Origin of the sequence: Dyadobacter sp. CY345 (assembly GCF_021502725.1) — a bacterium.
Classification (GTDB): Bacteria; Bacteroidota; Bacteroidia; order Cytophagales; family Spirosomataceae; genus Dyadobacter.
The window spans coordinates 633,206-748,548 of the sequence record NZ_JAKFFS010000004.1 but is presented as its reverse complement, the minus strand read 5'-3'; the positions used below and the strand labels follow the sequence as shown (position 1 = coordinate 748,548).

Here is a 115,343-nt window from a genome sequence, read left to right as displayed (position 1 = left end):
CTGCACCGTGGCGGTGAAGGGTCATTGGTGGAATTGAGCCCTGAAGAAGAGCATACTGCAATTGCGGCTGCCAAAGCACTAGGCGTTAAAATTGCAGGAGTTGATTTATTACAATCGGAAAGAGGGCCGTTGGTTATGGAGGTAAATTCCTCGCCTGGTTTAAAAGGAATTGAAGAAATCAGCGGGATCGATGTTGCCTCTTTGATTGTTGCTTACATTGAAGAGAAAATAGTTACAGATGAAGGTGATACGGTTGGGGTTTAATTTGTTTTAACTCGTAACCAATACGGTAACATTGTTTATCTTTGTTCTTGCTTACGAGAATAATTGCGGTTAAAACTTTAAAGACATTTGGAGAAAATTATCCGCAAGCAAAACAAGCTTTGTTGTCCTGGTATGAAGAAGTTGAATCGGCTGATTGGAATTCACCAAATGAATTGAAGGTTCATTACCGGAACGCATCTGTTCTGACCAATAAGCGGGTAATTTTCAATATTCATGGTAATTCGTATAGACTTATTGTCGATATAGAGCTCAGATTAAAAATTGTATTCATAGTTTGGTTTGGAACACACAAGGAATACGACCAGATAGATGCTAAAACGATAGGATATGATAGCTCCAATAAAAAATGATGAACAATATGAGCAATCACTGAAAAGAATTTATTCTTTAATGCAAATGTATATGGCTCCAGATTCTGCGGAGTCTGATGAGTTGGAGATATTATCTATACTTGCAAAAGATTATGAAACCGTCCATTTTCCTGTTTCCAAGCCAAATCCATTAGACGCAATCAAATTCAGATTGGATCAAATGGATATGACAGAGAATGATCTTTCAGAAATACTGGGCTATCGTTCACGTAAATCAGAAATACTTTCAGGCAAAAGGAAACTTAGCCTGGCGATGATTAGAAAATTAAACGAAAAATTACAAATTCCGGCAGAGGTCCTTATTCAGCCATATTAGTATACATACTGGTTATTCTCATTTCCGGAATTTAAATAAAAAGCGCTAATAGCCAAAAAGCTAACAGCTTACAGAAAATCATGCATATCAAAATAGGAACACGTGGTAGTAGACTGGCGCTTTGGCAGGCATATCATGTTGAAACCCTTCTTCAAAAAGGAGGCGTGACTACGGAAATCGTTATTATAGAAACAAAAGGTGATAAAATTCTTGACCGTTCTTTATCCAAAATCGGAAGCAAAGGGGTTTTCACTCAGGAATTGGAAGATCAGCTTAGAATCGGTGATATTGATATCGCAGTACATAGTGCAAAGGATCTTCAATCTTCTCTGGATGATGATTTTGAACTAATTGCCTTCACTGAGCGGGAACATGCCAACGATGTGTTGGTAAGTTATAATACTAGTCTTTCGTTGCAAAGCGGAGAATCTTTCGTTGTGGGTACTTCCTCAACGCGCCGCATTGCGATTTTAAAACACTATTATCCGCATATCAAAATTGTTGACATGCGAGGCAATTTACAGACACGTTTCAGAAAATTGCAGGAAGGACAATGTGACGCTTTACTATTAGCTTATGCCGGCGTTCACCGCATGGAATATGATGGAGCGATTGCTGAACATTTGTTATTAGATGAATTCACGCCCGCTGTGGGCCAGGGAAGTGTTGCGATTGAAAGTGCTGTTTCATTATCAGATGAGAAAAAAACAGTTCTGAAACAATTACTTAACCACGAACCGACGGAAATTTGCCTGAGAACTGAGCGGGCTTTCCTTAAAAGACTTCAAGGTGGATGCAGTATACCGGTTTTTGCTTTGGCCATCCTAAAACATGATGAAATTAACATTTCAGGTGGGATTGTCAGCTTGGACGGACAAGAAATTATTCGCCGTTCTGAAAGCGGCTCGCCTGCGTTTCCGGAAGAACTTGGCACCGCTCTGGCCGATGAATTGATCGAAGCCGGTGCGGATCGTATCTTACAGGAAATTCGCAGCCAAAATCCAGTGGTTTAAAATAATTTCCTAATGATAAAAAAGCTGCTTCAAAGAGGCAGCTTTTTTTGTTTCCGTTCAATGGATTTTTATCAAATAGTTACCTACCGGAACAGCGGTTTATGGCGTATTAAAATCGTAACGATTAACTTTCATTTCGTTTAAAGTGATCAATATTGAATTTAAATATTATTTGCCATAACATGGAAAATTTGCTGAATATCGGTGCCGAGGCATTAAGAAAAGCTGCTCTGAATGAAGAAGCCAAGGATTTTTTATTAAACAATGATGTCCTTTTCAAGATTCTAAAAAAAGCTGCAAACCGCTATATTGGTGGTGAAACACTGGAAGAAACGGTCTGGAAAGTAATTACCGAAAATATCAACGGGTTCAAATGTTCCATAGAATTTATGGGCGAAAATGTAAAGACTGAACCTGAAGCTTCCGAAGCAACCACAGAATTCGTGAATATCTGTCAGTCAATTATTTCCCAAAATTTAAACTCAACTATATCCCTTGATCTTTCTCATATTGGACTAGGCATTTCCAGAGATTTAGGATTACAGAATTTGCTAACCGTATGTGAGGCTGCGTCGGGTGGAAATATTGAGGTCATCATCAGTGCAGAAGGAACGGAACAGACAGATCACATTCTTGAAACTTACATGCAGGCTTCAAAAAAGTATAATAACCTGGCTGTTACGTTGCAAGCCTATCTATACAGAACGCAAGACGATTTCGAGGACATAATAAAAGAAAAAGGAAGAATTCGGATCGTGAAAGGTGCTTTTGAAACAGCCGCAGGCCTTTCAATTCCGAGAGGAGAAATGTTGGACGAAATTTACCTGGGATACATAGACAAACTAATGTCTGCAAACCATAAATGCTCCGTCGCCACGCATGACGATAAAATTCAGCAGGAAGTTAAAAAACTTATTGGTCTGCATAATCCTGAGAAAAATAGTTACGAATTCGAAAGCCTTTATGGAATTCAGACTTCGCAATTAACAGCATTAAAAAATGAAGGTTATCCAACTAAAATGTATTTTGTTTATGGCCGGGAATGGTATCTGTACTTATGCAACCGCATCGCGGAATATCCCCTGAATTTATTTCAGGCCGTTGCAGATATAGTTGCAAAAAACTGACTTTAAACAAAACCAGATCCGGTTTAATATAAAAAAGGCTGTCTCAGATAACTCCGAGACAGCCTCTATTTTTTCATGAAAGCCGATTCTTAATTTTTAATCGGAGGAATAGAATCTGTGGGTTTCTTTGTGCTGTCAGCCGGCGTTTGCGGGATCACCGCTGCCGGCACTTTTTGCGTTGTATCAGCCGGCATTGTCCTTTGCGGCATCTTTGTACTATCAGCTGGTGTCTGCGGAATTGTTGCACCCGGCATAACCTGCGAACTATCCATTTTTTGCTGCATACTGTCAGCCTTTTGAGGAATATTCATTCCTGGCTGCATACGTGAAGCACTATCTGGCCTGGTTTGAGGTGCGTTAGATCCAGGCTGTCCCTGTGGCCTGTTACCCATTCCTGCCGGACGTCCTCCTGCCCCCGGAGTTATTGCTGGTGTTACGGCTGGTGCAGCTTGCTGCATTTGTCCGCCACCGTCATTACCGCCGCCATCACTTTTCTGGTCATCATTATTAACCGATTTTCTTCTGCGTGCTTTTGTTTCAACAAAAGTCATTTTTCCAAGGCGATATGAGAAGTTAATACGGAAGCCGCGGTTATAGCGATAAATTGTACTTACCTGGTTAAAGGTTGACGAAGAAAGGTCTGTTCTCATTTTAAGCGCATCGCTCAGGAAATTTTCCATTGCTAAACCTACACTACCTCTTTTATTTTTGAAATCTTTTTTGATACCAAGATCATACATTCTAAAACCGCCGGCAGAACCTTGCAACTGAACTTCTTTACCTCTGGCAAATCCACCACCCTGGATTCCCCAGCCACCTTTCAGCGTAACGCCTGTTCTGAAACGACCGCTTACCACATATCCGCTATTGCTAGACTGCAAGGCTGCATCAGGACTATTATTTTTCAGATTAACATAATAGACATCCATTCCTCCGCCTACCTGCCAGATTTTGAAAAGTGTAAGGTTTCCGAAGATATTGGCACCGTAATTCTGCTTGTCTCCAATATTTCCATACGTCGTCGTAATCACCCCAGCTTCGTTTGTTGTACGAATATTTTCTATCGAATTGTTCGTAAAACGAGCGAAAGTTGAAACATTGACATACAAGCTGTTTTTGAAGAAACTTGTTCCTAATTCAATATTATCTGTTAATTCCGGATCCAGGTTTGGATTACCCACAGTAATATTTTGCGGGTTTGCAGCATTGACGTTTGGGTTTAAAAATTGAATCCCTGGACGTTGCAGACGGCGGTTATAACCTAGCTTAACCGTTTGTCCTTTTCCAAAAGTTTTGGAAAGATTTAAACTTGGAACCAGGTTCCCGTAGGCTGGCAAGTTCAGGTCAACTTCACCTTGTTGCGCATTAATGGCCGTATACTCATAACGGGCTCCCCCTTTAAATGTAAACTTGCTTTTTGTAGTCAAGGTATAAGAAACATATCCGGCCGCTACATTTTGATCATAATCAAGGCTGCTTGACGGACTTGGCGTATTTACTTCGTCGTAATAATCAAAACGGCTTATTACCTGACGGAAAATTCCTTTTCCTCCAACCTCTAACAATTGGTTGTTTTTAATCGGCGTCTGATAATCAAGCTGAATTGTACTTTCCTGGTTAGAGCTTTTATTATTATTCCCCGATTGTCCCAGGAATTCTGCCACGCCACTTTTGTAAGTATAAAGATCGGCGTCAAAATCATTTGTCCTGTTATTGCGGCTATACTGCCCAAGTATACTTAATTCTTGCTGTGGCTTGCTAAGTGTTTTAATATAATCAACGTTGACATCCCATGTTCCTGACAAGTCTTTCACATCAACGTCACGGTATGAAGAAGTGGTGACGCCGTTGCGGGTGTTATTCGTATTGATTGTCTGCGGCGTAATACTATTTCTCAAACCGTAACGGATACCGGCAGAAATGGTACTGTTTGGATCAATTTCATAATCCGTACCAAAGTTATAAGATCCGAAAGCACCATTATTCTTCGAAGTCGTTGTCTGCTCGATTGAGAAATTATCTCCTGTTTGTAAATTTTCTGTTCTTCCTGGCTGGTTATAGTTGAAACGGCCAAAACCACCAAGACTGAAACCAAGTTTACCTGTACGGTAATTTCCTCTCAAACCTAAATTAGAACCACGGTTACCAACACCTGTATCAAGATTTAAAGTACCACCCTGAATCGTGCTCTTTTTGGTAATAATGTTAATAATACCACCAGAACCTTCTGCATCATATTTTGCAGAGGGAGATGTGATCACCTCGACAGATTTAATCATATCTGCCGGAATTTGTTTTAACGCATCCGCAACGCTGGTAGCTACCATTGTTGAAGGTTTGTTATTGATAAGAACCCGGACATTCGAATTACCTCGTAAAGAAACATTTCCGTCCAAATCCACGGTAAGCATCGGCACTTTACGCATTACATCACTCGCATCGCCACCTTTACTTGTTATATCTTTTTCAGCATTGAAAACCAGGCGATCCACCTTTTCTTCGATCAGCTGTGCCATTCCGACAACCTGTACCTCATTTAACTGCACAACATCAGGTGAAAGAATTATTGATCCAAGATCAAGTTCAGTCTTTTTGTCAATCTTGATTCCTTTGATTGTTTTTGTTTTATAACCAATAAAAGAAATAAGGATTTTGAAATTTCCGGAAGCAACTTTTGTCATATCAAAAGCTCCTTTTTCATCCGTTGTAGTGCCGTCTACCGGATTATTCGTTTTTTCGTCGACAAGAGCCAGCGCAGCAAATTCAACAGGCTTCTTACTAAGAGAATCTACCAAAATACCTTTTATCCTACCATTTCCTTTCGGCGCATCGTCAATTGTTCCCGGAATAACCGCCTTCTGGCGATCACCGCCGCGCTGGAAGTCACCACCGCCTGGACGGCCGCCGCCGCCACCTCCGCCACCAAATTGCGCAAATGCTGTGCTTGTCAGTCCGAGGATTAGTCCTAATAATGTAAATCGTTTTATCATGTTCATGATGAATTGGGCAATATATCGTGTATAAATCAAGTTCAAAATAAGTATCAAATCATCAGTTAAAAAAAGGCAATAGATAAAGAGCAGGGTTCTACCGATCAATCGGCATTTCTAACCGACGAGATCGAAGTGAAAATTATGAAATGGCAAATTTCGTTTTGCTAATCACATGTTTTTCAGAAGGATTACAGGAACTGTTACCTTACTGATCTTTTCAGGCTTTTATGAAAATTCGCTCATAGACGCTCTTTGCCGATCTGTCGATTTTTAACTTGGTTTGATCGAATCAGCTAGGCACTTACAAAATTTCCCTGTATGATTGTATCGTGATTAAAAGGTTTAAGAGCTTCGACAAAAAAATATTTGCATGAATAACCCCACCGTACGAAAATATCCTCCGCTGTTCTTGCATCTCTTAGGATGGAGTTTTCTCGCATTATTTTTAATGTGGCAGCCTCTTAGCTGGCAAATCCAATTCCCTGCCTCATTCTGGGTTAAGCAGGCCGTATTATTTACGATGCTGATTGCTGTTTTTTACCTAAACTTTTATTTCTGGTTTCCTCAGTATCTGGCGAAAAACAGATATTGGCAGTTTATTTTATTTAACGTTTTATCAGTAATTGTTCTCGCTGTTTTGATGGAGCAAGTAAAAATTGCTATTAATCACGGTGAGCAAATGGATAGGGCTTTCAAAATGGCGAGGGAAGCAAACGGAGATAAGAAACATCAGGACCGTCTGGATTATTTTGCCTTGCTCACTGCGCTTATCATTATTGGTATCAGTACCAGCGTTGCGGCTGTACAAAATGCGGAACGTGATAAACAGTACAGAAGAAATCTTGAACAAGAAAAAATCAATTCGGAGTTATCGTTTTTAAAAGCACAGATCAATCCCCATTTCTTTTTCAATACCCTCAATAATATATATGCACTAACAATTATTGATGTAGAAATGGCAAGGGAGGCGCTGCACAAACTTTCGAGGATGATGCGTTATGTGCTTTATGAGACGCAACACGGTACTGTTTTGCTGAGCCAGGAAATTGCTTTTGCCCAGGACTATATCCAATTGATGCAGCTGAGACTAACAGATAAGGTATCTGTAACGCTTGATCCGCCTGTTCCGTTACACGATGTTTCCATCGCTCCCATGCTTTTTTTACCTTTTATAGAAAATGCATTCAAACACGGTGTGAGCGCGGTTCAGCCTAGTAATATTGATATCAAGATCTGGCAGAAAGGGGAAAAAGTTTTTATAGATGTGAAAAACACGTTGTTCACTGAAAAACGAACTGTGCTTGATGAAAGCAACGGCATTGGCCTGACCAACACACAACGAAGGCTTGATTTGCTATATCCCGGAAAATACCAGCTTGATGTGAATGAAAACGCCGAAGAAAAAGAATTTGAAGTACATTTGGAATTACAAACTGCATGAACGTATTACAATGCATAGCCGTTGACGATGAGCCCCTTGCGCTCGGACTGGTCTGTGCTTTTATTGATAAAACTCCTTTCCTAAATCTTGCCGGTAGGTATTCCAGTGCCGTTGAAGCGCTGGAAGCCATCCATCAGCAGCAGGTTGATCTTATTTTTCTAGACATCCAAATGCCGGATTTGACTGGCATTGAACTCGCGAGAATTATTGAAAAATCAGGAAATCAAGGGCCGAGAATAATTTTCACAACGGCTTTTAATCAGTTTGCGCTGGACGGATTCCGGGTTGATGCGCTGGATTATTTATTAAAACCTTTTAATTACGAAGAGTTCTTAAAGGCTGCTTCCAAAGGAAAAGCGTATGTAGAACTGGTTCAGCGTGCCGCAAATGTCGCAGCGCCATCGGAGATGAAGGAAGATTATTTGTTCCTGAAAGTAGAATATCAGCTTGTGAGGATAGCTTACGACGACATCCTTTATATTGAAGGACTAAAGGATTATGTTAAAGTAATTCTAAAATCGGATACCAAGCCGGTACTTTCTTTAACAAGTCTTAAAGCGCTGGAAGAGAAATTACCTTCAACCAAATTTATGCGTGTTCATCGTTCGTTTATTGTCAATCTGGATAAAATCGGAGCTGTAACAAAAAATACGATTCAGATTGGAACGGTGACCATTCCGGTGAGTGATCAGTATAAGGAGAATTTTAGCCAGTTTTTGAGTAAGTGGATGTGAGTTTATTAAAGATTGGATTTTTCTACAAGCTAATTGTCCCTTCGGGACATCCTGTTTATAGAAAACGCAACTGCAAAATTGAACGTAACTCCATCGGAGTTTCCTGGAAATTTAACTAAAAATTATCCTGCAAATTCCAGGAGGCTCCGAAGGAGCGAGGATATCTTTGGAACAAATACTTTCTATAAATAGGAGGCTCCAAAGGAGCCAGGAAAACTTTGGGATAAATTACTTCCTATATCATGGCCACTCCCTCAGAAAAAAAAATAATGGTTAGATTAATACAAAAACAGCCAGGTATTAAGGACACTTGTCTCAATACCTGACCGCTCTTCCAATCGCTAAAACTCTAAGCGCTAATAGCTAACAGCTTTAACTCATCCCTTCAACTCTTCTTTCAAATAAAACCCGGTATAACTTCCTTTCACTTTCGAAACCTTCTCAGGCGTACCTTCTCCAATTATTTTTCCACCCAAAGCACCACCTTCCGGGCCCAGGTCGATTACATAATCAGAAACTTTTACCACGTCAAGATTATGTTCGATAATCAAAACAGTATTTCCTTTTTCAACCAATTTGTCAAGCACTACAAGAAGATGTTTGATATCCTGAAAATGTAAACCTGTTGTTGGTTCATCCAGAATGTAAAGCGTCTTTCCTGTATCACGTTTTGATAACTCCTCAGATAATTTCACACGTTGCGCTTCTCCGCCGGAAAGCGTTGTTGCATGTTGACCAAGTGTGATATAACCCAAACCAACATCAAAAAGTGTTTGCACTTTTCTTAAAATACGCGGCTGATTTTCGAAAAATTCCAGTGCGGTTTCCACCGTCATATCCAGAATATCAGCAACCGATTTTCCTTTAAAACGAACTTCTAATGTCTCACGATTGAATCGTTTTCCTTTGCAGGTTTCGCAGTTAACATGCACATCCGGAAGAAAATCCATTTCAATTCTCTTCATTCCCGCACCTTCACAATCTTCACATCTTCCGCCTTTGACATTAAATGAAAAACGGCCAGGCTTGTATCCCCGGATTTTCGCTTCCGGCAATTCTGCAAAAAGCGTACGGATATCAGTAAATAAATTCGTGTAAGTAGCCGGATTAGAACGTGGTGTCCTGCCAATCGGCGACTGATCTACTTCAATTACCTTATCAATATGTTCCAGCCCTTCAATACTTTTATGAGGAAGCGGTTCTCTTCTAGATTTATAAAAATGATGATTTAGTAAAGGAAAAAGTGTCTCGTGGATCAGGGAAGACTTTCCGCTGCCACTCACGCCTGTTACGGAAATCATAGTCCCCAAAGGAAAAGCCAAGGTCACATTTTTAAGATTATGGCCCGTGCATCCTCTCAATGAAAGATAATTCCCGTTTCCTTTCCTCCTGACTTTTGGAATTTCTATTTTCTGGCGACCACTTAAAAAATCTGCCGTCGAAGATCCATTTTTTAAAAATTCTTCGGGAGTGCCTGCTCCAACCACATTTCCTCCATGACGGCCAGCGCCGGGACCAATATCGACGATATAGTCAGAAGCAAGCATCATATCCTTGTCATGCTCCACAACCAAAACGGTGTTTCCAAGATCGCGAAGGCTTTTTAAGGAATTAATCAGTCTTACATTATCGCGTTGGTGGAGACCGATACTTGGCTCATCCATAATATACAAAACGCCCGTAAGCTGTGTCCCAATTTGTGTCGCCAGACGGATACGCTGCGCCTCACCACCAGACAGTGTACGAAGTGCACGGTTTAAAGTCAGATAATCCAGACCAACATCAAGCAGAAATCCCACGCGTTTCCGGATTTCTTTCAACACTTCGTGACCGATCACCCGCTGCCTTTCTTCCAAGCGATCTTCGAGATCAACCAACCAGTTCGACAATTCCCGCACGTCGCGGTTTGAAAGATCTGCTATATCTTTCCCATCAATTTTAAAATGTAAGGATTCTTTGCGCAAACGTTTTCCATGACATTCCGGACAAACATTTGTCGTCATAAAATCTTTCAGCCAATCCTGGATTTTGTCATTTCCAGTCTCCTGCTGACGTTTTAGAAAATTGACGATACCATCAAACTTGGTATCCCATTCTGTTCCGGGATATTTTTTGGAAGGAACTGCAACCGGCTCTTCACTTCCATACAATACCATTTTGATTGCCTCCTCAGGAAATTTTTCGAGCGGTGTGTTCAGATTTACTTTAAAAGGTTTTAACAAAACCTCCATTTGTTTGAAAATCCATGCGTCCCGGTATTCACCCATTGGAGCAATTCCACCTTTGCTAATAGATAAGGAGCGATCCGGAATAATTGAATCTTCAGTAATTTCTTCCACCATTCCCAAACCCTGACAAGTTGGACACCAGCCATAAGGAGAATTGAACGAAAAATTATTTGGCGAAGGATCATCATAACTGATACCTGATTCCGGATCCATCAGATTTTGGGAGAAATAATAGGTTTCTCCTTTTTCATCTAAAACCATCAAAGCACCTTTTCCCTGTTTAATCGCCGTCGCAACGGATTGGCTCAAACGATAACGGGATTGCGGATCTTCGGATTCTGCCTTGGGAACTACGCGGTCGACAACAATTTCAATATCGTGGACCTTATAACGATCCAGTTGCATTTTAGGTAAAATGTCCTGAACCTCGCCATCCACGCGCACCTTGGTATAACCCAGCCGCGCGATCTGAACAAAAAGCTCACGATAATGTCCCTTTCTACCTTTTACAGCAGGCGCCAGAAGAATTGTTTTTTGACCTAAAAACTGCGTCATTAGCTGGTTAACAATCTGATCCTGCGATTGCTTGACCATTCTTCTTCCTGTCACATACGAATAAGCCTCTCCTGCCCTTGCGTATAATAACCTTAGGAAGTCATAAATTTCAGTTACCGTACCAACCGTTGAACGCGGATTTCGAGAGGTCGTTTTTTGTTCAATACTGATAACAGGAGATAATCCACTGATTTTATCAACATCCGGACGCTCCATTTCTCCAATAAAACCACGCGCGTAAGCAGAGAAACTTTCCATGTAACGGCGTTGTCCCTCCGCATAAATGGTATCAAACGCCAAAGAAGACTTCCCGCTCCCGCTTATGCCGGTCACGACAACAAGTTTATTGCGTGGAATACTAACATCAATATTTTTCAAATTATGCTCACGAGCTCCCTGTACTTCGATCAGATCCTGCTCAGCGAGTTCAATTTCATTCAAATGTTCCAAAATGATCCTATTGATTTATAATCGTTGAAGGCACTATATAGAATAACCACAAATGTACGGGTTGAGTTGCAAAAATCTTGTGTGATTTACCTTAACAGGTGCATTCAATGTTGGCGCCCCAAACAAATTCCCTTTTACCAAACAAGAACACATAAAGACCAGGCTATAACCATATAACCGATTTTGCAACCATTAGTATATTTATATTTTTTCTTTACAAAAGCATGAAATATTAAAATAATTCTGAACTAATGTTTAGCTTTGATACTAAATTGATATTAAGTAATATTTTTTTAACATCTCAACCCTTTCATTTCTATGACGCAAAATTTACGATTTGTAATGTTTGCTGCTGCCCTATTGCTTACGGCAATATTTTGTGGTACCGCAAATGCCCAGGACAAAACAATCACCGGAGGCGTGACTTCCTCCGCAGATGGCAACGCAATTCCCGGTGTCAGTGTGACCTTAAAAGGGTCTACAACCGGGACCGTCACAGACAGCGACGGTAAGTATTCTATCAATGTAAAAGCCGAAAGTGTTACGCTTGTTTTTTCTTCAATCGGATTTATCAAACAGGAAATTATCGTCCCTAATGCTCAATCAGTAGTTAATCTTCTTCTTGTTGATGATGTTAAAGCATTGACTGAGGTCGTTGTTACAGGTTACGCTTCCCAGCGCAAACAGGACATAACCGGGGCGGTCACAGTAATAAGCCCAAAGGAACTTACTGCACTTCCTGCGGCCAGTGTAACACAGATGCTTCAAGGTCGAGCCGCAGGTGTCACCGTTGGAAATGACAACTCTCCGGGAGGCGGAACTATGGTACGTATAAGGGGGTTCGGATCAATTAACAACAATAGTCCTTTGTATGTTATCGACGGAGTTCCGACCCAGGGAACGCTTAACCAGCTCAACCCGAACGATATTGAATCCATGCAAGTACTTAAAGATGCGTCTGCCGCTTCTATTTACGGTGCTCGTGCTGCCAATGGTGTGGTGATCATTACAACCAAGAAAGGTAAACCCGGAGCTCCAAGCATCACATTTGACTTTTATACCGGAACACAGCGCCCTGGTAAAATGCTTGATTTGCTGAACACCAGGGAATTGGGAGAATATCTGTATCAATCCGATCTTGGTGCAGGTAAAAATCCTTCGGTTACTTCCCCTTCGGTTCAATACAAGTTTGATGAAAACGGCAACCAGACTATCGCCGACTACATTTACCCTAACGTATTTGGAGAGCTTCCTGCCAACTACACCTATACCAATGACATTGCAGATCCGAACCTGGGAAAAACAGCTTTCAACATTACCAAGGCCAATAAGGAAGGTACGGACTGGCAAGATGCTATTTTTGATCCGGCTCCAATCTCTAATTATCAACTCGGAGCAAGCGGAGGTTCAAATACTGCGAAATATGCTATTTCCGCGAATTATTTTAAACAGAATGGTATTTTGAAGTACACCAATTACAAAAGATATTCCATCAGGGCCAATACCGAATTCAAAAAAGGAAAAGTAACTGTGGGAGAAAACCTTACTTTTTCTTACGATGAACGCCAGGGTATTACAAATAATGATGAGAGTAACCCGATTATGTTCGCCATCCGTGTTCATCCTATTATTCCGGTCTTTGACATTACCAATGGCCCACAGGCACTGGGAGGAAACAATACATCTCCATTCAACGGATTCGCCGGCAGCCGGGGAAGTAACCTCGGAAATGCGCCTAATCCCTTGGCGCGTTTATACCGCGAAAAAGACAACATCACAAAAGGAACCCACGTATTCGGAAATGCTTATGCGCAGATTGATATCTTACCGGGGTTGACCGGGCGCAGCAGTTTCGGTCTTGAATACAATCAGTCGAACCGTTCTGAGTATTTTCACAGAGATATTGAGGCAGCTGAAGCAAGAAATGCTAACAGCTTGAATGTAATCAATAACCTGGACCGCTCATTTACCTGGTTCAACACATTGAATTATGCCAAAATATTTGGGTCCCATAATCTGAATGTTTTAATAGGAACAGAGGCGGTTAAAACTTACGCTGCAGGTTTTCAGGCTAGTAGAAGTGGTTTTGCATTTGATGATGTCGACTACCGTTATCTGGATGCAGGTGCGGCAGCCGGATTAGCCAACGCGGGTGCCGGCGCAACAAGAAGCGCGCTCTTCTCTCAGTTCGGTAAAATCAACTATGGCTATAAAGATCTCTTTCTGGCAGATTTCACACTACGCCGTGATGGGTCTTCACGTTTCTCTGAGGCATTTCGTTATGGTATCTTCCCTGCATTTTCCGTCGGGATGCGTATGACAGAGCTGGATTTTATGAAACCAACCCGAAAAGTACTGGACGATCTGAAATTACGTTTTGGATGGGGCAAAACGGGCAACCAGCTAATACCGAATGTTTACAATGCATATACACTCTATGCCGCTGATCCACAGAACAATGGCTATGACATCAATGGTACAGGCTCATCCATTGTCGGAGGATTTGACCTTGTACAATTCGGTAATGCCAATGGTAAATGGGAAACAAATACTTCCACAAATATCGGTATAGATGCCGTTTTGTTTAAGAGTAAGCTTGAAGTTGTGCTGGATTTATACAGCCGTAAAACAACAGATATGTTGACTCAGATCGCTATTCCTCGGACTGCCGGTACTGGAACGATCCCTTATACAAATATTGGAGAGGTCACAAACAAAGGTTTCGACATCGGTCTTAATTTCAGGGATAGAAAGAATGACTTCTATTATGCCTTAGGAGTTAACTTTGGACATTATAAAAACAATGTTGTTAAGTTAAATAATGATCCCAATTCAACTATTTTTGGATTTGCAACCCGCCTTCCTGCGATGTCAGCTACCAGGGCGGGCTATCCAATTGCGAGCTATTACGGCTATTTTGTTGATGGCGTTATTAAAGACCAGACCGAAGCGGATGCTGCTCCTAAATTCGGTTCGTATACACGAGAAGGCGTTTTCAAATTCAGAGATGTCAATGGCGACGGTATCATTACTGCTGCTGACAGAACCATCATAGGCAGTCCACACCCGGATTTCAACTATGGTGTTAATCTGAATGTTGGCTACAAGGCGTTTGACCTAACCGTATTTGGACAAGGAGTATATGGCAATGAAATCTTTAACTATACAAGATATTGGACGGATTTCAACGTTTTCCAGGGTAACAGATCAAAGGACATGCTCTATAATTCCTGGAAAAAGTCTGGCGACGATGCCAAATTACCAAGGTTAAACTCAGGAGATGCTACAAGCCAGCAAGTTTCATCTTACTTTTTGGAAGACGGATCTTATTTCCGCATCAAAAACATCCAGTTGACCTATACACTTCCCTCATTTTTTCTGAAAAAGATAAAAATCGCATCTGCACAGATTTATTTGCAAGGGCAAAATCTATTCACGTTTACCAAGTATACCGGACTCGATCCTGATATCAACCTCAGAAGATCGGGTAATGATAACGAGGACAAGCATTTAGGTGTGGACGAAGGTGCCTATCCTGTGGCTAAATCCTATCTCGTAGGTGTGCGTTTCGGTTTCTAATATTTTGACATTAACAAAAATTTCATATACTAAAATGAAAAAAATAGCTTTAATAATTTTCATGACCGCGATCAGCTTCGCTTGCTCCGACAGCTTTTTTGATCTAAAACCGCAAGGCCGCGCTTCGGTTGAACAGTTAAGTAATAAAAATGGTGTCAATGCATTGTTGATCGGAGCCTATTCGCTTGTGGATGGCGTTGGATCAGGTAATACTGGCCGCCAGTCGACAGTTTCAAATTATGTTTTTGGTGGAATTGCAAGCGATGATGCAGTAAAAGGTACCGACGCAGGCGACCAGCCAGAGCAGTCGTTTATCGAGCAATACAATTGGCTGTCTGACAACACTTACTTTTTAGGAAAATGGTGGCATCAATATGACGGTGTTGCAAGGTGTAATGAAGTCATCCAGATCGCGAACAGTGAATTGGTGAAGGACATGACTGACGCAGAAATATTACAAGTAACTGCTGAGGCGCGTTTTCTCAGAGGATTCTTTCATTTTGAAGCGAAGAAAATGTGGAATAAAGTTCCTTACATTGACGACAAGGCCTATGTATCGTCAGATCCAAATTCGACTAAAATACCTAATACAGAGGATATTTGGGCTAAAATTGAGGAGGACTTTGATTTCGCAGCCAAAAATTTGCCTGCAACGCAGTCTCAAAAAGGAAGAGCTACACAATGGGCTGCAAAATCTTTCCTTGCAAAAACTTATTTGTTTCAGAAAAAATGGGCACCGGCAAAGGCACTACTTGACGATGTAGTTACAAATTCAGGAAAGAAACTTGTGCCTAACTATCATGACAATTACAGAACTGCTGGAAATAATAATAGTGAATCTATTTTCGAAGTGCAGTTTTCAGTAAATGACGGCACGAACGGTAACAATGGTAATGCAGGCGATAACCTTAACTGGCCATATTCAGCAGGTGCCCCCGGACGTGGTTGCTGCGGATTTTACCAGGCATCACATAACCTCGTGAACGCATTCAAAACCGAGAATGGATTGCCCTTAATTGGCGATGCAGCGGACGGCACACTTGATACCTATAATAAAGTAGACCTACCGAACGATCAGGGAATAGCGGCATCTGCGGCATTTACATTGGACAAAACCATCCCTGTTGATCCTCGTCTTGACTGGACAGTAGGCCGTCGTGGTGTGAATTTCCTGGATTGGGGACCTATGCCAGGTGCTTCCTGGATTCGGGATCAAACTTATGCAGGACCATTCACCGGTAAAAAGTGGATGTACTACCTTGGCGAAGAAAACAGTACAACACATTCGACCAGCAAACGAAATGTTAACAACAATTTCAGGATGATCAAACTTTCTCACGTATTGCTCTGGTTGGCAGAATGTGAAATTGAGCTTGGAAATCTGGCCGTTGCAGAAGGTTATGTAAACCAGATCCGTAACCGGGCAAAAACAGGATCCGTACAAGATGCGTCCGTTACATACAAAGTGGAACCTTATCCGGTAGGAACTTTTGCAAGTAAAGGTGCAGACTTTGCCCGAAATGCAACACGTATGGAACAGCGCCTTGAGTTTGCAATGGAAGGCCACCGTTTCTTTGATCTGGTGCGCTGGGGCATTGCTGTAAAAGTTTTAAATAAATATGCAGCAGAAGAGGCAGTAGCCGGTAAAGAGCCGTCAGGAAGAACATTTAGCAAAAGAGGATATATGGCAGGAAAAACATTTACTGACAAAAACCTTTATTTTCCGCTACCTCAGGATGAAATTCTGAACAGCCAATTGGACGGAAAGCCAACATTAACGCAGAATCCCGGATACTAACCGAAGAATTTATAACTACCTAAACTGAATCCAAGAGCCGGCCTTCGGGCCGGTTTTTGTCTTTGTTACCAATAAAATTATATTTGTAAAATATTACAAATGAATCAGACATGGTATTAAAAAACGAAAGCGACTACGAAAAAGCTTCTGAAAGAATCGAAGAAATTTACGGAGCAAAACCGGGAACACCGGAAAAGAAAGAGCTTGAAGAATTGCTTAAAGCTGTGAAAGCTTATGAAGATGATTTTGTAAAAATGTTGAGAGAAAATGATCTTTAACTTGACTGGAATTGAAAATAAGGTGCCTTATTACAAGTTTTCTAAAAGTTTATCTAGCTCGTTGGCTTTAAGATCGGATTTATTTTGTTTATCATAAATTGTCAGCAAAACCACTTCTTGTTTTTCGGTGATGACATAAGTTATAATTCTGGCTCCACCACTTTTACCTTTCCCCTTGCTTTTAATAGCAAGTCTTATCTTGTAGCAATTTCTGCCAAGTGGTGTGCCAAGTGTAGGATTGCTTTCCAAATAATCAATCAATGCTTCAAAATCAGCGCTAAACGATCGATACTTTTTCGATATTGGCTTGACGTCTTTTAGAAAAGCCGTCGAAAGTTTTACTTCAAAGTTCATTCAGAAATTCTCTCGCAGATTGAAGTGTAACTTTACCTTCTTTATAAAGCTTTACCTCTTCAAGGCCTTCTTTAATCTTAGCAACCAACTGTTTTTTCGTTATATTTTCATCCTCATTTACCAAGATTGTAGCAAGCTCCCTACGCTGTTTTTCTGGAAGTTGCTTTGCCAGATCTTTAAGCTGATTAAAAGTTAACTGAATGTCGGTATTCAGACTGAGTGTGGTTTTCATGGTATTATATTTCAAATTCTTAACAACCATATCTTAATACAGCGAAGTTACGAAACTATTAGGTAATTTGACAATATTAAGCTAATCGAGCAAATACAGAGAAAAAATTATAATAATTTTATAGAAAGCCCCTCCACCTTTTCGCAGCGCGTTATAAATCGCTCGGTCAATGTAGTCCTTACTTCCACCACCATTTTGCACTCCATTTCAAACGTCTGCGCTCTGACAGGCAATTCCATTTCTTTTACAATCCGCATAACGTCGTTCATTTGAACATAGGAAAATTGAACATCATATAAATTGAACAAATGTTTTGCCACGATCTGCGCGTTTTCCAAGGCAGCTTCCGTTGCAGATCGGTATGCGTTGATCAATCCCGGAATCCCAAGAAGTGTCCCTCCAAAATAACGGACAACTACAACAAGAATATTGGTAATCTCTTTCGAATAAAGTGTATTTAAAATTGGCCGACCCGAAGATCCCGAAGGCTCTCCGTCATCACTTAGCCGATAGGTCATTCGATCAAGACCGAGCCGGTATGCATATACATGGTGATTTGCTTTCGGATGCAATTCCCGTAGTTCAAGCAAATGAGTTTTGGCTTCGTTCTCGGAAGAAACTGGAAAAATAAACGAGATAAATTTGCTCCCTTTATCTTTGAAAAACCCTTCTGCCGGTTCCGCTATGGTGCAATAAGTATCGTCAAATAACACGGCTGGATCTTTTTTTGTACCTGAATAAAAGAATCGAATAAAGCAGGGCAGCAACAGCAAATCCTGCCATCCATAAGAATACCAATGGCAGATTCTCTGCTTTGTTTGCAAACAAAGCTGCGGAAAGAAATGCGCCCAGCCCGATACCCGCTTCGAGGCAGATATACATGGTAGCGATTGCTCGCCCCCTATTATGATCGCTGCTTAAATCAACCGTCCAGGCCGATAGTACCGGCGACAAAATTCCCATAGATACGCCAAAAAAAGCAGCGCCGGTTAAAAACATGAAAACAGTTTCTGCGTAACCGGTAATAATCATGGATAAAATTAAAACGACGATACCAGCTATGGTAACCGGCAACCTACCCTTTCGGTCGGAAAGTTTTCCGGCCACAAAACGAATTAAAATGGAAAACAGAGTAAAAACCATGAAATACATTCCTTTGTTACCAAGTCCCAGAATCTCACTAAAATCCGGCGTAAGTGTCGCAACCGCTCCAAAACCGAAATAGGCTAGAAAAGTTACGAATGCCGGACTGAAAACATCGGGCTCAAAAATATCCCGCCAGGTAAGCTTGAAAGCCTTTACAGATAATTTCTCCTTTTCAACCAACGTTTCTTTCATGTTGAAAAGAATAACAATTGAAAGAAGCGCGAAAAAAGATGAGGTATAAAAAAGTGCATTCATCGAAAAAGCCTGGCTGATCATACTTCCGATTGCCGGTCCGAAAGCTGAACCAACGCCCATGCACATGCCATGAATCCCCATCGCTTCTCCTCTGCGATTTGCCGGAATAATGTCTGCAATGTAAGCAGCCGTTCCCGTCGGTTTGAAACCTGTTGAAAATCCGTGAACCAGTCTTAAAAGCAAAAAAGGCATGACTGTCGTAAAAATCGGATATAGAAATCCGCATATAAAACATACCAGAGATCCAAAGGCCATAACCGGAACGCGGCCGACCCGGTCAGTCAACCTTCCACTAAATGGTCGGGATATACCCGCCGTTAATGTGAACAAACCAATGATAAAACCTTTGTATTCCGCGCCTCCCATGTCCGAGAGATAACCCGGAAGCTCAGGAATAAGCATATTGAAACTAGAAGAGAATAAAAAGGAACTCGTACCTAACAACCAAAACTGCAGTGTAAATATTCCTGGAGAAGCCGTATTTTGCATCCCACAAAATTACAACTATCTTGGACAAAAGTTAAGAATACTTGAAAGTGGTTAGCGTCCGGTCAAAATAAACAGCTGATTGTTCAGTAGTAATATATTAGAAATTCTGCTGTATTGGTCACTCCTGATTTAATAAGACGCTCAACTTTTTAATTTCAATGCGTTATGGTAAGAATATTTTACAAAGAAGGCCGGTTGATAAAACGCGAAAATGACATTCGCGAATTAGGTAAAGTTGATAGTCTTGTCTGGGTTGATCTTCAATCACCTTCGGCCGAGGAAGAAGAATGGGTTGAGAATAAATGCGAGATTAGTTTTCAGACACCTCAGGAAATCGTTGAAATTGAAAGCAGTTCACGTTTTTTCGAACAGAATGAAACGATTAATGCCAACTCAAACTTCTTGAGTATCGACCGTGATGGCTACAAAACGTATCCTGTTTCCTTTATCCTCCACAAAAATATTCTGTTTACATACCGTCGCGGAGATTCTAAAACATTCGCAGACACTGTCAAGAAAATGAAGGTTAGCCCGGATACTTTCCAGACCGGCGTTGATTTTATGCTTATGCTTTTGGAAACCAGAATCGAAGCTGATGCAGATTCCTTAGAAGCAATTTCCAGGGATATTTCAGTAATAAGTAAGGATCTGGCGCACGAGCAAAAAGCAAGGCAGGAGGTTTTGATACGGATAAGTGCGTTGCAGGAAACAACGATGATGCTTCGTGAGACCAGTATTGATAAGCAGCGCGTACTGTCAGGAATTCTGCGCAGTCAGTATTTTCCGGAAGACAGAAAAGAACATTTACGGATTATACTGAAAGATATTAATTCACTTTTGGAATATACCACCTTCAATTTTGAGCGGTTGGAATATTTACAGAATACATTTATGGGTTTGATCAATCTTGAACAAAGCCAGGTAATCAAGATTTTCACGGTTGTGACGATCATTTTTATGCCGCCAACGCTTATTGCCGGAATTTTCGGGATGAATTACACGCACATACCGTCAACCGAAGAGCCATGGGGATTTTATGTTTCTTTGCTACTGATGGTGCTTTCCTCGCTGGTGGTGCTGTGGTTTTTCAGACGAAAACGATGGATTTAAAATAAACATTCTTTTCCCTATTAAGTCGAATTTCTGCATGGATAACGCTCCGATTATAGAATACACATTTGCCAAAACAGACCAGCATATCGACCAGATCCTGGCTCTGCAACAACTTAACCTGAAAACCAACATTGCGGAATCAACCAAACAGGATCAGGGATTTTTGACGGTTTGCCACACGGCAGAACAATTAAAACTGATGCGGGATACAACGCCTCAGGTTATTGCTACGGTAAACGGAGACGTCGTTGCTTTTGCATTGGCCATGCTGCCGTCACTCGGAAAACTTATTCCCGACCTTCAACCTATGTTTGAAATTATTGACAACATTACATGGAATAGCCGGGTTGTCAGCGAATATAATTATTACGTGATGGGACAAATCTGTGTGAGCGAGCAGTTTCGCGGTCAGGGGATTTTTGACAAATTATATCAGACACACAAAAACCTATATCAGGAGCACTTTGAACTTCTTATAACAGAAATTTCAACTTCAAATAGTCGATCTCAACGGGCCCATGAAAGGGTCGGCTTTGAGACGATTCACAGACATCAGGATCACGTTGATATCTGGAATGTAGTTGCATGGAAATTTTAAGCGAACAAACATCTCTTATTAATTATAAAATTATTAAGTAAAAAATTTACTTGAATTAAATCAGTATTAATTAGCACTTTCCTGCTAATCTTTCAACTTTATATTACGTATAGACATTAATTTTTTAATTTTGTGAGAATCAACGCTTTCATCTGCCTGATACTTGAAAATTTACAATCCAAATTAAAAATAACAATATAGTTTCAGCTCAGGTAAATTTCAGATTTTAATTACTCTTCCAACCCTTTCTCTTAAAGCAGTGTCTTGTTGATATTGGCATAGAACTTGCAACAGATTCATAGGAAATCTGGTAAGGAATATAGTAAGTGCTGTAATTCTTAACAGTTGAGGAATCAAAGGTTTATGTACAAAGGACTATGAGTGCATTTAGTTTGGCTTCTAAATTTCGTGGAGCTTTATTAATTACGATGCAATGATTCTTATTGAAATGGCGTTTCAATCCCGACGTGAGAATCTCTGCCATAGGCTGTTTTAGTAAAAAACCGTACTGAGAAATTGAAAAGACAGTTTCAACCGTATAGGTTATTAAAAATCCGTTTAACTAAATAACCGATTGAATGAAAAGCATCTCAGTAATCATTCCAAATTATAATGGAAAACACTTATTTGAAAAATATTTCAACCATAATTTTCAGGTGCTTACTTCCATTGATACAGAGGTAGAGATTATCGTAATCGATGATGCCTCGACGGATGGATCTGTGGAATATTTGCAACAACATTATGGGGATAGCATCACACTTCTAAAAAAAGAAACAAATTCGGGATTCTCTGAAACTTGTAATTTGGGTATTAAACAGGCAAATATGGATTTAATATTTTTGCTTAATACCGATGTTACATTGGAACCGGGATACCTTGAAAAGCTATATAAATTTTTCGAGAAGGAAGATACGTTTGGGGTGATGGGCCGCATTATCGGAATGGATGATGACCTGATAAGAGAGGCTGCGAGAGAGCCTCGTATTATGGGCAGAAAGATCAAATCTTCGGATCTTTTCCATCTTCAAAACATGGATGCTTTCACACCAACATTTTATTTGTCGGGAGCCAATGCATTGATGGATACGAAGAAATTGAAAACAATCAATGGTTTCAATGAAATGTTCAATCCGTATTATGGTGAGGATCAGGAACTTTCAATCCGTGCGTGGAGAATGGGTTGGAAATGTTACTACGAACACAATGCTGTTTGCCGCCACGAAGTTATGGCCAGTACCAAAAACCACAACCATAAACGTGCGATAAAAAGAATACATTTCCGCAATCGCTATTATGTACATTATCTTCACCTTCAGGGCTCAGATCTTGCGCTGTGGCATTTGCAGATTTTGCTTTGCGACGTAATGATGGGCGCATTTACCTGCCAGTTTTATAAGATTGAAGCTTATCGTGATTTTCTTAGCAACAGAAAAGGTTTACGAATTAAGAAAAGCGCATTCAATCGTCAAATGAAGAGAAATCATTCCAACATCGGTATTCTGGATGTTATTGATAACATTAAAATGATGATCAAATACCAGCATGTAATCAAACTTTAAAAGTTTACGTCAGTAAAGTTCTATACACATCGAGATATTGAATAGCTGCTGTTTCCCACGAAAATGATCTGCCTCTTGTTTTGATTTCTTCAAAAGGCAGATTTTTTTTGTAGTCAGCAAGACTATTTTCCAGGATATTCCGCATATGTTCAGGATCAAAATTATCAAAATAGTAAGCACAATCTCCCCCGATTTCCGGCAGGGATGTGCATCTGGATAACAAAACCGGTTTTCCATAATACATCGCTTCAATAACCGGCAATCCAAAACCTTCCGCAGTTGAAGGAAATAAAAATGCAAGACAGTTACTTAACAGCCACTTTTTGTCATTTTCCGTTATTGCACCTGTAAAAACAACGCGTTCCGCCACTCCTGCCCTTTCAGCTTCTTCAATAATTAATTGTTTATAGGCCTTACTTTGTTCAATGCCTGCAATAATCAGCAAAAGATCATTGCCTTTTAAAAGTGGAGGCAAAACATGAAAATTCTTCTTTTCGGCAATCGTCCCGATGGTAAACAAAAACGGCTTGTCGTAAACAACCTCAGGATTTTCAATCGGAATGCTGTCATCGACATTACAGCCATTGTAAATTACAGACGTCGCTTTGCCTTCCAGCGACAAATATTTTTCAAGATCATTTAGCACATAATGTGATATTGCAACAACGTGGTTTGCCTTATTAATTTTCCTTTGAAGTTGCTTTAAGAGCTTGTCAGTTCTTTCTTTATTCTGATTTGAATCATAAAGGAAGTTCAAATCGTGAACGGTAAGGACAACCGGGATATTTTTTCGGTATGGAAAGTAGTTGGAATTTTGATAAGTGCAATGCCATAACTTCACGTTTCCCGTATTGGGAAACAAATATTTATGCATCGAATTGTGCGTTGAAAACTTGTTGCCCGCGCCGAAAACATCTTTTTCAGTCTTCGGCAAATAAAATCCAATTTCATCTTCCGGATCAACCTGGTTTTTCAACGCCTTACCCAATTGCAGACAAAAATGGTATAAACCAGTATTTGGATACCGCATCCGCTCACAATCAACAATAATTTTTTTTGACATTAACCTTAGATGAATAGAATGGATTTCTGAACCAAATAGCCTCAAAATACCCGACGGCTATCTGACTGATATTCTTTCTTAATTTTTAAAAGTAGTTCATTTAGAATGAAAATATCGAAAAATGCCCGGTCACATCGTTTTTATTTTATCAAAATTGACAAATCGAAATAAAAATATCGCTTCCGAAATCTCAAAAAAATAACCAGCGCATTTGATCGAAATCTCCTTGAAATTCCGCGTCAAACGATGTAGATTTGTTTTTAGCAGCAATTACCCTCAGGAATTCCCACAGTGCTGCAACCTTAATCTGATCTTTTAAAACAACATAAATAAATATGTCACAAGAAATTATAAAGCAGGAACCCCTGTTGATTGAAGATCCTTTGCGTTTTGTTTTATTTCCAATCAAACACATGGATATATGGGAAATGTATAAGCGTCATGAGGCTTCTTTCTGGACGGCCGAAGAAATAGACCTTTCTCAGGACCAAAAAGACTGGGACAACCTGAATGATGGTGAGCGCCATTTTATTTCTCATATCCTTGCTTTTTTTGCAGCTTCGGATGGTATTGTCAATGAAAATCTGGCTGTAAATTTTTTGAGTGAGGTTCAGTATGCCGAAGCAAAATGTTTCTACGGTTTTCAAATTGCCATGGAAAATATTCATTCAGAAACGTACTCTCTTCTGATTGACACTTATATCAAGGATCCGGCAGAAAAAGATCATTTGTTAAGAGCGATCGATACCGTTCCATGTGTACAGAAAAAAGCAGAATGGGCGTTAAAATGGATTAACAGTCCGGTTTTTGCGGAAAGAATTATTGCTTTTGCGGCGGTTGAAGGAATTTTCTTCTCTGGTTCATTTTGCTCTATTTTCTGGTTAAAAAAACGTGGGTTAATGCCCGGATTGTCATTTTCTAATGAATTGATTTCCCGCGATGAAGGGCTGCATTGCGAGTTTGCATGTCTACTTTATACGCAGCATATCGTCAATCAATTGCCGCAGGAGCGTGTCATTGAGATCATGATGGATGCCGTGAAAATAGAGCAGGAATTTGTGACAGACGCGCTTCCGGTATCGTTAATTGGTATGAATGCCGATCTGATGAATCAATATATCGAGTATATCGCAGACTTCTGGCTTGAACGTCTGGGTTGTCCAAAGCAGTTTGGATCAACCAATCCATTCGATTTTATGGAGTTAATATCACTTCCCGGAAAAACTAATTTCTTTGAAAAACGTGTTGGTGATTATCAAAAAGCCGGCGTAATGAGCGGATTACAGGATAAAGATTCAGGACATAAAATATCTTTCGATTCCGATTTCTGATATTTTTTAAACTTAAAAAGCCTTATTATTTGAGACAACATTGTCCAAAATAATAAGGCTTTTTGTTTTAAAAACCTTGAAAGTTTTTCAGGATCAAATTCGTACAAGATCTGCACTTTTTTCCCACTTTTTGATAACAGAGGCGACATCTTTAGGAGAAATTTGATTCATACATTCACACTTGGAAACATCCTCCTGGCACTTATTACAACAGCTGCTTCCGACAAGATAGGAAGCCTTCGGCCCGATTGGTCCCCAGCGCATCGGGAATAACGGGCGCATGGGCGGATACAATCCCAAAGCATTATTTCCTATCGAAGCCGCGATATGCAAAGGTCCGGTACTCGCCGCGATCAATCCATTTGCGTGATAGATGAAGGATATAAATTCTTTCAAAGTCATCATACCTGTCACATCAACGACATGTTCGGGAAGCTGCCTTAACCAATCCTTCATGGAAGCACCTTCGGCCTTAGTACCGGAAATAAATATTCTGTATTTTTCCTTCGGTAAAAGATGGATCAGGTCCGCAAAATTTTGTAACCCCCATTCTCTTGCACTTTTATTTGATTTTGGGTGCAAGATGATATTGAGCCTGTCTTGTTTCAAAAAGGCAAATAACCTTTCCGGAAGCGGCGCAATATTCTTTAACTGAAATTGACGAAAAAGATCTTCCAGCGAAAAATCCTTATCAATTTCCAACGCCTTCAACAACTTTAAATTTAGTTGCGCTTCGTGTAATGCTGACTTTTTTCTGCTCAGCTGAACAAGCCTGTTGCAAGTCATCCAGTGAAACCAGCGGCTTGTAGTACCAATCCGCATAGGAATTTTGGCATCTTTTGCCAACTTGGCTATTTTCAGGTTAGGTAAAACGTGGATGATAGCGTCATAATTTTCTGCCTTCAAAAACTTCACCTGATCCTTGTAATCAAGTTTTTCAATCAGGTCTGCGTTGACAAATTTGTCAACCGAGATACAGGTATCAATAACATCTTCTGTATATGAACGGCCTAAAAAGTGTAGCTCGGAAACTTCTGTATTTTCTTTCAAAATATTACAGATAGGGATTGTTAAAATAACATCTCCGATGGCATCTGTCCTACTTACAAGAATTTTAAGCTTCCTTACTAACATTTTAGATTATCATTCATGAATTGCCTCACGACAACATTTTTACCGTTTTTTAACGCTGATTTTTCTTTGTACTATATTAACTAATTCAGGGCAATTTTCTAAAAAAAACACAATATGTTTTTATTTTAAACGGAAAATTTCAATAATATTTTAAAATTAAAACCTTTATAAACCAAGATCTTCAATCGTTTTCCAAACCAGTTCACTTTCATATCCTTTTCCCAGAGCGAAACGCGCCAGTTTTTGCTTTAATTTGAACTTGTCAGTTTCAGTTCTGTCCAGAAGAATTTTCTTTTTGACCAGTAATTCTTTTACACTGTTTTTGTAAGATTCTTCCGGAATTTCTTTCATTCCTTCTTTGATGCTGTATTCCGAAAGCCCACGCCGATGGAGCTCCTGCTTGATCTTCATTTTCCCCCAGCTCTTCATCCTGAACTTTCCACCTATATATGTTTTTGCAAAACGTTCTTCGCTCAGGTAGTTTGTGCTGATCAGCTCGGCAATTATCTCGTCTGCCTCTTCTCCCCAGACTTCCCATTTTTGAAGACGTTTCCGCACCTCGTCCTGCGTCCTTTCCTGATACGCACAATATGAAGCCGCTTTTTGAAGAATTAGACGATCCATCAGACAATATTAACTATTATTTATATTTCGTACTGTGCTACAAGATTAAAGATAAAATATCAACTCTGAATAACTATTTTTGGTAAATCAACAATTTACGCCTTCATTCCAAACGCTTACCCCTATGCTTTTTGAAAGACGCTCCTTTTTGAAATTCCTGCCGGCTATGTCGGGACTATCATTTTTTAATCTGCCTGAAAATAACCCGAAAGCTGGCAAAATAGCGTTACGCTTCATCGTCGCTTCCGATGGTCATTTTGGTCAGCCGAACACGGACTATAAAAAGTTTCACAGCGACTTGATAGGTTGGATCAATCAGGAAAAAGTACAAAAAGGTGTCGATTTCACCGTGATTAATGGAGACCTAATTCATGACGATCCGACGCTGATGTATGATTTAAAATCAACTTTTGAAAACCTGCGTGTTCCGTTTTATGTGACGCGTGGAAACCACGATAAAGTAGGTCTCGACGTTTGGCAAAGTACCTGGGGCTACCCAACGAATCATAGTTTTGGAAAGGGCGAATATGCTTTTATCTTGGGAGATACTTCCAACGAGAAAGGCGAATATCTTTGTCCCGATATTAACTGGCTGCGCACTGAAATTGCCAAATATTCCACCGCAAAAGGAATTTACATATTTTTGCACATCACGCCTGAGAAATGGACAGACAATGGGGTTAACTGCAAAGAGGTCACTGATTTATTTGCCAATACGCCCAATGTAAAAGCAATTTTTCACGGTCATGACCATGATCAGGACAGCCAAAAAACGTTAGGAAAGAAGCCATATTTTTTTGACGGTCACTTCGGAGGAAACTGGGGAACTACCTACAAGGGATATCGCGTGGTTGAGATTTATGATGATGAAACTTGGCAAACCTATCAATATAATCCAACTGCTTCACCAGTTCTGAATTCATTCAACGGTAAAAAATAAACCCGGATCAGCCTTTTGATCAAGGTTTCAGTTATAAAAAATGAGCCAGGTTTTGAAATCCTGGCTCATTTTTATGCGCAGTAAGTTTAAAAAACAGTCTTAATTAATTCGTATCAAATGGTTTTTCTTACCTTTTGAAACAAGAATAAATCGATCCTGAAGCAACTGAAAATCAGTAAGCGGCTGCTCGGCCGAAGAAACTTTTACCTTATTAATGCTTACGGCATTCTGTTGTAATGCACGACGCGCTTCACTTTTAGAAGGATAAACCTCGGCGTTGGTAACGGTTGAAATTAAATCCAGTACATTCGGGCATGAATCCCAGTCACCACGACTTATCTCGGTTTGTGGAACGCCGTTGAAAACTGTATCAAATTCATCGATCGCAATACTTTGAAGCGTCTCCAAGGTCGCTTTCCCAAACAAAACATCCGACGCTTTTAACACCAGCTCATAGTCACGCTCGGAGTGGATACGAATTGTCAGCTCCGCCGCCAGTGCCTTTTGCATAACTCTTAGATGCGGTTCAGCAGCATGAGCACTTTCCAAAGCTTCGATTTCTTCCTTCGATTTAAGAGAAAAAACGCGCAAATATCTTGGAGAATCTTCGTCACTTTGATTTAACCAGAATTGGTAAAATTCAAAAGGAGAAGTTCTGGAAGCATCAAGCCAGATATTTCCACCCTCACTTTTTCCAAATTTAGACCCATCCGATTTTGTTACCAGCGGTGTGGTCAAGGCATAAGCTTTGAAATAACCTTCTTCATCTCCTTCTTTGCGGCGAATGATTTCCGTACCCGTGGTAATATTCCCCCACTGGTCAGAACCGCCCATTTGAAGACGAACATTATTATGCTTGTATAAATGATAAAAGTCGTAGCCCTGTAAAAGCTGGTATGAAAACTCAGTGAAAGAAATACCTGTTTCAAGGCGTTTTTTAACGGAATCTTTCGACATCATGTAGTTCACAGACAAATACTTGCCTGCTTCACGTAGGAATTGGAGAAACCCAATATCTTTAAACCAGTCATAATTGTTGACCATTTCGGCCGAGTTCTCCCCGCAATCAAAATCAAGGAAACGTTCTAATTGCTTACGAATTCCTTCCTGATTGATACGCAGCGTTTCTTCATCCAAAAACGAACGTTCCGACGCTTTGAAAGACGGATCTCCGATCATTCCCGTCGCTCCTCCAATCAATGCAATTGGCTTATGTCCTGCCTTTTGTAAATGAACAAGCAACATGACAGTCGCCAGATTACCGATATGCAGGGAAGCAGCAGTTGGGTCAAAACCGATATAACCGGCGGTCATTTCTTTATTTAGTTGCACATCCGTACCCGGCATCATGTCGTGCAACATGCCCCGCCAGCGCAATTCTTCAATGAAATCGGTTCTCATTTTTTTACTATTTGGCAATTTTAATAATCAAGGTGCAAAGATAGTTTGATTTTGGTAAACCTTGCAGATTTACAAAAGGTATCTTATTTGAAGACTTAAATTTAGAAATCGGTTCATGCGTTATTCTGATTTAATGTTTTTAATTTAGAATTATAATCAGAAATTATTTAACAAATCACGTTCACACATGCTGACAAAAACAAGACTACTACTTCTTCTAACCATATTTTTTTGTATTCAATCAATTCCCAATTTGGCGCAGCAGCAAACTACTTACTGCAACCCGATGGATATTGATTACAAATACAATTTTGAACAGCTGAATGACAAAATTTCTTACCGCTCCGGTGCAGATCCAGTCATCATAAACCATAAGTCTGAATACTTTCTTTTTGTGACAATTTCGGGAGGTTACTGGCATTCGAAAGATATGTTAAACTGGAAGTATATCACGGCAAACCGTTGGCCGTTTGAAGATATGTGCGCTCCCGCCGCCGCTTCGGTCAACGACACTTTGTTTCTGTTTCAGTCAACTTTTGATTCGCGCCCGATCTTGTATTCAGTTGCTCCTGAAAAGGGAATCTGGGAATTTTACAACCGCTGGACTCCCCGCTTACCGAAAGACATTGGCCCATGGGATCCGGCGTTTTTTCATGATCCTGATACAAACCGGTGGTTTATGTATTGGGGCTCTTCAAATGTTTACCCGATTTTTGGAGCAGAACTGGACCACTCAAAAAAGCTGGCTTTTAAAGATCAATATAAGGCGATGTTTTGGCTGAACCAATACGAACACGGCTGGGAACGTTTCGGTCCGAATCACTCTGATCCTTTCAAACCTTTCACAGAAGGCGCCTGGATGACGAAACATAAGGGAAAATATTATTTACAGTACGGAGCGCCGGGAACGGAGTATAATGTTTACGCAAACGGAACCTACGTAGCGGATGATCCGCTCGGGCCGTTTACTTATGCGCCCTATAATCCGGTTTCTTACAAACCTGGTGGATTCGCCACTGGCGCAGGTCATGGCAATACTTTTCAGGATAATTATGGGAATTACTGGAACACAGGAACTTCCTGGATTGGATTAAACTGGGCGATGGAAAGAAGAATTGTACAACATCCGGCCGGTTTTGACAAAGATGGACAAATGTTTGCAAATACCCGTTTCGGCGACTTTCCTCATAAAATGACAACAAAAAAATGGGATGGAAAAGGCGATGAATTATTCACTGGCTGGATGTTACTTTCCTATAAAAAACCGGTTACCGCTTCTTCCATGCTTGATACAATGTCCGCGGCAAAAATTACAGATGAAAATCCTCGAACTTTCTGGGCTGCGAAACAGAACAAGGCCGGAGAAACCTTAACGATAGATTTACAAAAAGAACAGGAAGTGAAAGCGATTCAGATCAATTATACGGATTACAAATCCAATATTTTCGATAACGATTCTGAAAAAGTCTACACACAGTTTAAGATCTTCACGTCAACGGATGGCAAAAAATGGAATCTTGCCACTGATCTGACTACTCAGCCAAAACGTGACCGTCCATGTGCATATATTGAATTATCCAAGCCGGTAAAAGCCCGTTATATCCTGTATGAACATATCCACGTTGCTTCGCCGATTTTGGCAATCAGCGAATTTAGAGTTTTTGGAAACGGTTTTGGCGAACTACCTTCTACACCAAAAAAACTGACAGCAATTAGACAGAAAGATCAGCGAAATGTGGATTTGACTTGGGAAAAAGTTGCGGGAGCGGTTGGGTACAATATTCTTTGGGGAATTACCCCTGATAAACTCTATCAAACTTACCAGTTCTGGAATGACGAGCCGAACAACTTCGAACTGCGCGCGCTGAATGTAGGTGTACCATATTATTTTGCAATCGAAGCTTTTGATGAAAATGGTGTTTCGGCACCTAGTGAGATTGTTAATATTAAGTGATTTTTTCTTATTTTATTCAAAGTTCGCATATATGAGTTATCCCTGCGGAGGTGCGAAACCTAAATTGTATATTTGATTTATATTAAAGCAGACCATGTTTTAGATAAGTCAAATTCATCACACTATCGATATGAGTAACATAAAACTATTCGAAGAAAAGAAAGTTCGAAGTCATTGGAGTGTAGAGAAAGAGGTTTGGTATTTTTCTGTAATTGATGTAATTCAAATACTAACGGATAGTAGCATTCCGAAAAGATACTGGAGTGATCTTAAAAAGAAGCTATCAATGGAAGGAAGTGAAGCGTACGAAAAAATCGTACGGTTGAAAATGTTGGCAGATGACGGTAAGAAAAGAGAAACCGATACTGCCGATACAGAAACGCTTTTACGCATTATTCAATCAATCCCTTCTCCAAAAGCTGAGCCGTTCAAACAGTGGCTCGCCAAAGTTGGGTACGAGAGAATGCAGGAAATTGCGAATCCGGAACAAAGCCTGGACCGCGCAAGGGAGAACTGGCAAAAGCTGGGACGAAGCGAAAAATGGATTCAGCAAAGAATGACGGGACAAGAAACCCGGAATAAATTAACGGATTACTGGAAAGATAGCGGCGTTGAGAAAAAAGATGAATTCGCTTTATTAACCAATATAATTCATGAAGAGTGGACCGGGTTAACCGTTAAAAAGCATAAGGATCTGAAAGGTTTGAAAACTCAAAACCTTAGGGATCACATGAGTGAAGCTGAACTGATCTTCACAGCACTTGCCGAACTATCAACAAGACAAATTGCTGAAAGCGAAGAAGCGAAAGGCTTGAATGAAAATGCGAAAGCAAGCAAAAAAGGTGGCTCAGTAGCAAAAAATGCAAGATTGGAACTGGAAGGTCAAACCGGGAAAAATGTGGTAACAGGTGAGAATTTTTTGCCGCCAACGAAAGCGAATCTTGAAATTGACTCAGAAAATAAGTAACCTAAAAATCAGATTCAGGCTTTTCCTCTTCTAAAAACATTATTCCTTCATAAACAGCAGAAACCGGCATTTTGAAATCCAGTAGGTCAAAAGATATATTAGATTCTGGCTTGTCAAAGGTCTGGTAGGTCCAGATACCTTCCTGCTCAGTTCTCGTGTAAAGCTCTATATAACATTCATATTGAGCAACGAGCATGTAGTATTGCAGCGAAGGAATTTCCTGGTATTTCCTTAATTTGAATCCATGATCATAACTCGCCGAAGATTTTGACAAAACTTCTACCAAAATACTCGGATGGCGAACGATATAGGTTCCATTAATATCTTCCGGGGCGCAGGTTACAATGACATCAGGATAGGGATAATAAAAGTTTTTAATCGCCTCAATTTTTATGTTTTCAGCAAAAACATCACATCCCCGATGCAGAAAAATCTTTTCTAAAAAACCGCGGACTCTACCGACGATTCTGTTGTGATTCATCGTAGTCCCCGCCATAGCGAAGATTTCGCCATCGTAATATTCGTGACGAGTCTCACTCTTTTCTTCCATTTCGAAATATTCTGCAACCGAATATTTCTTTTCAGATACTTGTACTTGTCCCATATCACGCATCAAATTTATAATGACAAATTACAGCAAAATCAGAACATTAGCAAAACGATTGACAACGAGACCCTTACTTTCTCCAAAGTAAAGAACTATCTCCATAACTAAGAAACCGGTAACCCTTGTCCATGGCTTCCTTATAGATACTCCTCCATTCTTCTCCAACCAAAGCGGCGACTAATAAAATGAGCGTGGAACCCGGCTGGTGATAATTCGTTATTAATCCTTTACAAAGCCTGAATATATAACCCGGAAAAATGAATATTTCTGTTTCTCCGACTACCTCATCCAGCTTTTCCTTATCCATATAATCGGCAATCGCCATCAGTGCTTCCTTTGCAGAAGGTAGTTCCTCTGCCTTAAACGGATACGGATAAAGTTTTGCGATATTAAATTCAGTCGTTTCCCTGCGGAATAATTTTACACCAAACCAATATAAACTTTCAAGGGAACGAAGTGAAGTCGTTCCAACCGGAACAATGTTTTCGGTATTTTTTAGGAGTTCGTCAATTAACTGGCGGGAATAAACAACCTGCTCAGCATGCATTTTGTGTTCAGTAACCGAATTTGCCTTAATCGGCTGAAAGGTTCCGGCGCCCACGTGCAATGTCAGAAATGACCTGCGAACACCCTTTTCTGCCAACTGTTTAAATACTTTTTCTGTAAAATGAAGACCAGCTGTCGGCGCTGCAACAGCTCCATTTTGGCGTGCATAAACAGTTTGATAGGTTTTTTTATCACCTTCCTCGGTATCTCTTTTTAAATAAGGAGGCAAAGGAATTTCTCCCAACGCCTGCACTATATCAAGAAATTGAATTTCCTGATCCCACCATAATTTAATGTGGTTTTTGTCATAATCAGCATACCCAACCTGTAATTTAACTGACTTTCCATGAACAACTAAATTTGTTGAAAGCGTATCAGTAGACTTAAACCGCTTCTTATTCCCGATCATACATTCCCAGACGCACGAATCCGTCACGAGCATTGCGTCATTGATGATCCGGGTTGGCAGTTCAGGATGAAGCAAAAGAATTTCAACCGTCGCGCCCGTTTCCTTTTGAAAATACGCGCGGGCCGGAATAACCTTGGTATCATTGAAAACCAACAGGGTATCTGCCGGCAAATTTTCAGTTAATCTTTCAAAGGTTTGGTGCTCAATAACACCCTGATTATAGATCAGAAGCTTAGAACTGTCACGCGGATCGAGCGGATATCTTGCAATCCTGTTGTCAGGCAGATCATAGTCGAACGACTCTATACGAAGAGATTCCGCCTTTTCCAGCCAATTGTTTTCCATGCTTTTTCTAGTAAGTATCTTCTTCTTTCGGAACTGGCGTTTTTAGTAAGCGCAGTGGGAGAAGAAAAATTAAGATCATCAGCGCCAGACCTACATAGGATACCCAAGCAAAATCGAAGACGGTAAGATTATACTGGCTGCTGTTGATTGTAGCCAATGCCAAAAGACTTAGCGCAATTATAGTATTAATAGAAGAGACTACGGTATATAACCAGTTGATCAAATGTTCATTCAGCTCTTCGCGATGCTGAGCCCAGATATTTTTTTTCGGAATAGGGAAATGCGACGCATCAATTTTAGGAATTTGTCTTGCAAATGCTGACAGAACAACATTATTTAGCACAAAAAATGCCATCACGATGTAAAATAAATGCTCTTTGTTAACATAAATTTCGGCAAGACCAGAAGCTGCAAAATCAAATGCAATTTGCTCAGGGAAAACCGAATAGGTCCAGACCAGTGCACCGAATACCATCAGCATTGAAAACCAACGCCATATTTTTATACTAAAAGTTCCAATTTTCATGAAATGTCAATCCTCCTTATCTTTTCTAAATTCGCCATATTTTGGGTGCAAAATTAGGTCGGAGACTTTCTAAAACCTAATCGTAACAAGAGTATAATAAAAAGATTGAACCTAAAAGCTGCGGAGCGGGCGTAATATTTTATTGCATTAATTGAGCGTGGGCATAAATCGCAGACGACATTGAATTAAAAATTTATCTTTCAATAAATAATAAATGAAAATTTACACCAAAACAGGCGATAAAGGCACAACTTCATTGATCGGAGGAACCCGGTTAAGTAAAGCGCATATTCGCATTGAGGCTTATGGAACCGTTGACGAACTGAACAGTTATATAGGGTTGCTCCGGGACCAGCCCGTAAATGAAAAACGACGCGAGTTGCTGAAAGAAATTCAGGACAGATTATTTACCATCGGCTCTCATCTAGCTTCGGAACCGGAACAAACAAAAAAGATTCTTCCCGATTTATCCGAAGAGGACACCAAACTGCTGGAAACTTCTATGGATGAAATTGACGCGGTTGTGCCTCCGCTCAAAGCTTTTGTCTTGCCGGGCGGCCATCAGTCTGTATCGTTTGGCCATATCGCCCGAACCGTATGTCGCCGTGCCGAACGAGGTGTTATCCACTTACAAACCCAGGAAGAAGTCGAAGACAGTGTCGTTAAATACCTCAACCGGTTGTCTGATTATTTGTTTATGCTTTGTCGTGCAATGACTTACGAACTTGGGATTGAGGAAGTCACTTGGAAACCGAGGGTCTCGTCAAAAAAATAATTGTTATACTAAATATATTCGTTTTGCGGATAAATTCATTAAATTGCGAGACTATATAAGAAATAAGAGAGTACTTAATATTCAGCATAAATTCCAGGCCTTATGACTGCCGACACATTGCAAATAGAGATCCAGCAAACGGAAAATTCACGTTTGAAAGAGGTTGATTTTAACAACCTTGTTTTTGGTCGGAACATTGCCGATCATATGTTCATCACCGAATATCGTGACGGTCAGTGGAACAATCCGCGCATCGTCCCTTATGGAGATCTTTCGCTCAGTCCTGCTACTGCTGCCTTACACTACGGTCAGGCAATTTTTGAAGGTATGAAAGCCTACAAAAGTGAAGAAGGTGAAACGCTTCTTTTCCGGGCTATTGATAACTGGAAACGCCTTAACAAGTCGGCGGAGCGCCTTTGCATGCCAACGATTCCGGAAGAAATTTTTATGAGCGGCCTGACGGAATTGTTACGTCTGGATTCAGGATGGGTGCCTTCTCAGGACGGATGTTCACTGTATATCCGCCCTTACATGTTTGCTACTGACGCATATATCGGCGTGAAGCCTTCTGATACATATACCTTTATCATTTTTACTTCTCCGGTAGGAACGTACTACGCAAAGCCGCCAAGAGTAAAAGTTGAAACGCATTTTATCCGTGCTGCCGAAGGTGGTGTTGGTGGAACAAAATGTGCAGGGAACTACGCTGGCTCCCTTTATCCTGCAAAACTTGCTCAGCAAGAGGGTTATGATCAATTGATCTGGACTGATGCCCGTGAGCATGCTTACATTGAAGAATCAGGGACGATGAACGTGATGTTTGTCATCGACGGAAAACTTGTTACGCCATTTGTTTCCGATACAACGCTGGATGGTATCACGCGCAAAAGTATCGTTACGATCGCTCAGCATTGGAACATTCCGGTTGAAGAACGCAGAATTTCTGTGAAAGAAATTATTGAAGCACTAAAAGAAGGACGTCTGGAATCTGCTTTCGGAGCGGGAACTGCCGTTGTAGTTTCTCCATTTGCAACTATCGCTTTCGAGGGTGTTGATTATGCTTTACCAGAATTGAAAGAAGATTCGTTTGTGAATAAAGTAAAAAATTATCTTACTGAAATCCGTACCGGCAAGACAGAAGATGTCTTTGGCTGGACTTTGAAAGTTTAGTTTTTATAGATAGTATTTGTTAAAATGGACGGCAGCAATGTCGTCTATTTTTTTGTGCCCCTTCGGATTATTTTTCTCTCTCTCTTTTAATGATTATTTCTGCGCAAAACCCTGCCTAACCTCTCCACTTCGTAAAATCTTAAAATTTTACAATTTCCCTCAAAATCCTGGCGACTGTCATTTCAAATTTTAATCGTTTTTTAATCTCGTAAGCTATTCTTACTCTGGAAGATCCGTCCCAAGTTTTCTTGCAAAACGTGGTACGAAAAACCACGACTATTCCACATTAAAATCATACAAATATTATATTAAACTTCAAAAAATGATATAATAGTATTATATCAAATATTATGATAGTTACTTTTACTTTAAACGAAATAAATAATAGAATAGTACAATTAAATTCATTAGAATAATACAATAACAATACATATTGTGGTTATAGTGTTAAATATTATTAACAATAAGTTTTTATTATTCAAGCAATGGATAAAATAGTATTATAGTATCGATCAGAAAAGTCTATTAATTTGTATTAAAAATCATAAACCAATTAAAGCGTCATAAGCATGTTTCAAAGATTACTTATGATCGTCTCTTTGTTTTTGGGAAGTTGCCTCATGGCAATCGCTCAGAATCAAAATATAAATGGGACGGTCTCAGATGAAAAAGGAGAAGGACTACCTGGTGTAGGCGTGGTTATCAAAGGGACAACGATTGGTACCACAACAGATGTAGAAGGAAAATTCACTTTGGGTATCCCTGCTGATGCAAAAACCTTAGTTTTAAGTTCAGTAGGAATGAAGTCTCTCGAAGTGGAGATCGGTGGAAAATCAACTTTCACAATTACAATGCTTTCAGACGAACGTGCGCTGGATGAGGTAGTGGTTGTAGGTTATGGAACAACAAGGAAAAGTGATATTACCGGAGCTGTTGCCTCGGTGAAAGCAGAGGCGATTACCAAAGTGGCCACTGTCAATCCGCTTCAAGCCATTCAGGGCCGCGTTCCGGGTGTGAACATTGTTAGTCAGTCAGGAGAGCCGGGCGCAGCGGTTCGTGTGCGTATTCGTGGTGTCGGTACGATCAACAATAGCGATCCTCTGTACGTTGTGGACGGTTTTCAAACCAGCGATATCAGCTTTTTAGCTCCTGGTGACATCTCTTCCATGGAAATTTTAAAGGATGCTTCTGCAACTGCAATCTACGGTTCCCGTGGTGCAAACGGAGTAATTTTGATTACAACAAAAAGAGGAAAAAGCGGAGAGCCTAAGATTTCTTTTGATACTTACGCAGGTGTTCAGAAAGCATGGAATAAAGTTGACGTGCTGGATGCAAGCCAATATGCAACGTTACGTCTGGAATCATACACAAACGATGGTACAGTACTTCCAACCAACGAGCCGTTGTACCAGACATTAAACGCATTCAAAAACGGAACAGACAAAGGAACCAACTGGCAGGACGAAGTTATGCAGACTGGCAAGGTTCAAAATTACAGCCTTAATATCATGGGCGGTAATGACAAACACCGTTATAGCGTAACAGGGACTTATTTTGGACAGGAAGGTATTGTAAAAAACTCTCCTCTGAAAAAATTCTTTCTTCGTTTCAACAATGACTTTTATGTAACAAAATGGCTTGACGCCGGTATTTCTGCGGCTTATGCCAATACGGATAAAACGCAGTATACAGGTGGTCAGTATGGTGGTGTTTTGACAAGTGCTTTGTCGATATCTCCTTTGGCGAAAGCATGGGATCCGGCAACAAATTTTTATGGAACACGTCCTGTACCGGAAGGTGGATCTTACAACCCGCTTCGTATTGTTGATGAATACAAAAACAACAAAGCCTACGAAACGCTGGTGAACTCAAACTTCTTTTTAGATGCTAAAATTATTCCTGGTCTGACATTCCGCACACAATTCGGGGTTAACTGGAAAACTACGCATGCAAAAAGATATTTACCACAATATTATCTTGCAAACGACGATCAGCGTCAACACAGCACATTGCGTGAGGGAAGAGGTGAGCAATTGGGTTGGGTTTGGACAAATTACCTGACTTACGCAAAAACTATCGGCAAGCATAGCTTTACGGCTATGGCTGGTTTCGAAGCACAGCGCACAACATACAGCGATATGTTCCTGACTGTTCTGGACGTACCTAATGACAAATCTCAGTGGTATCTGACAGCAACAAAAGGTACTGATTATTTAGTTGAAGCAACACAGTCTGACGAATCGCTGCAATCTTACTTCGGGCGTCTTAATTACAACTTCAACGAAAAATTTCTGTTGACAGCAACGTTGCGCAGAGATGGATCTTCACGTTTCCTTCCTGACAATCGCTGGGGAACTTTCCCTTCTTTCGCAGCCGGCTATAACCTTGCAGAAGAATCGTTTATCAAAAGCATTCCTGCGATCAGCCAGTTGAAACTTCGTGCGGGATGGGGACAGGTTGGTAACCAGAACAGCGCTGCCAATTATGGTTATGCAACAACCGTTTCGGGTAACAACATGTACGTTTTTGGCGATCAGGCCGTTCAGGGATTTGCGCCAACCACAGCAAGTAATCCTGATTTGAAATGGGAAACAACAACCAGCTCAAACTTTGGTGTGGACGCCGGTTTCTTCAATAACCGTCTTTCATTAACGGCTGATTACTTTATAAAGGATACGAAAAATATGATTGTTCGTGTTCCAATCCCTGTATTTGCAGGTGTGGGACCTCCGTATGTGAACGCGGGAAGCATGAGCAACAAGGGTATTGAACTTGCTCTGAATTATAGAAGCCAGATCAAAGATTTCACGTATGACATTGGTTTCAACGTTTCTAAAATCACGAACCAGGTTGTTGACCTTGGTGGTGGAGAACCAATCGCTGGTGGCGATATCAACGGACTTGGCCAAACAACCCGTACGGAAGTTGGACGTGAAATTGCGGTTTATTACGGATTAAAAACAGATGGAATTTTCAGAACTCAGGCCGATCTTGATGCTTATACAAGAGAAGGCATTGCGATTCAGCCAAATGCAAAACCGGGTGATGTTAAGTTTGTTGATTTGAACAACGATGGCGTAATTGATAACGACGACCGTACCTATCTTGGAAGCGCGACACCAAATCTTTCTTATGGTTTTAATGCAAGTCTTGGTTACAAAAGTTTCGATTTCAGTTTCTTCTTTCAAGGTGTAACAGGCGTTGAACTTGTGAACGGTTTGGGGCACTGGCAGAATAATGCGAACGGAATGTTTAATTCTGTGGCAAGCCGTATGGACCGTTGGACTCCCGATAATATCAATACAGACCAGCCTCGTATGACACAGCTGAACCCAAACAACAACGACCAGTTCAGCGATCGTTTTGTGAGCAGCGGAGACTACATGCGCCTTCGTAACCTGACACTGGGTTATACGTTACCAAAAGGTGTTTTGCAAAAATTACACATCAGCAATGTCAGAGTATATGTTGCGGCTGATAACCTGTTGACTTTCACTAAATACAAAGGAATGGATCCTGAAATCGGTGAATTCAACAACAATCCATTGAACTTCGGTGTAGACCTTGGAGCATATCCACAGCCTCGCGTAGGAAGAATCGGACTAAGCGTAAACTTTTAAAAAAACCAGTTAACGCGATCTGGTCCGGGCAACCGCCAGACGTTGTAAACTAATTCCATAAAATATTTCGAAAATGAAAAAATATAGATTTCCGGCACTTTTGATATCAGCATTTATGCTGTTGCAGGGTTGCAGTGACTTTCTGGATAAAGAACCGCTGGGGCTCGAAACAGATACCAATTATTTCTCTGATTCAACCAATACGCTTCTGGCCATTAATGCAGTTTACGACGTGTCTTCTTATGACGAAGGCAGCGATGGACTTGGCAATTACCTTCCGCATAACTACGAGTGGATGTGGGGAGATGTCTTATCTGATGACGCTGAAAAGGGAAGTACGCCAAGTGACTTTTTAGATATTCAATATCTTAAAGAATGGAGAGCATTGCCAACAAATACGCCGGTTGTAGGCGTTTGGGGTAATCTCTGGATTGGTATCTATCGTGCAAACTGGGTGTTGAAAAACATCGAAACTGCGCCGATCAGCAATACTCTTAAAACACGTGTCGCTGGTGAAGCACATTTTTTGCGTGCTTATTACTACTTCTATCTGGCGCGTCTTTTCGGTGGTATGCCTTTATTTTCTGAGCCTGTAAAAACGACGGAATATTCGACTACGCAGCGTGCTTCATTGCCTGAAACGTATGCATTCATTGAAAAAGATCTGGAACAGGCAATCGCTTCGCTTCCTGAAAAAGCACAATACAGTGCTTCTGATCTTGGCCGTGCGACAAAAGGTGCTGCCCGCGGATACCTTGCCCGTGTGATTATGTATCAGCTTGGCATGGACAATACGAACAACCATACCTGGAAGCAGGTTCTTGATTTGACCAACGCAATTACGCAGTCGGGACAATATGGTTTGACAGCTAATTATGCGTCAATTTTTGATGAAGTAAGCGAAAACAATACAGAATCAATTTTTGAAATTCAGGCGAAAGAATCAGGACAGACCTGGGGCCCGATCAAAACAGGTGTGACAAACAACGTGATTCAAAATAACCGTGCAACATGGGGATGGGGTTTTAACAATCCTACGACAAGTCTCGTTAATGAATTTGAAGCAAATGATCCGCGTAGAGCGATGACGGTTTACGGAAACGGAGATATTCTTTTTGGTGTGAGACAAACAGTAGCGTTCCCGGCTGAAAACATGACCGGTTACCTTAACCGTAAAGCTGCTATTGTTCAGCCTGCACAATCATCCGCATCTGGCCAGAATATTCGCAGAATGCGTTATGCTGAAATATTGCTGATGAAAGCAGAAGCAGCTGCCCAAACCGGCGACGAAGCAACAGCCCGTGCCGCAGTAAACGAAGTCCGTGCAAGAGCTCGTAAATCTACTTTGCCATTAGGATCGGTAGTTGGAGGTTCGACTTACGACCCGACGAATATACCGGCAACCGCGCTTCCTGATCTTACAAGTTCTGTTACTGGTTCAGCATTGATGACAGCCATTTTACATGAACGTCGTGTTGAGCTGGGTATGGAATCCCTGCGTCTGTGGGATCAGATCCGTACCGGAACTTATATGAGCTCACTATCAGCTGATGTGAGAGCACGTGCACAGGCACGCTCGATCGCAGGTTCGGTTAATCCAATTCCGGTTTTGCCAATTCCTTTGAACGAAGTGCAGACATGGGGTTTACAACAAAATCCTGGATATTGATCTAAACAAGTTGCTTAAATAGCGCATCCTGTTTAGAAATCCCTCCTCAATAAATATTACTCCGTAAGAGTTGCCAGTTTCTATTTGAGAAATCAGGCGACTATTGCGGAGTCATTAAACTTTAATACTTATAAAATAATTGTTATACATTCAACGGTAAGATCAAAAACAACGTAATCTCTGAATTATATCAAATAAGTAAGTATCATGTCCTTATTCAAATCACCGGTCCCCTATTTTTTGTCATTCGCAATTATCTTATCCGCTATCACTTTATCGACTGCGCAGATAGATAAAAAAGCTACGCAAGCAACAAAAAACCTTTATTCAGGATTAAAGAGAAGCGCTTTGCAGGGCGTTATTTTTGGTCAGCAGGATGCGCTTGCTTATGGTTTGAAAGCAGACAAGAGCCGGTGGATCGGTGATGAAGATCGGTCAGATATAAAAACGATTTCCGGAGAACATCCCGGTTTGGTTGGATATGATCTGGGGCATATTGAGCTGGACAGTACAAATAATCTTGATGGTGTGCCATTTGCAAGAATCAAGGCTGATATCCGAAAAAACTATGAACGCGGCGGAGTTAATACCATCAGCTGGCATCCCAACAACCCCGTCGATTTTTCAAAGACAAGCTGGGATAAGGAAGATTTTACGATCAGGAAGATTTTATCCAGTGAAAAAAACAAGAAGAATTTTGAAAAAACGCTGGATAAATTAGCTGACTTTTTTCTCTCGCTAAAAGGACCGAAAGGGGAACTGATCCCGGTAATTTTTCGGCCCTATCACGAACATACCGGAAGCTGGTTCTGGTGGGGCGCTGATCATTGCACGCCTGAAGAGTACAAACAATTCTGGACGTTGACGATTGAATATCTGCAAAAAACGAGAAAAGTAAACAATCTGCTGATCGCCTACTCTACTGATAATTTTAGAAATAAGGAACATTATCTGGAACGTTATCCGGGCGACGATCTGGTCGACATTTTAGGCTTTGATACCTACCACAGAAATCCCCCGAAAAGTGATTCTGCTTTTATTTCCAATGCGACGAGAATGGTGGCAACCATACGGGATCTTGGAAAAGCGAGCGAAAAACCTTTTGCTATTACAGAAACAGGTCTTGAACAACTGACAGAAGCCAACTGGTGGACAAAAATTGTGCAGCCCATTGTCAGAAATTCGGGACTGAGTTATATGCTCGTCTGGCGAAACGGACGTCCGGACCACTATTACGCGCCGTTTGAAGGAAACGATACCGTTGAAGATTTTAAGAAATTACAGCAGTCAGGAAATATATTATTAGAGAAAAAGGTCGCCAGTGAAAATTTGTATGGCAAACCTGCCGGAAAATAATCAACGTTTTTATTAATTTTTTCAAAAAATGAAAATACAACTCGTTGACTTCCTGGTTATAATAGCCTATCTCCTGCTTGTCACGGTTATTGGATTAGTACTAAAAAAGCAAGCCGGGCGCAGTAAAAACGATTATCTCCTTGGAGGAAAATCCATGCCTTACTGGATGCTGGGCGTGTCCAATGCTTCAGGAATGTTCGATATTTCCGGAACTGCCTGGATGGTTGCAATTATGTTTATTTACGGCGTGAAAAGCATTTGGCTCCCTTGGCTTTGGCCTGTGTTTAACCAGATTTTCATGATGGTTTATTTATCCATCTGGCTACGCAGATCGAATGTTTCCACAGGTGCCGAATGGATGCTAACCCGTTTCGGAAACAAGGCTGATGCGCAGCTCTCGCATAAAATTATTATCGCTTTCGCCTTATTAAGTTGTTTGGGTTTTATGGCTTATGGATTTATCGGCCTTGGTAAATTCATAGAAATATTTATTCCTTGGTCAGTCATTCAGCCTTTTTCCCCATTCACAATTGCTACTGAATACGTTGCGCATACTTATGGCATCATTTTCACTTTATTCACCGTTTTTTACTCGCTTCTTGGCGGGATGAAAAGTATTGTCTGGGCAGATCTGATTCATTACATAATCATGGTTTTTGTCTCGTTTGCCATTGCGATTATTGCCATGCAGGCACTTGCAGACTATGGAAGCTTACCGGTTCCCTCTGGTTGGGCAGATTTGTTTTTCGGTAAAAATCTGGACCTCGACTGGACAGGCTATATAGACGAAGTAAATGAAAAAATAAGCTCAGATGGCTTCAATCCTTTTGGTTACTTTTTCGCGTTGATGACCGCAAAAGGAATTTTATCAAGTCTGGCCGGACCTGCTCCGAATTACGATATGCAGAAAATTCTATCTACAAAATCTCCTCGCGAGGCAGCGTTGATGAGTATGATCGTGAACGTGGTTTTATTGCCAACTCGTTATTTGCTCATTATTGGAATTGCTGTTTTAGGTTTAATTTTCTACAAAGACATCAACATTTCATCCCCAAATGGACAGGATTTTGAGCGGATTCTGCCCGCTGTTTTGAATGCATATATTCCTTCGGGACTACTCGGACTGGTTCTCGTTGGGCTGATGGGTGCATTTATGGGAACCTTTGCTGGAACGTTCAACGCCGCGCAGGCTTATATGGTGAATGATATTTACCTAAAATCATTCAACCCAAACGCCAGCAATACGCAGATTAAAAGAATGAATTATCTGACGGGACTCGTCGTGGTCACGATCAGTATCACCCTTGGTTTCTTTGCAAAAGACGTCAATAGTATCCTACAATGGATCGTCTCAGCATTATATGGCGGTTACATAGCAGCCAACGTTTTAAAATGGCACTGGTGGCGATTCAATAGCAACGGATTTTTCTGGGGAATGTTTGCCGGAATTCTTTCAGCGATGATCCTGCCCTATATCTTCCCGGGCACCGTCCCGCTTTATTATTTCCCAATCATTCTGCTCCTTTCTGCGCTTGGATGTATTGTCGGTTCATTGATGACGCCTGCGACTGACCCGGAAGTTTTGAAGAAATTTTATAAAAATGTAAAACCCTGGGGTTTTTGGGGGCCTGTTCACGAAGCGGTGGTCAAAGAAGACCCAAATTTTCTTGCAAACGGAAATTTCAAAATGGATATGTTCAATGTCCTGGTAGGTACGATCGGTCAGACTTCTATTACTGCCCTGCCCGTATTTGCAGTATTGATGATGCCTCTTGAAACGGGTATCACAGCCGTGGTTCTTGGTGCCTGCGTTATTATCCTCTGGAAAACGTGGTACCAAAAGCTTCCAACAAGTTAATCTATAAGGAAACAACTCATTGTAAATCAACAAATATTGAAAACATGTCGGATTTCACAAAACGCCTAACACAATTGCAGCAAGAGCATAGGGAATTGCTCGAACGTAAAAATTATGCAGTATGGCCGGGAAACGGAATTTATGATCGTTACACGCATCCGGTTCTGACAGCTGCACACGTCCCGGTTTTTTGGGAATACGATTTAAATCCCGAAACGAATCCGTTTTTAATGAAACGTTTTGAGATTAATGCGACCTTCAACGCAGGAGCAATCAAACATGATGGAAAATATCTGGTTGTAGCCCGGGTCGAAGGTGCTGATCGCAAATCTTTTTTTGCTGTTGCAGAAAGTGCGAATGGTATCGACAATTTCAAGTTCTGGAATCATCCGATCGTGATGCCGGAAACTGATGTCCCTGATGGAAATGTCTATGATATGCGTTTGACAAAACATGAAGACGGATTTATCTATGGAATTTTCTGCACGGAGCGGAAAGATCCAAACGCCAAACCAGGCGATGAGTGTTCGGCTATCGCCCAATGCGGAATTACCCGCACTTCTGATTTAAAAACATGGGTACGTCTGCCTGACCTGGTCACCCCGTCGCCTCAACAGCGTAATGTTGTTCTCCATCCTGAGTTTGTCAATGGGAAATATGCATTTTACACGCGTCCGCAAGATGGTTTTATTGAAGCTGGTACAGGCGGCGGTATCGGTTTCGGATTTTCTGAAACAATTGATAAGGCAGTCATTGAGAAAGAATTTATCGTTGATCAAAAGCAGTACCATACGGTCTACGAAGTAAAAAACGGACAAGGCCCTGCTCCGATAAAAACCAATAAAGGCTGGCTCCATCTGGCTCACGGCGTAAGAAATACAGCTGCTGGCCTGCGTTATGTTTTATATATGTTCATGACCGATTTGTATGATCCTGCCAAAGTTATTTATAAACCCGCAGGTTATTTTATCGCGCCTCAGGGTGAAGAAAGAATTGGAGATGTATCCAATGTAACGTTTTCAAACGGATGGATTTTGGACGACGACGGAACTGTATTTATTTATTATGCGTCTTCCGATACACGTCTTCATGTCGCGACGTCGTCCATTGAAAAATTGCTTGACTATGTCATCAACACACCTGCTGACAGTTTCCGCTCAGCTGCCTCAGTGGAAGTTTTAACGGGTTTAATTAACAAAAATCTGTCTCATGCAGGTCATTCTGCTTCCATCTGATGTTAGAAAAATTACCTCAATTCCGGACTGAAATTGAAAATGAATTATACTCAATTTTAGACGTTTGGACCAATAATGCAGTCGATATCTCCCAGGGCGGCTTTGTAGGAAAAGTTGATAATGATGGAAAAGTCTATCCGGAAGCGGAAAAAGGCTGTGTATTAAATACAAGAATCTTGTGGACTTTCGCTGCTGCGTTTAACAAATTCGGCAATCCTGATCATCTTAAATTAGCGGAACGCGCTTATGAATATATCCGGGACCATTTTCGTGATCAGCAAAATGGCGGCGTTTTTTGGTCGGTTGACGCAACAGGAAAACCACTGAATACCAGAAAGCAGATTTACGGATTAGCATTTACAATTTATGGACTGAGTGAATTTTACCAGAATAATAAAAATCAGGAGGTCCTGGATTTTGCGATTACGCTTTTTGATTTGATTGAAAAACATAGTTTTGATCAAAAAAATGGCGGCTACTTTGAAGCTTTCACAGAAAACTGGCAGCCTCTGGAGGATTTACGTCTGAGCGAAAAGGATCGTAACGATCCAAAAACGATGAACACACATTTGCACATTATAGAAGCCTACGTTAATTTATATCGCGTTTGGCCTGAAAAACGTGTCGCCGACAAAATTGAACACCTGCTCGAAATTTTCGAAAACCATATTATCGATCCTGACAGTTTCCACTTGAAATTATTTTTTGACGAAAAGTGGAAAAGTCAGTCCAAAGCTATTTCTTATGGCCACGATATAGAAGCAGCGTGGCTTTTATGTGAAGCTGCGGAAGCTTTAGATGATCAATTTCTTGTGTCAAAGTGGGAAGAAATAGCAATTAAAATATCGGATGCTGCGGCGAAAGGATTTATGCCCGATGGCAGCCTTATTCACGAATACAATCTTGAAACACATCACCCGGATACACACCGGGAATGGTGGGTTTCAGCGGAAGGCATGGTTGGATATTTGAATACCTATCAGATTACAGATGACGAAAGTTATCTAAAAAGGGTTTTCGGCCTCTGGTCATTTATTAAAAAACATTTACTTGATAAGGATAAAGGGGAATGGTTTTGGGGAGTTTTAGATGATTATTCCAAAATGGAAGAAGATAAGATCGGCTTTTGGAAATGTCCTTATCACAATGCGAGGGCTTGTATGGAAATTCTCAGACGGATACAGAAATAAAATCATAAAAGAGGCAGCGAAAGCTGCTTTTTTTATGCCCGAAGCGGTTTGCAATCGAGGGCGTTTATGGTTTAGCGTTTGCAACGCGAGTTTTGATTAAACGGATAATAAGTTTGTGACAAACGTTACAGCAGCCAACTTAGGGCGCGGATCAGTATCAGCAGTTTACTGATAAAAAATGTGTTATTTTTTGATAAAATAACATTATATAACTACCTTATTAAATAGTACATTTGGTATAAATTTCTTAATTATACCAATAAAATACCAGACACACATGTAACTGTTTGTCTAACTATTTTTTTTCAAAAGTCATCTGTTCTAAAACAAAAAACCTGTATGCAAAAAAGTCTACTAGTATCAACACTATTCTTCTTTACCTTTCTCGTCAACCTAAGTTATGCCCAGGAAATGATGGTAACTGGAAAGGTGAATGAAGAAGGAGGAAGCGAAGTTGCCGGCGTGAATGTTGTTCTGAAAGGAACAAACCGGGGCACAACAACAAACGATAAAGGGGAATTCAGTATTCAGGCTGAAAAAGGCAAAGTTTTAATTTTCAGCTTCATTGGATATAATTCCAAAGAAGTGACAGTCAATGCATCAATCTTAGATGTGGCGCTGACACCCGAAGCCACAGCCCTAAACGAGGTTGTAGTGACGGCCCTTGGTATCAAAAAAGAGAAAAAAGCACTTGGATATGCGGTCTCCGAAATTAAAGGAGAAGAACTCACCGTAGCCCGCACACCCAACATGGCGAATTCGCTGGCGGGGAAAGTAGCCGGATTGAATATCACCGGCACTGCAACCGGCCCGGCTGGTTCTACAAGAATAACATTACGCGGAAACGGATCAATCTCAGGAAACAACCAGCCATTAATTGTTGTGGACGGGATCCCTATCAACAACGAAAACCTTGGCCAGGCCGGGATGTGGGGCGGCGCTGATCAGGGTGATGGAATTTCAAGCTTAAACCCTGATGAAATTGAAAACATCAGTGTTTTAAAAGGTGCAACCGCAGCAGCACTTTATGGGTCACGGGCTTCCAATGGTGCTATTTTGGTTACTACCAAAGGCGGAAAAATGGAAAAAGGGATTGGCCTTGAAGTGAACAGCAATTATCTGGCGGAAGACTTATTGATCAAGGAATTCAAGGATTACCAATATGAGTATGGTATGGGAAATAATGGACTTAAACCAACTACTGTTAATGAAGCATTAACGTCAAACAGCTGGGGCGCAAAACTGGATGGTTCCAACGTGATACAGTTTGATGGCGTTACCCGTCCATATTCGGCACAGCGAGATAATTTGAGCAAGTTCTACCAGATTGGAAGTACGTTCACGAACAGCGTTGCCTTTTCCGGTGCGGCTGCGACTAGCACCTACCGTTTTTCCATGAACAATATGGATAACAAAGGCGTGATGCCAAACAACACTTTGCACAGAAATAACTTTGCTTTGAACGTTAATTCAAATCTTGGCAAAAAACTGAGCATACTGACGAACATCAAGTATGTTTACGAAAAGACCAAAAACAGACCAAGATTGTCCGATTCGCCAGGTAATGCAAACTATGCGATCTACTCTTTGGCCTCTTCTATGGATGTCGAAACTTTCAGGGACACCAAATACGATGCAGCAGGAAATGAAAAAGTCTGGTCTGACAATGTGTATGTTACAAACCCATATTTCGCAGCTTACGACTTTCAAAATAATGATCAGAAAAATCGTGTGATCGGTGCTATTGAACCAAAATTTGACATTTTAGACTGGCTGTTTGTAAAGGGACGAATTGGGATAGATTATTTCAATTACCGTTATCGCGCGATCGAACCATACGGAACTGCCTATAAAGTATTGGGCTCTTATACCTCAAACCAGCGGGAATTCATGGAAAGAAACATGGATTTGATGGTGGGGATTGACAAAAAATTTGGAGACAAATTTGGCTTCAACCTTCTCGTCGGAGGAAATCAGATGAGAAATGTCAACCGTTTGACAAACCTTGGCGGAAATAATTTTAATATTCCGTTCTTTTACGACATTTCAAACATTGATCCGGCTGCAAGAACGTCAAGCGAAAATTATATCGAAAGACGCATTAATTCGCTATACGGTTCGGGCGAGTTTTCTTTCAATAATTACCTGTTCGTCACAGCAACCGCCAGAAATGATTGGTTCTCCACCTTAGCCTCTGGTTATAACAGCATTTTATATCCTTCGGTTGGAGCCAGTTTCGTGGTTTCAGAAGCTATCCAAATGCCGGCTGCAATTAATTATTTCAAAGTAAGATCTTCATGGGCACAAGCGGGTGGCGCAACAGATCCGTATAAATTATTACTGACCTATGCGTTGTCAGGCGCTCACAATGGAGCTCCTCTGGCTCAGATCAATAACACTGAAATTCCGAATAGTTTGTTGCAGCCGCTTACTTCAACAACATTTGAAGCTGGTCTGGAAGCACGATTGTTCAATAACCGGGTGAGTGCGGATATTGCCTATTATACAAGAAAGACTACAAATGATATCGTAAATGCCACAGTATCTTACACTTCCGGTTATAACGCGGCTGTGTTTAATGTTGGAGAAATCTCAAATAAGGGTATTGAATTACTGTTAAATGTTGAAGCGCTCAGAAAAAATTCGTTTACCTGGAATGCTTCGTTTAACATGGCATACAATAAAAGCGAAGTAATTAATCTCTACAACGATTTGCAGACGTTAAGGGTTGATGAAAACAGAACAAGGACTGCCTATGTTCATCAGGACGTTGGCTTGCCATACAGCCAGGTTAAGGGTTTCGATTTCAAACGTGACGATCAGGGACGTGTCGTTTATGATGCACAAGGCTATCCGCTTCAGGGAAATCTGATGAGTTATGGTTCCGGTGTTTCTCCCTGGACCTTAGGTTTCACAAACTCCTTCCGATATAAAGGTGTAGGTTTGAGTTTTCTTGTTGACGGGAAATTCGGTGGAAAAATATTCTCTGGAACCAACGCCCTTGGATATCGCCGCGGAAACCTAAAAGAAACATTACCCGGGCGCGACGGCGGACTTATCGGAGAAGGTGTTAATGAAAACGGTGAAGCAAATACGGTTCGTGTTGAAGCCCAGCCTTATTATGACAGAATCGCAAACAACATTGCCACACCGTTTGTATACAGTTCTGATTTTATCAAGCTGCGCCAGGTAATTATTGATTATGCAATTCCATCAAAATACCTGGGATCAAAGTCGCCATTCAAAGCGATTTCTGTTTCATTGACCGGACGTAACCTTTGGATTATCCACAAGAAAACGCCCAATATTGATCCTGAATCCAACTACAATAATTCAAATGCGCAGGGTCTCGAATTTTACAGTGCACCTCCAACGCGTAGTATGGGTGTTAACTTAAACCTGAAATTCTAGAACCCCACGATCAATTTTTAAAATGATATCATTATGAAATATAAAATACTTGTCTTGCTGAGTCTGATGACTTTTTTGGGTTCTTGTACCAAAGACTTTGAGGAAGTCAATGTCAACCCGAATGCGCCTGCAGCGGTTCCACTTGATTATTTATTGAGTCAATCTGCATTATTATTGGCCGGGTCGGCAGGAGATCCGGGATATAAATCCTGGCGTGCGAATTTTATTTATGCCGGCTGTATTATGCAGCAAATGGCTTCCGTAGAAGTAGGTTTTTATCGAGGTACGGTTTACACATTTCAGGGTGATTTAAGTGCCGCTTATTTTGAAAGCTCATATCCGAATTCGATCAAAAACCTGGTCAACCTGATCGATCTTGCAAGCAAAGATGCCAAAGATGTAAATATCTTGTCGATGGCCAGGATTTTAAGAGTGGTCGAAACATCTTTTTTAACCGACTTATACGGAGATGTTCCATATTCAGAGGCCGGAAAAGGGTTTATCAGTAAAATAAATTCGCCAAAGTATGATCCGCAGCAAGCAATTTATATGGACATGCTTAAAGAACTCGATGAAGCCAGCAAGGCATTTAATCCTGCTTCCTACAAACCTACGACTGCAGATTTCGTTTACGGGGGCGATCTTGACAAATGGAAAAAAGGAGCAAATTCATTGATGTTGAGAATTGCGATGCGGATGCAAAAAGCAGATGCTACCAATGCTCAGGCCTGGGCAAAAAAGGCAATCGATGCAGGTATAATGTCCAGTAATGATGACAGTTTCACCATCAAAATGGACAAAACGGGTGCAGGGAATAATTCGAATGCGAATTCCTGGAATCTGGGAGCGGGTAGAAAAATTGCTGATGGCAATAATATCCAGTGGGCAAAAACTTTCATTGACATGATGAAAGCAAGAAAAGATCCAAGACTTCCGGTTGTGGCAGCGTTGAAAAACGGGGACCGATCAGTCGACAAACAAATTGGAATTCCAAGCGGAACGGATGCCACAGCATTGACCAGTCTACCTGAGAAAAATCTGGATAATTATTCAAGGGCCGCGCCTAACATGTATGTTTTAAGTAACCCGTATTTTATCATGACCTATGCTGAGTCTCAATTTTTGAAAACAGAAGCTATTGAACGCGGATGGGCAACTGGTGACGCAAAAGCAGCTTTCGATGCAGGGCAAATAGCTGCGATACTTCAATTGAACGCATATGGAGGAACATTGACCGATGCTGATGCAAAAGCATATTCAGCAGCTAATCCATATCCGTCAGGAACGCTGGACGCAAAACTAGAAACGATTCAAACAGAAAACTGGCTGATTAACGGCTCTGTTTTAAACCACATGGAAGCCTGGGCTGATTGGAGAAGAACAGGATTCCCGAAATTAATTCCGGTAAATTATCCTGGAAATGAAACAAACGGGCAAATTCCTCGCAGACTCCGGTATCCACAAAGCGAAGTTGGTGTCAATGATAATATCACAGAAGCCATCAGTCGGCAGGGTGGCGATACCTTCATGACAAAAATTTGGTGGGACAAATAAATTACCATTAAAAAAGTTATCAGAAGATGCCCCGAATTAAAGGGGCATCTTTTTGCTTTTTATCCTAAATTTGAGTTTTACCGGACCATAACCAAATTTATTCAACATGCTTGATGTATTTCCCGCTTCTACCGACAAAGCCGTTGTTTTCGATAATGTTCAGAAGTTCATTGACGAACAGGGTTTTTCCGTCGTAGCCAAAGATCATTCCCGTCCATGGGGTGGTTTTTTTGTGCTAGACGAAACCCAGGCTCCGCAGTTTATCAAAACTTTTTTCCCGCATCTTTCATTGGAAGATTTTGCAGGATATGAAAAACTGAGCCCAAAAATTTTGGTTGTTGCTCCACAAAAACGTTTATCGTGGCAGTACCACCACCGCCGCGCTGAAATCTGGAAAGTAATCGGCGGAAACGCAGGTATCGTGATCAGCGACACAGACGAAGAAACTGAGATGAAACAATTGCCGATCGGGACCGTAATAAGCCTTAACCAGGGTGAACGTCACCGCCTGATCGGTGTTGACGAATGGGGCGTAGTTGCTGAAATCTGGCAGCACACCGACCCTTCTAATCCTTCTGATGAAGACGATATTGTTCGCGTTCAGGACGATTTTGGTAGATAATTTATAGTAACAAATACAAGTGCCATGGTTTTAGTTTTGCCATGGCACTTCTTTTTTATACAATAAGGCCCAAGGTTCCATACTTGGATTTTTATATTTTATTTTCAATCCAGCTAATAATTGACCAGCCATGAAATTCGGAAAAATTGATAACCCGGAATTAGTTGATTTCGTACTTCCGCCTGACAGTAAGGAAAACAAACTTATTTTAGAAAAATCTAAAAAAGGAAAACCTGATATTTATATCGGCTGTGCCAAATGGAATAAGGCAGATTTAAAGAATTTTTATCCAAAAGGGACAAAAGACGAGCTGGCTTACTATGCGACTCAATTCAACAGCATTGAACTAAATGCCACGTTTTACAACAATTTTCCACTTGAAACCATTGACAGCTGGCATACCAAAACACCAGGAGGATTCCGCTTTTTCCCAAAACTTCATCAGGGAATAAGTCACTGGAAAAGGTTGAAAGATGCTGATCAACCAACAAGTGTTTACCTGGACCATATTTCTCATCTGGAAGAAAAACTGGGCATGTTATTCTTACAAATGCCCGATAATTTCGGCCCAAAAAACTGGGAGGTATTAAAAGATTATCTGGAAGCCTGGCCATCCGGTTTTCCTCTCGCGCTTGAATTAAGACATACTGGCTGGTATGACGGTTCGTGGGACAATAGCGAATTATATATTCAGCTTGAAAAGAAAAATATCACGCACATCATCACCGACACAGCTGGTCGTCGCGATTTGTTGCATATGCGATTAACCACGCCAACTGCATTTATCCGTTACAACGGCGCGAACGTTGATTCTGATTATTCCCGTCTGGATGACTGGATGGACCGTCTGAAACTTTGGGTGGATCAGGGAATTCAAAATATTTATTTCTTCGTACACCAAAATCATGAAGAGGCCTCTCCCCTTTTGTCGGCTTATCTGATTGAGAAAGTAAATAAAGAATTTGGGACTGATATCAAGATTCCGCACACTCCCGGAATTCCAACCAAGAAATGATTCAGGTCGAATCGGTTTATTTTAACAGATTTCCCTTTTGCCACGAATGCACTAATTTTCACAAATGTGTTTTGATTTGCGTATTCGTGGTTTCTACAATTCAAATGCGGTTCCTTGCTCGGGGTAAATAATTTGTAATCCGAGTGCGTTATTCGCACTAAGCTGACCTTTGATGATTACTTCATTCTGACCGGTTGGTTTGATATGCGTGATGATCAGTTTCAAATCCCTCATATTTTCTTTCCCTGCCAAAACTGCCAGTTTCTCCATTTCTTTCATAATCCAGTTGGGTGTTAAATGACCAAACAGTTTGTTATCCGGCTGCTCATTGGGATAGGAAGCTTCAAGGAAAATTCCGGTCAAGGTTTTTGCTTTGATCAAGGGAGCAATTGTTTCCCACACTTTTTGAAGTTTATCAGATTTTTCAACCTCATCCGGACCTGTATCTCCAAAATACAAAGCTTGTTTTCCATGAGTTTGAATTAAAAAAGCAGCGCCTTCATAGGGATTTCCGTGGCTCAATGAGAAAGTTTTTAATGTCATCTCTGTATTTTCCAGCGGGATATCCTGGCCTTCTGACAATGGTTTGTAAGTATATTTTTTCAATGGATTAACACCTTCACTTCCAAAATTCGGCCAGCTTTCCCAGTTGAAATAATGATTTTTTATAATTTCCAGACATTTTGGAAATGCATAAATAAACTTTGCTGTATCCTCAGGCGCGTTTGTTAGCATGCCTGAAACATGATCCAGGTGTGCATGAGAAATCAGAAAACCTTTGATAAAACTTCTTGAAACCTGGTCTGCTGTAACAGCAAAAGCACCATTGGCAACGGCTACTTCAATCCCCTGCCGAACCGTTCCGCCATCCAGACAAACATAGGCTTGTGAATTAACCGGGGCAATCATATAAGCCGAAAGATTCCCTTCCGCACCACCGCCTTTTACACCAAGTGGCACTACATTAAAAGCCGATTGCGCAACACTAAATGACACAAAAATCAGGTATAAAATGGAAGTTGAAATCAGGTTGTAAATCCGTTGTCTCATGTTGATTTGGATTAAATGGTATCGTAAATATAAATCCTTCACCCAAAAGTACGGATGAAGGATTTATATTATTGTTTTTTAGAAGTCAATTAAACAATTCTGCAACTAAACCGAAATCTGGTCACTTAGAATGCTACCGTATATCTGACGGAAACGGCACGGCCGGGCAAATTATAACCGCGTTTTTCGTAATAATTTTCGTCTGTTACATTGTTTACTTTCAATGCCAGCGTATGTTTCTGAGCAATTTTAAAAGCGGCTGTAAAATCTAAAACCATATATTTCGGATAATCAATAACCGGGTTAATCGGATCGGTGTAATCGATATCCATCCGCGTTCCAATCGTACGACCTGATAAACGAAGCCTCAGCCATTTCAAATTATCATATTCCAAACCATAATTGAACGTATTTTTTGCCACATTCTGAATATCGCGGGTTACTTTTGATTCATCAGTTCCAACAATATCCTCCGCAGCTTTGAACATAGAAGTTGCATTTAAAAAAGTTTTCAGCGAATATCTGTAATTTGATAAGGCACCAAAATCATAGGTAACTTCCGTTTCCAAACCACGGATTTCCGCATTGGCTGCATTGACAAAAGTCGCGCGGGAAACGATAACGTCTTTATTTTCAAGCGGCTCATTTACTGTTCTGATCACCTTGGCAATCCGGTTGGTAACTTTTGTTGAAAAATAAGTAACGTTTGCAGAAAGTCCTGTTTTGGGTTTATTAAAACTTAGTCCCAAATCCCAGCTCACACTGCTTTCATTTTTTAGATCCGGATTGCCGGCTGTCACTGCAATTCTTCCTTTTGCATCACGCACTTCATTATATCCTGCCACACTGTAAGCGTCTGTTGTCACAAAAGCACGGCCGATTGTTCCTTTCACACGTAAAGCAGGAACAAGCTCATAACTTACGCCCAGACTTGGACTTGTAAACGGAATCGTTTTTTTGCCTGCTTTATAAGTTGGCAAAAGCGCTGTTTCCTTCACATCAAAAGTAATATTATCATAACGAACACCCGGCTGCACCGTTAATCGCCCAAAATTCAACATGGCCTGCGCGAAAAATGCCGAAGAAATTAAGGCATAGGCTGGCTGCGTTGGTGCACGTTCCGTCGTATCGTTTGTCCAGCGGCGACTTTCAGTGGAAGAATGTAGATAGTCATATCCAACAATTAAAGAATGATTTCCGATTGACCAGACGTCTTTTATCTGGATACCTTTCCAATTATTTCCAAGTTCAGCAGAACGAAAAGGAATAACAGGTTTGCCGGAAACATTCAGTGTATAGTTTTTCGTATTTTCTTCTGATGTAAAAACTTTCAGACTCGGACTATGATTTCCAATTTTCCCAGTCAGAGAAACATCAAAAGCCGCACGATCTACATCTTTGGTACTTGCCTCGGTGGATCCCGAAGAAATTTCTCCCGGCGACTCTACATTTTTTGCCTGGAATTTATCTCCGCGAATATCAATTCTCCAATTGTCATTTAACTGGTAACCCAGTCGTAAAGAACCTGTGAAAAAATGAAGTTTTGTGTAAGGTCTCGTTGCGCCGTCTGCGTTAGTTTCATCCACTTCGGTTTCGGGCTGGGTTGTATAGTTTTTTGTAACCTTGGTAAAATCAAAAGCATCACGGAACAAATTCCACTTCCCGATCTTGTAATTTTTTGATCTTTCAAAATAGGAAAATGACATATCGTAATCCAGTTTTTTGGTCAGATTACCGCCTGCATTCAGGCCAGCCTGGTATGACTGAAAACTGCCGTATTCCAGAAAACCATTTCCTTTTGTATCACCTTTTGACCTTTGGGTAATGATGTTGATGACACCGCCCATCGCTTGAGAACCATACAAGGAAGAAGCAGGGCCTTTTAAAACTTCAATTCTCTCAACACCATTCAGATTAATCTGAGACAAATTGGTTGCTCCCGCGGCGCGGCCATCAATAAGCAATAAAGTCCGCTGATTTAAGCCTGAAAACTGCGGGCGAAAACCTCGAATACCGATTCCGGAAGATAGATTTGGATACTGAATTACATCTACCGCAGCGGTTTTTCGAACGATATCCGTCAGGTCGTTGGAAGGCGTCATTTCAATATCCTGACGGGTGATGATATCCAGTTTTTGCGGAATTTTTTCTTTCCTGGTTTCATAACGTGTAGCCGTTACGACAACAGGATTTAAGATATTTTCTCTTGTTGAATCAGATAAAACCACCTCCTGTGCCTGCGCACAGAAAGTGGTTACGGTCATGGCTAATAGACCTGCAAACGTGAGTTGATGAATGGTTGATTGGTAAAAATTGAAATTCATTGGGTATGGATATATAAAATGGTAAGCGATTTGAGCGAAATGAAGGAAAATATAAGATGCATTATTGCCCTTCCAAAGCGCCGTATAGTGTGATCAGTCCGATAATGATTGAGAAAGTCCCAACTATATAATTGATGATTTTCAAAACCGAATCCCGCTTCGCCGCGAATTTGTTAATTGAAAAAGCGAAGAAATAACCATAAGCGGACATAGACAAAATGATCCCAAAACTTTGCAGCACAATGATCCAGACAGCAGTGTAAGCATCGCTTGCTGCAAGTGTCAACGCTACCGCACAGGCACCACCAGTTCCGGCTAGGCCATGAACCATACCAACCCAAAAAGACCGGCTGAATTTTTGTTCCGAAATCGGTGGTACTATCAAGTCAGGCTTCCTAAAATTCCGGCGGAAGGCAACAATTCCCAACCATATCATCAACGGTCCGATCACCAATTCAACTTTTTCAGAAATGTTGAGAGAAATTGTTGATTTCAATATCAAAACCAGACAGGCAAAAAGAATCAACGTCAAAGAATGCCCAAGCGCCCAGTGCGACGACCGCCAGATGAGCTTCAAACGATCCTTTGGTTTTTGATTTTTTTCTGTTGCCAAAACAGAGACCGCCGCCATATGATCCGGCTCAAAAGAGTGCTGAACACCTAGAAGAAGCGAGTCGACTAATAAATAATTGATCATTTCCTTTCACATAAGTTATTGAGAAAAACCCGTTTATTACACAACGGGCAACTTATGGAAAATACAATACGAAGAAACCTGACAACAAAATACCGCTGTCAAACCAGTAACCTCACGCCTTTTTTCCCGAAAGCATTCCGAATATGATGTAAATTGGCAGGTCTTCTGGCTCGTTCAGTCTCCCAACGCCTTCCCGGTACAATGTTGAATTTTGAATGAGAGAATGATAAAATGGTGGAAAACGCCATGATCTGGCTCACTCCATCATTCACTCATTCACCAATTCTATCATTCAACATTATTCCCCAGTGGCAAAAATGTTGTGACTTTTTTAGTGAACTTACAGCAGCGGGTACTACTCCGGATTCTCACCGGATTCCCTTTTAAGTGTAAAGCAAATATTGCTTCACACACCACTTAACGGCTGCAAACATACTATTAAATTTTATAGATGATTGAATTATTTTGTAACCATTGTAAAATCCGCCAATACCAACAAACCCAATTCTTCATGTAAATTTGTCACCATACCGACTAACGCCAATCGCTGACTCCTATGAAGCAAAGATTTTTTTACCTCTTTTTATTTTTACTTCCACTGCTTTCAAACGCGCAAAATGCTGCCATGCCCGACACAGGTTGGGTCAGGAAAAACTATCAAAAAACAGAACAGTTCATCGAAATGCGGGATGGTGTGAAGTTATATACTGCCATTTATACGCCAAGAGATAATGATGAAAATTACCCGATTTTGATGCAGCGGACGCCATATTCCTGTCGCCCGTACGGCGTGAATAATTACCGTCCACGAATTGGACCAAATGGGATTTTGATGAAAGAAAAATACATTTTCGTTTATCAGGATGCCCGCGGCCGATATAAAAGCGAAGGAAATTTCCGGGAAATGACACCGGCGATCGATAATAAAAAGACAAATAAAGATGTCGATGAATCGAGTGATACTTATGATACGATTGAATGGCTTTTGAAAAATACCGCTTCCAATGGCAAGGTCGGGATTTACGGAATTTCCTTTCCGGGTTATTATTCGTCAGCAGCCTTACCTGATGCACACCCGGCTTTGAAAGCAGTTTCGCCGCAAGCACCTATGTCGGACGAATTTTTAGGTGACGATTGTAACCACAACGGTGCATTTTTCCTGATGGATAATTATGGTTTTTACAGCCATTTCGACGGTCCGAAAAGTGCTAACGGAGAAAGTTACAAACCATTTTTCAATGCTGATTTCAGTGATGCGTATCAATATTTCCTTGATTTCGGTCCATTGAAAAAAGCTAATACCAATGCCTACTTTTCAGATCCAAACAGTGTGTGGAGACAAGTTACATCCCACGATACTTACGACGAATTCTGGCAGTCCAGAAATATCAAAAAGCACTTGAACAATATCAAACCAGCGGTGATGGTTGTTGGAGGCTGGTTTGATGCGGAAGATTTGTACGGTGCTTTGAAAACGTATTCAGCGATTGAAAAGCAGTCACCGAACAACAATACGCGATTGGTCATGGGGCCCTGGACACACGGCGGCTGGGCTTCTCCAAGCTGGAAATCGTTTGCAGATTATCAGTTTGGAGCAGATTTAAACCAGTATTACCAAAACGAAATTGAAACCAAATTTTTCAATTTTTATTTGAAAGATAAAGGCGAGTTCAATCAGGCTGAAGCGACTGTTTTTGAAACGGGTTCTAACAAGTGGAGAAATTATGATGTCTGGCCGCCAAAAAACAGTCAGCCGGAAACATTTTATTTCCAATCCAAAGGAAAACTTTCTGCTGAAAAACCGAAAGTGGCAAAAGCGGTTACCGAATATATCAGTGATCCTGCCAAACCTGTTCCCTATACCAACGAAATCAGTGGCGACCGGAATAATAAATACATGGCCGAAGATCAGCGTTTTGCCTCCCGCCGCCCGGATGTGATCTATTTTCAAACAGATTCTTTAACCTCAGACCTGACTTTGACAGGAGAAATCACAGCCAACCTTTTTGTCTCCATCACCGGAACGGATGCTGATTTTGTTGTAAAAGTCATTGACGTATGGCCGGATAGTTTGCCGGCACAAGTGCAGCGCGGACAACCGAAACCAATGAATATGAGTGGTTACCAACAAATGGTACGGGCAGAAGTATTCCGTGGAAAATTCCGTAACAGCTTCTCAAAACCGGAGCCGTTTGTAAAAGATAAGGTTGAAAAAGTGTCTTTCAAACTGAATGAAGTTGCACATACGTTCAAAAAAGGACACCGCCTAATGGTACAAATCCAAAGCAGCTGGTTCCCCTTGGTTGACCGTAATCCGCAAAAATTCATAAACATCTTCGAAGCCAACGAATCAGATTTCCAATCCGCCAAAATCACGGTTCACCACGACATAAAAAACAGTAGCAACTTAATATTGCCTGTTCTGAAACGGTAGGTTACACAGAGGCACACAGAGTAAAAAAAGAGATACACAGAGTTTTTTCTTTATCTAAGTAATTCTCAAATAAAACTCTGTGTATCTCCCCTTACCTCTGTGGCCCTCTGTGTAACCTAAAAAAACATGCAAAATTCTCATTTCCTCATTTCAGCTCCTTCCAGTAATTCCGGTAAGACCACCCTTACCCTCGGCCTTTTACGGGCTTTGAAAAACCGGGGATTGAACGTTCAGCCATTCAAATGTGGGCCGGATTATATTGATACACAACACCATACAACCGCATCAGGAAATCCGGGAATAAATCTGGATACTTTCATGGCTTCGGAAGCTCATGTCCGAGATATTTATAAACAGTATTCTGAGAAAGCTGATGTTTCGGTGACAGAAGGTGTTATGGGACTTTTTGATGGTGCGGATAAAATGAAGGGAAGCAGTGCTGCTATTGCTGAATTGCTAGACATTCCGGTGATTCTGGTAATCAATGCCAAATCAATGGCATATTCTGCGGCACCTTTGTTATATGGTTTTAAAAATTTCTATAAAGGCATTTCTGTTGTCGGGGCGATTTTCAACTTTGTCAGTACCGCTTCGCATTACCGGTTTTTACAAGAAGCTTGTGAAGAAGTTGGTATTGAAGCTCTTGGTTATTTACCAAAAAACGAAGCGCTGTCAATTCCTTCCAGGCATCTGGGATTACACATTTCTGCTGAAACGGATTATGAAAGTATTATTGAAAAATTGGCCGAAGAAATTCCTAAAACGATTAATATAGACCGGCTACTGGAAATTTCTACGAGAGAAATTTTTCCAGAAACTAGGTCAATAACCGTATCTAAAAATCCTGTTTCAGCTAAAAAATATAAAATAGCCATCGCCCGGGACGAAGCGTTTACTTTTACTTATCATCAAAATATTGAAGTACTTACATCCTTCGGCGAGATTACGTTTTTCAGTCCGATACATGATAAGGAACTTCCTGAAACTGACTTCTTATACCTGCCTGGTGGATATCCGGAATTATTTGCTGATGCATTAAGTGAAAATAAAACAATGCTTGAAAGTATTAAATCTTACTGTTTAAATGGCGGATTGACTTTTGCAGAATGTGGCGGTTTGATGTATTTGGGAGAGGTAATTATTATTTCCGAAGGCTTGAATTTTCCAATGGCTGGCGTTCTGGATTGTACGACTTCTATGGAAAATTCAAAGTTGACCTTAGGATATCGGACGGTTCTGTGGAATGATCTTGAATTAAAAGGACATGAATTTCATTATTCCCGGTTTGTGAAAAATGCTTTGCGTGCTGAATCTGTCATTATTAAAAATGCTAAGGGAATTAAGGTGGAAACGCAGCTTTTCCGGAAACTGAATACGTTTGCATCCTATGTTCACTTGTATTGGGGAGAAAATCTTGGCTTCATTGAATACTTATTGGAAAATTGCGCGTCAAAAGGTTTCACGCAAAGCAGGTAAGCGGACGCCGCGCGGGTAAAACTCGAAGCACGCTAAGTTTTCCTTTGCGTTTTCCCCTTTTTTGCTTTGCATGAAAAAACAACACACATCTAAATTTAAAAATGAACAAAGACGACACACTATGGAAAGGCATACTCGAAAATATCTGCGATGATTTCCTAAAATTCTTCTTCGAAGACGCCGAAAAGCTTTTCGACCTGGAAAGAGGTTTTCAGTTTTTAGATAAAGAACTTGAACAGCTCTTCCCAACCGAAGAAATAGAAGCGCCGAAGTTTGTGGATAAGCTTGTGAAAGTTTATACCAAAACCGGAAAGGAGGACTGGATTTTAGTACACATTGAAGTACAGGGATATGACGATAAAGATTTCGCCAAGCGCATGTTCACATACTTTTACCGTATTCTCGACAAGTATGGAAAACCGGTAACGGCAATCGCCATTTTCACTGATGCGAACAAGAAATTTCATCCGGCCATTTATGGATACAAGTACCTCGGTTCAAAAATCATTTATGAATTCAATACATATAAAATCATCGAGCAGGATGAAACAGTACTGATTGAAAATGAAAATCCCTTTGCCATCGTTATATTAACGGTATTACTAGCATTAAAAAAGAAAAAGCTGGATGATGAGAGTTTGTTTGATCTGAAATATTCGCTGGCCAAAAATTTGCTCAGGCGGAAGATTCCAAAGAAGAAAATAGATGATCTGCTGATCTTTTTACAACGCTATATAACCTTTGCAGATCAAGGATATAATGTTAAATTTGATAAAGAAATTGGAGAGCTAACCGGAAATCAAAATAGTATGGGAATTAGAGAAATGGTACTCGATAAGGCGAAGAAGGAAGGAGAAAAAGAAGGAAGACTTTTAGGGTTGGATGAAGGGGTTGAAAAAGCAACCATCTCATTCATCATAAGTCTATGGGAAACAGGTAATTATACTGTTTCTCAAATTGCTGGTTTGGTTAAAGTTTCCGAAGCATTTGTGCAAAATACAATTGCTTCAAAATAGCCTTTTAAACTTTCTTTCGACACCTTACACACCAACAACCTAAAAAGGCTCCTACCCCGGAGTCTTTCTTTTTATCAACAAAATGCAGTAAATATTTCACGCAAAGCAGATAAGACAAGCAAAGACCACAAAGATAAAAGCTTTGCGGCCTTTGCGCCCAACCCGCGCGACGTCCGCTTTTTTGCTTTGCGTGAAATCTTAACAACTTATGTCAGAAATTAAACGCCAACGTATTACCCGCGCAGACGGGAAAGCCATCAATCTTGTACAGCGCCGGGGACATCTGTCTTATTGTTATAACGCTTGCTGCTGCGGTCGGGTGGATCGCGGGTATGCACCGATCCCGGTTGAATTGTACAAAAGTGAATGGCTGCGCCGGAAAATGCGGAATGTGATGCATATGACCAAAGGTGGTTGCCTCGGTCCGTGTACGTTGGCAAATGTGGTTACGCTTTTGTTTGATGGGAATTCTGTCTGGTTTCATTCGGTGAACAGCGACTGGCAGATTATTGCCATTTTTGATTATATCGACAGCATGATCGCGGCCGATCGCTTTCTCGTTCCGCCAGCAGAATTGTCGGAAAATGTATTTCAATTTTATACCTGGAAAGGCTCGGAAGCTTCCACAAAAATCGGGCAGACGCCTATGCCTACGGAAGGAATTGTATTCCTTACCCATGCCGGTACCGATCTGCTAACATTGCACCGAACCATTCAGGATTTACCGGATGATTTCCCTAAAACATTAGGTATCAACCTGATGGCTGTGAAAAGTGAAGCACAGATGGAGCAGTTGCTTGATGGCGAAATTGCGGCGGCACAGATTATTATTCTCAGGATTCTCGGTCGGCCCAGTGCTATTCCCGGGTTTAATGAACTGATCAATCGTGCAAAGAAAAATGGGCAGCATCTTATTGTCGTCAGCGGAACGGGAGACTTAAATCCTGATTTCGCCGCTGCTTCTACGGTTTCGCCAGCGATTTTGCATGATGCGATGTTGTATCTCCAAGCCGGCGGTTATACCAATTTCACTTCGCTGCTTTATTACCTTTCTGATCATTTATTAATGACAGGGTTTGGTTCTGAAACGCCGGTTACCTTGCCCGAACATGGCATTTATCATCCGGAACTACCAGAAAACGCTGATCTTTCTGATTGGCTCAAAAGATATAATCCAGAACTGCCCACAGCCGGAATTACCTTTTACCGCTCGCACTGGACAAGTGGAAATACGGCTTTTATCGACGCAATGGTCCGGGCTTTGGAAGATCTGGACATGAACGCTTTACCCATTTTCACCTCATCGCTCAAAGTGACTGATCCGGTTTCCGGACAACCCGTTGCTTTCCAGTTTTTCAATGGTGAAAAAGATGTGCAGATTGATGTTTTGGTCAATACTCTTTCGCTGGCGATTACTGATATTCAAAAAGCAGGTTCAGATAATACCGGCGCCGAAAAAGCATTAAGTCAGCTGAATGTGCCGATTATCCAGGCTATTTCCAGTACTATGAACCGCAATGCCTGGGAATCTTCCAGTCGCGGGTTGAGTACTTTGGATACGGCTATGAATGTTGCGATTCCGGAATTTGACGGGCGGATTATCACCGTTCCGATTTCTTTCAAGGAAAAAGACAGACAGGCAAAAGGATATGAAGCGCTCGAAAACCGCATCGATCGCGTGGCCGGAATTGCGCTACGTTTTGCCCGTTTGCGCCATTTGAAAAATTCGGAGAAAAAAGTTGCTTTTATTTTTACCAATTCCAGTACCAAAGCTTCCCAGATCGGGAATGCGGTCGGGCTCGATGCGCCGGCTTCGTTGATGCATATTTTACATGCAATGCAGGCGGAAGGTTATCAGATTAAAAACCTGCCAGCAACCGGAACGGAATTGATCCATCAGTTAATTGACCGCTGTTCTTACGACCAGACTTACCTCACACCCGAACAGCTTTCCAACGCTGCCGGTCAGGTTTCGTTTGAAAAATATGCGGGCTGGTTTGAGGAATTACCGGAAGTTTTACGCCAGAAAATAAACAAACAATGGGGACAGGCGCCCGGCGAAACTTATGTCCATGACGGCCATATTGCCCTCGCCGGACTTGAACTTGGTAATGCGTTCGTGGCCTTGCAACCGCCACGAGGTTATGGTATGGATCCGGATGCGATTTATCACCAGCCGGATCTCGCACCGACGCATCATTATTATGCACTATACCGCTGGCTACGTGATGGCTGGGGTGCCGATGCGATTGTGCACGTAGGCAAACACGGAACGCTGGAATGGCTTCCGGGCAAAGGAATTGGGTTGTCGGAAAACTGTTTTCCGGATGCGATCTTGGGTGATTTGCCGCTTTTTTATCCTTTTATCATCAACGATCCCGGAGAAGGTTCGCAAGCCAAACGCCGTGCCCATGCCGTGGTGGTAGATCACCTGACGCCGCCCATGACTTCCGCGGACAGTTATGGCGAACTGGCGCAGCTGACCCAGCTTGTCGATGAATATTATCAGGTGGAAACGCTGGATCCTTCGAAATTGCCTTTGCTGCAAAGACAGATCTGGGAGCTGATCAAACAGACCAATCTGGATGCCGATCTGGCTGCGATGCGGAGCCGTGACCATGGCGATCACAAGCACGATTGGGACGATGATATGACGCCCGAAGGTGTGCCGGCGAGTCTGGCGGAGATGGATGGAAAGGATATTGCCCACCTGATCGAGGACATCGACGGGTATTTGTGTGAATTGGGCGCGGCGCAGATCCGCAACGGTTTGCACACGCTCGGACAAATGCCGGAAGGTGACGCGCTGATTGATATGCTGCAAGCGCTGACCCGACTGCCCAACGCCACGGTGCCGGGTTTGCAGTCGGAAATGGCTTTGCTTTTTGGGTTTGAAATAGAAGATCTTTTGCAGAAAAAAGGTCAGAAAATAGATTCCGTTTCGCCGCAGTTTCAGTCGCTGGCCGGAAGGCCGGTGGTGACGGCGGCGGATGCGATGGAAATTATTGACGAGCTGAACAATCATTTGTTCCGGGTGTTGGCCCAGCATCGTTTTCATCCAGAATCCATTGATCAGGTTTTGTATGAAACGCTGGATATGGCACCTTCAACGACTGGTTTGGCAGGAATCCGGCTGGTGCTGGAATTTGTCTGTACCCAGCTGGTACCGAATCTGGCGCGGACGGATGAAGAAATTACCAACCTCATGCACGGACTTTCCGGCGGGTATATTCCTGCCGGTCCGAGTGGTGCGCCTACTCGGGGCATGGCGCATATTTTACCAACCGGACGAAATTTTTATGCCGTAGATCCGCGCGCACTTCCGTCCAAAGCGGCCTGGGAAGTGGGCCAGCAGCTTGCACGGGAAGTTCTGGATCGTCACCTGAAAGAAACGGGGCGGTATCCGGAAAGTGTCGGGATCAGTATCTGGGGCACTTCGGCGATGCGTACCCATGGGGACGATATGGCGGAAGTGCTGGCGCTGATGGGTGCCCGGCCGGTATGGCAGCAGGAAAGCCGGCGCATTACCGGCGTGGAAATTATTTCGCTCGAAGAACTTGGTCGGCCGCGGATTGATGTGACCACCCGGATCAGTGGATTTTTCCGTGATGCTTTCCCGCATCTGATCGAACTGCTGGATGATGCCGTGCAGCAGGTTATTGCCCTGGACGAACCGCTGGACCAGAATTTTGTCCGCAAACATTATCTGAAAGATCTGGCTGAACTACAAAAAGACAATGAGTTATCGATTGAAGATGCCGAGGAACGGGCCAGCTACCGGATTTTCGGGGCAGCTCCGGGCGCTTATGGTGCGGGGATTTTGCCTTTGATCAATGAGAAAAACTGGCATGGCGATGCGGATTTTGCGCAGGCCTATGTCAACTGGGGCGGTTATGCCTATACGAAGAATGCGCAGGGTGTGGATGCCCGCAGTGAATTTCAGCAATGTCTTTCCGGCGTGGAGGTGGCGCTGCACAACCAGGACAACCGCGAACATGATATTTTCGACAGCGACGATTATCTGCAATTCCATGGCGGGATGATTGCGACCATACGCAGCCTTACCGGACAGCAGCCAAAACACTATTTCGGCGACTCACAAAACCCGGCCCAACCGGTGGTGCGCGACCTGAAAGAGGAAACGTTACGTGTTTTCCGTTCCAGGGTTGTAAACCCGAAATGGCTCGACAGCATCAAAAAACACGGCTACAAAGGTGGACTGGAACTAACGGCTACCGTTGACTACCTCTTCGGTTATGATGCCACGGCGAACGTGATCGACGACTGGATGTACGAAAAAGTAGCAGAAACCTACGCCCTGGACGCCAACATGCAGCAGTTTTTCGCCGAAAGCAACCCATGGGCCTTACACGCCATCGCCGAAAGATTACTCGAAGCCGCACAAAGAGGCTTATGGGCCGAGCCGTCCGCTGAGGTTTTGCAGGGGTTGAAGGAGGTTTATCTGGAAAGTGAGGGGTTGTTGGAGGTGAGGGGGGAGTAAAGGGGGAATCTCTCGTGGTTTCGCCTATGGTATCTGTTTTAATTCAGTAATTAACTTAATTAAACCGTAAGGATCTGATTTTCTCTTAAACGGTAAGAAGAAACGCATAAAGATTATGTTATTCCATATTATGTTCATTATCATTATAACAATCTGGGAAGAGACAATATGAAAAATACCACTAAGTTTCTCATAGATTATTACAATTCCTTTTTTCTATAAACATAGGTATAAAATGATAGATTGGCACTCTTCACTAATATAATCGTAAATAAATCCTTCCTGATAAATTAGAATGACAAAATGATTAAAGACAAGATTTACCTTATAGTACTATTTAGCATAGCGCTAAAACTAATTTCCTGCAATAATCAAAGTACAAAACAAAGTGAAACTTCTCAATCACAAGAAAATGTCACTATAAAAATACCTAAAAAATTAGTTAGTGGAACCATTACTGGAACTTTTGAAGGATGTGGGTATAATTATAAACCCAATCAAAAAGTTCTCACCTTGTATTTACCCAGAGAAAGAGAAATTAATCAAATTAATTCCATCTTGAAATATAGTGGTTTAACATCCAATTTTACAATTTACAGTGCACCAATTGAAAATGCCGTTGCTACTATAATTGATAATAAAAGATTCATTTTATACGACCCAAAATTGCTATCTTATTCTGATCACAAGTCGGGCAGCTATTGGTCTTCAATGTCAATTCTGGCTCACGAAATTGGACATCACTTATCTGGCCATACTATTTCAAATAATAGTTCAGGATTTAATGAAGAACTCGAAGCTGATAAATTTTCTGGGTTTATTCTATACAAACTCGGAGCATCTTTGTTTCAGGCAACGGCAGCTATAAAGACACTAGGAAGTGAAACTGCTTCAAATACTCACCCTGCAAAATATCAAAGAATTGATGCAATAACAATAGGTTGGAACGAAGCAAATCAACAAAGGTATAACAGTGCAATTCCACCACCACCACAGAATAATAACTCAAATTTTTACACATACACTTATAAGATGCTTTTTGAAAAAGAGAATATTGCTGGAAGTATTATTTCGGAAGAAGATATTGCAGATTACGACTTTTTTTATGGCATAATCACTGACGTTGAATTGGATAATGAGCAAGTCAAAAACATTAGGGTATTTGTTCATCAGACAGGATCCGAATGGCATAAAAGTGTTGGATCAATGGACAACGAGATTATAAAGATATCCTTAGATGATTATTGGAAAGCTCCTGAAATTTGTATGGCATGTGGAAGAGATCTTCCATTTTTACTGGTACCTGGTAGAAGGATAAAGTTTGCTTTTACAGAGGGTTTACACGGAGGATCTGGCGAGGCTGGCTGGTTTAGATTAAGCTATGCAGAAGGATTAAACGGAAAATCCTTTTGAAAAACAATAACTTGAAATTGTTTTAATCTAGTTGTTAGAATATTATTCATTTAAATGTTTGAACTTATATCAATCATTAAATGACAATTCAGATAAATGGTTAATTATGATAAAACTAACAATGATTATTGAAAATATTAAATATAAATTTATTTATACTTATGCTGTATTATCTATTTGACATAATTCCTAAAATACAGATTTTTAGTAAAAAACTAGATGACATTTCCCTTTTAATTAATCAACATTGGGTATCAATTAATGAAACTAATAATAAAACAGTATTTATTTTTCGATCGAATGAACAATTACTTATCTCTGAAAATGGTATGATCGAACGGGCTAAATGGGAATATATCGGTTCAAATAGCTTAATAGTTGATCAACAATCAGGAAGCTTCTTATTTAAGCATGGATTTTTGGATGACACTATTTTAGCCTTAAAGGTTGATGGAACAGAGAGTTACGCTCTATTTATCAACGAAACAAAATATGGTAAAGAAATAAATAATATTCATGATATTGAAAAATTTTTAGAATTACGATATCTACGTAATCAGCCAGTTTACACTTCCGGTCCAAAATATCATGACATTGAATTAGAGAATAAAAAACTAGGTGTTGCTAAATTAGTTACCGGAGACGAACTTGTTTTTTACCTGACAGAAGCAAATCAAACATCGATTATTGAAGGCTGCTCAGTATTACTTAATGGTATAAGGCCTGATGATGACATATACAAATCCATATCAAATAGCCGATTCGAAATTGCAAATGGTTTATTAGTAAACATATTTTACATTGAAGAACATGATCAAAGAAACGGTGATAAGATCGAGATTGATGTACATAGAATGTACGGTATTCGCAAAGGATGTAGAGTTTGGCTTAATGACAAGCCAGCTCCTAATGGACAATATAAGTCGGGAATGTTAAGTAGAATAAATGTTCTTGATGGGTTAATTTCTTAGCAAAAAATATTCCTACCGAAATGACAGAACAAGAAAAACAGCTCATTTTAAGCTTATTGGATATAAACCAGCCGATGTCCGAAACTCCTTCTCGTTTCTCAACAGTTACTTTATTATTACGAAGTGCACGGAAACTTTTTGGCTCGGACCTGTATACGGGAGAGTATACCATGAATGAATTGAACATTGAAAACTTTTCTGAAATGTATCTTTCCTTTCAGTTTACTGCACTTATCAATTATCTAATCTTATTAGAACAATTAGGAAGTCTTATAAAGCCCATTAACAAATCTGAATGTAAAAAATCTCCTGGAATATTTTGTGCTCTAAAATATTTTTCAAGTTTAAATGATGACAGAAAAATACAATCAATAGCAGCTTTAAGACATTCCTTGGCGCACAAATTTGGGCTTGCGACACAATCTAACCCAAAAGACAAACCATGTAGAAAATTCATTCTAAGTCTTGAGACGAACGCCGAAGTTATAAAATTACCTATCATTGATTGGGATGGAGATTTTTCTGACAAACACGAAAAAACATCCACTATCGTTTATATATTCGACCTCGTCGTGTTAATAGAGGATGTTTATAGGAATATAGTTAATGAAATTGAAACAAATTACTTGAATATGGAATTAATAATTGAGGTGATAGAGTTAAACGCCAGATTTACAGTTATACATGGAGATTAATTGAAAGTGCGATCTAATAGTTTAATAAAACAAGAAGTTAATAAATAGTTAAATCTTCCCTATTCCTATCAAGCCATTCCCAGCAGCATCACCTGCAAAACAACAAACGAAACAAACAAAACCATGACATTATCTTCCGGTGGCGGGCCGAATATGTTGTAGTCATTAGCTAGGATGAAAAACCCAGCCATGATCCCCACTTCCACATCACACGCGTAAAACACAGCTAATAATCAGTAATTTAATTCACAATTAATGTAAATATTAGGAGGTATGTTTACTTTTGGTAACTGTTATGATTTAAACAGGAAACTTCAACCATTTTTAAAAATCTCCCAGCTTTACATTATGAAAAAAATTTACGTTGCACTTGCCGGATTACTATTTACCTTTTTGATTACCGGGACCGTTATGGCCCAAAAGATGTATATTAAATGTATCGATGATAGTAATAATGAATTAACTACGAATGCCAGCCCGTTTGCAGAAAATGCCACTGATAATGGTAAAACCGTGGAACTTAAAAATTACATGGAAGTGAGCAGTATACAATTCAGTACTGACCAGGCTTATGAGACGGGTTCTACACCTGGCGGAATGAATCCTGGTAGAGTGGCATTCGGGGATTTTTCATTCACTACATTTACTAATATTGCTTCCACAAAACTGCTGATGTCTCAGGCAAGAGGATTCCTATTGAAGACGGTTGAAGTGGTTATTCTGGCGTCGGATCAGCAGGGTAAGTCTATCGTTACGCACAAAATTTTGCTGGGTAACGCCGGAATTAAAAATTTCTCTGCCAGCGCCGCGGGAGATTGTGGAAACGGATGTGCAGGCACTGCTGAAAGTTATAGTCTACAATATGTGACCTTACAAATTTTTACGTATTCGCAACGGCCTGACGGCAGAGTAGTTCAGAATCCTTCGCCTTTTGGCTGGGATCGTATAAGAAACGTAGCCCTTTAGCCGAGCATTATGCCTATCCTGAATATGAATGGCAACCGGTTTGTCCGGATTGTGCTGATCGTTTTTGCAAGCTGGATGGCTTTGATGCCAGCTTCTCTCTCAGCCTCTGGTAAAGAATCGGCGGAGCTTCCTGATCCTCCTGTCTCAAAAACGAAGCAGAAGGCCAATGAGATGCTTGCCAGGACAAAGCCCGGTTATTATACCGCGCTTTTTGTTACAAACCGAAAAGGCAGTAAAATGTCTAATGCCCGTACCCGTGCCGTTGAGGCATGTGGTACAACGTGCTCTTCGTCACCGCTTCCGGTAACACTGATAAGCTTCAGTGGTAAACGTCTTGATGCCAGACAAATCCAACTGGACTGGACAACAACCAGTGAAGTAAATAATGATTATTTTGAGATTGAACGAACGCTTAATCCGGCCACAGGATTTCAGGCTGTCGGATCTGTAAAAGGTCAGGGAAATTCGGCCGCTGACGTATCCTACCAGTTCACCGATCCCAATGCAGAAACAATTTACACTTATTACCGTTTAAAGCAGGTTGACCTGGACGGAAGTTTTGTTTACAGCCGGATTATTGCAATTAAGGGATATCATCAGGAGCTGACGGTTCATGCATTTCCCAACCCGGGTTCGGGCAAAGAGCTTGCTTTTATTGTGGCAGGAGAAACTGATAAAGAAAGTATTTCGGTTCGTATTTATGATCAAAAGGGAAGGTTGGTGTATCAAAACACAAAGTATATTCTTCCTGAAAATCAGCAGATATCGTTGCCCGGAATTGCTACGCAGCCAGGTTCTTATCATATTAAAATCCGCACAAAACAGCAGGAGGCCAGCAGCTCGTTTGTTATTATCAGGTAATTTTGAAGGCATTTTTTGCAGACAATATTTGCCGATCAAAGTGCGGAGTGTATTAAAAGCACGCTGCGCACTTTGTATTAAATGGCCTCAACCATCCTCCTATTCTTATCAACCCACCAGGCCAACCCCAGCACAATCACTTGCAAAACCACAAACGAAACAAACAAAACCATGACATTATCTTCCGGTGGCGGGCCGAACAGGTTGTAGGCGTTGGCCAGAAGGAAAAAGCCGGTCATGATCCACAGTCCCCAGGTACCTTGGGCGTTGATGGCTTTTGTGCTTTTCGCATAAATATAAACGCCGCCAAAAAAGATAATACTTTCCAGCAATATGGTGATCATCTTATAATTCCATAAGCCCATCCCGACTTTGAAATCACCAAAAGGCGTCAGAGGCAGATCCGGGATGTGGACAATAACGTCCAGAAACCAGTGGCTCAACACTGCAAGACCGACAATAACCGCGCTTTTGGTATCTTTTTTGAAAAGCCAGAAGCCACCGCCAACGATAAGTCCCCAGACAATCCCCATGAAAAGACTGTGCGTATAGGGATAATGGACGAACTCAAAAGGTGTCACTTCGGTAAAACCGGGATGTACTTTCACGGTTTCAATGTTGAAGAGCAATAAAAACGGCCACAGGATATCTACAAATTCCACGGCTACAAAAAGCATGGTAAGCGAAACTTTTGGAGCGATTTTCTTCGCGGCAAGGGCGAGACCGTAATGTCCTAAAAACATGATTTCTGACTTGGTTTAGTATGTTACAAAGGTACCGGTCGGCAACGCCAGGTTACTTGACAAAAATCAAGAAAATGGTTTTGCAGGAAAATAAAGCATTTTTTGTGTGTTTCGGTTTTTGCGGGATCATATCAACTGTTTTCTCCGGATACGGCTGATGGTTTCAGGTGTCATCCCCAGCATGGAAGCAAGGTATTGCAACGGCACCTGGTTAAAAATCTCACGGTTTTTCTCAAAGAAAAAATGGTATCGTTCCTCGGCGGTCATGGAGATAAATGAAAAAATCCGGTCTTCCATCATCTTGAAACAATGGGCAAGAAATAACTTTTCCGTCTCCGGCCATTTCGGGATAATCTCCCCAAGCCGGTTGTATTCCGCCCGTTCAATGACAAATATGTCCAGGTTCGTCAGCGCCTGCATATTCCAGCGCGACGGCGTTTGAAAAAGCAAACTCGACAGATCGGCTACAAAATAACCTTTGGTCGATATCCATTGCGTCACTTCCTTGCCGTCAACATCCGCATAAATTCGCAAAAGTCCGGATTGGATGAAACAGAGCTGATTACACTTTTTATCCGCTTTCAGAAAATAATCGCCTTTATTCAAAGTTTTCTTTTTGAACAGTGCAGACACTTTCACAAGGTCCTCCTGATCAAAGGTGAAATAGGAATGAAGGTATTGTTCGAGGTCGGTCATTTTGGGCGGTCGGCTTTCGGCGGTCGGCTGTCAGATTTATGTAAGGAACAAAATTTCGGATGATTTAACTTCCCTGGTGTTCTTGCTTTAAAATTCGTGATAAGAAATCATATAACAAAGCCGGAAGTGCTTTCGTAATGATTTCTTATCACAAAAATTTCAGAGAAACAGTTTCTCATATTCTTTCGGCATGGCTGAAAGTGGTTTGATGCGGATTTCTTTGTAAAAAACCTCGGCGGCTTCGCTTTGCAGCTGGATTTTGCCGCTGGTCATCGGCACTTCTTTTCCATCAGATTCAATATACCGCGAGTTTTGCAAAACCATCACCACACGCCCGTTCACGATATGCAGACTTTTCCCGTCGACACAGATCAGTTCCAGCGTATTCCATTCTCCGGCAGGTTTTTCATAATCCACAGAGCGAAGACAGAAATAATCGCTGCCACTTTTGAAAACGCCAAAGGGCTGTTTTTCGTCGGCAACCCTGTTCATGACACCTTCCGAAGGATACGAACGGATGTCAATGGCCGAATTGGCCTGGCACCAGAAATCGCCCATATGCCCTTCCATGATCTGAAATTCCTGCGAAAGCATCCATGAACGAAAATATTCCGCACCGGCAGGTCCGATGGAATGATACAGAATACCCGAATCGCGCAGCTTCTCTTTCCGCGGCTCATACTTATCCTTTCCCCATTTCACCAGAAGTTTCAGATGGTAGTTTTTGTATACAGCGCGTGAAATCAGGCATCCATATATTTCACCGCTTACCCGCAGCACCGGTCCGCCGGGTTCACTTAAAATTGAAAAAACATGCGTGTCGTCCTTGTTATAACCAATCGGTGCAATATCTGCACCCGAAGCATCTTTCGGTATTTTTCCATTATAGCCATTTTTATGCCGATAACTTAAATAAGATTCCCACTGAGATAAATCCTTGTCCAGAAGTACAGTCCATTCATCGGCCTTCTTCATGGATGAAAGTGTTAAAAGGCTTATTAAAATAAGAATTGAAAGGAAAATATATTTCATAGAGTAGTAAATATGATCGGCATAACTGGCTATGCCGATACAAAACTAACTTGGCGGAAATTTCGGTTCATTGTAAAAATCTAATATTTCTCGGTATGTTTGTCGCTCTGCCACTTTATTATGAAACGATACATACTTCATACGCCTTTTAACATCTACCATTTTGAGGCAGAAACGTGGATGCACTCGGTGCACAAACACACGTATTTTGAGATTATTTTTATACTGAAAGGTAAGGGCGTTCATAACATTAACGGGAATACTTTCAGGTATCAGGAAGGTGATGTTTTTCTTCTGGGCCCGGAAGATTTCCATGATTTTGAAATCGAAGTCCTGACAGAATTCTGTTTTATACGTTTTAATGAGTTATTCAACAAAAATCACAGGGCAGAAAAGGATAGTCCCTGGCAGCAGATCAGGCAGGCTTTGCTGTATACTTCTTCCCAAAGTCGCGGTTCCATTGTGGAAGAAAAACTGGAAAAACAGAAACTTCACAGCCTGCTGACGATTCTCGAAGGAGAATATGAAAACCATCAATCGCCATATTTCGAGATTGTTCGCGATAGTCTGATGCAAAGTATGATGGTGATCCTCGCCCGGAATTTGTTGGGGCAAACGCGGACGAAAGTTGTTTTAAAAGATTCGGTGGAACCTATCCTATTATACGTCAGACAACATATTTACAATCCGGCGGAACTGACGATGGAACATCTGGCTGAGGTTTTTAACTATGCGCCTGCCTATATCAGCATCTTTTTCAAGAAACAAACCGGCGAATCTTTAAAACAATACATAGTCAAACATAAGATCAAACTCATCGAAGCGCGGCTGCTTTACAGTCAGCTTTCACTTTCAGAAATAGCAGATGAATTTGGCTATACGGATGAGAGTCATTTTTGCAAACAGTTTAGAAAATATACCGGAAGTACGCCAACGGAGTTCAGGAGGTTGGATGTTGCTTAGTATTACGGTTTTGTAACTTTCCTCATATTTCCAAATATTCAAATTTGAGATAAAATTTGCATTTTTTCACCCAAAACGTTTACTTAACATCGTAAAGAATTCTATACACAAAACCAGTTTATTATGAGCAAGTATGTGATAACCAAGCGTGCAAATGGCGAGTATCAGTTTAACCTGAAAGCGGACAATGGCCAGGTAATTTTAGCAAGCGAGGGATACAGTACCAAAAATTCCTGCGAAAACGGCATAGAATCGGTAAAGAAAAATTCGCCGGACGATGCGCGTTATGAAAAGAAAACTTCCACGAATGGCAAATACTTTTTCAGCCTGAAAGCCACCAACGGCCAGATTATCGGCAGCAGCGAAATGTACGAAAGCACATCCGGAAGAGATAACGGAATTGAATCCGTGAAGAAAAACGGACCGACAGGAACGGTTGATGATCAGACGGTTTAGAAGATATTTTTGTTCTGAAAACTCGCTGGGTTTGGTTTCTGTGAGTTTTCAGAAAATGTAAAAAATATTCTAGGCGATCAAATCATATTCTTTAACCAACGCATCTGCCGGTATGTGCAGCAACTTGCTGCCGCTAATCAACCTTCAAACCCGGCCCAACCACCTGCATTTCATTCTCATTAAAAATCTTTGTGATTTCCTCTTGTGCGGGTACATGATCCAAACCAGACATGGTCACAAAGAAATTTTCAAGTTTGCCGGCAGGTTGCAGTATAACCAGCATTTTACCCTTTTCTGAAACCTGTGTCCAGGCGTGCGGGACTTTCCGGGGAAGGACAATACTGTCACCTGTTTTAAGATCGTATTTATCTTCTCCTACTTTAAAAATGTAGGAACCATCGATAACGTAAAAAATTTCGTCCTGTAATGGATGTATGTGCAACGGCGTGCCTTTGCCCTGCGAGAGGGATGTCTGTTCAAAAATCGCCAGATCACCGTTGGTATCACTGCCCGAAATTTCGACATCAAGCATATTCGCGTTCACACCTTTTAACTGAATATGTCCGTGAATTCTTCCTTCTCCCGCTGGAATTTTGAAACCTTTTTCACTTCTTGAAAAAACTTTTTTAACGTTATTCCAAGCGATAGACGGTGCTGAAAAGATTGCAATCAATGATGCAATAAAATTCCCCCTTTTCATATACTAATTGTTTTAACAATACTGATTAATAGTAAGTTACATACTAATTAAGACAGAAAATGATAGTTTAAATTACTAATAAGTTGTGATACCACCATCAAATCAGAGAGACAGTTAGTAAACGGAGATTCAAGTAGAATTCTTTGACACATCATTAATTGTATATGATCGTGCTAAAATGACACCTCAAATACGAAATAGCCCTTTTTTATACCCGAATAAAGATTTATAAAATTAATTTATAAATTCTTACGCCTATCGCGTTACCTTTTAAAAGTAGCGAAGTACTATAAGTAACATTATACTCACCCTTCAATCCTCTATTAATGAAAAAGATCTATCTACTTTTCTTGCTCATCAGCCTTTCTGACACTCTTTTAGCCCAAAGCTGTGGTTCAATCAATTTCACTACTCAGACGAGTATTGATACTTATGCCGCAACGCATCCCGGATGTGCGGTAATATTTGGCAATGTATCAATATCAGGTGATGATATAACTAATTTGGCGGGACTAAACGGTCTGATAGCAATTACAGGCACTTTGGATATAAAAGCAAATCCAATGCTCACAAGCCTGTCAGGTCTTTCAAATGTTTCACAAATTGGACAATCTGTAAACATAGAAAGCAATCCGCTTATAACTTCCCTTGATGGCCTGGGTAATTTATTTAATATTGGCGGCTCACTGCGCATAGTCTTCAACAATGGACTTCAGAATATTTCTGCCCTAAGCAAAATAAAAACTGTTAATGGCTTTTTGTCTATTGGGGCTAATCCTCTATTGACAAGTTTATCTGGTCTTGAAAATCTCACCAATATAATAGGAGAAGTTTCGATCGCACAGAATACAGTTCTTACAAACGTAGACGCCCTGTCAGCACTTACCTCAATCCAAGGTTATTTATTTATCAGCGAAAATCCTGCATTGGTAAATCTTACAGGTTTGATTAATCTTAGGTCTCTGGGCAACCAAAATTATGTAAGTATTATCAACAACAACTCGTTAACAAGTCTTTCCGGGCTAGACAAAATTAATCCATCCGAAATTAGTGCTTTAACAATTATAAATTCAATTGCGCTTTCTTATTGTGGAGTGGAAAGTGTGTGTAAATTTGTTCTTACGAATCCGACTTTTTATAATATTACAAGTAATGCAACGGGATGTAATTCAATTCAGGAGATAAAGCAAACAGCGTACTGCATCTCACTACCAGTAACGTTAATAAATTTTCAGGGAAAGAACACACCAGAAGGCAATTCTCTTACCTGGCAAACCACTTCTGAAACTACAAATTATGGTTTTGACATAGAACGCAGTTTGAATGCAAAAACATTTATGAAGGCTGGTTTTGTAGAAGGTAACGGAGATACAAATGAGACGAAAAGTTATTCTTTTACGGATGTAATCACAGAACCTCTTGTTTACTATCGTCTAAAACAAATCGATTTCGACCAAAAATTCTCCTATTCAAGGATTATCATAATTAAGGTAAAGGATAAAGACGCACTTACAACGGTTTATCCCAATCCGGCCGATAACCAGCTTTATGTTGAAATTGCAAATAGAAACCAGCCTTACCAATTAGTCAACGAACAAGGTATAATTTTACAGAAAGCATCATCCATTCCTTCGAAACCTCTTGAAACGGGTAAGCTGCCAAACGGTGTGTATATATTGAAAATTGGCGAGGAATCTCATAAAGTTCTCATCACCCGTTAATTCGTTGGTAGTTTAAGTATTCTTCGGAAATCTCAATTATTTGTTACGATTTCAATTCAAAAAAGAGCTCTAAAAGTAAATATGCAGTTGCCAATCAGTGCTCTTTTTTGAATTAATCTTATGTAACGCTCTTCAAAACAGAAACTAATAATTAGTAAGACATCAATGAAATCAGAGAGGTAGTTAGTAATCGGAGATTTTACTTTTCAAAAGCCTTATGTTTAGTAGATGCGCAACAACATATTATTACGCACAGCCTTGTACAAGGGGGAAGCAACAATGCAACACTTATTCTCGTTTAAACGAATACCTTCCTATATGAGCCATTCAAGTCTTTCATGAAAAAATATCTTTTTTTGGTTTTTGCAGTGATACTTATCAATTCCTCTGTCCGGTCACAAGATGCCTATGATCGCACAAAAGCACTGACTAGCGAAGCGCTTTTTTTCAAAAAAAATGGCAACAAGAATATCACTGGTTTGCCCGGCCAGAAATACCTGATCCTGGATTCTTCGCCACGCATTGGAAAATTTCGACGTTATCGCTTTTTCCCTGGAGATCAGGTAAAGTTCAGGATGCATAATGAAAATATCCGCTTCAAAACGGCCATTGTTAGCATTTCTGACTCGTCTTTTACCATCGCCAATGAAGCTACGGGCAAAATGGATTCCAGAGAAATTATGCTGAAAGATGTACGGCTTATCAAAGTTTCCAAACGGATTCCATTCATCACAGAAGCATCCTATTACTTCCCGATTGCGGGCATACTTTACATCGGTGCTGATTTCGTAAACAAGGGTGTGGATGACAAACGTTTTACAACCGACGCGTCCGCATTTATCGTTGGCGGGGCATTAATGGCGGCAGGATTTGTATGTTACAAACTGTCCTTTGCTTCCATTAAAATTAATGACCGGAATAAATTGAAAGTGATGGAAACGTATTGATAACCGTCTAATAATAAGCAGCTAACAAGGCTAAGTTACTCCACTAGTTGAAAGACTGATTACTTATTCCCCGTCAACGGCCTGGCTACCTGCCCCCAGTCAATGGCCAAGTTACTAAACTCCAGTATTCAGCCTGATTACCTAACTTCAGTCAAGCAAGTTACTTTACTTCAGCATTCAGCCAGATTACCTAACCTCAGTCAACTAGTTTCTTAACACAGGTGTTCAGCATGATTATCTACCCCCGGTGTCCAGCATGTTTATCTAACCCCAAGCTTTAGCTTGGGGAGAAACGGCCAAAGTATACCCGGCTTTAGCCATAGCCACACTGATTTTTAGCAACAAAAAAAAGAGACCACCTTTCGGCAGTCTCAGTTTTATTAATTCATTCTTTCTTAATTATTGAACCGATTTTAAAGCAGAAATAATCTTTTCAGCAACCAGTTCGGAAGATGCCGGATTTTGTCCGGTGATAAGCACGCCATCGCTTACCGCAAATGGCTGCCAATCTGCACCTTTCTCATAAACCGCTCCATTTTCAACTAACATATCTTCCAGCATAAACGGAACTTCGCCGGTTGACTGTCCTGCAATTTCTTCACTATTTGTAAAACCGGCTACTTTTTTGCCTTTTACAAAAAGATCACCGTTTTCACTTTTAACATTTTTCAAAGCTGCTGGCGCATGACATACCAGGGCAACAGGTTTTCCAGCCTTATAAAATGATTCAATAATGTTGATTGAAATTTTATTTTCAGGCAAATCCCACATAGGACCATGACCGCCGGGATAAAAAACAGCATCGAATTCTTTCGAATCAATAGCATCCAGAGCGATCGTATTATTCAACTTTTCCTGAGCCGAAGCATCGCCAAAAAATCTCGTCACCGATTCTGTTGTGAATTCTGGTTTTGTACTTTTAGGGTCAATTGGTGCCTTGCCGCCTTTTGGCGAAGCAACGGTGATATCAATTCCCTGTGCAGTCAATAAAAAATAGGGAGAAGCAAATTCTTCGATCCAGATTCCCGTTTTTGTTCCGTTTGGCACCTGATCAAAAGACGTTACTACGAAAAGGACTTTTTTAGTTTTCATATGGTTAGTCATTTGTTTAGTTAAATTTGTGTCAGCCGTGTTGGCCCCTAAAATCGCAAAGGGAACCAGGCACAGCTAACAGAAATGATTTGATTTTCATATTTATTTTTTTACAAAGGTCGGCAGTTATTGAGGAGCAGTATAAGGAAATAAATCACTGTTTTGCTGTGACAAACATCACACCAAAGCCAATAAATGGAGGATTAAATCTTAAAATTTGCTGGTTTAACACATCAGATATTTAATTATGAGTTTACGGTTAAGAAGACATATCGAAGAAATTGTTACGCTGACAGACGCTGAATTCGATTATGTGTTACCTCATTTTGAATCAAAAAAATTCAAAAAGCACCAGTTTGTAGTGCAGCAGGGAAATTATGTAGATCAGGAATATTTTGTGTTGGAAGGACTTTTAAAATCCACTTATCTGGGTGATGACGGAAAGGAGCATATCCTGCAATTTTCAATGGAGAACTGGTGGGTTACAGATTATCAGGCGTTTAACAATCATGAAAAAGCGACTCTGAATATTGATTGCATCGAAGATGTTACAGTTTTGGTACTGACTGATTTTAATAAAAGCAAACTCTGCTCCGAAATGCACAAGATGGAGCATTTTTTCAGGATCAAAACGAACACGGGTTACGTGGGTTTACAGCAAAGAATTTTATCCTTTTTAAAGTTCGATGCCAGATCAAGATATATGCACCTGATTGAAAAATATCCGCAATTATATCAACGGGTTCCTAAAACGCTGATGGCTTCGTATCTTGGTGTTTCAAGAGAAACTTTGAGCAGATTCACGGCTTAAATAATGAAATTTTAAATCTCGCTATAACATGCCAAAATTGGAGGTTAGCCTAACAAAATCATGGAACAGCCGGGTTAAAAAAATCCATGTATTTTGCGATGACCTGAAACTCGGAACAGTTTTGAACGGAGAATCGTCAGAATTTGAAGTAGCAACCGGAACTATAAAAATCAAAATAAAGTCGGGCTGGTACGGCAGCCAGGAACTGTCTTTTTCCCTGACTGACAATCAAAGGAAATCTATTTCAGTCGATATATTCGAACATGGAAACCTGGTCATTAATTCCTTGTATGCCGTACTCAGCATCCATTTTATTTCATCCGTATTTTTCGATATTCAATACCTTATCTGGTTCATTATCCCGGCCTTTCTGATTGTCGGGTATTTCCTTACGTTTGGCCGGAATGATTATCTGGTGATTAAAGAAAAACAGGAAAAGATCATACGTCCGTTTGTATAAGAGTAGCCGGAAGTATGATTGTCGTTATGCCATTTCCAACCGGCATTCAAGCAGTTCTGCTTCGATATTTTTCAATTGGCTGATCATTTCAGCACGGTAAGTTTCCGTCTGGTTGACCAATTGAGGTATCAGCTTTTTATAATAATCGATCCCAACGATCAACTGTTCGCTAAATTTCTGAAGATATTTTTTCTTCTTATCATTCAGCATCTTCGCGTTCATTTCGAGATCTTTCTTGTAATAATCTACATACAAATTCAGCTCGTTGATAAACATATTCGGCCGCTTAACCTGACTTAACAAATCTACTTTTCCATAGATATGGCTGACCATTTCGTCGAGCGAGTAAACTTTGGAAAACCAGGCCAGATTAGGTCCCGGACAAATGGAGACCGCTTTATTTTCTCTCGGCTTGATCAGGTTATTTTTCAGCAAAGTAGACGTACTTAGTCCATCGCACAAACAAAGTTTTTCGGTGATCAGATCGAACTGTTCCTGAAAATTTTCCGGACGCGGTTCAAGTGTTTCGAGTTGTTTGATCTTCAAATTCTGGTATTGTCTGGATGCCGTGCAAATAGGTTCGGCCGTAAATTCTGTATTCGAAACAAGATATTTTTTCCGGCAGGGACTTCCAGGCCTTCCGGCGGCAATCCGCTGTAAACGCTCCTTTTCGGCACTGCTTTTTTTGAAATTATTAAACAAAACACCAAGTGGAGAAGAATTGCTGATATAATAATCATCGCTTTCAGCTTCTGCGAGATCCTTCAAAGTCGCTTCGTCGACGTTGGTGACTTCCGGCACAAGCAAAAACGGACTCCCCCAGCCTGTCGCATCCACTTCATAATAATTCAATAAAAACTGATCTTCCTCCGCCGTACCGATTCCTCCCTGGACAGTGATGCGCAGGTCAGGAATCTGATCCGTTTCATATCCTTTTGCGGTAAGTGCCGACTTATACAATCCGAAAAGCTCGGACAACATTTCCTGTTTTTTTGTTTTAAATTCTTCCAGAATTGGCCCTAACAAATAACCCTCGGTGGCGAAGGCATGTCCGCCGCAATTGAGACCAGATTCAATACGAAACTCGGAAACCCAAATTCCCTTTTTGGCAAGAAATTTGGCCTGGATAAATGCAGACCGGAAATCGCTTACTTTCAGGATTATTTTCTTGCGTAACTCGCCGTTTTTATCAGGATAAAAATCTTTAAATTTTTCGAGGTAATTATAAAGTCTCGGGTTCATTCCTGCTGAAAGAATCAGAGACGAAGTAAGCGTACTTTCTGCAAAACCACGCAGAGAAGCAGAAGCATCTGAATATTCATCCGGCAGCATTTCCCCATGAACATCCCGGTTCAGCTTATCCACTTTTGACATAATATTGACATCAATAGCTCCCTTTTTCAGACTTCCCCGCAGGTCTTTCTGCAAGTTTAATTTCTGATTCTCATCCTGGCATAACGTCATTTCAATGTATCGTTTTTTCAGCGATGAGGTTTCAGGCAAAAGCTCAAAGTATCTATCGATTTCACTTCCCGTTTCAAACGGCGTTTGTTTCAACGAATCGAATTGTTTGTTCACAATTCTTTCCATCAAATCCAGATAGGCAGTAATGCGCCGGCTCCGGAAATCATGCGCACCGGAATAAATCGGTTCAAATTTCTCTTCGTTTTTTAATGTATGAAATTTTCTCATCCGCTCAATCATCTCGTCATCGACGATGGAAGCAACGGATGAAATTCCCAAATGGGAAACTTTGATAGGAGTATCAACAGAATATCCCAGTCCTAAAACGGGTATATGAAAAGTATGCGTAGTATTTTCCTGAATCATGATGTTTTGCCGGAGTATTAAATTCACGGTTCAAAACTATATCGAAGCAGCAAGAGAAAAATTGATTTGAGTTCGCCTGATTCATGATTAAAATCATCAGGATTAAAATGAAAAGTCCGTTTACCCAAAAAAAGGATAAACGGACTTTCGGCATTTTATTGAATTATCTTCTTTCGTTATAAACGCCGACTTCGGCCAAGGCCGGCGCAGCTGTGAACTCATCAATCATAATCCTCACCTTTCCACCCCAGACTCTGTCGAAACGAAGGGTTTTTATTTTTTCAGGATTTTCTACCGTCTGAATTGATTTCCAGCTGCCGTTGCCAAAATATTCCACCCGATATTTTTTGATCACCGCATTTCCACCTTGCGCAATCGTGATCATATTGAATGATTTGTCCTGATCAAAATCGATCTCAAACCAAGTACTTTTCACTTCTTTATTCGATTTCCAGGATGTTGTAAAACTATCGTCATTGGCAAAATCCATAATATCCATATCCTCACTCCAGCTCGAATTTGTCGGTTGGTGTTTGGCGATATTAGATGAAATAATAGGCGCATCGAACTTACCAAGTTTTGGTACATTCCCCTTTTTCCAGGTATTTCCCATCTGTTCCAAAGCTTTCAGGGCATTGTCGTCAATAAGGCCATCGCGGTTTGGGGCTACGTTCAAAATAAAATTACAATATGCCTGATTGAATGGTACCAGATTATTATTAACCAGATCCACCGGATTTTTCATAGGAGAGTTTGGGAAGGATTTTTTCCAAAACCAGGCGCTATTGATCGGCAGACAGGAAAGTGCAGGCAGCTGATTGGTTTCCTTCGAGATATGCTGTCCGGCACCTTGTTCGTAGGATTTAATATCGGTGTAATAAAGCGCTTCTTTCGGATATTTCGCCGCATTCAGGTCCATCAGCAAACAATTTGGCTGCAAGGTTTTTACCAAAGTATAAATTTCTTCAAACGGCACATCGTCATAGGAAATTCTTGACCATGGTGCATCCCAGCCGTCAATAATTAACGCAGAAATTTCGCCATACTTGGTCAACAATTCAGTCAGCTGCGCCTTCACCATATCGACATGTTTTTTCTCGATATGCCCCGGACGAAGCTTGTGATGCGTATCCAAAATGGAATAATAAAGCATCACTTTTAAACCATTAGCCCGAAAACTTTCTGCATATTCTTTTACCACATCACGTTTCAGCGGACTGTTCATGACGCTGTAGTCGGTAGTTTTAGTATCCCAGATACAAAATCCGCTGTGGTGTTTTGTTGTGAGACAGCCATAAGACATCCCTGCCGATTTTGCCGCTTTTGCCCATTGATTACAATCCAGTTTTGTCGGATTGAACATGGCCGGAGAAGCATCCGGATCAGGCCAGTCCTGATCCATATAAGTCGGGATATTGTAATGAATAAACATGCCAAAACGCAGATCAATAAATTCCTGCTGAAGCTGGCTCAACGGTTTTGCATTTTTTACCGCAGTCTGGGATTGCGCTGCTATTGGGATAAGAAGAATTAGTAACGTAAAAAAACGATTTAGCATAGGAGTACTATTTGAATTATAGGGGATTGTTAAGTTTGGTCAGGAAATAGTCAGGGGTGGTCAATTGTTGTTTTAATTAATAGCTTTTCAGGACACTTTTGATGATTGAATCTTTTTGTGCGGCGGTAAGCTTGTTGTTGTATTGATAAACTGAATTTTCCCAATCTCCGTAAACAGGATTTGGTAATACAATAAAACGCTTGCCAAATTCAGAAGCCGAAGCGTATGTATTTTTCATCCTTTCATCTTCCGGTTTTTTATCAAATAATGCACTGAAATCGGCCAGATTATCGCCCATCAGCATAATAATGTTATGCGTTTGCGCGATAGTTTGTCTCCGTGATTCCTTGGACGATACATTTTGTTTTAAAATCAGATGTTCATTAACCGCGTCAGGAAAACCAAAACGAATCAAATTTTCCAAAGTTCCTTTACGTTCAGCTTCTGCACGATTCGTCAGATAAAATATCTTTATACCTTTTGAACCTGCATATTTTAAAAAGGATAAAGCACCTGGAATGGTATCTGCCTTTGAAAGTCCGGTCCATTGTTCCCATGATTTTTGTTCATAATCTTTCCCGACCAGCGACTGTTTCACATCATACGCGCTATTATCTAAAACGGTTTCATCAATATCAGTTACAATCGCCATAGGTTTCGTTTGCGGCTGCTGCAAAGCTTCATCAACGCGAAGATGTGCAATATTGAAAGCCTGGAAACATAATGCTTTATATTCAGCGGCGCGCTGTTGAAATAATGCTGTGAATAACTTTCCGTCGGCTGTGAGGTTCAGCGCATCGGTGGAACTAACAGCAGACTGTTTGGAAGTGGAGCATCCTAAAGCCACCGCTGCGATTAAAATGAAGATTTTTTTCATAGGACAAAGTAAATAAGTTATCACGAAGGCTGCTCATAAATCTCCGAATTTACCGCAACATTCCAGCGCTTTACCTCAAACTATTCGATTTTGGCAACAACCTTTTGCTTTAAGACGTAATGATTAAAAAACCAGAACTGTTTAACTTATGGAACGTAAAGAATTTTTAAAAAGAGGTTTCTTGTCGGCGTTAGGGACTTCCTTTATCCTACCGATGGTCAGTGCATGCAGCAGCGACACTGTTGATCCTGAATCCACAACCGAGACGACAACGGGTACAACAACCGGAACTACAACGGGCTCGTGTACGACGACGGCTTCGGAAACGGCCGGACCTTTTCCGACGAAAACACCCAGTTCGCTGGTCATGACCGATATCACTTCCGACCGCAGCGGAACGAAACTCACTGTAAAAATCACGATCCAGAATAAGAATAACAGTTGCGCAGCACTGGCCAATGCGATTGTGGATATCTGGCATTGCGATGCTGGCGGGAATTATTCGGAGTATGGCGGAACGGGTATGCAGTCTACCGATTTCACCAGTGTCCATTTCCTGCGCGGCAGACAGACGACGGATGCGAACGGCCTGGTAACTTTTACGAGCATTTATCCGGGCTGGTATTCGGGCCGGGCACCGCATATCCACGTGCATATTTACAACATTTCAGGAACTTCGCTTTTGGTTACGCAAATTGCTTTTGACCAAACCATCAACAATACCGTTTATGCGCAGGGTGTTTACAAAAGTCATGGTTTGCAGGATACTACAAATTCCAGCGACAATGTTTTTGGCGATGGTGTCGGGACCGAACTTGCTTCATTCACAGGCAGCGTTGCGGATGGATATAATTTGGCCCATACGATTGTCGTGAACGGATAATGAAGAGATTAATTCAGCTCTGTTACAGAAAAATTATCGACGCGTCCTCCGAGAAAGCCTGGGACAAATATGTATTTGACGATACCTGGATGGAGTTTTTCATGCAGGCTCAGACTTACACACAGGACGGCAAATACCATACTTTTCAGGAAATATCTGACAAAATACCGGCGGCGGGTAACATGACCTACATGGTCAGTACGGCGGCGATCAATTACATTCGTCAACTGAATGATATAGTTCCGGATATCGCAAATGTGTATGGTAAATTATGTCTACCTTTCAAACGTTTCAAATTTGAAATCATACATTCTGACATCAGAGATAAGTCTGCCCATAAGGTGGCGATTTATTTTTACAGTGAGCCGATTACCTGGATTGATAAGTTGGACGGAAAATTACTCGTCGCTTATGGTGATCAAAGAGAAGCTTTTAAATCTGGGCAGGAAGTGGAAACGGAACTCATTCCCTTACAGCCTTATCTGAATATTTCCAGTGTAATATCAGGTATACCGGCCGAGTTCCGGGAGATAGATTATCCCCTACCAACATCTGAAAATAATCCGTCATGATCGCGCAAACCGAAGGACAAATATATCTTGCTGGCCAACGCGGCGTTTTTCAGCTATCTGAATTCCGAAGTTTTCATACGTTCAATTTCGGGTCTTACCAAGACGAATCCAGGGCACCTTTTGGAAGCCTTGAAACTTTAAACGACGATACGCTGGCTGCCGGAAAAAGTTTTGTTATGAAGCTTGAAAAAAATACGGAGTCAATTTTGATCCCGGTTGTCGGAGCAGTTGCGTTTCAGAATAGTTTAGGTGAAAAGAGATTTTTGGAAGCAGGTCAGTTTCAGATTTTTTCTACGGACAAACCCGTGGATTATGAAATATCGAACCCCTATGAAACAGAACTTGTCAATTATATACAGATCAGGCTGAAAAATAATCAACCGCAATTGTACACAAAAACACAGGAAGGAAGTTTTGATCTCCAAAAGCGCAACCAGCTGATCCCGATTTTTTCGCCTGCGCATGCAGGGTTAAAAGTTCAGCAGGAGGCATATGGGTACATTGGAAAATATGGTGGCCGGGAGGAAGGCGTTTATCATATTAAAAATCCTGAAAACGGAATTTTCGTTTTTATTATTGAAGGCGCATTTGAAGTTCAGAATCGTTTGCTTGAAACCCGTGACGGATTGTCGTTATTAAATTTAGAAGAATTGGAATTTGAAGCACTTTCTAATGACGCCATTATCCTGATTCTGGAAATAAATGTTGATAAAACGGAAAGCTGAATCAGCGGCTAGAAATAAAACATACCAAATTAAAATTGCCTGTCAGATTAATTTCTGGCGGGCATTTTTAATTTAGGTTACCGATTTTACTATGCAATGAATCGATTACATCAAAGACACCGTATAAGCTAGAAAGACCCAGGACAATTATTTTACAGATAAGTAAATACAGTGATTTGTACCATGATTACCTTAAATAAGCAATCGGTTTGAGGATAGGGGTAATTTAACTTTGTATTGTCTATTAAATGGTAGTATACTCAACGAGGGCGGGGCGGGCCTTTGCTCTCGTTATTATGAATTGACCTGATTGTTTCACCGGGTATTAAATAAAACTACAATGAATACAATTACAAAACCGGAACCCAAAGTCTTTCAGGAAAAAGCAAAATGTCAGGATCAATGTTTGGGAAGCTGCTGCAACAGCACCGCAGAGGAACGAAACACCTCGTTATTAATGGGACTTAACGTGGCAAATTGTTACAGCGAAGACGACCAGAACTTCCGGCTTTCTGGTATTTTTTTCAGAGAAATGTTATCTGCCGGCGACAGGGAAAATCTGGTTAAAAATATCGTCCGGGCTATGAAACGTATTGAAGGCCCTGAAAGCGAATTTATATTAAAACAGAAAATAGGCCGCTTTTTCAAAATCGATACCAAACTCGCGCTTGATGTTGCGTACGGACTCAACGTTAAGATTTCTTCTGTCTTATTGCAATAATGGTTTAGCGAAATTATCGGACTGGCATTCTTAAAATTAAAATAAATGGATCAATAATATGAATTTCCGGGGTTGAGAAAATTGGGTTCCTAATAATCACTATATTAGGAATATCCTTTACCTGAATTTAATTTTCGCTCCGTTTATGAAACACATTTTCAGAAAAACACTACCTGTACTTTTATTTTCCCAAACCTTATTAAGTCCGGTTTTTTCACAATCTCTGATCGGCTTTGGGCCTGATGCCGCAAAAAAAGAAATTGAACTGGAAACTACATTTGACAAACAGTTGCAGGTCAATAACCTGCGCGACTGGATGAAGCGAATGACTGCATATCCGCATCAGCTCGGGTCTGCTTATGGGTTGAACAATGCACTCTTTCTTCGCGACAAACTGACTTCCTGGGGATTTGAAGCACATTTGGATACTGTTCATGTTTTATTTCCAACGCCAAAAGTAAGATTACTGGAATTAACAGAACCTACAAAATTTAAAGCTTCCCTCACTGAACGTGCGCTAAAAGAAGACGCAACTTCGGGACAAACAAAAGATGTACTTCCTCCTTATCACGCGTTTTCTGCTGATGGCGATGTGACGGCAGAACTCGTTTTTGTCAATTATGGAATTCCTGATGATTATGAAGAACTCGCCAAACTTGGCATTGACGTAAAGGGGAAAATCGTCATTGCTAAATATGGTAATTCCTGGCGCGGTATCAAACCGAAAGTCGCCTATGAACATGGAGCGATCGGCTGTATTATCTACTCAGACCCAAAAGAAGACGGTTTTTTCCAGGGAGAAGTTTATCCGAAAGGGCCATTTAAAAATGACGCAGGAGCACAGCGCGGTTCCGTAGTGGATTTACCATTAGCACCCGGCGATCCACTGACAAACGGATTTGTTGCTAATAAGGACAACAAACGTTTGTCCGTAAAAGATGCGCCAAGCATGATGAAAATCCCTGTTTTGCCTATTTCCTATGGTGATGCTTTACCATTGTTAAAAGCACTTGGCGGTCAGGTCGCACCGGCATCCTGGCGTGGCGCTTTGCCAATCACCTATCATGTGGGTCCGGGTCCGGCAAAAGTGCATCTGAAACTTGAATTTAACTTTGATATTGTTCCGGCATATAACGTTATCGCTACTTTAAAAGGAAGTGAATTTCCTGACCAGTGGATCGTGCGTGGAAACCACCATGATGCCTGGGTTTTTGGTGCGAGCGATCCTGTAAGCGGCGCAGTTGCAGAATTGGAAGAAGCCAGAATATTGGGAGAACTGGTTAAAACCGGCTGGAAACCTAAAAGAACAATCGTTTACTGCTGGTGGGACGGAGAGGAACCGGGTTTGCTGGGCTCCACAGAATGGGTTGAAAAATACAAGAAAACTTTGTCGGAAAAGACAGTGGTATATCTGAACACGGATGGAAACGGACGTGGATTTTTGGGTGCAGGCGGATCCCACACTTTGGAAAAATTCCTAAATCAGGTTGGCAGGGATGTTATCGATCCTGAAAGAAATATTCCCATTATCGATCGTTTACGGTCCAAAATGATGGTTGAAGGTAGTCCCACGGCCAAACAGGATGCGAAAACAAGAGCAGATGTACGTATTGGAGCGCTTGGTTCCGGCTCAGATTATACGCCTTTCATCCAGCATTTGGGCATTGCTTCCATCAACGTAGGTTTTGGCGGTGAAGATGCTGGCGGTGATTACCACTCTATTTACGATTCCTATGATAATTATGTCCGGTTTAAAGATGGAGATTTCGCTTATGGCGCGACATTGGCCAAAACCATGGGACGGACCGTTCTAAGATTTGCAAACGCAGAAGTACTTCCTTTCGATTTCAGCAATTTTTCCAATACAGTCCAGATTTATGCAACGGAGATAAAACGAGACCTGGAATCCGTGCGGACCAGATCAGATGACCATAACAAATTTGTAAAGGAAAATCGTTTTGAAATTGCGGCTGACCCGAAAGAGCCTTTTACCAAACCAAAAGAAATGGTTTCGGTTCCTTATCTGAACTTTGCGCCACTGGAAAATGCACTCGCCGTATTAGAAAAAAGCGCCGCCGGTTACTCACAAGCGAGCAGTAAGATGACGACGCTTCCGACCGATAAACTGGCACAGCTCAACCAGATTTTATACAAAACAGAACGTGTTCTGATCAATGATGAAGGTTTGCCAAGACGCCCTTGGTATAAACATCAGATTTATGCACCTGGGTTTTATACGGGTTATGGTGTAAAAACATTACCGATGATCCGCGAAGCCATTGAACAAAAAAACTGGACAGAAGCAGAAGCCGGTATTCAGCGTGTGAGTGATGCGTTGAAATCGTTCAGCGCTGAAATTGATAAGGCAACTGCTTTATTAAAATAATTCAGGATTTCACGAATTTCATATCAGCTTCTAACCCCTCAAATATGGCTTTATATTCGAGGGGTATTTTTTTTAAATCAATCGGTGTCGCTTTTCCTTTTACTTCCAGAAAATGCGCCGTTGCATCACGGATTTTTGAATCTTTCTTTTCTTTCAAACAAATACAATCAAGCAGCTTTTTTATCTCTTCGTCAGTCCAGTCAACCTCTATTGCCGCCTCCTTTGTCATTGGCAAAATACCCCCTACCCGCTGTAATTTAATTTTCATGCTTCATTATCATTAAACTTTTGCCTCAGCCCAGCCATCTGTTACCGCGTTGGCTTCAAGACTTCCCGAACCAAAAAGTAATTCGGCTTTTTGAATCGTCAGGTTTTTGAAGTCTTCAAAATTGGAAGTGGGCTGGAAGTTTTCCTTGTCTGTCATGGCAGCATACCATATCATTCCGGCTTTTTCCCAGGAAAAACCGCCGATATTAAAAGCTGTTACATAGAACGCAAAATTTGTAATGCCGGAATTAATATGAACGCCTCCCCAATCGCCACGGTCTGTGTCCGGCAATACCATGTATTTGTCGAAAGTAGCTGGCTGCGGATCCGTGCCCAAATCGGGATGATTGACGTAAGCAGTACCGGGTGCTTTCATACTCCGCAAAGAATATTTCGCCCCTTTCAAAACATTTTCCCCGATCAGCCACTTCGATTTTTTCACATCCTGATTTAGCAAACGCTGCTTGATCATGATACCAAACACGTCTGAAAGTGACTCATTCAATGCACCGCTCTGATTATGATAAACCAAATTGGATTCATATTGCGTGACACCGTGCGTCAGCTCATGTCCGATAATATCAGGATCGGCCGTAAAACTTCCGAAAATTTTGCCATCTCCATCGCCATAAACCATGCGCCGTCCATCCCAGAACGCGTTGTCGTATTTGTTGTCGTAATGGATATAATGTTTCAAAGCCAGCCCCAGGTTATCAATTGAGTTTCTTCCGAAAATTTGATAATAAAGATCCCAAGTTGCGGTTCCAGCCGCTACAACATTTTTGGTATCAGTATCCATTGTTTTTAACGCCTTCCCGTTATTCCAGACTAGTTTTCCATTGCTCAAAACGGTATCTTTTTCCATGTCGTAAACCTGCATTTTCAGAACCGGTTTTGTCGGTGCCTTCGCTGGCTTTAACAGCACAGAACGCTGCGCATCATTCAAATTTCCGAAAAATGACCGGTCATTTCTGAACCGCGAACTTCTTAATTCGTTATTTAAAACGGCCGGAAGTCTGGCATTGCTTGCCGCATCCAAAAGCTTGTCGCTCATGTATGGCGGAATAATACATTGAACAGGATCGTGTGAGTTGTGCCGGCACATTGTCAAAATGATTAAGTAGTGAAAATCTGGAACTGCACTTTGGAAAGGAGCTTTTTACTTATATCTATCCTCCTGATTTTATCTTATTAACGCAGAAATGAAGCCGTTATTTTTAGTTAATAAATAGGTATCAAGAATTTACTAAGTCGACGGATGGAATGATTTTTTGATGTCAATCAATCTAAAATTCATATTGCCAACAAACCAAAACCAACCATGAAATATCTTTTTCTCGTTTTTCTTTCAGTTACTTTCCTTAGTCAAACCGCGGCAGCGCAGGATTCAAATTTGCAAAAAAGATATATCAAAGTACCGGCAGGTTATCTGATGGTTTTACGTCAGGGAGATAACATTTTTGAACAGCTGGAAACTTTTGCAAAAAAGGAGAAGATCAAATCAGCCAATTTTACGGGGATGGGTTTTGTAAATGCCAAATTCGGCTTTTTCAACAAAGAGACAAAAGATTATGATCCAAAAGAATTCAGTGAGGTTGAGATGGCAAGTATGAACGGCTCGGTCGCTTGGCAACAAGAAAAAGTTTCGCTCCATGTCCATGGTGTGGTTACAGACAAAAGTTTCCAGGCTTTTGGCGGCCACTTATTGGCGGCAACGGTCAGCACAGGCTCTCTTGAAATTATGATCACCACGCATGACAAAAAACTGGAAAGAGTAATGGAACAGCCGCTGGGCGCTAATGTTTTGAATTTAGGGAATGATTAATGTCGGTCAAACACAGGATTCACCCGAAAAAAAGTTTTCCCTTCAAAATTAACAACATAATCGGATTTAAAATGGGTGCTTTTCAGATAATAATCAGTGGTGATAATTTGTGCTCCTGAATTGCAGGCAGCCATGAAATTACTTTTATCATTAACTCTCGCCTGCTGCGTATCCCCATCTGCCCGCGTTCTGATAATATATCCCTTTTTAACCAACTCCGTAATTTCCGGCAACTTCGAATCATTTCTGAAAAGTATGGCTGCTTCCGGCGTACCCGGTTCGGCATTGGCAAAAAGAACCCGCCCTTCAAGTGACGGATGACCTGCAATATACAAGTCTTTCTTACTGCCTTTATCATCCAGAATAAAAACAAATTTACCTCTCGCCTGCTTCAATGTAGGCCAGTTATTTTTCAAAACCGCTTCTTCCAGCGTTGCATATTTACCTCTGACCTGATCTGGTGTGATGAGGTGTTCTTTCCCTAAATTATCAATCAGCGATTTGTCAACATCATCAAAAGTCTTCGCGGTAAATTTTTCAGGAACAGTCATAAGTGGGTTTTTGGATGCTTCGTCTTTCGCTTCCATCGTTATGAAAATCGGAGGATGATCAGGATGTGCTTCTGACCATTTTTTAAGCGCCTGCAGACATTCTGTGAAAGTCAGATGATGACTGCGAAAATCAACATCCACAATATGAAAAATCTTAAACCCCGGTTGTTTCATTTTTCCTTCTGGATCAAATTCTTTCTGATTTTTGGCCCAGCCTAAACCTTTTGGATTTGCGTATTTGCCACCTTTTTCATCTGCATAAATATCAATTTCAAGGCTCAGTAATCCCATATCAAGCTGATCGATAATGCTGATATGCTCATAATCGATCTTGCTCACAGATATAGAATCTTTCTGCTGAAGCAATTTAAACAATGCCGGATCAATGGCTTGTTTATAGCTGTTATGAGAACCAATCACCTGGATTTTGTTCATTGGAAGATTGTCAATTTCATCATTTTTCAAAACAGACAAAAAAGAAATCAGAAGCAGACTTGACAAAAATTTCATACGAAAGATTGATCGACGTTGGTTTAAATTGCTACCATATTTTAAAGCAAAACACAGCACATTATTACCCGGCAAAGAAACGCTTCGTATCTCACATGCATATCACCTGAATGTTAAGTTTTTCTATTATATAAAACCTGACAATTGATACAATAATAACTTCTTCTTTTTGCCTTGCCGAGATATTCTTTGTGGAACGGGATCTGGCAGCGCGGACATATTTTTTTGGTATGCGCCAGCCAGTGTTTTTTCAGCATATTTTCTTTTTTCCATTCCAGAAAATCAAAACTATAAGCACGCGCTTCTTTAACCAATTCTTTAAGTTTAGCAGCCGGGATTTCGCCTAGAACACTTAACGGATGTACGCGTATCCGGAACAGGACTTCATTTTTAATAATATTTCCGGAGCCTGAAAAAATATTCTGGTCGAGCAAAGCGTCGCAGGCGAGCATGGTTGGAGCATTTTTTAATTTCTGCAATGCCTTTTTGCTATTCCATTCTTCCGACATAATATCACCTTCCCAATCATAAATTTCCGCAGCTATTTCTTCCAGTATTTTTACCGAACAGGCATAGAAGTTCATTTCAGCTTTTTCAAATTGGAGACTTAACCGAACATTCATTTTCTTACGTTCATTGATCAGATATGAACCGAAAAGCATAAAATGGATGCGCAGCGTGAAGGTTTCTAAACAAACTAAAAAATGTTTCCCCCAGGATCTGAAATCGATCACTTCCTGGCCAATCAGTCTCTCCATATCGATTGCCGCCGTTCCTTCGGCAAACTCGATTTTTTCTCCTTTGAGATTTAATTCCTCAATGGCTTGTCTCAAAATCACAATCGATGGACCTTCGGGCATTTTGCCGGGATTTAGAATGTACCTTTTATTCAATCCTTAAAGCAGAATTTCATTAAATAATCAGACCAGAAATAGCAGTTTGACGCTGGAAAATAAATCATGCAAACCGGATTCGAATAACCTGATTAGATTTTCGATTACAACCATTCGGGGTGATAATTAGTCTATCAAATAAACCTGCTTAAACATGAAAATGATATTTTCCTTTTTCCTTCTGATTCTTGTCTCATTAGAAAGCTGCAATCCAGGAAAAGTCGATGCTGATGTAAATGATAAAGATTGGTTTTCTATCTGTTCCGCTTTTACCAGAGAAGGCGACAGTTATGTTCTTGGTGGGTGTGGCTACACCGTAACGATTCCCCTGTTGTCGTTGGAAAAAGGTAAATCGTTCGTTGCAAAAGGAACAATCATTGCAAGAGATGGAAAAGGAAACTCCAAAGAAACTGAAATTCAATTAAATGGGAATGTATCCAGCGACGGAAAGATTCTCTATGCCAATTTCGAGTATGACGGTAGAAACATTTATCATGAATTCACGACAGCGAAATCAACAGCGATATGCGACTGTATATCCCTCATATAATAAAAAACGGAGAAGCTATCTATAATAACTTCTCCGTCTAAATTTTATAGAATAACCATTATATCAGAATCCAGATCCTTGCCCTTCTTAACATATTTCCAATCAACAATTTTATCTTCCAGATATATGTTGTTAATATCTTCCGGGTCCTTCCCGTTTTCAGTATCAACAAAAGCTTTTAAAACTTTTCTATAAACGCCTTCGCGCCTTGTTCCGTTTTGATCGGTAAAAAAAACATGTTCATGATCCGCCGGCATACTTATATTTTCCATAGTTGTTTTGAGAAATGGTTATGTTTTTTGTGATCAAAAAGGGTGCCAGAGCTCTGTTTTGGTAATTTAGAAAAACCAATAATGGGATCGATTATGGCTTATTAATTCATAGCGGTTGTGTGATATTGTTGTCTTAGATCAAGTTTATTCAATTTCCGAAATAATAAGCGATGTCGACAAAACTGAATTTCATTTCCCAAATATCAGCTGTTCGATTCTTTGTCTAATATTCAAGAAACTTTCCCGAACTTTGCTCACTACAACACGAACGCTGTTGTTCATGTCAAAAACTTAAATACAGACAAACTAGTCTGTTTTCAATTTGAAATTATATAGAGGACTTATAGAAGCGACGGTTCAATCCTTGCAGCACATTTTTTCGGATAAGCAGCAAGCAGATCGGGTTGTTGAAAGATTGTTAAAATCAAATCCAAAATGGGGTGCTCGCGACAGGGCTTTTCTGGCTGAGAATATTTATGAGATCGTTCGCTGGTGGCGGCTGATTAAGTATTCGGCACATTTGTCAAAAGTTACACAGCCCGCAGATTTCTGGAAAATGGTGGGTGTCTGGCAGATAATTAAACCACAACATCTTCATATTGAAACAGATAATATCTTACCAGAGTGGATTGAGTTTGAAGAAATTAATCTGGAAGATGTTTTAACCCGGTATCAGGAAGGGCTTAAAACCAGAAAAATAGCACAGTCAATTCCTGATTGGTTGGATGAGGTTGGCGAAAAAGAATTAGGAGATAAGTGGGAAAAAGAGATCACTGCACTAAATAACCAGGCTCCTTTTGTGCTTCGGGTCAATACTTTAAAATCAGATCTGAAATCAGTTATATCGATTTTCGGAGAAGATAAAATTGAAACTGTTCCTGAAATTCCAGAGGCGCTTATACTGAAAAAACGGCAAAATGTGGCGGGACTGGAAGGTTTCAAAAAAGGATTTTTTGAAGTACAGGATGCCGGTTCACAGCTTATTCCGCCTTTTATGGATCTTCATCCAGGCCAGACTGTCATTGATGCATGTGCCGGTGCTGGCGGAAAAACGCTGCAAATTGCTGCGTTGCTGGAAAACAAAGGCCGTGTGATTTCTTTGGATATTGAAAACTACAAACTTGACGAACTTCAAAAACGCGCCATACGTAACGGCGTGAAAATACTTTCCACAGGAATAATTAAATCCGATAAAACAATCAAGGAGTTAGTGGATACTGCCGACCGTTTGTTATTGGACGTGCCTTGTTCAGGTTTGGGCGTGCTGCGGCGAAACCCTGATACCAAGTGGAAATTACAGCCAACTTTCCTGGCTACAATCAGAAATACGCAATGGCATATCCTCAGCACTTATTCGAAAATGGTAAAACGCGGAGGAAAAATGGTATATGCCACGTGCAGCTTACTGCCTTCCGAATCTGAAAATCAGGTGACACGTTTCGTAATGGAATTTGGTGACCGTTGGAGATTAATCGATGAACGCCGCACCTCCACAGCGGAGGAAGGTTACGATGGATTTTACATGGCGCTTCTTGAAAGAATCAAATAAGTTTCACTTCGGATTTATATTGATATTCCTTGCAACCAGCAGACTGTGAGGAATATTATTATTCGTCCAGCATAATGCCACATCATAAAAATCGCCTGCCATTTTTTTAGGAAACGCTACCGTTAAAAAATTCACAGGGATATTTCTCCCAAGCAGCTGGTTAATCCATCCGGGCATTGGTGGCCTTATAGCGATAAGCAGTGTTTTGTTATTTTTATCCAACAAAGCCAGGTAAATGTCCCGCTGGGGAACAATTGATGGCAAATTGCTTAATTCAAATCGAACGATGGGATACAAGCTTTCAGGGAAGTCGGTAGAGTTTCTTAATATTTCCATTTTCAGTGAAGCTTTTACCTTCTCTTTTTGCCTTCGAAGCTGGCTGATCCAATTTGAAACCACCTCTGTTTTAAAAAATACCGGAAACTTATACGGATTATAAAAAGCTGTTTTTGGATCGGGAGCACGGAAATACTGGTGCACAAAAAATCCATGCTGCGGGTAATTAAAACTGTCAACGATCAGCTCCTCGTTATGCATCTTCACAGCATTTTGGTACTTGGCGTAAGCCAGCAAATTTAACGCCAGCGAGGTAGTGAGAAATGCCGCAAAAAATAGTTTTTCAAGTTTAAAATTGGTTAGATTATTAAGTACAAATAAATAAAACATTACAAAAATGCTTGCCGAATAAATCTGGAAACGTATCGATAAAATCACCCCGGCATCGTCACCCGATCGTCCCAACGCAATCATTAAAACACATGCTAAAACTTTGAAAAAACATATTTCAGTCAGATTGATCTGATATTTAACTCGCTCGTTACCAACAACTTTAAAAAATTTCAGAGTTGTAAAAATAATATAGGTTATCAAAATAAAAGCGCCCAGAACGACAGCCATCTGATATCCGTACGAATCCGACACAACTTTTACTATCGAGCCGCAAAGCGCAACAAATCCTTTCAGTACCACGCTTATTAATTGTGATGGATCAGGAAAACGAGATGCAGATGAAAACCTGAATCCAAGGAAAAAAACATAACAATATAAAACTGAGAACAGACCAAAAATCAAACTTTCTACTTTTCGCTTCTGTATAATAAGCCAGAAAAGTGCAATGGGAATGACACTTATCCCATCCAGATTAGCGAGTGCTGCCGCCATCGCGAAGGGAAGTGAGATATACCAGATTTTTTGTTTTTCCTGCTGTAAAAAATAGAGACAATATAATGAGAACGCGATGGACAAACTTTGTTCAAAAGCGGTGACACTCCAAAGCTGAGTACAATAAACGATTGGCGAAAATAGCAGCAAGGAAACAGGTAAAAAAAATGTAAAATCTTGCCTGAAAGATCTGTAAATCAGAAAAAACGACTGTCCAAGAAGAATCAGATTCAGATAACCAAAAATGATCATGGTTCTGAAATTCATTGTCCCGGAAAAAAAATGAATGATAACACTTGCCAGTCGTGAAAAGAAAATCCGATGGTCGTTATGTTGATGAAAGAGACTTCGGAGCAGTTCGCCTGGACGGTCGTGAACGTTATTAAGCGTGTAAATCAAGGCCTCATCATCGGCGTAAGGCACATTGACTGCATTTTGCCAAACATAAATACCAAAAGTGAATACTGGAATAAGCAATAACACGGCATAACCCACTGAACGAGCATAGAAAGGAATCATAACGAGCAATTTTAAGTGAAATAAAAAAATTGCAGCACCGGAAAATCCGGCGCCATTACGCTTAATCCAATAATTCGTCGCTGATAGTGGGTAATTTAACTTAACTCTGGTATAGATAAGTGTCTAAGAATTCATTTCTGAATTTCCCTTTTGGATCGTATTCTTTTGCCGTTTTCTGAAAATCAGGCAGCTTGTCATATAATGATTTTAATTTCACTGGCGTCATCGTAAAAAGTTTCCCCCAATGCGGGCGCGCATTGAACGGCGCCAGTTCCTTTTCAATGATTGGCAATAACTTACTTACTGCCGGCCAGTCCTGCTTCCAGGTAAAATGTATCGCAACACTATCCTGCTTATAACAAGGACTCATCCAAAAATTGTCAGCTGCAATTGTCCGTATTTCTGAAGTCAGCAAATGAGGGCCAACCTGATCAGCAAGTCTGGAAATGGCCAGTATCGCTTCAACCGCATTTTTTCTGGGAACAAAAAACTCTGACTGTAATTCTTTTCCGCTGCTTGGCGTAAAACCCATTTTAAAATGCGGCATTCTTTCATACCAGGGTCCCGGAACGCCCATTTGTTCTGTGCAGTTTTCAGCTGATAATTCCGGAATCGGATGCAAATTTTTAGTTGCCAGTTTTGCACCGAAAAGCTCTGGTTCCGGCTGATAAGTTTCCCCTTTTACTATTTTTCTCTTCACCCAAATCTCCGCAATATCCCGGCTTTGCCAATTCGTAAAAAGGCTGACACTATACCCTTTGCCTTCAATAGCGTCAAAATTATCTTTCAATTGCGCCATTGGAAGATTTTCGTAGACAAACTGATTCATTTCAAATGTCGGCTGAATGTCGAGCGTTATTTTTGTGATTACGCCCAATGCTCCCAGGTTCACTACCGCCGCAAAAAACTTCTCCCCGTCTTTTTCTTTTGAAAGTTTGATAACTTCGCCGGTCCCGGCCACCATTTCAAAACCCGAAACTGCCGTCGCCAGATTACCACTTTTTTCTCCTGAACCATGTGTTGCAGTAGCACAGGCACCTGCAACAGAAATATGCGGCAACGAAGCCAGATTGTGAAGTGCGAAACCTTTTTTATCCAGATAAGGGCTCAATTGTCCATATTTTATTCCCGCGTTAACCGTAACTGTTTTTCCATCAGAAGCGATCTCAATGTTTTCATCCGCCTGCGTAACAGAAATAAATTCGTCTTTACTATCTGCAATTTTATTAAAACAATGACGCGTTCCCAGCACTTTAAATTTTGTGTTTTGCTTAACAAAATTCTGTACATCGGATGACGTTTTTGCCTGGTATAATTTGGTTGTGCTGTATTCAAGATTACCCGCCCAGTTTTTTAACTTTTCGCCGGTTGCCCAGCTTGTTAACGGAGAAAATATCGGTGCTGCCATTAAAGCGGAAGATAGTTTTATAAAGGTTCTTTTCTTCATTTTCAATTAAGTTGGGGAATAATCAGATAGTCAGGCGAATCTATCCAATATGATTTTACCACAAATTAATTGAATTTTATATTAATACAATCAAATAAATTCGATTGATAGCGAATACTTATTTAATCGTTTCCCCGGTCTTCCCTTTCACGGTATTCTTTGGAAATCTGCTCACCTGATTTTGCGAGATTTCGGGCTTCGATAAATATCCTTTTGACGTCGGGATAAGCATTCCGGATATTGGTTTCAGTTCTGCTGATTGCTTCAACGAGATCCGGTAAACTAATATCAGTTCGAAATTGTACGTCGAGAGCAAGAAGAATCTCATTCGGCGCCAGGTGCATCGTCAAGGGATAATAAACCGTTGAAACGTCTGGATCTTGGTTTACCATTTCGTAAATTCCTCTCACTGTATTTGATTCAGCACTTTCTCCGACCAAAAGTTTTTTACTTTCAACCACCATGATTACGGCGACGATTGCCAAAATGATACCAATAATAATCGAAGCTAATCCGTCAAAAAATGGGTTATTGAAGTAATGTCCCAGAAAAACCCCCAGAAAGGCTGTTATTAAACCGGCTAACGCAGCAGTATCTTCGTAAATGACGGCAAACAGAGAAGGGTCTTTACTGGCTCTCAACTCGCCCCAAAACGAACCCGGACCTTTTTGTTCGTTGAATTTTTTAACAGCAATAAACAGTGAGGCACCTTCAAAAACCATTGAAAATGCCAGTACAATGTAATTCCATTTTGGATCTTTCAGTGGCTCAGGATGCTGAATATGTGTAACGCCTTCATAAAAAGACATTCCGCCGCCCAGTGCAAAAATCAGAATACCGACGATCAACGCCCAGAAATATAATTCTTTCCCATGCCCGAACGGATGGTTTCTGTCGGCTGGTTTTTTGCTTTTACTTATACCTAGTAGCAATAACAACTCGTTTCCCGAATCTACTGTACTATGAATTCCTTCGGAAAGCATCGCCGAGCTGCCGGTAACTGAGGCAGCAATAAATTTTATGATAGCAATCCCGAAATTGGCGCCTAATGCGCCGTAGATAGGTAATTTGGATTGTTCGGCCATGAAAAATGATGGAGTGAATCGTATACGTTTTTGAAAGAATATAAAGAATTGTACCAGCGAACTTCGGATGTTAAGTAAACTTTTTGATTTTACACTTATAGTATAAACGCAACCCTGTCTTACGATGAAACGTATTGATTCCATTGATTTTACGCGAGGACTTGTTATGATTATTATGGCCCTGGATCACGTCCGGGACCTTATGCACACCACTGCATTAATGCTGGATCCGACGAATCTGGAAACTACCACGGCAGGATTATTCCTTACCCGCTGGATAACCCATCTTTGTGCTCCTACTTTCGTATTCCTTTCCGGGACTTCTGCCTTTATTTCACTTAAAAACAATACCGATATTAATGCCGGAAGAAAATTTCTGATCAGCCGGGGATTGTGGTTGATCCTGCTGGAATTTACAGTGATCACGCTTGGACTCTGGGCAGATATAAAATTCAGGATGATGGTTTTTCAGGTAATCGGGGCAATCGGGCTAGGACTGATCTGTCTTTCATTCTTGCTAAAACTATCATCGAAAATAATTGGAATTATTGGCTTGGTTATCATTTTAGGCCATAATTTATTGCAGGGAGTCAGTTTTAATGACGACATTCCGTTACGTGTCATTTGGGCATTTTTATTCAAACTCGACGTATTCCCTATAACACCGAATTTTACGTTTGCCGTTCTCTATCCGTTTATTCCATGGTTTGGCATTATGCTGACAGGTTATGGTTGCGGAGAAATATTTTTGAAAGAAGATGGTAAAAGACGGAGAACCTTACTTTTTACAGGTCTCGGCGTCCTCACATTTTTCATTGTGCTTCGGTTTGCTAATTTTTATGGTGACCCGATTCCCTGGAAATCTCAAAAAACGCCACTTTTTACCTTTTTGTCTTTCATAAACATTTTCAAATATCCGCCGTCTCTTTTATATACCTCGCTAACTTTGGGAATCATGTTTTTGATTCTCGCCGCTGTCGATGGCATTCGAAATAAATTTATTTCCTTTGTTTCGGTTTACGGAAAAGTGCCTCTTTTCTATTATATCCTGCATTGGTATCTCATCCATTCGCTGATGTTTCTGCTGATGTTATATCAGGGATTCACCTGGAAAGACCTGCCATTTGGTGCTTTTCAATTTGGTCGCCCTCCTTCCGGTTCCGGTGTTGAACTTCCATACATTTATTTAATCTGGGGATTTGTTGTCCTGAGTTTATATCCGGCATGCAATTGGTATAATGGATATAAGTCGGCGCACCGGGAGAAGAAATGGCTGCGATATATCTGACCTCCAATCTTGCCATTTCATTGCGGTAAGTAATTGTTGAATTAATTTTACTACCTTAAATAGAATCCAAACCGATCGATCTGATTTTACGATACCTTTTATGACTTCTCTTGGGCCCCGGCCATTTTACCACCAGCTTTCACATAACCTGATCGCTCTGGCATTGATCACCCTTGCCATTTATCTTGGACAGGATATCATTGTTCCGCTGGCCATGGCGGGTCTCATTGCTGTTTTGCTTCATCCCGTCGAAGGCTGGTTAATCCGTATGGGCGTTCCGAAAGTTCTGGCAATAAGTTTGGCCGTAACACTCGCAATTCTTATCGTGGCCGGCGTAACCGTTTTGCTCTCCATGCAGCTCGCTGATTTTTCGGATGAACTGCCTAAACTAAAAAGGAACATCAACGATACTTACAGGGACATCCGCCGTTGGGTACGCCGTGAGTATAGTTTAAGTTACCGTCAGCAGGATCAATATATCCAGAAAGCACAAACCCAGACACTGGAAAATTTCCAGGGTGGCGAAACACTCGGTGTGGTGACAGGTCCGCTTGGAACATTGATCCTGCTACCAATTTACATCTTCCTTCTGCTGTATTACAGAGCAATGCTTATCCATTTTATGGTTGTACTATTCACCGAAAAACATACCACAAAAGTAAAAGAAGTTTTACATGAAATTAAAGCGATCATCCAGAGTTACATGGTTGGTTTGCTGCTGGAAACCACTTGTGTAGCCGTTTTAAATTGTATCGGATTGTTAATTCTGAATGTGCAATATGCGATACTCCTGGGTATTATGGCAGCTATTTTGAACCTTGTCCCATACATCGGCGGACTGGTTGCAACGGTACTTGCTGTGCTTGTAACGTTCATAAGTCATCCCGAAATTGACACGATATTAGGCGTTGTTGGTATCTTTCTTGCCGTTCAATTTGTAGATAATAATTTTCTCGTTCCATTGGTTATAGGATCCAAAGTACGGATCAATGCACTGGTTTCCATCATCGGCGTACTGGTTGGCGGAGCGCTGGCTGGCGTTTCCGGTATGTTTTTATCTATCCCTGCGATTGCCATGCTTAAAGTAGTTTTCGACCGCGTGGAGGGGCTCGAACCCTGGGGAATTTTGCTGGGTGACCAAACGCCTGAAGACGAAAAAGGAAGTTTGTTCAGGTTTGTGAAAAAGAAAAAAAGAGAACTTACGGACGATCCGGCAGAATAGGGATTTCATCCGGACTACTACAAATCTTAAAACCGGAGCAGTCGAAGAGTCCGGATGGACAATACTTTTGCAGTCATTATCAAAAACGATTGTTCATGAAATTGTCACATCTCTACATTTCTACCTTTTTACTTTTAACCTGTCACGCTGTAAAAGCACAGGAAATTTCTCTTGATCCTGTCACCGTTACTTCTTCGCTTATTGAAAAAAGAGCGTCCGAATCCGGCCGAAATATTGCTGTGATCAAAGGAGATTATTTTCAAAACCTCCCCGTCCACAGTATCGACGACCTGCTGCGTTATGTTCCCGGGGTTGAGATGCAGGCGCGTGGACCGATGGGTTCTCAAAGCGATATCGTTCTGCGCGGCGGAACCTATCAGCAGGTTCTTGTCATCCTGGATGGACTAAGATTAAACGATCCAAACACTGGTCATTTCAGCAGTTACATTCCTATCGCTCCTTCCGAAATAGAACGCATTGAAGTATTAAAAGGCGCTTCTTCGGCGATTTATGGCTCTGAGGCTGTGGGCGGAGTAATTCATGTGATATCAAAAACTTTTGCGGCAAAAATGGCTGCGGATAACGAGGAAAATATTCATAAAACCACCGTTACCGGATCTTTAAGCGGTGGTGAATATGGCTTTCTTGGGGCAAACGTAGGCGCTTTTATGCAACGGGATAAGTTAGCAGTATCCATTGGCGGCGTTTCCAATAATGCCCATGGCGTTGATCAGAGAGGTACAACCGGGTATTTTCATAATCACACCGTTTCGCTTTCTGCCAACTATGCTTTGTCGCCGGAATGGAATGTGGCACTACGCTCTTCTTTTGACTACCGCGATTTTTCTGCTCAGAATTTTTATACAACTTCCAGAGCTGATACGGCCGATGAGCAGGTGAAAACTTCATGGAACCAGATAAAAGTTGGTTACAAAAAAGGCAGATCCTCTTTCTCATTAGATGCAGGTTATAAGTTTGTTCAGGATCAATATTTGTTCAATTCAACCTCTATTCGTAATAATAGTAAATCAAAATTGTGGCAGGGCCTGCTGACCTGGCAGCAGATTTTGACAAACAGTACAACACTGGTTGCCGGACTGAATTTTCAAAATAAAAACATTGCATCGAACGACCGGGGAAATCACTCGATCAATCAATGGGCTCCTTTTGTTACATTATCTCAAAGAATAGGCGAATCCTTCAACATAAGTCCTTCGATCCGCTTTGACTGGCGGGAAAATATTGGAACCGAAGCGGTTCCGCAAGTTAACATTTCATATAAAAAAGAGCATTGGCAATTGCGTGGAAGCGCGGGAAAAACAATACGGGATGCTGATTTTACTGAACGTTATAACAATTACAACAAACCGATCGTAAGTAATGGAAGCAGCGTTGGTGACCCGTCGCTGAAAGCAGAAAGTTCATTCAGTTATGAAGCCGGGGCCGATTGGTTTTTATCAAATTTCAAACTTTCAGGAACATTATTTCAACGCCGCCAGGATAACCTGATTGATTACACGTCTACGCCTTATGCCCAGATGCCGAGAAAAGAAAATTTGTTACCAACAGGTGTTTATGGTTTAGCGAAAAATGTTGCCAGTGTCAATACCACCGGTGCAGAACTAGATTTTCAATTTGCAAAAACATTAAACGATCATCAGAAAATTTGGCTAACCACAGGACTTACCTGGCTGAACAGCGAAAGCAGCGAGGCAACGCCTTCGTTTTACATATCATCTCATGCCAGGTTTTTAGGTAATTTCTCCGTATTGTATCAGATTAAAAGCTTTTCTTTCAGCGTCAACGGCATTTATAAAAACCGGGCAAAACGTGAGGCAACGGCGATTGAGGCGACTATAACCAGAGAATATTTTGTGATTAATGCGAAAGCAGAGTACTCCATTATTCCAAAAACATTATCCGTATTTGCGCAGGCCGATAATCTTGGCAACACAAAATACAGTGATTTGTTGGGTTCAAAAATGCCTGGCAGATGGCTAATGGGAGGTTTGAAATACAACTTTATGCAATAGAATAATTTATACTTTGTTTAAACCGCGGTATTGTTCATTCAAGAATAATATCGCGGCTTCTTTTTGGATAATTACACCATATCAATCTTTAATTCGGGCTCGTTCGTAAATTTAGCAACAGGTATATTCGCTAAAACATCTCCAATCATGTTACGTCTGGTTCTTATTTTATCATTTTTTTCTGTCCTTATATCGCGAGCAAATTCTACTGCGAAAAATATAAAACCTGAGAAAATGAATGTTTATTTTTTGAGCGGACTCGGAGCAGACAAGAGGGTTTTCAGCAAATTAAAACTGGACGATCGTTTCAATGTCCATTATATTGACTGGATTCCGCCTAAGAAAAAAGAACCGCTTTATGACTATGCTTTGCGGTTAACGGCGCAAATGGATACGACAAAACCTTTTCAACTCGTCGGTCTTTCTTTTGGAGGAATTGTTGCATCTGAACTCTCAAAAATTGTTCACCCCGAACAGATTATCATCATATCAAGCACTCCGACCAACATTCCAATTTCTAAATTTAATCGCGGGCTTATCAAATTCCTTCTAGCTAGTCCGTTCGCGGCACCTCTGCTAAAATCGACAAATTCTTTTACGTATAAATATTTTGGAGCGGATACACCGGAACTTAAAACACCATTAAAACAAATTCTTCACGATACGGACAGCAAGTTTTTAAAATGGGCTCTGACGCGGATGACCGATTGGAAACATCCCAATAAAGTTGAAAATCTGTTTCATATCCACGGATCTGCCGACCGGCTGATACCGCTGAAAATTGTAAAACCTGATACTGTCATTGAAGGCGGTGGGCATCTGATGGTGTATGCGCAACATGAGGAAATTTCTAGGATTTTGAATGATGAGTTGGCTAGAAAGTTGAAATAGTAGCTTATCTCAAATGAATTATTTCAATCCGACCATTTTAATTTGGATACAACCGCTCGTATCAATAGCTTTGTTACTTATTAAGACTAATTATACTTTAAGGTGTGAATTAGCTTAAACAACATTAATTAAACGTTGTGTGGGACTCAACTCTATATAGTCCAAACCTCACAGCTATTCCCTGATACGGGTTAAAATTGCCGATCTATCAAAAAAATAAAATGAAAAAAGTCATACACTTTCTCCACCTATGGCTAGGGCTAGGTTCTGGGCTGATCGTTTTTATTCTTGCTGTAACGGGCTGTATTTATGCCTTCCAGGAAGAAATACAAAACGCGACACAATCGTATCGATACGTTGAGCCGCAGAAAAAACCGTTTTTGCCTCCTTCCCAATTTAAAGCGATTGCAGAGAAAGCGTTACCAAATAAAAAAATTCACAGTGTCCAGTATGCTGATGCGAAAACAGCGGCCGTGATCACCTATTTCAGTTTTGCGCCGGATGAATATTATTATCTGGCATACGCCAATCCTTACACCGGGGAAGTGCTGAAAGTTAAAAATATGGATAGCGATTTCTTCCGTTTTATCCTGCTGGGACATTATTATTTATGGCTGCCTCCAACCATCGGACAGCCAATTGCAGCTTCTGCGACGCTCATTTTTGCATTTATGCTGCTGTCCGGTCTCGTACTTTGGTGGCCGAAAAATAAAGCTGCTTTAAAACAGCGTTTTTCTGTGAAATGGGATGCGAGGTGGAGACGGAAGAATTATGACCTTCACAATGTGCTTGGATTTTATACCATTCCGGTTGCGCTGATCCTGGCCACCACCGGGCTGATCATGGGTTTTCAATGGTTTTCAAAAAGTGTTTATTGGGCAACTTCGGGAGGTGAAACAATGACTCCATTTTATGAAGTTGAATCGGTAGGAAAGCCAGAAGCAGCTAAAAACATCCCTGTTTTGGACATTCTTTGGAGAAAAACAATTGCTGAAAACCCGCAGGCGCAAACAATAGAAATGCATTATCCTGAAACGCCAAAGTCGACGATTGCGGCCGTAACCAACCCGATTGCTGGTACATTTTGGAAGTCTGACTACATTTATTACGACCAATACACGATGCAACAAATTCCGGTGACGCATAACTTCGGACGTTATCATGATAAACTTACTTTGGCAAGTAAAATCATGCGGATGAATTATGATATTCACGTGGGTGCTATCATCGGTTTGCCTGGGAAAATATTGGCTTTTATTATCTCCTTCATCATAGCAAGTTTGCCTGTAACAGGATTTATTATCTGGTGGGGAAGAAGAAAAAAGAGCAAGAAAACGCAGATAAAAAGAGAAGTAACAAGAGAATTAGTGAAAAATTAGACGCAGCGTTTTGCGTTTAAATCATGTGTAAGAATGCTTCTTAGAACAAATAGTGACAACCCGGATTTCGCAAAATTAACCGGGGAACTGGATATTGAACTGTGCCGGATTTATAATACAAATCCGGAAGATTATGAAGAATACAATCGGATAACCAACCTTCCGACGGTGGTACTAGCTTATGAGAATAATCGGGCAGTAGGTTGCGGTTGTTTTAAAATCGTTGACAAAAAAACAATTGAGATCAAGCGCATGTTTATTCAGGAATACCACAGAAAAACAGGTATTGCATCCCGAATTTTGGCAGAATTGGAAACCTGGGCAAAAGAACTCGGATATTCAGAAGCCATTCTGGAAACAGGAAAAGGCCAGCCTCAGGCAATAAATTTTTACCAGAAATATGGTTACCAGATCACTGATAACTATAACCAATTTGATGATCTGGGAATTAGTGTTTGTCTGGAAAAACAATTTTAAACAAAAAAATGCGTGACATCGTCAGACATCACGCATTTAATAAAAGTTATTTCTCCTAAGTCAGGCTGACAAATTGATTGATACTCACCTTCGCTTTCAGTTCATGCAGCAAGCTGAATAAACCAAAGAACGTACGGTTGATATAGATAAAATGTTTAGAACCACGGTTTACATTCATTTTCCTCAGGTTCTTATCATTTGCGTATTTCTCGCCCAATTCTACAAGTCTTGCAAAGAAAACTTCGTCTGCAAAATCAAACTCCTCAACCTGGAATGGTTCGGTAAACAAGGTCAGAATTTCGTGAAATAGCGTACTGAAATAAACTGTTTCTTCGGGCGTGTCTTTATTTGTAAGAATTTCCAGCTCAAATAATTTGTTCCTGAAAATCACCGGATCATTCATATTTTCCTTTTCCGCCAACTCGAAATAAGGCGTATAAAAATCTTCCGGAATTTCTTTCATACAACCAAAGTCGATTGCAATCAGATTTGTATCCTTGTCGACCAAGAAATTTCCTGGATGCGGATCCGCGTGTACCTTCCGTAGCTGATGAACCTGGAACATATAAAAATCCCAAAGCGCCTGTCCGACTTTATCTGAAGCTTCCTGCGAAGGATTTGTTTTGACAAATTCAGAAAGATGAATTCCCGTCATCCAGTCCATCGTGATCACTCTTTCAGAAGAAAACTCGGGATAATATGCCGGAAAACGAAGGTTTGGAATATGCGCACATGCTTCTGCAATTTCTTTGCTTTGTGCAATTTCCAGGATATAATTAGTCTCCTCAGTAAGCTTCGTTTCAACCTCTTTAAAATATTTATCCGAATCTTTGCTCTGAATATTGAACATCTTCATTGCAATTGGTTTTACCAAAGCCAGATCAGAAGTTATACTTTCAGCTACGCCCGGATATTGGATTTTCACCGCCAGTTCTTTTCCATTGGCAGTTGCCTTATGCACCTGACCAATACTTGCTGCATTAATCGCGTTCGGATTGAAGGTATCGAATAAGTCCAGCGGCGATTTACCAAAATATTTCCTGAACGTTTTGATAACCAAAGGAGCTGATAACGGCGGCACGGAAAACTGGGATAAAGAGAATTTTTCCACATAAGCCTGCGGCATAAAACTCTTTTCCATACTTAGCATTTGCGCAAGTTTCAATGCGCTGCCTTTCAGGTTTTTCAATCCATCATAAATATCCTCTGCGTTATTCGTATTCAGATTATCCCGTGCAGATTCAGGATTGGTTATTTTTTCACCGTAATATTTTAAATAATTACCACCGATTTTAACGCCGGTCGAAATCAATTTGGATGCACGCTGAATTTTCGAAGTAGGTATGCTGTCTATTGTTTCCATTAACTACCTCAATTTTTCTTTAATTAAAAATTTACCAAAATCGAGCACACTTTCAAGTGGCGTCGTATCAATCAGGTCAAAAGTAGCGCGGATTGATTTTTCAATGAAAAGGTCTGTTTTCTCAAATGCAACAGACTCATCGTCAAGCCAGAATTTAAGTGTGACCAAAAGCTGAATCCAGGCACCTTCTTCAAGGCTGTTTTGCTGAACTTTTTGAATTCGTTCACTTTTTATTTTCAAATATCCCTGACTGATCTCCGCGATAAACTGCTTAAAATGTGACCTGAATTCTTTCAGCTTGATCAAGCCGTCAAGTTTACTGCGATCACCTTTTAATGCAAATACAACATAACTTCTGTTTGCAGTAAGAATCTCAAAAAATGTGTAATAATAAGTCAGCAATTTATCCTTAAATCCAAGCACCTCAATATCAGCGCTTTTATTGATAAGCTCCACAGTCAGCCTGTGAAAACTCACAAAAACAGATTTTTCAATTGCCTCAATTGATGAGAAAAAAGCATAGAACTCCTTTTCAACAATGCCGTTCCTCTTACAGAACAAATAAACAGACTTAGGATTTTCGTTATGTTCCAGACAGTAATGAATATACATTTCTGTGATGCTGGCGGCTGTAACCTCTTTAATCTTTGTTGCCATATTTTTTTGAATTAATACATCTAAACGATGATTTCCATTAAATTTAAACGAAAAAAAGCATATTATTCTTATTCTCTGATCTTTAAGAGGGCGAAAATCCCGCATTAAATTCTGCGAAGATTATCCATTTAAAATACAACTATTACTTTAATATTTTACTTCAACAGCCTACAAACCATCCGCATGCGTTTTAAAGATTTGGCAAGAATAATTTTGACTTGCTGCCTATATGCTAACACAATTGGCCTGATTTTCATTACAGAATGGGTCCAAAAAGTTTTTATAAACTGGCAGCAGGCAATTCTTTTAGGGCTCGTAATAATTGTAATGGAATGTCTGCTCTTTGCCAGACTTTTAAAACCATTTTCAGCAACGTTTTCTTACGGAAAGTTATTTGCTGCCAGGAAACTATTATCAGCAATACTCATGGCGTTTACGGTCTGGATTTTATTACAACTCTGGACGCATCATACATTTGGTACTGAAATTGAATTTCCAGACAGATCAAAAGTTATAAAATATGGATTAGTCTTTCTTTTTAACTCATTTCCAAACGCCCTTATCGAAGAATTTATTTTCAGGTTTTTGCCTGCCAGATATGCTGAAAACAAAGGATTATCAAGACAACAACTTATTGGCCTTGGCATCATCGTTTCAATTATTTTCAGTCTTTCGCACGTATCTGTTTATTTGCTCCGGGATCATACCGAATGGTCAAACCTGACGGCCAATTTATTAAGCGTCTTTTTTTACGGGATGGTCTATTTTTTCATTTATATACTTACAGGAAATATTTTTTTCACAGCACTTATTCATGCTTTTGGAAACAATCAGCTGTTATTGATCAATACACCCGGCTTTGAAGCGTTCTACTTTTACACATTTATCTTTGTCACGCTGGTCTGGTATGCAGGAGCAACTTTCAGTAAACATTATCGATAACTTACCAGGAATTTGTGAGTATGATCTTTCCGGTATGATCACTACTTTCCATCAATTCATGCGCTTTTGGAGCCTCTGACAACGGAAAAGTTTTAAAAATCACGGGTTTAAACTTACCCGTTTCCATAAGTTGCCAAACGTTTTCTAAAATCTCATTGGTTAAAGCGGCTTTAAAATTCGCGTCCCGGTTGCGCAACGTACTTCCCGTGACAGTAAGCCGGTTTTTCATTATCAGCCCAAAATCCACATCATCAACAGGTTGACCTTCGACCTGTTTTACCTTATTTCCTTTCATCGTGTTAATAAAAACAAGACGGCCATCCGTTTTCAGTAACCGGATGTTTTTCGGAATATAATCACCGCCGATCATATCTAAAAGCACATCGACTCCCTCGGCTTTCAGGACTTCTTCAAAATTTTGCTTTTTATAATTAATACTTAAATCCGCCCCCAAGTCGACACAAGCCTGACATTTTTCATCTGAACCTGCCGTCGCAAAAACCCTGGCTCCAAATCCTTTCGCGAGCTGAATCGCCGTGATCCCAATGCCGCTGCTTCCACCATGAACCAGGAAATGTTCATCTTCTTTCAACTTACCTCTTTGAAAGACGTTGTGCCAAACCGTAAAAATTGTTTCCGGTAACGACGCCGCTTCAACAAAACTGAAACCTTTTGGAACAGGCAAACAATGAGTCGCATTAACAACGGCATACTCCGCATATCCCCCGCCTGCCAAAAGTGCACAAACAGCATCTCCTTCTTTCCATTTTGAAACTGCTGACCCACATTTTTCAATGACGCCAGATACTTCTAAACCCGGAATATCCTGAGGAGCTTCCGGCGGCGGCGGATAATTCCCTTTCCGTTGGAAAACATCAGGACGGTTTACGCCGGCCGCATAAACCTTAATGAGCACTTCATTTTCCTTCAAAACCGGTAAAGGCCGCTCTTCAACAACCAGAACCTCCGGCTTGCCCGGGGCTGTAATCACCACTGCTTTCATATTTTTACCATCTAAGACATATAAGATTTCATCTTAGAAATTTTCGTTCCAGAAAAGAAATTGATACGTCGGGACAAACCGATACTATACAAAACACCTTCGAATCTGTTTATATTTTTATTTCATACTTTTCTAAGATGAAACCTTATATGTCTCAGGTGGTAATAATCAGTTAATGTCTTTTCCGAATGGTGCAAAAGACAAGCTCATGAGCTTAAAATGTTGCTTCGCGAAAGGCAGGCCGATGATGGTAATGGCTAGTAAAATTCCAAAAATGAGATGTGTCAGAGCGATCCAGATACCTCCTAAAAATATCCAGATTATATTAAAAACTGTTGACAAACAGCCGCCTTCACCTGGTATCTCGCGAACCTCACGACCAAAGGGCATGAGCGTGAATATACCGATCTTGAAACATTGAATCCCAAACGGAATTCCGATGATCGTTGCACAAAGAATTAATCCCGCTAGAAAATATTCTACGGCAACAAAAAGACCTCCAAAGATAAGCCAAATGATATTTCCGATCAGATTCATAGGGTGCGACAAGATAAGTTAGAAAAAAAGTTTCTTTTTTTTGTTTAAACACTGTATTGTTGCAAATTCAATCTCATCCTCCATAAATAATCGTGAATAAATTTTACAATTCTATAATAAACAAATTCACACCTTATAGAATACTGATACTACTTTCAGTCTTATTATATTTACCAAAAGCACTTCTCGAATTTCCATCTGGTGGCGTAGATCCATCCTGGAAAATAAGTATCAACATGGCCATCCATCAAGGCCTGACTTTTGGAAGAGACTGGGTTTTCACATACGGACCGCTAGGTTTTCTTAGTACGCGCGTACCAACCTATATCGGCGCCACACCCCTCATAATTTACGATATCTTCACTGCCTGTGTGCTTATTTATATTCTTAGAATCGCTTTCAAAGAATTGAATAATACTGCAAAATGGTTGGCGGTGCCTTATTTTATTATGATGAGCACCCACAACTCGGAAGCCACTTTTCAGTTGTTCACCTTATTTATTTTCCTGGTTTTTCATCATTACCGGTCACATAAACTAATATCGCTGGCTCTGGCAACGGGAATTTCGGTTCTGATTTTCTTTATCAAACTAAATCTCGGAATCGTCACTTCAGTAATCCTCTATTGCTATTTGCTTCTTGCTGTATTTTCTGATAGGAAATCCTGGATTAAAATGATTCCTTTTTTAGGTTTTCATTTATTGGCTATCTTTTCCCTGTCACAAATCTTCCAAGTTGATCTTTTCAATTATGTTAAGGGCGCGCTGAGTATTATCAATAACTATAACGATGCGATGTTTAGCGTCGACTTTATTAATCTGACGGCAAGATACGCTTATTTTAATATGGCAATTGCTTCGGTTATAATTTTATCACTGGCAATCTTTTTTATCTATTCTCTGCCAACAATACTGAAAAGTCACTCCGACATATTCGTTCTTATCGTTATGCTTTTTGCATGGTATCTTGGATTTAAACAGGGGTTCACGCGCTTTGGATTTCCAGGTATGTCCTATCCATTTTTTTACGGAGCACTTTTCGTAGGGATTGCTTATATTTTTATTGAAAACGAAATTCTGAAAAAGCGACTGGGAGATGTTTTCATG

The 115,343-nt window shown here is 40.8% G+C and carries 97 protein-coding genes and 1 riboswitch (2 of these 98 running past the window's edge); of the genes, 60 read left to right on the top strand and 37 right to left on the bottom strand.

Translation table 11 applies throughout. The features are described from left to right. The 5 genes from rimK to L0657_RS20535 all read left to right on the top strand — a co-directional run. Positions 1-264, top strand: the 3' end of a protein-coding gene (gene rimK / locus L0657_RS20555; RefSeq protein WP_235152636.1) for a 30S ribosomal protein S6--L-glutamate ligase. It extends 639 nt beyond the left edge of the window; only the last 264 of its 903 coding nucleotides appear in the window; the start codon falls outside the window, past its left edge; the stop codon is at positions 262-264. Between the two features lie 47 nt (positions 265-311). After that, entirely contained in the window at positions 312-635 is a 324-nt protein-coding gene (locus L0657_RS20550; RefSeq protein WP_235152635.1) for a type II toxin-antitoxin system HigB family toxin, read from the top strand. Next, complete coding sequence (locus L0657_RS20545) at positions 613-972, top strand: type II toxin-antitoxin system HigA family antitoxin (protein WP_235152634.1); 360 nt, start codon at positions 613-615, stop codon at positions 970-972. Before L0657_RS20550 ends, L0657_RS20545 begins: the two co-directional genes overlap by 23 nt. Before the next feature lie 80 nt (positions 973-1,052). Beyond that, entirely contained in the window at positions 1,053-1,985 is a 933-nt protein-coding gene (gene hemC, locus L0657_RS20540; protein ID WP_235152633.1) for a hydroxymethylbilane synthase, read from the top strand. A gap of 182 nt (positions 1,986-2,167) precedes the next feature. Then, positions 2,168-3,112: a proline dehydrogenase family protein gene (locus L0657_RS20535; protein WP_235152632.1), complete on the top strand. Its 945-nt coding sequence runs from the start codon at positions 2,168-2,170 to the stop codon at positions 3,110-3,112. Between the two features lie 89 nt (positions 3,113-3,201). Here the strand turns inward: L0657_RS20535 and L0657_RS20530 are convergent, their stop codons facing one another. Next, positions 3,202-6,108, bottom strand: a complete 2,907-nt coding sequence (locus L0657_RS20530; protein WP_235152631.1) for a TonB-dependent receptor domain-containing protein — start codon at positions 6,106-6,108, stop codon at positions 3,202-3,204. 367 nt (positions 6,109-6,475) lie between these two features. On the opposite strand from L0657_RS20530, the gene L0657_RS20525 reads away from it, so the two are divergent. Together L0657_RS20525 and L0657_RS20520 are read left to right on the top strand one after the other, a co-directional pair. Beyond that, on the top strand, positions 6,476-7,546 hold the full coding sequence (locus L0657_RS20525) for a sensor histidine kinase (RefSeq protein ID WP_235152630.1): 1,071 nt from the start codon (positions 6,476-6,478) through the stop codon (positions 7,544-7,546). Next, entirely contained in the window at positions 7,543-8,280 is a 738-nt protein-coding gene (locus L0657_RS20520) for a LytTR family DNA-binding domain-containing protein (protein WP_235152629.1), read from the top strand. The genes L0657_RS20525 and L0657_RS20520 overlap by 4 nt, the downstream gene beginning before the upstream one ends. A 377-nt stretch (positions 8,281-8,657) precedes the next feature. On the opposite strand, the gene uvrA is transcribed toward L0657_RS20520, so the two are convergent. Next, entirely contained in the window at positions 8,658-11,513 is a 2,856-nt protein-coding gene (gene uvrA / locus L0657_RS20515; RefSeq protein ID WP_235152628.1) for an excinuclease ABC subunit UvrA, read from the bottom strand. 318 nt (positions 11,514-11,831) lie between these two features. Here uvrA and L0657_RS20510 point away from each other — a divergent pair, with 318 nt between their 5' ends. From L0657_RS20510 to L0657_RS20500, 3 genes are all read left to right on the top strand, one after another. Next, a complete protein-coding gene (locus L0657_RS20510; RefSeq protein ID WP_235152627.1) occupies positions 11,832-15,092 on the top strand; it encodes a TonB-dependent receptor in 3,261 nt (1,086 codons plus the stop codon). A 34-nt stretch (positions 15,093-15,126) separates the two neighbouring features. Beyond that, entirely contained in the window at positions 15,127-16,890 is a 1,764-nt protein-coding gene (locus L0657_RS20505; RefSeq protein ID WP_235152626.1) for a RagB/SusD family nutrient uptake outer membrane protein, read from the top strand. Between the two features lie 110 nt (positions 16,891-17,000). Then, positions 17,001-17,168: a hypothetical protein gene (locus L0657_RS20500; RefSeq protein WP_235152625.1), complete on the top strand. Its 168-nt coding sequence runs from the start codon at positions 17,001-17,003 to the stop codon at positions 17,166-17,168. 30 nt (positions 17,169-17,198) lie between these two features. Here L0657_RS20500 and L0657_RS20495 read toward each other — a convergent pair whose 3' ends face one another. From L0657_RS20495 to L0657_RS20480, 4 genes are all read right to left on the bottom strand, one after another. After that, a complete protein-coding gene (locus L0657_RS20495; protein WP_235152624.1) occupies positions 17,199-17,522 on the bottom strand; it encodes a type II toxin-antitoxin system RelE/ParE family toxin in 324 nt (107 codons plus the stop codon). Next, positions 17,512-17,754, bottom strand: coding sequence for a hypothetical protein (locus tag L0657_RS20490; RefSeq protein WP_235152623.1), 243 nt, complete (start codon positions 17,752-17,754; stop codon positions 17,512-17,514). Before L0657_RS20490 ends, L0657_RS20495 begins: the two co-directional genes overlap by 11 nt. A 107-nt stretch (positions 17,755-17,861) precedes the next feature. Beyond that, complete coding sequence (locus tag L0657_RS20485; RefSeq protein ID WP_235152622.1) at positions 17,862-18,467, bottom strand: YigZ family protein; 606 nt, start codon at positions 18,465-18,467, stop codon at positions 17,862-17,864. After that, complete coding sequence (locus L0657_RS20480) at positions 18,457-19,644, bottom strand: MFS transporter (RefSeq protein WP_255717990.1); 1,188 nt, start codon at positions 19,642-19,644, stop codon at positions 18,457-18,459. The genes L0657_RS20485 and L0657_RS20480 overlap by 11 nt, the downstream gene beginning before the upstream one ends. Before the next feature lie 165 nt (positions 19,645-19,809). Between L0657_RS20480 and corA the strand changes: the two genes are divergently transcribed. From corA to L0657_RS20465, 3 genes are all read left to right on the top strand, one after another. Further along, the gene (corA, locus tag L0657_RS20475) at positions 19,810-20,754 is read left to right on the top strand and encodes a magnesium/cobalt transporter CorA (protein ID WP_235152620.1); all 945 of its coding nucleotides are present in this window, start codon (positions 19,810-19,812) and stop codon (positions 20,752-20,754) included. A gap of 37 nt (positions 20,755-20,791) precedes the next feature. Beyond that, a complete protein-coding gene (locus L0657_RS20470) occupies positions 20,792-21,355 on the top strand; it encodes a GNAT family N-acetyltransferase (RefSeq protein WP_235152619.1) in 564 nt (187 codons plus the stop codon). Between the two features lie 578 nt (positions 21,356-21,933). Then, on the top strand, positions 21,934-22,917 hold the full coding sequence (locus tag L0657_RS20465; RefSeq protein ID WP_235152618.1) for a glycosyltransferase family 2 protein: 984 nt from the start codon (positions 21,934-21,936) through the stop codon (positions 22,915-22,917). Between the two features lie 4 nt (positions 22,918-22,921). Here L0657_RS20465 and L0657_RS20460 read toward each other — a convergent pair whose 3' ends face one another. After that, on the bottom strand, positions 22,922-23,980 hold the full coding sequence (locus L0657_RS20460) for a glycosyltransferase family 1 protein (RefSeq protein ID WP_235152617.1): 1,059 nt from the start codon (positions 23,978-23,980) through the stop codon (positions 22,922-22,924). A gap of 335 nt (positions 23,981-24,315) precedes the next feature. On the opposite strand from L0657_RS20460, the gene L0657_RS20455 reads away from it, so the two are divergent. Further along, a complete protein-coding gene (locus L0657_RS20455; RefSeq protein ID WP_235152616.1) occupies positions 24,316-25,311 on the top strand; it encodes a ribonucleoside-diphosphate reductase small subunit in 996 nt (331 codons plus the stop codon). A gap of 93 nt (positions 25,312-25,404) precedes the next feature. Here L0657_RS20455 and L0657_RS20450 read toward each other — a convergent pair whose 3' ends face one another. Continuing rightward, entirely contained in the window at positions 25,405-26,445 is a 1,041-nt protein-coding gene (locus tag L0657_RS20450) for a glycosyltransferase family 9 protein (protein WP_235152615.1), read from the bottom strand. A 165-nt stretch (positions 26,446-26,610) separates the two neighbouring features. Then, positions 26,611-27,069: a regulatory protein RecX gene (locus tag L0657_RS20445; RefSeq protein WP_235152614.1), complete on the bottom strand. Its 459-nt coding sequence runs from the start codon at positions 27,067-27,069 to the stop codon at positions 26,611-26,613. 124 nt (positions 27,070-27,193) lie between these two features. Between L0657_RS20445 and L0657_RS20440 the strand changes: the two genes are divergently transcribed. Further along, positions 27,194-28,009, top strand: coding sequence for a metallophosphoesterase (locus L0657_RS20440; protein ID WP_235152613.1), 816 nt, complete (start codon positions 27,194-27,196; stop codon positions 28,007-28,009). Between the two features lie 99 nt (positions 28,010-28,108). Here the strand turns inward: L0657_RS20440 and tyrS are convergent, their stop codons facing one another. Next, the gene (gene tyrS / locus L0657_RS20435; RefSeq protein ID WP_235152612.1) at positions 28,109-29,410 is read right to left on the bottom strand and encodes a tyrosine--tRNA ligase; all 1,302 of its coding nucleotides are present in this window, start codon (positions 29,408-29,410) and stop codon (positions 28,109-28,111) included. Positions 29,411-29,597: 187 nt separating this feature from the next. Here tyrS and L0657_RS20430 point away from each other — a divergent pair, with 187 nt between their 5' ends. Continuing rightward, positions 29,598-31,364, top strand: coding sequence for a discoidin domain-containing protein (locus tag L0657_RS20430; protein ID WP_235152611.1), 1,767 nt, complete (start codon positions 29,598-29,600; stop codon positions 31,362-31,364). A 130-nt stretch (positions 31,365-31,494) separates the two neighbouring features. Further along, the gene (locus L0657_RS20425) at positions 31,495-32,331 is read left to right on the top strand and encodes a Bro-N domain-containing protein (RefSeq protein ID WP_235152610.1); all 837 of its coding nucleotides are present in this window, start codon (positions 31,495-31,497) and stop codon (positions 32,329-32,331) included. 1 nt (position 32,332) lies between these two features. On the opposite strand, the gene L0657_RS20420 is transcribed toward L0657_RS20425, so the two are convergent. The 3 genes from L0657_RS20420 to L0657_RS20410 form a co-directional block, all read right to left on the bottom strand. Further along, a complete protein-coding gene (locus L0657_RS20420) occupies positions 32,333-32,935 on the bottom strand; it encodes a Uma2 family endonuclease (RefSeq protein WP_235152609.1) in 603 nt (200 codons plus the stop codon). Between the two features lie 73 nt (positions 32,936-33,008). Further along, entirely contained in the window at positions 33,009-34,238 is a 1,230-nt protein-coding gene (locus L0657_RS20415; protein WP_235152608.1) for an S-adenosylmethionine:tRNA ribosyltransferase-isomerase, read from the bottom strand. A 7-nt stretch (positions 34,239-34,245) separates the two neighbouring features. After that, positions 34,246-34,764, bottom strand: coding sequence for a hypothetical protein (locus tag L0657_RS20410; RefSeq protein ID WP_235152607.1), 519 nt, complete (start codon positions 34,762-34,764; stop codon positions 34,246-34,248). A 214-nt stretch (positions 34,765-34,978) separates the two neighbouring features. On the opposite strand from L0657_RS20410, the gene L0657_RS20405 reads away from it, so the two are divergent. The 12 genes from L0657_RS20405 to L0657_RS20350 all read left to right on the top strand — a co-directional run bounded on the left by L0657_RS20405 (position 34,979) and on the right by L0657_RS20350 (position 54,239). Continuing rightward, positions 34,979-35,539, top strand: coding sequence for a cob(I)yrinic acid a,c-diamide adenosyltransferase (locus L0657_RS20405; protein ID WP_235152606.1), 561 nt, complete (start codon positions 34,979-34,981; stop codon positions 35,537-35,539). A 102-nt stretch (positions 35,540-35,641) separates the two neighbouring features. Further along, complete coding sequence (locus L0657_RS20400; protein WP_235152605.1) at positions 35,642-36,709, top strand: branched-chain amino acid aminotransferase; 1,068 nt, start codon at positions 35,642-35,644, stop codon at positions 36,707-36,709. A 569-nt stretch (positions 36,710-37,278) separates the two neighbouring features. Then, entirely contained in the window at positions 37,279-40,329 is a 3,051-nt protein-coding gene (locus L0657_RS20395) for a TonB-dependent receptor (protein WP_235152604.1), read from the top strand. A gap of 73 nt (positions 40,330-40,402) precedes the next feature. Beyond that, entirely contained in the window at positions 40,403-41,998 is a 1,596-nt protein-coding gene (locus L0657_RS20390) for a RagB/SusD family nutrient uptake outer membrane protein (protein WP_235152603.1), read from the top strand. 207 nt (positions 41,999-42,205) lie between these two features. Continuing rightward, positions 42,206-43,354 (top strand): glycoside hydrolase family 26 protein, encoded by a 1,149-nt coding sequence (locus L0657_RS20385; protein WP_235152602.1) that lies wholly within the window; start codon positions 42,206-42,208, stop codon positions 43,352-43,354. Positions 43,355-43,382: 28 nt separating this feature from the next. Further along, positions 43,383-45,212, top strand: a complete 1,830-nt coding sequence (locus L0657_RS20380) for a sodium:solute symporter family protein (protein WP_235152601.1) — start codon at positions 43,383-43,385, stop codon at positions 45,210-45,212. Between the two features lie 44 nt (positions 45,213-45,256). Beyond that, positions 45,257-46,447: a glycosidase gene (locus L0657_RS20375; RefSeq protein WP_235152600.1), complete on the top strand. Its 1,191-nt coding sequence runs from the start codon at positions 45,257-45,259 to the stop codon at positions 46,445-46,447. After that, a complete protein-coding gene (locus tag L0657_RS20370; protein ID WP_235152599.1) occupies positions 46,447-47,637 on the top strand; it encodes an AGE family epimerase/isomerase in 1,191 nt (396 codons plus the stop codon). Before L0657_RS20375 ends, L0657_RS20370 begins: the two co-directional genes overlap by 1 nt. 339 nt (positions 47,638-47,976) lie before the next feature. After that, entirely contained in the window at positions 47,977-51,048 is a 3,072-nt protein-coding gene (locus L0657_RS20365; protein WP_235152598.1) for a SusC/RagA family TonB-linked outer membrane protein, read from the top strand. A gap of 33 nt (positions 51,049-51,081) precedes the next feature. Beyond that, positions 51,082-52,602, top strand: coding sequence for a SusD/RagB family nutrient-binding outer membrane lipoprotein (locus L0657_RS20360; protein WP_235152597.1), 1,521 nt, complete (start codon positions 51,082-51,084; stop codon positions 52,600-52,602). A 106-nt stretch (positions 52,603-52,708) separates the two neighbouring features. Continuing rightward, positions 52,709-53,224, top strand: coding sequence for a phosphoheptose isomerase (locus tag L0657_RS20355; protein WP_235152596.1), 516 nt, complete (start codon positions 52,709-52,711; stop codon positions 53,222-53,224). 130 nt (positions 53,225-53,354) lie between these two features. Continuing rightward, positions 53,355-54,239, top strand: a complete 885-nt coding sequence (locus L0657_RS20350) for a DUF72 domain-containing protein (protein WP_235152595.1) — start codon at positions 53,355-53,357, stop codon at positions 54,237-54,239. 93 nt (positions 54,240-54,332) lie between these two features. On the opposite strand, the gene L0657_RS20345 is transcribed toward L0657_RS20350, so the two are convergent. The 3 genes from L0657_RS20345 to L0657_RS20335 form a co-directional block, all read right to left on the bottom strand. Beyond that, the gene (locus tag L0657_RS20345; protein ID WP_235152594.1) at positions 54,333-55,289 is read right to left on the bottom strand and encodes an MBL fold metallo-hydrolase; all 957 of its coding nucleotides are present in this window, start codon (positions 55,287-55,289) and stop codon (positions 54,333-54,335) included. Positions 55,290-55,414: 125 nt separating this feature from the next. Beyond that, complete coding sequence (locus tag L0657_RS20340; protein WP_235152593.1) at positions 55,415-57,613, bottom strand: TonB-dependent siderophore receptor; 2,199 nt, start codon at positions 57,611-57,613, stop codon at positions 55,415-55,417. Between the two features lie 61 nt (positions 57,614-57,674). Then, complete coding sequence (locus L0657_RS20335; RefSeq protein ID WP_235152592.1) at positions 57,675-58,310, bottom strand: cytochrome c biogenesis protein CcdA; 636 nt, start codon at positions 58,308-58,310, stop codon at positions 57,675-57,677. 137 nt (positions 58,311-58,447) lie between these two features. Further along, positions 58,448-58,743: riboswitch (cobalamin riboswitch) on the bottom strand. A gap of 123 nt (positions 58,744-58,866) precedes the next feature. On the opposite strand from L0657_RS20335, the gene L0657_RS20330 reads away from it, so the two are divergent. The 7 genes from L0657_RS20330 to L0657_RS20300 all read left to right on the top strand — a co-directional run bounded on the left by L0657_RS20330 (position 58,867) and on the right by L0657_RS20300 (position 70,816). Next, complete coding sequence (locus L0657_RS20330) at positions 58,867-60,744, top strand: CocE/NonD family hydrolase (protein ID WP_235152591.1); 1,878 nt, start codon at positions 58,867-58,869, stop codon at positions 60,742-60,744. Positions 60,745-60,870: 126 nt separating this feature from the next. Beyond that, positions 60,871-62,220, top strand: a complete 1,350-nt coding sequence (locus L0657_RS20325) for a cobyrinate a,c-diamide synthase (protein WP_235152590.1) — start codon at positions 60,871-60,873, stop codon at positions 62,218-62,220. Between the two features lie 101 nt (positions 62,221-62,321). Next, a complete protein-coding gene (locus tag L0657_RS20320) occupies positions 62,322-63,236 on the top strand; it encodes a hypothetical protein (protein ID WP_235152589.1) in 915 nt (304 codons plus the stop codon). A 208-nt stretch (positions 63,237-63,444) separates the two neighbouring features. Continuing rightward, entirely contained in the window at positions 63,445-67,737 is a 4,293-nt protein-coding gene (locus L0657_RS20315) for a cobaltochelatase subunit CobN (protein WP_235152588.1), read from the top strand. Positions 67,738-68,040: 303 nt separating this feature from the next. Continuing rightward, positions 68,041-69,150 (top strand): reprolysin-like metallopeptidase, encoded by a 1,110-nt coding sequence (locus tag L0657_RS20310; protein ID WP_235152587.1) that lies wholly within the window; start codon positions 68,041-68,043, stop codon positions 69,148-69,150. Between the two features lie 161 nt (positions 69,151-69,311). Beyond that, positions 69,312-70,121, top strand: coding sequence for a hypothetical protein (locus tag L0657_RS20305; protein ID WP_235152586.1), 810 nt, complete (start codon positions 69,312-69,314; stop codon positions 70,119-70,121). 20 nt (positions 70,122-70,141) lie between these two features. Next, a complete protein-coding gene (locus L0657_RS20300; protein ID WP_235152585.1) occupies positions 70,142-70,816 on the top strand; it encodes a hypothetical protein in 675 nt (224 codons plus the stop codon). A 68-nt stretch (positions 70,817-70,884) separates the two neighbouring features. Here L0657_RS20300 and L0657_RS20295 read toward each other — a convergent pair whose 3' ends face one another. Further along, positions 70,885-71,040, bottom strand: a complete 156-nt coding sequence (locus L0657_RS20295; RefSeq protein WP_235152584.1) for a hypothetical protein — start codon at positions 71,038-71,040, stop codon at positions 70,885-70,887. A 124-nt stretch (positions 71,041-71,164) separates the two neighbouring features. Here L0657_RS20295 and L0657_RS20290 point away from each other — a divergent pair, with 124 nt between their 5' ends. Together L0657_RS20290 and L0657_RS20285 are read left to right on the top strand one after the other, a co-directional pair. Continuing rightward, the gene (locus L0657_RS20290) at positions 71,165-71,782 is read left to right on the top strand and encodes a type VI secretion system tube protein Hcp (protein WP_235152583.1); all 618 of its coding nucleotides are present in this window, start codon (positions 71,165-71,167) and stop codon (positions 71,780-71,782) included. 9 nt (positions 71,783-71,791) lie between these two features. Then, complete coding sequence (locus L0657_RS20285) at positions 71,792-72,643, top strand: T9SS type A sorting domain-containing protein (protein ID WP_235152582.1); 852 nt, start codon at positions 71,792-71,794, stop codon at positions 72,641-72,643. 77 nt (positions 72,644-72,720) lie between these two features. Here L0657_RS20285 and L0657_RS20280 read toward each other — a convergent pair whose 3' ends face one another. The 3 genes from L0657_RS20280 to L0657_RS20270 form a co-directional block, all read right to left on the bottom strand. Continuing rightward, positions 72,721-73,386 (bottom strand): hypothetical protein, encoded by a 666-nt coding sequence (locus L0657_RS20280; protein ID WP_235152581.1) that lies wholly within the window; start codon positions 73,384-73,386, stop codon positions 72,721-72,723. A gap of 126 nt (positions 73,387-73,512) precedes the next feature. Further along, positions 73,513-74,082: a Crp/Fnr family transcriptional regulator gene (locus L0657_RS20275; RefSeq protein ID WP_235152580.1), complete on the bottom strand. Its 570-nt coding sequence runs from the start codon at positions 74,080-74,082 to the stop codon at positions 73,513-73,515. A gap of 159 nt (positions 74,083-74,241) precedes the next feature. After that, positions 74,242-75,057, bottom strand: coding sequence for a DUF1080 domain-containing protein (locus L0657_RS20270; protein ID WP_235152579.1), 816 nt, complete (start codon positions 75,055-75,057; stop codon positions 74,242-74,244). A 177-nt stretch (positions 75,058-75,234) separates the two neighbouring features. On the opposite strand from L0657_RS20270, the gene L0657_RS20265 reads away from it, so the two are divergent. Both L0657_RS20265 and L0657_RS20260 read left to right on the top strand, forming a co-directional pair. Further along, positions 75,235-76,077: an AraC family transcriptional regulator gene (locus tag L0657_RS20265; RefSeq protein ID WP_235152578.1), complete on the top strand. Its 843-nt coding sequence runs from the start codon at positions 75,235-75,237 to the stop codon at positions 76,075-76,077. A 123-nt stretch (positions 76,078-76,200) separates the two neighbouring features. Next, entirely contained in the window at positions 76,201-76,533 is a 333-nt protein-coding gene (locus L0657_RS20260) for a YegP family protein (protein WP_235152577.1), read from the top strand. A gap of 133 nt (positions 76,534-76,666) precedes the next feature. Here the strand turns inward: L0657_RS20260 and L0657_RS20255 are convergent, their stop codons facing one another. Next, complete coding sequence (locus L0657_RS20255; RefSeq protein ID WP_235152576.1) at positions 76,667-77,233, bottom strand: cupin domain-containing protein; 567 nt, start codon at positions 77,231-77,233, stop codon at positions 76,667-76,669. A gap of 326 nt (positions 77,234-77,559) precedes the next feature. Between L0657_RS20255 and L0657_RS20250 the strand changes: the two genes are divergently transcribed. Together L0657_RS20250 and L0657_RS20245 are read left to right on the top strand one after the other, a co-directional pair. Further along, positions 77,560-78,954 (top strand): T9SS type A sorting domain-containing protein, encoded by a 1,395-nt coding sequence (locus tag L0657_RS20250; protein ID WP_235152575.1) that lies wholly within the window; start codon positions 77,560-77,562, stop codon positions 78,952-78,954. Between the two features lie 338 nt (positions 78,955-79,292). Further along, on the top strand, positions 79,293-79,901 hold the full coding sequence (locus L0657_RS20245) for a hypothetical protein (protein ID WP_235152574.1): 609 nt from the start codon (positions 79,293-79,295) through the stop codon (positions 79,899-79,901). Between the two features lie 399 nt (positions 79,902-80,300). Here L0657_RS20245 and L0657_RS20240 read toward each other — a convergent pair whose 3' ends face one another. Continuing rightward, positions 80,301-80,993: a type 1 glutamine amidotransferase domain-containing protein gene (locus L0657_RS20240; RefSeq protein WP_235152573.1), complete on the bottom strand. Its 693-nt coding sequence runs from the start codon at positions 80,991-80,993 to the stop codon at positions 80,301-80,303. Between the two features lie 247 nt (positions 80,994-81,240). Between L0657_RS20240 and L0657_RS20235 the strand changes: the two genes are divergently transcribed. Then, positions 81,241-81,804, top strand: a complete 564-nt coding sequence (locus L0657_RS20235) for a Crp/Fnr family transcriptional regulator (protein ID WP_235152572.1) — start codon at positions 81,241-81,243, stop codon at positions 81,802-81,804. Positions 81,805-81,832: 28 nt separating this feature from the next. Then, positions 81,833-82,264 (top strand): hypothetical protein, encoded by a 432-nt coding sequence (locus L0657_RS20230; RefSeq protein ID WP_235152571.1) that lies wholly within the window; start codon positions 81,833-81,835, stop codon positions 82,262-82,264. A gap of 24 nt (positions 82,265-82,288) precedes the next feature. Here the strand turns inward: L0657_RS20230 and L0657_RS20225 are convergent, their stop codons facing one another. The 3 genes from L0657_RS20225 to L0657_RS20215 all read right to left on the bottom strand — a co-directional run bounded on the left by L0657_RS20225 (position 82,289) and on the right by L0657_RS20215 (position 86,529). After that, the gene (locus L0657_RS20225; RefSeq protein ID WP_235152570.1) at positions 82,289-84,094 is read right to left on the bottom strand and encodes a hypothetical protein; all 1,806 of its coding nucleotides are present in this window, start codon (positions 84,092-84,094) and stop codon (positions 82,289-82,291) included. Positions 84,095-84,257: 163 nt separating this feature from the next. Continuing rightward, positions 84,258-85,652, bottom strand: coding sequence for an alpha-L-fucosidase (locus L0657_RS20220; protein ID WP_235152569.1), 1,395 nt, complete (start codon positions 85,650-85,652; stop codon positions 84,258-84,260). Between the two features lie 76 nt (positions 85,653-85,728). After that, on the bottom strand, positions 85,729-86,529 hold the full coding sequence (locus L0657_RS20215; protein WP_235152568.1) for a 5'-nucleotidase, lipoprotein e(P4) family: 801 nt from the start codon (positions 86,527-86,529) through the stop codon (positions 85,729-85,731). A 148-nt stretch (positions 86,530-86,677) separates the two neighbouring features. Here L0657_RS20215 and L0657_RS20210 point away from each other — a divergent pair, with 148 nt between their 5' ends. The 5 genes from L0657_RS20210 (at position 86,678) to L0657_RS20190 (ending at position 91,816) form a co-directional block, all read left to right on the top strand. After that, entirely contained in the window at positions 86,678-87,412 is a 735-nt protein-coding gene (locus L0657_RS20210; RefSeq protein ID WP_235152567.1) for an intradiol ring-cleavage dioxygenase, read from the top strand. Further along, positions 87,412-87,984, top strand: coding sequence for a hypothetical protein (locus L0657_RS20205; RefSeq protein WP_235152566.1), 573 nt, complete (start codon positions 87,412-87,414; stop codon positions 87,982-87,984). The genes L0657_RS20210 and L0657_RS20205 overlap by 1 nt, the downstream gene beginning before the upstream one ends. Further along, the gene (locus L0657_RS20200) at positions 87,981-88,709 is read left to right on the top strand and encodes a pirin (protein WP_235152565.1); all 729 of its coding nucleotides are present in this window, start codon (positions 87,981-87,983) and stop codon (positions 88,707-88,709) included. Before L0657_RS20205 ends, L0657_RS20200 begins: the two co-directional genes overlap by 4 nt. A gap of 340 nt (positions 88,710-89,049) precedes the next feature. After that, positions 89,050-89,430 (top strand): catalase-related domain-containing protein, encoded by a 381-nt coding sequence (locus L0657_RS20195; RefSeq protein WP_235152564.1) that lies wholly within the window; start codon positions 89,050-89,052, stop codon positions 89,428-89,430. Between the two features lie 145 nt (positions 89,431-89,575). Further along, on the top strand, positions 89,576-91,816 hold the full coding sequence (locus tag L0657_RS20190) for a M28 family metallopeptidase (protein ID WP_235152563.1): 2,241 nt from the start codon (positions 89,576-89,578) through the stop codon (positions 91,814-91,816). 1 nt (position 91,817) lies between these two features. Here L0657_RS20190 and L0657_RS20185 read toward each other — a convergent pair whose 3' ends face one another. Together L0657_RS20185 and L0657_RS20180 are read right to left on the bottom strand one after the other, a co-directional pair. Continuing rightward, on the bottom strand, positions 91,818-92,084 hold the full coding sequence (locus L0657_RS20185; protein ID WP_235152562.1) for a hypothetical protein: 267 nt from the start codon (positions 92,082-92,084) through the stop codon (positions 91,818-91,820). Between the two features lie 12 nt (positions 92,085-92,096). Next, the gene (locus L0657_RS20180) at positions 92,097-93,188 is read right to left on the bottom strand and encodes a M4 family metallopeptidase (protein ID WP_235152561.1); all 1,092 of its coding nucleotides are present in this window, start codon (positions 93,186-93,188) and stop codon (positions 92,097-92,099) included. Positions 93,189-93,404: 216 nt separating this feature from the next. Here L0657_RS20180 and L0657_RS20175 point away from each other — a divergent pair, with 216 nt between their 5' ends. Then, entirely contained in the window at positions 93,405-93,908 is a 504-nt protein-coding gene (locus tag L0657_RS20175; RefSeq protein ID WP_235152560.1) for a PPC domain-containing DNA-binding protein, read from the top strand. On the opposite strand, the gene L0657_RS20170 is transcribed toward L0657_RS20175, so the two are convergent. Both L0657_RS20170 and L0657_RS20165 read right to left on the bottom strand, forming a co-directional pair. Continuing rightward, on the bottom strand, positions 93,905-94,969 hold the full coding sequence (locus tag L0657_RS20170) for a phosphatidylinositol-specific phospholipase C1-like protein (RefSeq protein WP_235152559.1): 1,065 nt from the start codon (positions 94,967-94,969) through the stop codon (positions 93,905-93,907). The genes L0657_RS20175 and L0657_RS20170 overlap by 4 nt on opposite strands. Before the next feature lie 113 nt (positions 94,970-95,082). Then, positions 95,083-95,829: a DNA-formamidopyrimidine glycosylase family protein gene (locus L0657_RS20165; protein ID WP_235152558.1), complete on the bottom strand. Its 747-nt coding sequence runs from the start codon at positions 95,827-95,829 to the stop codon at positions 95,083-95,085. Between the two features lie 187 nt (positions 95,830-96,016). Here L0657_RS20165 and L0657_RS20160 point away from each other — a divergent pair, with 187 nt between their 5' ends. Continuing rightward, entirely contained in the window at positions 96,017-96,412 is a 396-nt protein-coding gene (locus L0657_RS20160; protein ID WP_235152557.1) for a hypothetical protein, read from the top strand. A gap of 44 nt (positions 96,413-96,456) precedes the next feature. Here the strand turns inward: L0657_RS20160 and L0657_RS20155 are convergent, their stop codons facing one another. Further along, complete coding sequence (locus tag L0657_RS20155; RefSeq protein ID WP_235152556.1) at positions 96,457-96,684, bottom strand: hypothetical protein; 228 nt, start codon at positions 96,682-96,684, stop codon at positions 96,457-96,459. 322 nt (positions 96,685-97,006) lie between these two features. Between L0657_RS20155 and L0657_RS20150 the strand changes: the two genes are divergently transcribed. Then, on the top strand, positions 97,007-98,233 hold the full coding sequence (locus L0657_RS20150; protein WP_235152555.1) for an RsmB/NOP family class I SAM-dependent RNA methyltransferase: 1,227 nt from the start codon (positions 97,007-97,009) through the stop codon (positions 98,231-98,233). A gap of 3 nt (positions 98,234-98,236) precedes the next feature. Here the strand turns inward: L0657_RS20150 and L0657_RS20145 are convergent, their stop codons facing one another. The 3 genes from L0657_RS20145 to L0657_RS20135 form a co-directional block, all read right to left on the bottom strand. Next, positions 98,237-99,913, bottom strand: a complete 1,677-nt coding sequence (locus L0657_RS20145; protein WP_235152554.1) for a hypothetical protein — start codon at positions 99,911-99,913, stop codon at positions 98,237-98,239. A gap of 100 nt (positions 99,914-100,013) precedes the next feature. Continuing rightward, positions 100,014-101,360 carry a D-arabinono-1,4-lactone oxidase gene (locus L0657_RS20140; RefSeq protein ID WP_235152553.1) on the bottom strand — a complete coding sequence of 449 codons (1,347 nt, stop codon included), beginning with the start codon at positions 101,358-101,360 and terminating at the stop codon, positions 100,014-100,016. Between the two features lie 122 nt (positions 101,361-101,482). After that, positions 101,483-102,445: a cation diffusion facilitator family transporter gene (locus tag L0657_RS20135; RefSeq protein WP_235152552.1), complete on the bottom strand. Its 963-nt coding sequence runs from the start codon at positions 102,443-102,445 to the stop codon at positions 101,483-101,485. A 124-nt stretch (positions 102,446-102,569) separates the two neighbouring features. Between L0657_RS20135 and L0657_RS20130 the strand changes: the two genes are divergently transcribed. The 6 genes from L0657_RS20130 (at position 102,570) to L0657_RS20105 (ending at position 109,735) form a co-directional block, all read left to right on the top strand. Then, positions 102,570-103,733: a DUF1624 domain-containing protein gene (locus L0657_RS20130; RefSeq protein WP_235152551.1), complete on the top strand. Its 1,164-nt coding sequence runs from the start codon at positions 102,570-102,572 to the stop codon at positions 103,731-103,733. Positions 103,734-103,833: 100 nt separating this feature from the next. Then, positions 103,834-104,955, top strand: coding sequence for an AI-2E family transporter (locus L0657_RS20125; protein WP_235152550.1), 1,122 nt, complete (start codon positions 103,834-103,836; stop codon positions 104,953-104,955). 95 nt (positions 104,956-105,050) lie between these two features. Beyond that, complete coding sequence (locus tag L0657_RS20120) at positions 105,051-106,988, top strand: TonB-dependent siderophore receptor (RefSeq protein WP_235152549.1); 1,938 nt, start codon at positions 105,051-105,053, stop codon at positions 106,986-106,988. Between the two features lie 234 nt (positions 106,989-107,222). Continuing rightward, positions 107,223-107,879 carry an alpha/beta fold hydrolase gene (locus L0657_RS20115; protein WP_235152548.1) on the top strand — a complete coding sequence of 219 codons (657 nt, stop codon included), beginning with the start codon at positions 107,223-107,225 and terminating at the stop codon, positions 107,877-107,879. 221 nt (positions 107,880-108,100) lie between these two features. Next, on the top strand, positions 108,101-109,258 hold the full coding sequence (locus L0657_RS20110) for a PepSY domain-containing protein (protein ID WP_235152547.1): 1,158 nt from the start codon (positions 108,101-108,103) through the stop codon (positions 109,256-109,258). A gap of 33 nt (positions 109,259-109,291) precedes the next feature. Next, complete coding sequence (locus tag L0657_RS20105) at positions 109,292-109,735, top strand: GNAT family N-acetyltransferase (protein WP_235152546.1); 444 nt, start codon at positions 109,292-109,294, stop codon at positions 109,733-109,735. Positions 109,736-109,790: 55 nt separating this feature from the next. Here the strand turns inward: L0657_RS20105 and L0657_RS20100 are convergent, their stop codons facing one another. Continuing rightward, positions 109,791-111,098: an AarF/ABC1/UbiB kinase family protein gene (locus L0657_RS20100; RefSeq protein WP_235152545.1), complete on the bottom strand. Its 1,308-nt coding sequence runs from the start codon at positions 111,096-111,098 to the stop codon at positions 109,791-109,793. A gap of 3 nt (positions 111,099-111,101) precedes the next feature. Continuing rightward, positions 111,102-111,755 carry a TetR family transcriptional regulator C-terminal domain-containing protein gene (locus L0657_RS20095; protein WP_235152544.1) on the bottom strand — a complete coding sequence of 218 codons (654 nt, stop codon included), beginning with the start codon at positions 111,753-111,755 and terminating at the stop codon, positions 111,102-111,104. A gap of 183 nt (positions 111,756-111,938) precedes the next feature. On the opposite strand from L0657_RS20095, the gene L0657_RS20090 reads away from it, so the two are divergent. After that, positions 111,939-112,697: a CPBP family intramembrane glutamic endopeptidase gene (locus L0657_RS20090; RefSeq protein ID WP_235152543.1), complete on the top strand. Its 759-nt coding sequence runs from the start codon at positions 111,939-111,941 to the stop codon at positions 112,695-112,697. 1 nt (position 112,698) lies between these two features. Here L0657_RS20090 and L0657_RS20085 read toward each other — a convergent pair whose 3' ends face one another. Together L0657_RS20085 and L0657_RS20080 are read right to left on the bottom strand one after the other, a co-directional pair. Next, complete coding sequence (locus tag L0657_RS20085; protein WP_235152542.1) at positions 112,699-113,700, bottom strand: NAD(P)H-quinone oxidoreductase; 1,002 nt, start codon at positions 113,698-113,700, stop codon at positions 112,699-112,701. A gap of 168 nt (positions 113,701-113,868) precedes the next feature. Next, positions 113,869-114,237, bottom strand: coding sequence for a YccF domain-containing protein (locus tag L0657_RS20080; RefSeq protein ID WP_235152541.1), 369 nt, complete (start codon positions 114,235-114,237; stop codon positions 113,869-113,871). A 236-nt stretch (positions 114,238-114,473) separates the two neighbouring features. On the opposite strand from L0657_RS20080, the gene L0657_RS20075 reads away from it, so the two are divergent. Continuing rightward, positions 114,474-115,343: the start of a hypothetical protein gene (locus L0657_RS20075; protein WP_235152540.1), read on the top strand. It continues 870 nt past the right edge of the window; only the first 870 of its 1,740 coding nucleotides appear in the window; it begins with the start codon at positions 114,474-114,476; its stop codon lies off the right edge, out of view.

Bases quoted from the DNA above. Each gene is read 5' to 3' on its own strand.
- L0657_RS20545 (WP_235152634.1), top strand. From the start codon at position 613: ATGATAGCTCCAATAAAAAATGATGAACAATATGAGCAATCACTGAAA.
- hemC (WP_235152633.1), top strand. From the start codon at position 1,053: ATGCATATCAAAATAGGAACACGTGGTAGTAGACTGGCGCTTTGGCAG.
- L0657_RS20535 (WP_235152632.1), top strand. From the start codon at position 2,168: ATGGAAAATTTGCTGAATATCGGTGCCGAGGCATTAAGAAAAGCTGCT.
- L0657_RS20530 (WP_235152631.1), bottom strand. From the start codon at position 6,108: ATGAACATGATAAAACGATTTACATTATTAGGACTAATCCTCGGACTG.
- L0657_RS20525 (WP_235152630.1), top strand. From the start codon at position 6,476: ATGAATAACCCCACCGTACGAAAATATCCTCCGCTGTTCTTGCATCTC.
- L0657_RS20520 (WP_235152629.1), top strand. From the start codon at position 7,543: ATGAACGTATTACAATGCATAGCCGTTGACGATGAGCCCCTTGCGCTC.
- L0657_RS20510 (WP_235152627.1), top strand. From the start codon at position 11,832: ATGACGCAAAATTTACGATTTGTAATGTTTGCTGCTGCCCTATTGCTT.
- L0657_RS20505 (WP_235152626.1), top strand. From the start codon at position 15,127: ATGAAAAAAATAGCTTTAATAATTTTCATGACCGCGATCAGCTTCGCT.
- L0657_RS20500 (WP_235152625.1), top strand. From the start codon at position 17,001: ATGGTATTAAAAAACGAAAGCGACTACGAAAAAGCTTCTGAAAGAATC.
- L0657_RS20495 (WP_235152624.1), bottom strand. From the start codon at position 17,522: ATGAACTTTGAAGTAAAACTTTCGACGGCTTTTCTAAAAGACGTCAAG.
- L0657_RS20490 (WP_235152623.1), bottom strand. From the start codon at position 17,754: ATGAAAACCACACTCAGTCTGAATACCGACATTCAGTTAACTTTTAAT.
- L0657_RS20480 (WP_255717990.1), bottom strand. From the start codon at position 19,644: ATGCAAAATACGGCTTCTCCAGGAATATTTACACTGCAGTTTTGGTTG.
- corA (WP_235152620.1), top strand. From the start codon at position 19,810: ATGGTAAGAATATTTTACAAAGAAGGCCGGTTGATAAAACGCGAAAAT.
- L0657_RS20470 (WP_235152619.1), top strand. From the start codon at position 20,792: ATGGATAACGCTCCGATTATAGAATACACATTTGCCAAAACAGACCAG.
- L0657_RS20465 (WP_235152618.1), top strand. From the start codon at position 21,934: ATGAAAAGCATCTCAGTAATCATTCCAAATTATAATGGAAAACACTTA.
- L0657_RS20460 (WP_235152617.1), bottom strand. From the start codon at position 23,980: ATGTCAAAAAAAATTATTGTTGATTGTGAGCGGATGCGGTATCCAAAT.
- L0657_RS20455 (WP_235152616.1), top strand. From the start codon at position 24,316: ATGTCACAAGAAATTATAAAGCAGGAACCCCTGTTGATTGAAGATCCT.
- L0657_RS20450 (WP_235152615.1), bottom strand. From the start codon at position 26,445: ATGTTAGTAAGGAAGCTTAAAATTCTTGTAAGTAGGACAGATGCCATC.
- L0657_RS20445 (WP_235152614.1), bottom strand. From the start codon at position 27,069: ATGGATCGTCTAATTCTTCAAAAAGCGGCTTCATATTGTGCGTATCAG.
- L0657_RS20440 (WP_235152613.1), top strand. From the start codon at position 27,194: ATGCTTTTTGAAAGACGCTCCTTTTTGAAATTCCTGCCGGCTATGTCG.
- tyrS (WP_235152612.1), bottom strand. From the start codon at position 29,410: ATGAGAACCGATTTCATTGAAGAATTGCGCTGGCGGGGCATGTTGCAC.
- L0657_RS20430 (WP_235152611.1), top strand. From the start codon at position 29,598: ATGCTGACAAAAACAAGACTACTACTTCTTCTAACCATATTTTTTTGT.
- L0657_RS20425 (WP_235152610.1), top strand. From the start codon at position 31,495: ATGAGTAACATAAAACTATTCGAAGAAAAGAAAGTTCGAAGTCATTGG.
- L0657_RS20420 (WP_235152609.1), bottom strand. From the start codon at position 32,935: ATGGGACAAGTACAAGTATCTGAAAAGAAATATTCGGTTGCAGAATAT.
- L0657_RS20415 (WP_235152608.1), bottom strand. From the start codon at position 34,238: ATGGAAAACAATTGGCTGGAAAAGGCGGAATCTCTTCGTATAGAGTCG.
- L0657_RS20410 (WP_235152607.1), bottom strand. From the start codon at position 34,764: ATGAAAATTGGAACTTTTAGTATAAAAATATGGCGTTGGTTTTCAATG.
- L0657_RS20405 (WP_235152606.1), top strand. From the start codon at position 34,979: ATGAAAATTTACACCAAAACAGGCGATAAAGGCACAACTTCATTGATC.
- L0657_RS20400 (WP_235152605.1), top strand. From the start codon at position 35,642: ATGACTGCCGACACATTGCAAATAGAGATCCAGCAAACGGAAAATTCA.
- L0657_RS20395 (WP_235152604.1), top strand. From the start codon at position 37,279: ATGTTTCAAAGATTACTTATGATCGTCTCTTTGTTTTTGGGAAGTTGC.
- L0657_RS20390 (WP_235152603.1), top strand. From the start codon at position 40,403: ATGAAAAAATATAGATTTCCGGCACTTTTGATATCAGCATTTATGCTG.
- L0657_RS20385 (WP_235152602.1), top strand. From the start codon at position 42,206: ATGTCCTTATTCAAATCACCGGTCCCCTATTTTTTGTCATTCGCAATT.
- L0657_RS20380 (WP_235152601.1), top strand. From the start codon at position 43,383: ATGAAAATACAACTCGTTGACTTCCTGGTTATAATAGCCTATCTCCTG.
- L0657_RS20375 (WP_235152600.1), top strand. From the start codon at position 45,257: ATGTCGGATTTCACAAAACGCCTAACACAATTGCAGCAAGAGCATAGG.
- L0657_RS20370 (WP_235152599.1), top strand. From the start codon at position 46,447: ATGTTAGAAAAATTACCTCAATTCCGGACTGAAATTGAAAATGAATTA.
- L0657_RS20365 (WP_235152598.1), top strand. From the start codon at position 47,977: ATGCAAAAAAGTCTACTAGTATCAACACTATTCTTCTTTACCTTTCTC.
- L0657_RS20360 (WP_235152597.1), top strand. From the start codon at position 51,082: ATGAAATATAAAATACTTGTCTTGCTGAGTCTGATGACTTTTTTGGGT.
- L0657_RS20355 (WP_235152596.1), top strand. From the start codon at position 52,709: ATGCTTGATGTATTTCCCGCTTCTACCGACAAAGCCGTTGTTTTCGAT.
- L0657_RS20350 (WP_235152595.1), top strand. From the start codon at position 53,355: ATGAAATTCGGAAAAATTGATAACCCGGAATTAGTTGATTTCGTACTT.
- L0657_RS20345 (WP_235152594.1), bottom strand. From the start codon at position 55,289: ATGAGACAACGGATTTACAACCTGATTTCAACTTCCATTTTATACCTG.
- L0657_RS20340 (WP_235152593.1), bottom strand. From the start codon at position 57,613: ATGAATTTCAATTTTTACCAATCAACCATTCATCAACTCACGTTTGCA.
- L0657_RS20335 (WP_235152592.1), bottom strand. From the start codon at position 58,310: ATGATCAATTATTTATTAGTCGACTCGCTTCTTCTAGGTGTTCAGCAC.
- L0657_RS20330 (WP_235152591.1), top strand. From the start codon at position 58,867: ATGAAGCAAAGATTTTTTTACCTCTTTTTATTTTTACTTCCACTGCTT.
- L0657_RS20325 (WP_235152590.1), top strand. From the start codon at position 60,871: ATGCAAAATTCTCATTTCCTCATTTCAGCTCCTTCCAGTAATTCCGGT.
- L0657_RS20320 (WP_235152589.1), top strand. From the start codon at position 62,322: ATGAACAAAGACGACACACTATGGAAAGGCATACTCGAAAATATCTGC.
- L0657_RS20315 (WP_235152588.1), top strand. From the start codon at position 63,445: ATGTCAGAAATTAAACGCCAACGTATTACCCGCGCAGACGGGAAAGCC.
- L0657_RS20310 (WP_235152587.1), top strand. From the start codon at position 68,041: ATGATTAAAGACAAGATTTACCTTATAGTACTATTTAGCATAGCGCTA.
- L0657_RS20305 (WP_235152586.1), top strand. From the start codon at position 69,312: ATGCTGTATTATCTATTTGACATAATTCCTAAAATACAGATTTTTAGT.
- L0657_RS20300 (WP_235152585.1), top strand. From the start codon at position 70,142: ATGACAGAACAAGAAAAACAGCTCATTTTAAGCTTATTGGATATAAAC.
- L0657_RS20290 (WP_235152583.1), top strand. From the start codon at position 71,165: ATGAAAAAAATTTACGTTGCACTTGCCGGATTACTATTTACCTTTTTG.
- L0657_RS20285 (WP_235152582.1), top strand. From the start codon at position 71,792: ATGCCTATCCTGAATATGAATGGCAACCGGTTTGTCCGGATTGTGCTG.
- L0657_RS20280 (WP_235152581.1), bottom strand. From the start codon at position 73,386: ATGTTTTTAGGACATTACGGTCTCGCCCTTGCCGCGAAGAAAATCGCT.
- L0657_RS20275 (WP_235152580.1), bottom strand. From the start codon at position 74,082: ATGACCGACCTCGAACAATACCTTCATTCCTATTTCACCTTTGATCAG.
- L0657_RS20270 (WP_235152579.1), bottom strand. From the start codon at position 75,057: ATGAAGAAGGCCGATGAATGGACTGTACTTCTGGACAAGGATTTATCT.
- L0657_RS20265 (WP_235152578.1), top strand. From the start codon at position 75,235: ATGAAACGATACATACTTCATACGCCTTTTAACATCTACCATTTTGAG.
- L0657_RS20260 (WP_235152577.1), top strand. From the start codon at position 76,201: ATGAGCAAGTATGTGATAACCAAGCGTGCAAATGGCGAGTATCAGTTT.
- L0657_RS20255 (WP_235152576.1), bottom strand. From the start codon at position 77,233: ATGAAAAGGGGGAATTTTATTGCATCATTGATTGCAATCTTTTCAGCA.
- L0657_RS20250 (WP_235152575.1), top strand. From the start codon at position 77,560: ATGAAAAAGATCTATCTACTTTTCTTGCTCATCAGCCTTTCTGACACT.
- L0657_RS20245 (WP_235152574.1), top strand. From the start codon at position 79,293: ATGAAAAAATATCTTTTTTTGGTTTTTGCAGTGATACTTATCAATTCC.
- L0657_RS20240 (WP_235152573.1), bottom strand. From the start codon at position 80,993: ATGAAAACTAAAAAAGTCCTTTTCGTAGTAACGTCTTTTGATCAGGTG.
- L0657_RS20235 (WP_235152572.1), top strand. From the start codon at position 81,241: ATGAGTTTACGGTTAAGAAGACATATCGAAGAAATTGTTACGCTGACA.
- L0657_RS20230 (WP_235152571.1), top strand. From the start codon at position 81,833: ATGCCAAAATTGGAGGTTAGCCTAACAAAATCATGGAACAGCCGGGTT.
- L0657_RS20225 (WP_235152570.1), bottom strand. From the start codon at position 84,094: ATGATTCAGGAAAATACTACGCATACTTTTCATATACCCGTTTTAGGA.
- L0657_RS20220 (WP_235152569.1), bottom strand. From the start codon at position 85,652: ATGCTAAATCGTTTTTTTACGTTACTAATTCTTCTTATCCCAATAGCA.
- L0657_RS20215 (WP_235152568.1), bottom strand. From the start codon at position 86,529: ATGAAAAAAATCTTCATTTTAATCGCAGCGGTGGCTTTAGGATGCTCC.
- L0657_RS20210 (WP_235152567.1), top strand. From the start codon at position 86,678: ATGGAACGTAAAGAATTTTTAAAAAGAGGTTTCTTGTCGGCGTTAGGG.
- L0657_RS20205 (WP_235152566.1), top strand. From the start codon at position 87,412: ATGAAGAGATTAATTCAGCTCTGTTACAGAAAAATTATCGACGCGTCC.
- L0657_RS20200 (WP_235152565.1), top strand. From the start codon at position 87,981: ATGATCGCGCAAACCGAAGGACAAATATATCTTGCTGGCCAACGCGGC.
- L0657_RS20195 (WP_235152564.1), top strand. From the start codon at position 89,050: ATGAATACAATTACAAAACCGGAACCCAAAGTCTTTCAGGAAAAAGCA.
- L0657_RS20190 (WP_235152563.1), top strand. From the start codon at position 89,576: ATGAAACACATTTTCAGAAAAACACTACCTGTACTTTTATTTTCCCAA.
- L0657_RS20185 (WP_235152562.1), bottom strand. From the start codon at position 92,084: ATGAAAATTAAATTACAGCGGGTAGGGGGTATTTTGCCAATGACAAAG.
- L0657_RS20180 (WP_235152561.1), bottom strand. From the start codon at position 93,188: ATGTGCCGGCACAACTCACACGATCCTGTTCAATGTATTATTCCGCCA.
- L0657_RS20175 (WP_235152560.1), top strand. From the start codon at position 93,405: ATGAAATATCTTTTTCTCGTTTTTCTTTCAGTTACTTTCCTTAGTCAA.
- L0657_RS20170 (WP_235152559.1), bottom strand. From the start codon at position 94,969: ATGAAATTTTTGTCAAGTCTGCTTCTGATTTCTTTTTTGTCTGTTTTG.
- L0657_RS20165 (WP_235152558.1), bottom strand. From the start codon at position 95,829: ATGCCCGAAGGTCCATCGATTGTGATTTTGAGACAAGCCATTGAGGAA.
- L0657_RS20160 (WP_235152557.1), top strand. From the start codon at position 96,017: ATGAAAATGATATTTTCCTTTTTCCTTCTGATTCTTGTCTCATTAGAA.
- L0657_RS20155 (WP_235152556.1), bottom strand. From the start codon at position 96,684: ATGGAAAATATAAGTATGCCGGCGGATCATGAACATGTTTTTTTTACC.
- L0657_RS20145 (WP_235152554.1), bottom strand. From the start codon at position 99,913: ATGATTCCTTTCTATGCTCGTTCAGTGGGTTATGCCGTGTTATTGCTT.
- L0657_RS20140 (WP_235152553.1), bottom strand. From the start codon at position 101,360: ATGAAGAAAAGAACCTTTATAAAACTATCTTCCGCTTTAATGGCAGCA.
- L0657_RS20135 (WP_235152552.1), bottom strand. From the start codon at position 102,445: ATGGCCGAACAATCCAAATTACCTATCTACGGCGCATTAGGCGCCAAT.
- L0657_RS20130 (WP_235152551.1), top strand. From the start codon at position 102,570: ATGAAACGTATTGATTCCATTGATTTTACGCGAGGACTTGTTATGATT.
- L0657_RS20125 (WP_235152550.1), top strand. From the start codon at position 103,834: ATGACTTCTCTTGGGCCCCGGCCATTTTACCACCAGCTTTCACATAAC.
- L0657_RS20120 (WP_235152549.1), top strand. From the start codon at position 105,051: ATGAAATTGTCACATCTCTACATTTCTACCTTTTTACTTTTAACCTGT.
- L0657_RS20115 (WP_235152548.1), top strand. From the start codon at position 107,223: ATGAATGTTTATTTTTTGAGCGGACTCGGAGCAGACAAGAGGGTTTTC.
- L0657_RS20110 (WP_235152547.1), top strand. From the start codon at position 108,101: ATGAAAAAAGTCATACACTTTCTCCACCTATGGCTAGGGCTAGGTTCT.
- L0657_RS20105 (WP_235152546.1), top strand. From the start codon at position 109,292: ATGCTTCTTAGAACAAATAGTGACAACCCGGATTTCGCAAAATTAACC.
- L0657_RS20100 (WP_235152545.1), bottom strand. From the start codon at position 111,098: ATGGAAACAATAGACAGCATACCTACTTCGAAAATTCAGCGTGCATCC.
- L0657_RS20095 (WP_235152544.1), bottom strand. From the start codon at position 111,755: ATGGCAACAAAGATTAAAGAGGTTACAGCCGCCAGCATCACAGAAATG.
- L0657_RS20090 (WP_235152543.1), top strand. From the start codon at position 111,939: ATGCGTTTTAAAGATTTGGCAAGAATAATTTTGACTTGCTGCCTATAT.
- L0657_RS20085 (WP_235152542.1), bottom strand. From the start codon at position 113,700: ATGAAAGCAGTGGTGATTACAGCCCCGGGCAAGCCGGAGGTTCTGGTT.
- L0657_RS20080 (WP_235152541.1), bottom strand. From the start codon at position 114,237: ATGAATCTGATCGGAAATATCATTTGGCTTATCTTTGGAGGTCTTTTT.